The sequence below is a fragment of the Streptomyces sp. NPDC036984 genome (assembly GCF_055607665.1).
Window position 1 is genome coordinate 54918 of the sequence record NZ_JBVJRL010000015.1, and the last position, 114253, is coordinate 169170.

The 114253-nt window shown below is 72.8% G+C and carries 94 protein-coding genes and 6 pseudogenes (2 of these 100 only partly in view); 51 read left to right on the forward strand and 49 right to left on the reverse strand.

The annotated features are described in order from the left end of the window. The 6 genes from ACZ7DL_RS25585 to ACZ7DL_RS25610 all read left to right on the forward strand — a co-directional run. A protein-coding gene (locus ACZ7DL_RS25585) for an ABC transporter permease (protein WP_470777376.1) crosses the window boundary here: on the forward strand, positions 1–637 show its 3' portion. It extends 257 nt beyond the left edge of the window; the window shows 637 of its 894 coding nt (coding positions 258–894); the start codon falls outside the window, past its left edge; the stop codon is at positions 635–637. A 12-nt stretch (positions 638–649) separates the two neighbouring features. Continuing rightward, entirely contained in the window at positions 650–1465 is an 816-nt protein-coding gene (locus tag ACZ7DL_RS25590; RefSeq protein WP_470777378.1) for an ABC transporter permease, read from the forward strand. Positions 1466–1576: 111 nt separating this feature from the next. Beyond that, positions 1577–1858 carry a hypothetical protein gene (locus tag ACZ7DL_RS25595; RefSeq protein WP_470777380.1) on the forward strand — a complete coding sequence of 94 codons (282 nt, stop codon included), beginning with the start codon at positions 1577–1579 and terminating at the stop codon, positions 1856–1858. 67 nt (positions 1859–1925) lie between these two features. Further along, the gene (locus ACZ7DL_RS25600) at positions 1926–2726 is read left to right on the forward strand and encodes a YqjF family protein (protein WP_470777382.1); all 801 of its coding nucleotides are present in this window, start codon (positions 1926–1928) and stop codon (positions 2724–2726) included. After that, positions 2723–3265, forward strand: a complete 543-nt coding sequence (locus ACZ7DL_RS25605; RefSeq protein ID WP_470777384.1) for a hypothetical protein — start codon at positions 2723–2725, stop codon at positions 3263–3265. Before ACZ7DL_RS25600 ends, ACZ7DL_RS25605 begins: the two co-directional genes overlap by 4 nt. Before the next feature lie 164 nt (positions 3266–3429). Further along, entirely contained in the window at positions 3430–4311 is an 882-nt protein-coding gene (locus ACZ7DL_RS25610) for a DMT family transporter (RefSeq protein WP_470777386.1), read from the forward strand. A gap of 23 nt (positions 4312–4334) precedes the next feature. On the opposite strand, the pseudogene ACZ7DL_RS25615 reads toward ACZ7DL_RS25610, so the two are convergent. From ACZ7DL_RS25615 to ACZ7DL_RS25625, 3 genes and pseudogenes are all read right to left on the reverse strand, one after another. Beyond that, a pseudogene (locus ACZ7DL_RS25615) lies at positions 4335–5383 on the reverse strand (cytochrome P450). A gap of 124 nt (positions 5384–5507) precedes the next feature. Further along, the gene (locus ACZ7DL_RS25620; RefSeq protein WP_470777604.1) at positions 5508–5588 is read right to left on the reverse strand and encodes a tryptorubin family RiPP precursor; all 81 of its coding nucleotides are present in this window, start codon (positions 5586–5588) and stop codon (positions 5508–5510) included. Positions 5589–5964: 376 nt separating this feature from the next. After that, on the reverse strand, positions 5965–6357 hold the full coding sequence (locus ACZ7DL_RS25625) for a RidA family protein (protein ID WP_470777388.1): 393 nt from the start codon (positions 6355–6357) through the stop codon (positions 5965–5967). Between the two features lie 72 nt (positions 6358–6429). Here ACZ7DL_RS25625 and ACZ7DL_RS25630 point away from each other — a divergent pair, with 72 nt between their 5' ends. Next, positions 6430–7377: a LysR family transcriptional regulator gene (locus tag ACZ7DL_RS25630; RefSeq protein WP_470777390.1), complete on the forward strand. Its 948-nt coding sequence runs from the start codon at positions 6430–6432 to the stop codon at positions 7375–7377. Between the two features lie 394 nt (positions 7378–7771). Here ACZ7DL_RS25630 and ACZ7DL_RS25635 read toward each other — a convergent pair whose 3' ends face one another. Together ACZ7DL_RS25635 and ACZ7DL_RS25640 are read right to left on the reverse strand one after the other, a co-directional pair. Further along, on the reverse strand, positions 7772–9361 hold the full coding sequence (locus ACZ7DL_RS25635) for an alpha/beta hydrolase (protein WP_470777392.1): 1590 nt from the start codon (positions 9359–9361) through the stop codon (positions 7772–7774). After that, entirely contained in the window at positions 9358–10563 is a 1206-nt protein-coding gene (locus ACZ7DL_RS25640; protein WP_470777393.1) for a serine hydrolase domain-containing protein, read from the reverse strand. Before ACZ7DL_RS25640 ends, ACZ7DL_RS25635 begins: the two co-directional genes overlap by 4 nt. A 254-nt stretch (positions 10564–10817) precedes the next feature. Here ACZ7DL_RS25640 and uppS point away from each other — a divergent pair, with 254 nt between their 5' ends. Both uppS and ACZ7DL_RS25650 read left to right on the forward strand, forming a co-directional pair. Beyond that, positions 10818–11552: a polyprenyl diphosphate synthase gene (gene uppS, locus ACZ7DL_RS25645; RefSeq protein WP_470777395.1), complete on the forward strand. Its 735-nt coding sequence runs from the start codon at positions 10818–10820 to the stop codon at positions 11550–11552. Between the two features lie 92 nt (positions 11553–11644). Then, the gene (locus tag ACZ7DL_RS25650; protein WP_470777606.1) at positions 11645–13054 is read left to right on the forward strand and encodes an oxygenase MpaB family protein; all 1410 of its coding nucleotides are present in this window, start codon (positions 11645–11647) and stop codon (positions 13052–13054) included. A gap of 28 nt (positions 13055–13082) precedes the next feature. On the opposite strand, the gene ACZ7DL_RS25655 is transcribed toward ACZ7DL_RS25650, so the two are convergent. Next, positions 13083–13955, reverse strand: coding sequence for an SGNH/GDSL hydrolase family protein (locus tag ACZ7DL_RS25655; protein WP_470777397.1), 873 nt, complete (start codon positions 13953–13955; stop codon positions 13083–13085). 316 nt (positions 13956–14271) lie between these two features. Here ACZ7DL_RS25655 and ACZ7DL_RS25660 point away from each other — a divergent pair, with 316 nt between their 5' ends. From ACZ7DL_RS25660 to ACZ7DL_RS25670, 3 genes and pseudogenes are all read left to right on the forward strand, one after another. Further along, positions 14272–14427, forward strand: coding sequence for a DUF6131 family protein (locus ACZ7DL_RS25660; protein WP_468654390.1), 156 nt, complete (start codon positions 14272–14274; stop codon positions 14425–14427). 938 nt (positions 14428–15365) lie between these two features. Next, positions 15366–16136, forward strand: coding sequence for a polysaccharide deacetylase family protein (locus tag ACZ7DL_RS25665; RefSeq protein ID WP_470777399.1), 771 nt, complete (start codon positions 15366–15368; stop codon positions 16134–16136). Between the two features lie 49 nt (positions 16137–16185). Further along, positions 16186–16364, forward strand: a pseudogene (locus ACZ7DL_RS25670) (carbohydrate ABC transporter permease); the annotation flags it as partial. A 123-nt stretch (positions 16365–16487) separates the two neighbouring features. On the opposite strand, the gene ACZ7DL_RS25675 reads toward ACZ7DL_RS25670, so the two are convergent. Beyond that, positions 16488–16835 carry a DUF1330 domain-containing protein gene (locus tag ACZ7DL_RS25675; protein WP_470777401.1) on the reverse strand — a complete coding sequence of 116 codons (348 nt, stop codon included), beginning with the start codon at positions 16833–16835 and terminating at the stop codon, positions 16488–16490. Positions 16836–16995: 160 nt separating this feature from the next. Continuing rightward, the gene (locus tag ACZ7DL_RS25680; protein WP_470777403.1) at positions 16996–20037 is read right to left on the reverse strand and encodes an FG-GAP-like repeat-containing protein; all 3042 of its coding nucleotides are present in this window, start codon (positions 20035–20037) and stop codon (positions 16996–16998) included. Positions 20038–20370: 333 nt separating this feature from the next. Between ACZ7DL_RS25680 and sbnB the strand changes: the two genes are divergently transcribed. Next, entirely contained in the window at positions 20371–21372 is a 1002-nt protein-coding gene (gene sbnB, locus ACZ7DL_RS25685; RefSeq protein ID WP_470777405.1) for a 2,3-diaminopropionate biosynthesis protein SbnB, read from the forward strand. A gap of 181 nt (positions 21373–21553) precedes the next feature. Here the strand turns inward: sbnB and ACZ7DL_RS25690 are convergent, their stop codons facing one another. Then, positions 21554–22444, reverse strand: coding sequence for an SDR family oxidoreductase (locus ACZ7DL_RS25690; RefSeq protein WP_470777406.1), 891 nt, complete (start codon positions 22442–22444; stop codon positions 21554–21556). Positions 22445–22518: 74 nt separating this feature from the next. After that, positions 22519–22770, reverse strand: coding sequence for a hypothetical protein (locus ACZ7DL_RS25695; RefSeq protein ID WP_470777408.1), 252 nt, complete (start codon positions 22768–22770; stop codon positions 22519–22521). Positions 22771–23080: 310 nt separating this feature from the next. On the opposite strand from ACZ7DL_RS25695, the gene ACZ7DL_RS25700 reads away from it, so the two are divergent. Together ACZ7DL_RS25700 and ACZ7DL_RS25705 are read left to right on the forward strand one after the other, a co-directional pair. Next, positions 23081–23482, forward strand: a complete 402-nt coding sequence (locus ACZ7DL_RS25700; protein ID WP_470777410.1) for a VOC family protein — start codon at positions 23081–23083, stop codon at positions 23480–23482. 77 nt (positions 23483–23559) lie between these two features. After that, the gene (locus ACZ7DL_RS25705) at positions 23560–24288 is read left to right on the forward strand and encodes a hypothetical protein (RefSeq protein WP_470777411.1); all 729 of its coding nucleotides are present in this window, start codon (positions 23560–23562) and stop codon (positions 24286–24288) included. 76 nt (positions 24289–24364) lie between these two features. On the opposite strand, the gene ACZ7DL_RS25710 is transcribed toward ACZ7DL_RS25705, so the two are convergent. The 4 genes and pseudogenes from ACZ7DL_RS25710 to bla all read right to left on the reverse strand — a co-directional run bounded on the left by ACZ7DL_RS25710 (position 24365) and on the right by bla (position 30505). After that, on the reverse strand, positions 24365–28201 hold the full coding sequence (locus tag ACZ7DL_RS25710) for an nSTAND1 domain-containing NTPase (protein WP_470777412.1): 3837 nt from the start codon (positions 28199–28201) through the stop codon (positions 24365–24367). Next, on the reverse strand, positions 28198–28452 hold the full coding sequence (locus ACZ7DL_RS25715; protein ID WP_470777414.1) for a hypothetical protein: 255 nt from the start codon (positions 28450–28452) through the stop codon (positions 28198–28200). Before ACZ7DL_RS25715 ends, ACZ7DL_RS25710 begins: the two co-directional genes overlap by 4 nt. A gap of 349 nt (positions 28453–28801) precedes the next feature. Beyond that, positions 28802–29386 (reverse strand): annotated as a pseudogene (locus tag ACZ7DL_RS25720) (carbohydrate-binding protein); the annotation flags it as partial. A gap of 195 nt (positions 29387–29581) precedes the next feature. After that, the gene (gene bla, locus ACZ7DL_RS25725) at positions 29582–30505 is read right to left on the reverse strand and encodes a class A beta-lactamase (protein ID WP_470777608.1); all 924 of its coding nucleotides are present in this window, start codon (positions 30503–30505) and stop codon (positions 29582–29584) included. Positions 30506–30652: 147 nt separating this feature from the next. Here bla and ACZ7DL_RS25730 point away from each other — a divergent pair, with 147 nt between their 5' ends. Next, on the forward strand, positions 30653–31612 hold the full coding sequence (locus ACZ7DL_RS25730; protein WP_470777416.1) for a LysR family transcriptional regulator: 960 nt from the start codon (positions 30653–30655) through the stop codon (positions 31610–31612). Then, the gene (locus ACZ7DL_RS25735) at positions 31609–32541 is read left to right on the forward strand and encodes a serine hydrolase (protein ID WP_470777417.1); all 933 of its coding nucleotides are present in this window, start codon (positions 31609–31611) and stop codon (positions 32539–32541) included. Before ACZ7DL_RS25730 ends, ACZ7DL_RS25735 begins: the two co-directional genes overlap by 4 nt. Before the next feature lie 125 nt (positions 32542–32666). Here ACZ7DL_RS25735 and ACZ7DL_RS25740 read toward each other — a convergent pair whose 3' ends face one another. Both ACZ7DL_RS25740 and ACZ7DL_RS25745 read right to left on the reverse strand, forming a co-directional pair. After that, complete coding sequence (locus ACZ7DL_RS25740; RefSeq protein ID WP_470777418.1) at positions 32667–33320, reverse strand: response regulator; 654 nt, start codon at positions 33318–33320, stop codon at positions 32667–32669. After that, positions 33317–34549 carry a sensor histidine kinase gene (locus tag ACZ7DL_RS25745; RefSeq protein WP_470777610.1) on the reverse strand — a complete coding sequence of 411 codons (1233 nt, stop codon included), beginning with the start codon at positions 34547–34549 and terminating at the stop codon, positions 33317–33319. Before ACZ7DL_RS25745 ends, ACZ7DL_RS25740 begins: the two co-directional genes overlap by 4 nt. A gap of 243 nt (positions 34550–34792) precedes the next feature. On the opposite strand from ACZ7DL_RS25745, the gene ACZ7DL_RS25750 reads away from it, so the two are divergent. Continuing rightward, the gene (locus ACZ7DL_RS25750) at positions 34793–35356 is read left to right on the forward strand and encodes a GlcG/HbpS family heme-binding protein (RefSeq protein ID WP_470777419.1); all 564 of its coding nucleotides are present in this window, start codon (positions 34793–34795) and stop codon (positions 35354–35356) included. A gap of 89 nt (positions 35357–35445) precedes the next feature. Here the strand turns inward: ACZ7DL_RS25750 and katG are convergent, their stop codons facing one another. The 3 genes from katG to ACZ7DL_RS25765 all read right to left on the reverse strand — a co-directional run bounded on the left by katG (position 35446) and on the right by ACZ7DL_RS25765 (position 39634). Beyond that, a complete protein-coding gene (gene katG, locus ACZ7DL_RS25755) occupies positions 35446–37671 on the reverse strand; it encodes a catalase/peroxidase HPI (RefSeq protein ID WP_470777421.1) in 2226 nt (741 codons plus the stop codon). Positions 37672–37704: 33 nt separating this feature from the next. Continuing rightward, positions 37705–38142: a Fur family transcriptional regulator gene (locus ACZ7DL_RS25760; protein ID WP_470777422.1), complete on the reverse strand. Its 438-nt coding sequence runs from the start codon at positions 38140–38142 to the stop codon at positions 37705–37707. A gap of 331 nt (positions 38143–38473) precedes the next feature. Then, a complete protein-coding gene (locus ACZ7DL_RS25765) occupies positions 38474–39634 on the reverse strand; it encodes an abortive phage infection protein (protein WP_470777423.1) in 1161 nt (386 codons plus the stop codon). Positions 39635–39798: 164 nt separating this feature from the next. Here ACZ7DL_RS25765 and ACZ7DL_RS25770 point away from each other — a divergent pair, with 164 nt between their 5' ends. Next, complete coding sequence (locus ACZ7DL_RS25770) at positions 39799–40722, forward strand: hypothetical protein (RefSeq protein ID WP_470777425.1); 924 nt, start codon at positions 39799–39801, stop codon at positions 40720–40722. A 146-nt stretch (positions 40723–40868) separates the two neighbouring features. On the opposite strand, the gene ACZ7DL_RS25775 is transcribed toward ACZ7DL_RS25770, so the two are convergent. Beyond that, complete coding sequence (locus tag ACZ7DL_RS25775; protein WP_470777427.1) at positions 40869–41228, reverse strand: excisionase; 360 nt, start codon at positions 41226–41228, stop codon at positions 40869–40871. Between the two features lie 68 nt (positions 41229–41296). Between ACZ7DL_RS25775 and ACZ7DL_RS25780 the strand changes: the two genes are divergently transcribed. Next, the gene (locus ACZ7DL_RS25780) at positions 41297–42268 is read left to right on the forward strand and encodes a Clp protease N-terminal domain-containing protein (protein ID WP_470777429.1); all 972 of its coding nucleotides are present in this window, start codon (positions 41297–41299) and stop codon (positions 42266–42268) included. Between the two features lie 138 nt (positions 42269–42406). Next, positions 42407–43519 carry an FAD-dependent oxidoreductase gene (locus tag ACZ7DL_RS25785; protein ID WP_470777430.1) on the forward strand — a complete coding sequence of 371 codons (1113 nt, stop codon included), beginning with the start codon at positions 42407–42409 and terminating at the stop codon, positions 43517–43519. 260 nt (positions 43520–43779) lie between these two features. Here the strand turns inward: ACZ7DL_RS25785 and ACZ7DL_RS25790 are convergent, their stop codons facing one another. Beyond that, positions 43780–44766 carry an NAD-dependent epimerase/dehydratase family protein gene (locus ACZ7DL_RS25790; RefSeq protein WP_470777612.1) on the reverse strand — a complete coding sequence of 329 codons (987 nt, stop codon included), beginning with the start codon at positions 44764–44766 and terminating at the stop codon, positions 43780–43782. A gap of 513 nt (positions 44767–45279) precedes the next feature. Between ACZ7DL_RS25790 and ACZ7DL_RS25795 the strand changes: the two genes are divergently transcribed. The 6 genes from ACZ7DL_RS25795 to ACZ7DL_RS25820 all read left to right on the forward strand — a co-directional run bounded on the left by ACZ7DL_RS25795 (position 45280) and on the right by ACZ7DL_RS25820 (position 51669). Further along, entirely contained in the window at positions 45280–46416 is a 1137-nt protein-coding gene (locus ACZ7DL_RS25795) for an acyltransferase family protein (RefSeq protein ID WP_470777431.1), read from the forward strand. Positions 46417–47243: 827 nt separating this feature from the next. Further along, positions 47244–48137 carry an STAS domain-containing protein gene (locus tag ACZ7DL_RS25800; protein ID WP_470777433.1) on the forward strand — a complete coding sequence of 298 codons (894 nt, stop codon included), beginning with the start codon at positions 47244–47246 and terminating at the stop codon, positions 48135–48137. Further along, the gene (locus ACZ7DL_RS25805) at positions 48134–48514 is read left to right on the forward strand and encodes an STAS domain-containing protein (RefSeq protein WP_470777434.1); all 381 of its coding nucleotides are present in this window, start codon (positions 48134–48136) and stop codon (positions 48512–48514) included. Before ACZ7DL_RS25800 ends, ACZ7DL_RS25805 begins: the two co-directional genes overlap by 4 nt. After that, positions 48514–48960 carry an anti-sigma regulatory factor gene (locus ACZ7DL_RS25810; protein WP_470777436.1) on the forward strand — a complete coding sequence of 149 codons (447 nt, stop codon included), beginning with the start codon at positions 48514–48516 and terminating at the stop codon, positions 48958–48960. The genes ACZ7DL_RS25805 and ACZ7DL_RS25810 overlap by 1 nt, the downstream gene beginning before the upstream one ends. Before the next feature lie 5 nt (positions 48961–48965). After that, a complete protein-coding gene (locus ACZ7DL_RS25815; protein WP_470777614.1) occupies positions 48966–50018 on the forward strand; it encodes a SpoIIE family protein phosphatase in 1053 nt (350 codons plus the stop codon). Then, a complete protein-coding gene (locus ACZ7DL_RS25820; RefSeq protein ID WP_470777438.1) occupies positions 50002–51669 on the forward strand; it encodes a PP2C family protein-serine/threonine phosphatase in 1668 nt (555 codons plus the stop codon). The genes ACZ7DL_RS25815 and ACZ7DL_RS25820 overlap by 17 nt, the downstream gene beginning before the upstream one ends. Positions 51670–51792: 123 nt before the next feature. On the opposite strand, the gene ACZ7DL_RS25825 is transcribed toward ACZ7DL_RS25820, so the two are convergent. Together ACZ7DL_RS25825 and ACZ7DL_RS25830 are read right to left on the reverse strand one after the other, a co-directional pair. Continuing rightward, the gene (locus ACZ7DL_RS25825) at positions 51793–54072 is read right to left on the reverse strand and encodes a catalase (RefSeq protein WP_470777440.1); all 2280 of its coding nucleotides are present in this window, start codon (positions 54070–54072) and stop codon (positions 51793–51795) included. A 419-nt stretch (positions 54073–54491) separates the two neighbouring features. Beyond that, the gene (locus ACZ7DL_RS25830; RefSeq protein ID WP_470777442.1) at positions 54492–55955 is read right to left on the reverse strand and encodes an aminotransferase class I/II-fold pyridoxal phosphate-dependent enzyme; all 1464 of its coding nucleotides are present in this window, start codon (positions 55953–55955) and stop codon (positions 54492–54494) included. A gap of 142 nt (positions 55956–56097) precedes the next feature. Here ACZ7DL_RS25830 and ACZ7DL_RS25835 point away from each other — a divergent pair, with 142 nt between their 5' ends. Beyond that, a complete protein-coding gene (locus ACZ7DL_RS25835; RefSeq protein ID WP_470777444.1) occupies positions 56098–57264 on the forward strand; it encodes an amidohydrolase in 1167 nt (388 codons plus the stop codon). Positions 57265–57294: 30 nt separating this feature from the next. Here ACZ7DL_RS25835 and ACZ7DL_RS25840 read toward each other — a convergent pair whose 3' ends face one another. Further along, positions 57295–57639, reverse strand: a complete 345-nt coding sequence (locus ACZ7DL_RS25840) for an ANTAR domain-containing protein (RefSeq protein WP_470777446.1) — start codon at positions 57637–57639, stop codon at positions 57295–57297. Positions 57640–57772: 133 nt separating this feature from the next. Here ACZ7DL_RS25840 and ACZ7DL_RS25845 point away from each other — a divergent pair, with 133 nt between their 5' ends. Beyond that, positions 57773–58726, forward strand: a complete 954-nt coding sequence (locus tag ACZ7DL_RS25845) for a helix-turn-helix domain-containing protein (RefSeq protein WP_470777447.1) — start codon at positions 57773–57775, stop codon at positions 58724–58726. Positions 58727–58773: 47 nt separating this feature from the next. Here the strand turns inward: ACZ7DL_RS25845 and ACZ7DL_RS25850 are convergent, their stop codons facing one another. The 5 genes from ACZ7DL_RS25850 to ACZ7DL_RS25870 form a co-directional block, all read right to left on the reverse strand. Next, positions 58774–61314, reverse strand: a complete 2541-nt coding sequence (locus ACZ7DL_RS25850; protein WP_470777449.1) for a discoidin domain-containing protein — start codon at positions 61312–61314, stop codon at positions 58774–58776. A 141-nt stretch (positions 61315–61455) separates the two neighbouring features. Beyond that, positions 61456–61749 carry a hypothetical protein gene (locus tag ACZ7DL_RS25855; RefSeq protein ID WP_470777450.1) on the reverse strand — a complete coding sequence of 98 codons (294 nt, stop codon included), beginning with the start codon at positions 61747–61749 and terminating at the stop codon, positions 61456–61458. Between the two features lie 205 nt (positions 61750–61954). Next, a complete protein-coding gene (locus ACZ7DL_RS25860; RefSeq protein WP_470777451.1) occupies positions 61955–62770 on the reverse strand; it encodes an inositol monophosphatase family protein in 816 nt (271 codons plus the stop codon). A gap of 83 nt (positions 62771–62853) precedes the next feature. After that, complete coding sequence (locus ACZ7DL_RS25865; RefSeq protein WP_470777452.1) at positions 62854–64650, reverse strand: RICIN domain-containing protein; 1797 nt, start codon at positions 64648–64650, stop codon at positions 62854–62856. A 194-nt stretch (positions 64651–64844) separates the two neighbouring features. After that, the gene (locus ACZ7DL_RS25870) at positions 64845–66011 is read right to left on the reverse strand and encodes an FAD-dependent oxidoreductase (protein WP_470777453.1); all 1167 of its coding nucleotides are present in this window, start codon (positions 66009–66011) and stop codon (positions 64845–64847) included. Positions 66012–66142: 131 nt separating this feature from the next. Here ACZ7DL_RS25870 and ACZ7DL_RS25875 point away from each other — a divergent pair, with 131 nt between their 5' ends. Further along, positions 66143–66466, forward strand: a complete 324-nt coding sequence (locus ACZ7DL_RS25875; RefSeq protein WP_470777455.1) for a ribosomal protein L7/L12 — start codon at positions 66143–66145, stop codon at positions 66464–66466. 79 nt (positions 66467–66545) lie between these two features. Continuing rightward, positions 66546–67547: a Ppx/GppA family phosphatase gene (locus ACZ7DL_RS25880; RefSeq protein WP_470777457.1), complete on the forward strand. Its 1002-nt coding sequence runs from the start codon at positions 66546–66548 to the stop codon at positions 67545–67547. A gap of 63 nt (positions 67548–67610) precedes the next feature. Here the strand turns inward: ACZ7DL_RS25880 and ACZ7DL_RS25885 are convergent. Next, positions 67611–67937 (reverse strand): annotated as a pseudogene (locus tag ACZ7DL_RS25885) (MmyB family transcriptional regulator); the annotation flags it as partial. Here ACZ7DL_RS25885 and ACZ7DL_RS25890 point away from each other — a divergent pair. The 7 genes and pseudogenes from ACZ7DL_RS25890 to ACZ7DL_RS25920 all read left to right on the forward strand — a co-directional run. Then, positions 67937–68092: pseudogene (locus tag ACZ7DL_RS25890) on the forward strand (SDR family oxidoreductase); the annotation flags it as partial. The pseudogenes ACZ7DL_RS25885 and ACZ7DL_RS25890 overlap by 1 nt on opposite strands. A gap of 116 nt (positions 68093–68208) precedes the next feature. Continuing rightward, positions 68209–68397, forward strand: coding sequence for a short-chain dehydrogenase/reductase (locus ACZ7DL_RS25895; protein WP_470777459.1), 189 nt, complete (start codon positions 68209–68211; stop codon positions 68395–68397). A gap of 157 nt (positions 68398–68554) precedes the next feature. Beyond that, the gene (locus ACZ7DL_RS25900) at positions 68555–71197 is read left to right on the forward strand and encodes a glycoside hydrolase family 31 protein (RefSeq protein WP_470777460.1); all 2643 of its coding nucleotides are present in this window, start codon (positions 68555–68557) and stop codon (positions 71195–71197) included. A gap of 120 nt (positions 71198–71317) precedes the next feature. Then, positions 71318–72532, forward strand: a complete 1215-nt coding sequence (locus ACZ7DL_RS25905; protein WP_470777461.1) for a carbohydrate-binding protein — start codon at positions 71318–71320, stop codon at positions 72530–72532. Between the two features lie 111 nt (positions 72533–72643). Next, positions 72644–73227: pseudogene (locus ACZ7DL_RS25910) on the forward strand (polysaccharide lyase family 7 protein). A gap of 96 nt (positions 73228–73323) precedes the next feature. Beyond that, complete coding sequence (locus ACZ7DL_RS25915) at positions 73324–73785, forward strand: hypothetical protein (RefSeq protein WP_470777462.1); 462 nt, start codon at positions 73324–73326, stop codon at positions 73783–73785. Positions 73786–73949: 164 nt separating this feature from the next. Beyond that, positions 73950–74927: an SMP-30/gluconolactonase/LRE family protein gene (locus tag ACZ7DL_RS25920; protein ID WP_470777464.1), complete on the forward strand. Its 978-nt coding sequence runs from the start codon at positions 73950–73952 to the stop codon at positions 74925–74927. Positions 74928–75095: 168 nt separating this feature from the next. Here ACZ7DL_RS25920 and ACZ7DL_RS25925 read toward each other — a convergent pair whose 3' ends face one another. Together ACZ7DL_RS25925 and ACZ7DL_RS25930 are read right to left on the reverse strand one after the other, a co-directional pair. Further along, positions 75096–78470 (reverse strand): pyruvate carboxylase, encoded by a 3375-nt coding sequence (locus ACZ7DL_RS25925; protein ID WP_470777466.1) that lies wholly within the window; start codon positions 78468–78470, stop codon positions 75096–75098. A gap of 558 nt (positions 78471–79028) precedes the next feature. Next, a complete protein-coding gene (locus tag ACZ7DL_RS25930) occupies positions 79029–79916 on the reverse strand; it encodes a hypothetical protein (RefSeq protein ID WP_470777468.1) in 888 nt (295 codons plus the stop codon). Positions 79917–80380: 464 nt separating this feature from the next. Between ACZ7DL_RS25930 and ACZ7DL_RS25935 the strand changes: the two genes are divergently transcribed. Beyond that, entirely contained in the window at positions 80381–81370 is a 990-nt protein-coding gene (locus ACZ7DL_RS25935) for an aldo/keto reductase (RefSeq protein WP_470777469.1), read from the forward strand. Between the two features lie 507 nt (positions 81371–81877). Here the strand turns inward: ACZ7DL_RS25935 and ACZ7DL_RS25940 are convergent. Beyond that, positions 81878–82228, reverse strand: a complete 351-nt coding sequence (locus ACZ7DL_RS25940) for a DUF6343 family protein (protein WP_470777471.1) — start codon at positions 82226–82228, stop codon at positions 81878–81880. Positions 82229–82610: 382 nt separating this feature from the next. On the opposite strand from ACZ7DL_RS25940, the gene ACZ7DL_RS25945 reads away from it, so the two are divergent. Then, positions 82611–83858 (forward strand): MFS transporter, encoded by a 1248-nt coding sequence (locus ACZ7DL_RS25945; RefSeq protein WP_470777616.1) that lies wholly within the window; start codon positions 82611–82613, stop codon positions 83856–83858. Positions 83859–83873: 15 nt separating this feature from the next. Here the strand turns inward: ACZ7DL_RS25945 and ACZ7DL_RS25950 are convergent, their stop codons facing one another. Genes ACZ7DL_RS25950 through ACZ7DL_RS25960 form a run of 3 tightly spaced genes read right to left on the reverse strand, consistent with a single transcriptional unit; the run spans position 83874 to position 85575 of the window. Next, positions 83874–84605 (reverse strand): metallophosphoesterase family protein, encoded by a 732-nt coding sequence (locus ACZ7DL_RS25950; protein WP_470777473.1) that lies wholly within the window; start codon positions 84603–84605, stop codon positions 83874–83876. Beyond that, positions 84602–84880 (reverse strand): BON domain-containing protein, encoded by a 279-nt coding sequence (locus ACZ7DL_RS25955; protein ID WP_470777476.1) that lies wholly within the window; start codon positions 84878–84880, stop codon positions 84602–84604. The genes ACZ7DL_RS25950 and ACZ7DL_RS25955 overlap by 4 nt, the downstream gene beginning before the upstream one ends. After that, positions 84877–85575 (reverse strand): hypothetical protein, encoded by a 699-nt coding sequence (locus ACZ7DL_RS25960; protein ID WP_470777478.1) that lies wholly within the window; start codon positions 85573–85575, stop codon positions 84877–84879. Before ACZ7DL_RS25960 ends, ACZ7DL_RS25955 begins: the two co-directional genes overlap by 4 nt. Before the next feature lie 373 nt (positions 85576–85948). On the opposite strand from ACZ7DL_RS25960, the gene ACZ7DL_RS25965 reads away from it, so the two are divergent. Continuing rightward, entirely contained in the window at positions 85949–87094 is a 1146-nt protein-coding gene (locus ACZ7DL_RS25965) for a PP2C family protein-serine/threonine phosphatase (protein WP_470777479.1), read from the forward strand. 232 nt (positions 87095–87326) lie between these two features. Then, complete coding sequence (locus ACZ7DL_RS25970) at positions 87327–88409, forward strand: glycerophosphodiester phosphodiesterase family protein (RefSeq protein ID WP_470777481.1); 1083 nt, start codon at positions 87327–87329, stop codon at positions 88407–88409. A gap of 124 nt (positions 88410–88533) precedes the next feature. Here ACZ7DL_RS25970 and ACZ7DL_RS25975 read toward each other — a convergent pair whose 3' ends face one another. The 4 genes from ACZ7DL_RS25975 to ACZ7DL_RS25990 all read right to left on the reverse strand — a co-directional run bounded on the left by ACZ7DL_RS25975 (position 88534) and on the right by ACZ7DL_RS25990 (position 91544). After that, positions 88534–89034, reverse strand: a complete 501-nt coding sequence (locus ACZ7DL_RS25975; protein WP_470777483.1) for a hypothetical protein — start codon at positions 89032–89034, stop codon at positions 88534–88536. A gap of 150 nt (positions 89035–89184) precedes the next feature. Next, the gene (locus tag ACZ7DL_RS25980) at positions 89185–89694 is read right to left on the reverse strand and encodes an SRPBCC domain-containing protein (RefSeq protein WP_470777484.1); all 510 of its coding nucleotides are present in this window, start codon (positions 89692–89694) and stop codon (positions 89185–89187) included. Positions 89695–89790: 96 nt separating this feature from the next. After that, positions 89791–90606, reverse strand: coding sequence for an SAM-dependent methyltransferase (locus tag ACZ7DL_RS25985; RefSeq protein ID WP_470777486.1), 816 nt, complete (start codon positions 90604–90606; stop codon positions 89791–89793). 62 nt (positions 90607–90668) lie between these two features. After that, entirely contained in the window at positions 90669–91544 is an 876-nt protein-coding gene (locus ACZ7DL_RS25990; protein WP_470777488.1) for a helix-turn-helix domain-containing protein, read from the reverse strand. A gap of 1374 nt (positions 91545–92918) precedes the next feature. Here ACZ7DL_RS25990 and ACZ7DL_RS25995 point away from each other — a divergent pair. The 3 genes from ACZ7DL_RS25995 (at position 92919) to ACZ7DL_RS26005 (ending at position 95696) form a co-directional block, all read left to right on the forward strand. Further along, positions 92919–94196: a phosphatase PAP2 family protein gene (locus tag ACZ7DL_RS25995; protein ID WP_470777490.1), complete on the forward strand. Its 1278-nt coding sequence runs from the start codon at positions 92919–92921 to the stop codon at positions 94194–94196. Positions 94197–94399: 203 nt separating this feature from the next. After that, positions 94400–94762: a peptidase inhibitor family I36 protein gene (locus tag ACZ7DL_RS26000; RefSeq protein ID WP_470777491.1), complete on the forward strand. Its 363-nt coding sequence runs from the start codon at positions 94400–94402 to the stop codon at positions 94760–94762. Positions 94763–95117: 355 nt separating this feature from the next. Then, positions 95118–95696 carry a GNAT family N-acetyltransferase gene (locus tag ACZ7DL_RS26005; RefSeq protein WP_470777493.1) on the forward strand — a complete coding sequence of 193 codons (579 nt, stop codon included), beginning with the start codon at positions 95118–95120 and terminating at the stop codon, positions 95694–95696. Between the two features lie 82 nt (positions 95697–95778). Here the strand turns inward: ACZ7DL_RS26005 and ACZ7DL_RS26010 are convergent, their stop codons facing one another. Together ACZ7DL_RS26010 and ACZ7DL_RS26015 are read right to left on the reverse strand one after the other, a co-directional pair. Continuing rightward, positions 95779–97026, reverse strand: a complete 1248-nt coding sequence (locus tag ACZ7DL_RS26010) for a beta-ketoacyl-[acyl-carrier-protein] synthase family protein (RefSeq protein WP_470777496.1) — start codon at positions 97024–97026, stop codon at positions 95779–95781. A gap of 107 nt (positions 97027–97133) precedes the next feature. Then, a complete protein-coding gene (locus tag ACZ7DL_RS26015) occupies positions 97134–97817 on the reverse strand; it encodes a lysophospholipid acyltransferase family protein (RefSeq protein ID WP_470777498.1) in 684 nt (227 codons plus the stop codon). Positions 97818–97945: 128 nt separating this feature from the next. Here ACZ7DL_RS26015 and ACZ7DL_RS26020 point away from each other — a divergent pair, with 128 nt between their 5' ends. Both ACZ7DL_RS26020 and ACZ7DL_RS26025 read left to right on the forward strand, forming a co-directional pair. Beyond that, positions 97946–99229: a cytochrome P450 gene (locus tag ACZ7DL_RS26020; protein WP_470777500.1), complete on the forward strand. Its 1284-nt coding sequence runs from the start codon at positions 97946–97948 to the stop codon at positions 99227–99229. 35 nt (positions 99230–99264) lie between these two features. Next, positions 99265–100902 carry a peroxidase family protein gene (locus tag ACZ7DL_RS26025; RefSeq protein ID WP_470777502.1) on the forward strand — a complete coding sequence of 546 codons (1638 nt, stop codon included), beginning with the start codon at positions 99265–99267 and terminating at the stop codon, positions 100900–100902. On the opposite strand, the gene ACZ7DL_RS26030 is transcribed toward ACZ7DL_RS26025, so the two are convergent. Then, complete coding sequence (locus tag ACZ7DL_RS26030; RefSeq protein ID WP_470777503.1) at positions 100830–101225, reverse strand: hypothetical protein; 396 nt, start codon at positions 101223–101225, stop codon at positions 100830–100832. The genes ACZ7DL_RS26025 and ACZ7DL_RS26030 overlap by 73 nt on opposite strands. Before the next feature lie 36 nt (positions 101226–101261). Beyond that, positions 101262–103532, reverse strand: coding sequence for an alpha/beta hydrolase family protein (locus ACZ7DL_RS26035; RefSeq protein ID WP_470777505.1), 2271 nt, complete (start codon positions 103530–103532; stop codon positions 101262–101264). 128 nt (positions 103533–103660) lie between these two features. On the opposite strand from ACZ7DL_RS26035, the gene ACZ7DL_RS26040 reads away from it, so the two are divergent. Further along, entirely contained in the window at positions 103661–104656 is a 996-nt protein-coding gene (locus ACZ7DL_RS26040; protein ID WP_470777506.1) for an acyl-CoA desaturase, read from the forward strand. Here the strand turns inward: ACZ7DL_RS26040 and ACZ7DL_RS26045 are convergent. From ACZ7DL_RS26045 to ACZ7DL_RS26055, 3 genes are all read right to left on the reverse strand, one after another. Beyond that, a complete protein-coding gene (locus ACZ7DL_RS26045) occupies positions 104638–105387 on the reverse strand; it encodes a bestrophin-like domain (RefSeq protein ID WP_470777508.1) in 750 nt (249 codons plus the stop codon). The two genes, ACZ7DL_RS26040 and ACZ7DL_RS26045, sit on opposite strands and share 19 nt — an antisense overlap. A 47-nt stretch (positions 105388–105434) precedes the next feature. Then, positions 105435–107150, reverse strand: a complete 1716-nt coding sequence (locus ACZ7DL_RS26050) for a hypothetical protein (RefSeq protein ID WP_470777510.1) — start codon at positions 107148–107150, stop codon at positions 105435–105437. A gap of 209 nt (positions 107151–107359) precedes the next feature. Continuing rightward, complete coding sequence (locus ACZ7DL_RS26055) at positions 107360–107818, reverse strand: flavodoxin family protein (RefSeq protein ID WP_470777512.1); 459 nt, start codon at positions 107816–107818, stop codon at positions 107360–107362. A 96-nt stretch (positions 107819–107914) separates the two neighbouring features. Between ACZ7DL_RS26055 and ACZ7DL_RS26060 the strand changes: the two genes are divergently transcribed. Together ACZ7DL_RS26060 and ACZ7DL_RS26065 are read left to right on the forward strand one after the other, a co-directional pair. Beyond that, positions 107915–108556 (forward strand): class I SAM-dependent methyltransferase, encoded by a 642-nt coding sequence (locus ACZ7DL_RS26060; protein WP_470777514.1) that lies wholly within the window; start codon positions 107915–107917, stop codon positions 108554–108556. Between the two features lie 86 nt (positions 108557–108642). Further along, the gene (locus tag ACZ7DL_RS26065; RefSeq protein ID WP_470777515.1) at positions 108643–109344 is read left to right on the forward strand and encodes a lipoprotein; all 702 of its coding nucleotides are present in this window, start codon (positions 108643–108645) and stop codon (positions 109342–109344) included. Positions 109345–109359: 15 nt separating this feature from the next. On the opposite strand, the gene ACZ7DL_RS26070 is transcribed toward ACZ7DL_RS26065, so the two are convergent. Both ACZ7DL_RS26070 and ACZ7DL_RS26075 read right to left on the reverse strand, forming a co-directional pair. After that, entirely contained in the window at positions 109360–109992 is a 633-nt protein-coding gene (locus ACZ7DL_RS26070) for a GNAT family N-acetyltransferase (protein WP_470777517.1), read from the reverse strand. A gap of 149 nt (positions 109993–110141) precedes the next feature. Beyond that, positions 110142–112232, reverse strand: coding sequence for a DUF1996 domain-containing protein (locus ACZ7DL_RS26075; protein ID WP_470777519.1), 2091 nt, complete (start codon positions 112230–112232; stop codon positions 110142–110144). Positions 112233–112592: 360 nt separating this feature from the next. Between ACZ7DL_RS26075 and ACZ7DL_RS26080 the strand changes: the two genes are divergently transcribed. Continuing rightward, a protein-coding gene (locus ACZ7DL_RS26080; protein ID WP_470777520.1) for a C40 family peptidase crosses the window boundary here: on the forward strand, positions 112593–114253 show its 5' portion. 61 nt of this gene lie beyond the right edge of the window; 1661 of the gene's 1722 nt are visible here — the first part of the coding sequence; its start codon is at positions 112593–112595; its stop codon lies beyond the right edge, outside the window.

The window sequence follows — 114253 nt, forward strand, 5'->3', positions numbered from 1 at the left end:
GGTGATCCTGCGCAGCGTCGGGGTGGCCCTCGCGGTGACCGTGCTGTGCGCGGTGATCGCCTTTCCGGTCGCCTTCTACACCGCCCGGGTGGCCCGGCCGAGACGGCGTCCGCTGCTGGTGGTGGCGATCCTGACCCCGTTGTGGGCGAGTTACCTGGTCAAGGTGTACGCCTGGCGGCTGATCCTCTCCCAGGGCGGCCTCGCCGACTGGATACTCACGCCCCTCGGCCTGGACGGCCCCGGCTTCGGCCTGCCGGCCACCGTCCTCACCCTGACGTACCTCTGGCTGCCCTACATGATCCTGCCGATCCACACGGCACTCGAACAGCTCCCGGCGAACCTGCTCGACGCCTCGGCGGATCTCGGGGCGCGGGCCGGGCGGACCTTCCGCTGCGTGGTGCTGCCCATGGTGCTGCCCTCGGTCGCGGCCGGCTCGGTGTTCACGTTCTCGCTGAGCCTCGGCGACTACATCACCGTGCAGATCGTCGGCGGCAAGACGCAGCTCATCGGCAACCTGGTGTACTCCAACATCGAACTCAACCTGCCCATGGCCGCCGCGCTCGGCACCGTGCCCGTGGCCGTGATCGTCCTGTACCTGCTGGCGATCCGCCGCACGGGCGCCCTGAACAGCCTGTAGGAGAAGAGCGCCATGCATCTCAGCCGCGCCGCGCGGACCACCCTGCGCATCGGTGCCGGACTCGGTTTCGCGGTGATCTACGTCCCGCTCCTGCTCGTCCTCCTCAACTCCCTGAATCCCGACCGCAGTGCGAGCTGGCCGCCACCGGGGCTCACCACGCACTGGTGGTCGGTGGCCGCGCACAACTCCGGTGCGCGCGAGGCCCTGTGGGTCTCGGTGAAGGCCGGGCTGGGCGCCACGGCCATCGCGCTCGTGCTGGGCACGCCGATCGCGTTCGCCGTGGCCCGGCACCGCTTCTTCGGCCGGGCCACGGTGTCCTTCATCGTGGTGCTGCCGATCGCGCTCCCCGGCATCGTCACCGGCATCGCCCTCAACTCGGCCTTCAGCACGGTCCTGGAGCCCCTCGGCGTGGGCCTCGGGCTGTTCACCGTGATCGTGGGCCATGCCACGTTCTGCATCGTCGTGGTCTTCAACAACGTGGTGGCCCGGCTGCGCCGTACGACCGGCTCCTACGAGGAGGCGGCCATGGACCTCGGGGCCACCCCCTTCCGTGCCTTCACGGACGTCACCTTCCCGCTGGTGCGCTCCGCGCTGCTGGCGGGTGCCCTGCTCGCCTTCGCCCTGTCCTTCGACGAGACCGTGGTCACCACGTTCACCGCGGGGCCCGGCATCCAGACCCTCCCCCTCTGGATCTTCGACAACATGACCCGGCCGCAGCAGGCGCCGGTGGTGAACGTCGTGGCCGCCGTGCTCGTCCTGCTGTCGGTGATCCCGATCTACGCCGCCCAGCGGCTGTCGGCGGACACGGCGACGTCCAGCCGGGTCTGAACGGCCCCGGCGGCCGGCCCCGCCGGGGCCGCACGGCCAACGTGGGGACACGCCCGGGCGACACCTGCGCGGTGCGGGGTCGCGGGCCGGGGTTGATGGAAACCTGCGCCCATGAGGAACCCTCCCAGCATCACCAGTTACGTCGACCGGGTCACCGCCGGCCCGGGCGGCGCGCTGACCGACGAGGTCGGCATCATCACCGGCGATCTCACCGTCGCGACCATCCTCCGGTCCGACGGCCACAGCGTGCGCGTCGCCGTCCAGCACTCCGGCAGCGACACCTGGTACACGCTCGCCGGCAGCCCCGCCCCCGTGCCCACCGGGCAACTCGCGGCCTACCACCGCGACCTGCTGGGCCGGATCCGCCGCGGCGGCGGCACCCGGGCCACATGAGCCGGCCGGCCCCGGGCCGGGCGGCCGGCCCGGGTTTCGGCACCGGCCGCCTGGGGAGTCGGTGCGCGTGGTCTCGTACGGACCGGAGCAGCGCGTGTACGTGCCCGCGCTGTGTGCCGGCTGGCTGACCCAGACCTTCGTGCACTGGGCGTACTCCCCCGACCAGGTCCAGCGCCTGCTGCCGGAGGGCCTGGTCGTGGACACCTGGGACGGGGCGGCGTGGGTGAGCCTCACCCCGTTCGTCATGGCCGACGTGCGCCCGCCCGGGTCCCCCGTCGCCCTGCGCTCCTTCCCGGAGACGAACCTGCGGACCTACGTCCGGGACCGGGAGGGCCGGGACGGGCTCTGGTTCCTGTCCATCGAGGTGGCCTGCCCGGTGATGCTGGCGGCCCGCGCGGTGGGGGTGCCGTACCACCTCGGCCGGCTGGACGTGGAGCGGCACGGGGACGTGGTGCGGTACACCGGCGCCCGGCGGGGCGGCGGGCCCTCGTACCACCTGGCCGTCCGGCCGGGCGAACCGGTGCGGCCGAGCCGCCGGGACGTGTGGCTGACCTCGCGGTGGCGGGCCTTCACCCGGCAGCTGGGCGCGCTCTGGGAGACGCCCGTCGAGCACGCGCCCTGGCCGCTGCGCACGGTCCGCCTCGACCTCGTCGAGGAGACCCTCACCCGGGCCGTGGGGCTGCCGCCGGCCGCGACCGCACCGCTCGCGCACTTCTCGGACGGCCTGCCGAAGGTACGCCTGGGCCTCTCGCATCCGGTGCGGCCGGTCCGCGGCCGGGCGGCGCGCGACGGCCCGCCGGAGGCACCCCGCCCACGCACCGACGACGACCACGGACCGCACGGCGGCCACGAAGGAGGCGCGCGATGAACCGGTCCCGTACACCCCGGCCCGAGGGCAGGGTCGGCGCCGACATGAAGCTGCTCGGCATCTACCTCAACGACCACCTCGCCGGTGCCACCGCGGGCACCGAGCGGATCGGGCACCTGGTCCGGTCCGCCCGTGGTTCCGCGCTCGGCAGGGCCCTCGGGCCGGTCGCCACGGAGATCCGCGAGGACCGGGCGGCACTGCTCGGCATCATGCACGACCTGGACGTGCCGGTGCGCCGCGCCAAGGTCTGCGCGGGCTGGACGGCCGAGAAGATGGCCCGTATGAAGGCCAACGGCCGCCTGATACGGCGTTCCCCGCTCAGTACGGTCCTGGAGCTGGAGGCGCTGCGGCTGGCGGTGGAGGGCAAGACCGCCGGGTGGCTCACCCTGCGCCGGCTCGCCACGGCCGACGCGCGCCTCGATCCCGGCCGGCTCGACACCCTCCTGGAACGGGCCCGTCGGCAGCAGGACACCGTGGAGGAGTGGCGGATCCGCCAGGCGGACGCGGCCCTGCGCACGACCGGCCCGGACAGCGGTTGATCCGTGGGGCCGGCGGGCGGGCCGCCCCGGTCGGCCGTCTTCGCGGACGGCCGGCGCGGCTCCCCGGGAGATGTCGGCGTGGCCGCACCCAGGGCGGACCACGTGCTTCCGTAGGCTGAACAGGCCCGAAGCTCCTCCCGGAGACCGAACCGCAGGAGACGGTCGTGATCGAACTGGCCGCGGCGTTCGCCGTCGCGGGAGCGGCGAGCAACGCCGTGGGCACCGCCTTCCAGCGCAAGGCGGCGTCCGTCTCCCGCAGCGGCGGGATCCGGCTGGTCGCGGAGCTGGCGCGCCGGCCGGTCTGGCTGATCGGCATGGCCGGGGTGATCTGCGCCGCACTGTTCCAGAGCCTGGCCCTGGTCAACGGCCCGCTCGCACTGGTCCAGCCGCTCTTCATCCTGGAGCTGCCCTTCGCCCTGCTCGTCGCCGCCCCGCTGATGCACCGGCGGCTGCCCTCCTGGGGCTGGTGGGGCGTGGGCGGCTGCGTGGCGGGGCTCGCCGTCCTGCTCGTCGCCGCCGCCCCGCGCGGCGCCACCGACCAGGCGCCCCTCGCCCGCTGGATCCCGGCCCTGTCCCTGTGTCTGGGCGCGATGGCCGTGGCCGTCCTGCTGGCCGGCCGGGGGCGCCCGCCGGCCCGGCGCGCCGCGCTGCTGGCGGCCGCCTCCGCGATCGGCAACGCCCTGACCGCCGCCCTGCTGAAGTCGGCCACCGGCACCTTCGCCGACCACGGCTTCGCGGCCTTCCTGCGGTCGTGGCAGACGTACGGTTTCGCGCTCGCCGGGGTGGCCGCGGTGGTCCTGCTGGAGAACGCGCTCCAGGCCGGCCCGCTGGCCGCGGCGCAGCCCGCGCTGACCATCGGCGACGCGGTGGTGAGCCTGACGCTCGGCGTCACCCTGTTCGGGGAGCGGATCCGCACCGGCTGGTGGCTTCTGCCGGAGGCGTGCGGTGCCCTGCTGATCGTCGCGGGGGTGGTGGTCCTCAGCCGGGCGGTGCAGCGGATCGTCGTGCTGACGGTCGCCGCCGAGCCGGCCGCGCGGCCCGGGTAGCGGCGGCTTCCCCGTGGCCCCCGCTAGCGCGACCGCGTCAGCCGTACCTCCTCCACGCCCAGCAGCCCGAGCAGCGGGACCCTGCCGACGCGCTGGCCGGGGTCGACCACCAGCCCGGAGCCGCGGATCAGGTCCAGCAGCAGTTCGGCCAGCGGCATGACCATGTGCCGGCCCCAGCACCGTTCCGAGGAGTGGCCGAAGGGCAGGTAGCCGGGGGCGGTGTCGGGGTCGAGGCCGTCCCAGCGCTCCGGGCGGAAGGTGTCCGGGTCGTCCCAGAGGGCGGGGTCCCGGTGGGACAGCAGCGGCAGCAGCAGGACGTCGTCCCGCTCGCCGATCCGGCCGTCGATCGCCGGGTACTCGGGCGAGGCGTTGCGCAGGATGTTCCACGAGGGCGGCAGCAGCCGCAGCGACTCCAGGATGATGTTCCGGTGGGACATGCCGTCGTCGAACGGTGAGCCGAGCCAGAGGGCGTTGGCCACGAGGGTGGAGACGGTGAAGCACACGGGGGCCGCGGCTCTGCGGTACATGCCCATCGCGTAGCGCCGTTCCTGGTAGCCCCGTGCGCGTGCGGCGCGGTTCGCGAGCCCGGTGAGCCGGGCGTCGGGCCGGGGCCAGCCGGGAAGGGCGGCGCCGAGCGCAATCGCCGACCAGGTGAGTTTCGGGGTGAGTTCGAGGTTGCGGCTCATCAGCATGCGCAGCCGGTAGGGGTCCTGACCGAGGATCAGGTCGCGCAGGAAGAGGTGGCCGGTCAGCGGCCAGGGACCGGCGAGGCCGACGCCCTGGGGCAGCGGCCCGGCCAGGGCCTCGCGTACGTCGTGGCCGATGGTGCGGGTGACCGTGGAGGCCTCGGTACGGGTGATGGAGCGTCCGTGCAGCGGCTTGAAGGTGGGGCGCTCGGTCTCGGCGGCCCGGCGCGCGGCCAGGATGCGGTCGGCGACCTCGTGTCCGGCTCGACCCCGACGGTGTCGGGTTCGAGCCGGAAGACGTCCTGGCCCAGGTGGCCGCCGATGAGCGCGGCGAGCCGCGGGGCGAACACGGTGGTACGCGCACGCGCGGTGGATGACGGCGGCATGGCTCCTCGATGCGGGGACAGGGCGGGGGGCGGCCGCGGTGCGGCGGGACACCGCTGCCCGGCCGCACCGCACCGCGGGGCGCCGGACAACGATGTCACCGCATGCGCACGCGGTGGTGCGGGATCAGTACCAGAGGTACCAGGCGTTCGCCTTGAGGCTCTTGGTGGCGGCAAAGCGGTTGCGGATGGCGAAAAGAAGCTTCATCACTGCACCTCCCCTCGGGGATGGACGAGTGACACGCGTCCGTTCCGGACCGGCCGGTGAAGATCACGTGTCGGCAACGCCCGGAACCTTCCCGCGACCGTTCACCGGCTAATCACCAAGGCATTCAAAATCCGTTGCACGCGGTCGGTTTCGGACTTTCGCGGATCATCGGCGCTCCGGTTTGACGCGCCGCGCCGGCACACGCGCGCCGTGCCACCGCCAGGGCTTCCCGCGCTGATGGCGAGCCGCGCCGACTGCCCGGATGCCGGACGGCCGGTCCCCGAGAGCGGACACGCGCCGCCCTTCATCGTCCGCCCCGGCACGTGAGATTGGCCGGATGCGCGCACGCGCGACCGCGCCCACCGGGCCCCGCACCTCAGCCCGCGCCGCGGCGGCGGGCACAGACCTCGATCTCGATCTTCATCCGGGGGTCGGCGAGGCCGCACTCCAGCATGGTGGCGGCCGGCCGGACGTCACCGAAACAGCCGCGCAGCACCGGCCAGCAGGGCTCGAAGTCCGCGCGGTCCGGCAGCAGATAGCGCACGCGCACCACATCGGCGAAGGTGCAGCCCGCCTCGGCCAGCGCGGCTTGGATGTTGCGCAGACACTGCTCGGCCTGCTCCACGACATCGTCGGAGATGGTCATGGTCGTGTAGTCGAAGCCGGTCGTCCCGGAGACATGGACCCAGCCCCCGTCGACCACGGCGCGGGCGTAACCGATCTGCTCCTCGAAGGTGGACCCGCTGAGGATCGCACGTCGTTCCGTCATGTGCCGAACGCTAGGTGACCAGCAATGATACGTCTAATACACATATCGCCATGACCTGATATCCCTGGGGATATGGAGCGCCCCGAACTCCCCCTGCCCCAGTTGCACGCGTTCGTCGTTCTCGCCGAGGAACTGCACTTCGGTCGCGCGGCGGCCCGGCTGGGCATCGCCCAGCCGCCCCTGAGCCAGCAGATCCGGCGGCTGGAGGACAGGGTCGGCCATCCGTTGTTCCGCCGTACCCCGGGGCGGGTCACGCTCACCCCGGCCGGCCAGGCCCTGCTGCCGGCCGCCCGGCAGGGGCTGGCCGGGATCACGGACGGGCTGGCGGCGGCCCGGGCCGTCGGCGACGGCCGGGCCGGACGGCTGCGGATCGGCTTCGCCGCGTCCCTCGCGCTGACCGTCCTGCCGGGCCTGCTGCGCGACTTCCGGCAGCGGTGCCCCGCCGTGCACCTGGACATCCGGGAGATGACCACGGCGCCGCAGCTCGACGCCCTGCGGGACCGGACGATCGACATCGGCCTGTTGCGCGAACCCCCGCCCGGCGACCGGGAGCTGGCGTTCCGGACCGTACTGAGCGAGCCGTTCGTGGCCGTCCTGCCGTCCGCCCATCCGCTCGCGGCCCAGCGGACCGTGCGGCCGGCCGAGCTGGCCGGTGAGCCGTTCGTCCTGCTGCCGCGCGCGGCCGGCCCCGGGCTGTACGACCGGATCACCGGCCTGTGCGAGGCGGCGGGCCACACCCCGCGGGTCGCCCAGCACGCGGTGGAGTGGCAGACGGTGTGTGCCCTCGTGGAGGCCGGCCTGGGCGTGTCGGTGGCGCCGGAGAGCATCCGGCGGATCCGGCTCCAGGGCGTCGCCTTCCGTCGGATCGTCCCCGGCACCGCCCGCACCCGGGTCGCCGTCGCCTGGCGCCGGAACGACCACGACCCGCTGGTGGGGCGACTGCTGACGACGGTGGGCCCGGCGTCGGGCACGGCGGACGTGCCCGACGAGGAGGCTCACCGCTCGGGCAGCACCGGGTGACGGCTCACGATCGAGACGCGTGCGCGGTGCCGGCGTCGGAGCTATGCTCAACTTGATTGAACTTAAAACCATCATGGAGGGGAGGTGGGCTCCGGTGAGCAACACCGACACCATGCCCGCCGAAACACTCTGCGGCTCCCCCGGGGTGAGGTGCAGGGTTACGACGGGGCGCCGCTGCCTGCGCCGAAGCTGCCGGACGTAGCGCTGAAACCACGCGGACGACTCCGCTGACGCACGAGAAGCCGCACTCCCCGGCCAGGGGCTCCCGGCCATGCCCGCCCCTGCCGGTGCGGAACTGCCGCACACGCCGCAGGAATCCGGTGCAGGGCGCGCCGAGCGTCCGGCCCTGTGCGGGCCGGACGCCGGGAGAGCGGGGAACGCCGGGGACGGGTTGTCAGGTGCCGGGCCGGGCGCAGGTGACGTCCCCGGCAGGCAGCCGACCGGTCGCGAGGTAGGCGTTGACGGTGTCGTCCACGCACGGGCTGCCGAAGACGCCGTAGACCGCGTGCTGGTCCGCGCCCCGCAGAGTCACCAGGCGCGAGCTGGGCCAGTTGCGGTGCACGTTCCGGGCGCTGCGGTAGGTGGTGCGCGGATCGCCGGTGGCGTTGACGAGCAGGGCCGGCAGGTCGGCGCGGATCGTGGTGGGGCTCTCGCGCGGCGGGTCCCAGAACGCGCACGGGCTGATGTTGTTCGTGACGGGGGCGAACAGCAGGTCCCGCGTCCCGGCGCGGCGCAGATCACGCCAGTACGTCTCCGGGTCGCGGGGCGCGGGCACGTCCCCGCACAGGATGGCGGTCTGAACGCTGCCGTAGGCGGATTCGTGCCCCGTCAGCAGGAAATCCAGCGTCTCGGCAAGCGCCGGGGACGGGGTGACCGCCCGGCCCGCGGCGGCGCGCCGCAGATCCCGCATGCCCTGGGCGAAGTCGCCGTAGGCCTTGGGGTTGTCCTGCGACAGACCGTTGAAGACGATGACGGGCAGCGCGTGGTCGTCCACCCGGTGGTCGCCGAGGCGCAGCGGCGTGCGGGCGGCGGCCGCACGGACCGCGTCCACGGTTCCCAGCACGGCGCTCCGGGTGCGCCCGAGCCCGTAGGTCGCGTGGTGCGCGGCGGTCCAGTCGGCCCAGTCGGCCAGGGCGTGCCGGTTGGCCTGCTCCGTGCCGCGCAGCAGCCGGGGACCGTAGGCGGCTGGGTCCGCCACGCCGTCCAGGACGACCCGGTCGGTGCGCCGGGGGAACATCGTCGCGTACACCTGGCCGAGGTAACTTCCGTAGGAATAGCCCAGGTAGGAGATCCTGCGCTCGCCCAGCGCGGCACGGATCACGTCCATGTCGCGCGCGGTGTTCCGGGTGGTCGCGTGCGGCAGCAGGCCACCCGCGTGGGTCTGGCAGCGGCGGGCCAGGTCGGCGGAGAAGGCGACCATGCGGTCGAAGCCGGCGCGGCCGGTGCCGGCCCCGCGGACCATGCTGCCGGTGGGCCAGTGGCAGTCCAGCGGGGTGCTCCGGCCGACGAAGCGGGGGTCCACGCCCACCACGTCATAGCGTGCGGCGACGTCCTTCATGGCCGTGCGCACAAAGGGCGGATCGCCGATCGTCTGCCCGCCGGGACCGCCGCTGTTGAGCAGCAGCGCGCCGACACGGTGGGCGGTGTCGGTGCCCCGGATCCGGGAGATCGCGACCCTGGTCGTACGGCCGTCGGGGCGGGCGTAGTCCAACGGGACGGTGACGTCGGCACATCGGGCGCCGGCCTGTTCGAGTTCCTTGCCGGTGGTGTCGTCGGGGCCGAGCCGGCAGCTCTTCCAGTGCAGGTGCTGGTGGTGGTAGCGGGCGAGGGGGTCGGTGGCCGGTGCGGGGGCGGCCGGGCCGGCGCTCAGGGCCAGTGCGCCGGCCGCGCAGAGGGCGACGGCTGCCGTGGCGCGCGTGGTGAGACGGCGCGAACGGCCGGGGCGCGGGCGGCGCTCGCCGCCCGGCGTGGTGGAGCCGGTCATGCGGGTGTCCTTTCGGCGGACGTGCCCTCGCAGAGAGCCTTGTCGACGACGTCGAGGAAGTCCGACTCGGCCTGGAGGCCGGCCGGTATCTCGTTCAGGGCGACAGCGACGCTCCGGCCGCCGGGGCCGAGGGCGACCAGCGCGCGGTGGCCGCCGGGCACGGTCCCCGCGTGCCCCCGCCAGGTGCCGCCGCACGACAGCGGTGAGGAGATCAGGCCCAGTCCGTAGCGGGCGCCGGGCCAGAGCCGGTCGGGGTCGGCGGCCACCGTCCGCCGCATCTCGGCGAGTTGCGGCGCGGGCAGCAGCCGGCCGCGGAACAGCGCGGTGGCGAACCGGGTGAGATCGGCCGGCGTGGACACCAGGGCCCCGCCGACGCCGCCGAAGGTCGTGTTCCACGCGGTGCCGTCCATCCGGCGGCCGTCCTGCGCGGTGAAGTAGCTGTGGGAGTGCGGCCCCTGGATGCGGGTGTCGTCGCCCGGCCAGTAGGTGTCACGCAGCTGAAGGGGCGCGATGATGCGGCGGGTGATCTCCGCCTCGGGGCTGTGGCCGGTGACCGCGCGGACGATCAGACCGGCGACGAGGTAGTTGGTGGTCGCGTAGTGCCAGGTGTGCTCCGGGTGCGGCAACCGCAGGGCTCGGGCGATGAGTTGCCGCGGTTCGAAGTGGCGGTGGCGTACCCGTTCGGGGTGCTCCCACTCGGGTGCGTCGAGGTAGTCGGGCAGCCCGCTGGTGTGCTGGAGGAGCTGCCGCACGGTGATCCGGCGGCCGTCGTGGCCGCCGGAGCGGATCAGGCCCGGCAGGTACCGCTCGACGGGTGCGTCGAGCGAGAGCCGCCGTTCGGCGGCGAGCTGCAGGACGACCGTCGCGGTGAACGTCTTGGTGACGCTGCCGACCCGCAGCCGGTCGGTGCTGTTCATGGGGCGGCCGGTGCGCAGATCGGCCACGCCGTCCGTGACCGACCAGCGGGCGCAGGCAGAGCCCGGGACGGTGTCGGTGACCAGGACCGCGGCACCGGTGATCCGGTCGTGCGTCACCAGATGGTGCACCGACCGGCTCAGCGCCGGATGCGGGCCGCAGGCGCGGGGCGCGTCCCGTGCCGGTTGCGCGGCGGCGGCCGGCACGGCGGTGAGCAGGCCCGCCATGGCCATGGCCGCGAGGGCGGTACGCCTGCGAAGTGCGGAACTCGGTGAGGGGATTGCCATGCCACAGCACGCTAGGCACCGCGCGTGCCGCGCTCACTCCGGCAGGCAGGCGATTCGGTGCGGGGGACAGCCCCAGCACGGTAGGGGCGGTGAGCCCCCTCACTCCGGCTGCGGAACCCGGGAACCCGGACCCGGTCCGCCGCTCGGGTTTACCGCGCGATCCGGCACCTGATCACCTCATCACACAGACGTACCAAGGGTGAACAACGGGCGTTGCGCCGTCTCGGGAACCAGGAACTGACACTCTGCTGATCATGATCGGACACCGCCGGAGGGTGCCGCGTCACGTGGCCTGTGTGATGGACGGCAACGGCCGCTGGGCGGCCCAGCGTTCGCTACCGCGTACGTCGGGTCACCGTGCGGCGGAGACGACGGTGATCGACGTCATCGAGGCGGCGCGGACGGCCGGTGTGGAGTGGCTGAGCCTGTACGCGTTCTCCACCGAGAACTGGCAACGTCCGGACGCCGAGGTCGACTTCCTGATGCGTCTGGTCCGCCGGGTGGTGCGCAAGCACGCCCCGTTGCTGCACGCGCGCGGGATCCGCTGCCGGTTCCTCGGGGTGTCGGATCCGCGTATCCCCGCGCCACTGGCCCGGGACTTCGCCGACCTGATGACGCTGACCGCCGGGAACCGGGGCATGACGCTCACCGTCGCGTTCGATCACGGCGGGCGCAGGGACATCGTGGCGGCGGCGCGGTCGCTGATCCGCAGCGGCGTGCCGGCCGAGGCCGTGGACGAGCGGACTTTCGCCGCTCACCTGCCCTTTCCCGACACGCCCGACGTGGACCTCGTCATCCGGACCTCCGGGGAACAGCGCATCTCCAACTTCATGCTCTGGCAGGTCGCCTACGCGGAATGGATCTTCCCGCCGGTCCTGTGGCCCGACTTCCGCGCACCGCACTTCCTGGAGTGCCTGCACACCTATCAGCAGCGCGATCGCCGCTTCGGTGGCGTGGCGCCGAACGCGAACGGAGAACGACGACCGTGACCGACCCAGGCAGCAGCCAGCCCGGCAGCACCGGCGCCGATGCCGCTCACCACGCCCGGGAAGCCGGGCCGTCCGCACCCGAGGAGGCACTCCTGTTCGGCCCGGGCAGCCGGTTCCACGCGTTCTTCCAGGATCCGCGTTGGGCGCTGGCCGTCATCCGGGCGACCGTACTGGAGGCCGCGCACCCGCAGATCGGCGCGGCCCTGATCGAGAACTCGACGTTCGTGGCCCACCCGTGGCGCCGGCTGCGCAACACGGTCGTGAGCCTTCAGCGCATGTCCGGTCCGGACGACGACGTGCGGCGCCGGGAGGCGGCCCGGCTCAACCGGCTGCACGCCCGGGTGAAGGGCACCGGCGCGGACAACCGGCCCTATGACGCGATGGATCCCGAGGCGCGCGCCTGGGTGGTCGCGACCCTCTTCGAGAGCAGCGTCACGATGTACCGCCTCAGCGGACAGCCGCTGGACCAGGCCGCCATGGAGCAGGTGTACGCCGAATTCCGGGCGTACCTGGCCGTTTTGGACGGCGACTCCGATCATCTGCCGTGCACGCTCCAGGAGTTCTGGCCGTACTACGACCGTGTGGTCGAGGAGCAGCTGGAGAACACGGAGGCGATGCGCATCATCCTCTACCGGCTCTTCGACCATCTCCCCGCGCCGCCGCTGCTGCACGGTCTGCCCACCTTGTGGGCGGCCGGCCGCGCGATCGTCGGTCCGCTGCTGGGTGTGATCACCGTGGCGTCCCTGCCGGAGTCCTTCCGCCGGCGGGCGGGGCTGCCCGAGACGCCCGGTGCCCAGACCCTGATGCAGGGCGCCTACCTGGCGGTGGGCCTCGCGCGGTTCCTCCCGGACGGCTGGATGCAGATCGACAACATCACCGAGCTGCTCGCCCTGTCCCCCGACAGCGACGACCCCGCGGCCCGGACGATCAGCGCGCTACGGGATCGGATGCAGCGGGCCGGGGCCCTGGTCCGGCTGCTCACGCCCCTGCCGCCGGAACCGGATCCAGGCGGCGCGGCCGACACCCGGCGGAGCGCGGAGGAGTTCTTCGCGGCGGTGCTGGACCAGACCGGGGACGGCTACCTGGACTGGCCCGACCTCGCCGCCATGGCCCGGGAACTCGCCGGCCGGCTCGACCTGGACGAGCCGGAGGAGACGCGGCTCTACGACGCCTTCGCCGGCTGGTGGCGGGAGCTGCAGGCGGCGCTCGACACCGACGGCGACGGCCGCGTCAGTACCCGGGAGTACGCCGCGGCCGTGCCGTCGCTGGCCGGTCCCGCCCTGATCAGGGTCGCCGAGGTCCTCTTCGACGTCACCGACACGAACGGCGACCAGCGTGTCGACGCGCACGAGTACCGGGCGCTGTTCCGCACCGGTTTCCGGCGGGACATGACCGGCACCGACGGCATGTACTCGCGCGGCGCGTTCGTGCGGGACTTCGTGTCGTTCATGTCGGGCCGTGAGCGCTCGACGCCCTACGACCCGCTGTTCGCGGACGCGTGACCGGCGGCCTCGGCGGGGCGGCGTCCGGTCAGCCGAGGCCGAGGACGGTCATCGTGCGTTCGGCCATGCGGCGTTCCCCGAGGGCGTTGGGGTGGACCGGCACGACGTTCTGCCCGAACAGCAGGGGCTCGATCCACCGGGTGCCGACGGGCTGACAGGCGTCGTGCCCGGTGGACGCCTCGGAGAAGTCCACGTACGTCGCCCCCGTCTCCTCGGCGGCGCGCCGGACCACGGCGTTGAGATGCGCTTGCAGGTCGTGCAGGTACGGTATGTCGCCGGTGGCGACCGGCAGTCTGAGGAAGCAGGACGGGTCGGCCGTGGCGGGGGTGATCCACGGGTAGCCGAGCACCGCCACCCGGGCGTGGGGCGCCTTGGCTCGGACGGAGCCGAGCGCGGATTTCAGCGCCGGATAGGTGGTCGCGTCGATCTCGTCGTCGAAGGACGTCCCGTATCTGTCCTTGCACGGGCTGCCCTTGCCGCCGCTGAGGATGCCGGCGGTGCCGCACGCGGTCACGGCGTTGATGAAGGTGCCGTTGTCGTTGCCGCCGATCGTCAGGGTCACCAGGTCGGTGTCGGTGGTGACGGCGTCGGTCTGGGGGGCGACGCCGGGGTACTGGGCCTCGGTGAAGTCCTTGGTCTGGGCGGCGCCGCAGGTGACGTCGGTCAGGCGCGCTGCCGTGCGGGAGGCGATGACGTGGGGGTAGTTCGCCGTGGACCGCAGGCAGAGCGGACTGGTGAGGTCGACCGGGAGGACACCCGAGGCGGCGCTGTAACTGTCGCCGAGGGCTGCGTAGTTCAGGGGCGTGGAGGCCTGGGCCGGGGCCGTGGTGAGGCCGAGGGCCAGTGCGCCGACGGCCGCTGACGTCGCGGTGAGGACACGGCGCAGGGCAGGGATGGGCATGTGCTCTCCCTTCTCGGGACGGGGGCGCGGGGGCGAGCGGGCATGGCGATGCCCGGGGGTGTGCCGGAAACGCGAGAATGCGGCGGCCCGGTCAGGGGCGGCTCGACCGAGCAAAGGCGTGCAGGACGGCCACGGAATGGCGGCCGCAGGATCACCACGGGGTTACCGCGGGGTTCTACCGATAGGTAATGTGAGGCCGCCGCAACGGCGAGTCAACAATATTGACCGAACTTCTTGAAAAACGGACGGGCTGATAATGCGGCCGTTTCGGGGGAACCCGGAGAGCAGGAGCACCACTACCGGCTGGAGGCACGTCATGATCGCCCTCGGCGTCATCCTGCTCATCATCGGCTTCATCACAGGCATATCGATCCTGTGGACCATCGGCGTGATCCTGCTGGTGGTGGGAGCCATCCTGTGGATCATGGGGTCCATGGGCCACGCGGTTGCCGGCCGTCGCCACTATTGGTGAGGCCGCCCCTCGTGAGCGGCGACACATGACCCCTCCCGGCACCTCCGCCCTCGGGGCGGACCGGGAGGGGCCGTCGTCGGCATCACGGAAGAACCGGTGGCGGCCGCGGCCAGGTACGCGGGCCGCGCCCGGGCCGGGGCACCCTCGCCTCGCCCTGTTTCCCGCGTCGGGACACCGCCGCCACACCCTACTTCCCGGGTCTGTTCGGCCCGGCTGCCTGCCCGATCGTCTGCGCGTACGAATGCGGCCCGCCGGAGGAATCCGGCGGGCCGCGGGTCTGTGGCGGGGAACCGTCAGCCGCACGAGCCGCTGGGGCGGGCCCGGGTCACCACGTCGCTGACGCCGGTGGTGGCGTCAGCGGACTCACGAGTCTGACGGCCTTGCCGACGGTCCGGCCCGGGGGGCGATCCGGTAGCTGTCCTTGCGTTGGGCGAGGTACGCGTGTGCGGCGTCCGCGGCCGTCCGGGCCGCCGACGCCTGTTCCCGGATGCCGACCAATGCGGGTGTCGCCGTGTCCTCCCCCCCGGGGTCGTCCCGGGTGCCGCCGGTACGGCATCGGTGGGTGTCGCCGAGACGGCGGGTGCGGCGGCGCCCAGGAGCGCCGCCGCACTGGATGAAACCTTCCGCCGAGCTCTCGTCGCTGTCGCCGGATGCCCCGAGCGCGTTCTGGAATGACGCAGCACCTCCCCAACCCCCCACAGACGTACGGCTGTCACCGGCGGCGGGCCGCCGCCGGAAATCCCGTTGGAAGCGGCCGTGCGCCCGTGCATCAACAGGTCGGACGAGACGACCGGCGATTTCCGGACCCGGGCGGCGGCCGACTGTCCCGGAAGCGCCTCGGAATTGTCCGTGATCCGTAACAGACGGATCCCGCCCTCCCTCCCGGCCGTCCTGGCAGGTGCACGGGACCCATCGAGAAACCAGGGGGCGGGACGGACATGGCGCGGCATGGCGGACGGGGATGGTACGGCCGGGTGGTCGCGGCGGCGGTCGGAGTGACGGCGGTGGCGGCCGCCACCTCGGTGTGGACCGCGCAGGCCGGTCAGACCGGCGGGTCCGCCGCGCCCGGGGCCTCCGCCCGGGCCGCCGCGCCGAAGGCGAAGCCCGTCTCCGTCACCATCGCCCACGCCTCCGACCGGGGGGACCACGCCGTCAACATCACCATCGACGACGGCCCGGACCCGGTGTGGACCCCGCAGGTCCTCCAAGTCCTGCGCGACAACGGGGTGAAGGCGACGTTCTGCATGGTCGGCACCCAGGCCCAGGCGCACCCGGATCTGGTCAAGCAGGTGGTGGCCGCCGGACACCGGCTGTGCGACCACACGGTGTCGCACGACACCACCATGGACACCAAGTCGCAGAGCTATCAGGCGCAGCAGATCGTGGACGCCGAGCGGCAGATCACGAAGGCGTCGGGGGGCGTCCGGCCGATGTACTACCGGGCCCCGGGCGGCGCCTTCACCCCGTACAGCCGGCAGTTGGCGGCCTCGCACGGGATGCGCCCCCTGGGCTGGAACGTCGACTCGAAGGACTTCGAGCGGCCGGGCAGCGACGCGATCATCAACACCGTCAAGGGCCAGCTGGCCAACGGGCCCACGATCCTCTTCCACGACGCGGGCGGCGACCGCTCCCAGACGGTGGTGGCGCTGCGCACGCTGCTGCCCTGGCTGAAGCAGCAGGGATACGCCTTCGGCTTCCCGGTGCGCTGACCATCCGCTCGCCGTCGGCAGCGAGGCGCGTTGCACGGCGTGCGCGTCGTCGCCTTCGCTGGATTCCTTCCGGCGCGTGTTCGCACAGCAGGAATTCGGCCGGTACTTCGTCAACAGCCGCGTCGTCGCCGTGAGTGTCGTGATCGCGTCCGGGCTGATCGCCTTCTCGCCGCGACCGCCGTGGCGCGTTTCCGGTTCCGCTTCCGGACCACTTTGCTGATCATGTTCTGACGTGGTGAGGGAGCCCGGGGCGGTCGTAAGGCGGCAGACCGGGCGCGTCGAGTGTCCCGCCAGAAGGACACGCGCCCACCGTCGGTCGACGGTGGGCGCGTCGCGGGTGGTGGACGGGCGCTATTCGGCAGCCATGCCCTCCCGCATCGCCTTTGCGGTGGCGGCGGGGTCGTAGTCCTCGGGGACGCCCGGGACGAGGATGATGTCGCCGGCGATGTGCCGGGAGCGCAGCGGTGCGATCTCCTGGTACGCGGGCGAGTCCCACCAGGCCCGCGCCTCGGTGATCGTAGGGAATGAGATCACCACGACGTGCCCGGGCCAGCTGCCCTCCTTGACTTCGTGCTGCCCGGCGTGCACGAGGAAGCGGCCGCCGTACGGCTGGAAGGTGGCGCTGATGCGCTCGATGTACTCGGCGATCTCCGGGTGCGGAGCGGCCTCGTGCAAGTGCGCTATGGCGTAGGCGGGCATGGTGTCCTTCCGGTCGATCGGGCTGCGTGCGCGACGATCGTGACATGCCGGCGCGCCGGGATCGATGACCTGTCAGGTAATCGATCCCGGCGGCCGGCCGGCGCGCTCGTCGCCACGGACAGCGCCCCCGGGCCGGGGGCGCCTTCCGGGTCGGTCTCGGCTAGAACACGCCCTTGTAGCCGCCCCAGCCGGTGGCGATCTTCGCGCGGGCGCCGAAGGAGCCCTTGCCGTTGCCGTTGCTGCGCCACAGCGTGCCGGAGCTGTCACGGGCCACGAGGTCGGCCTTGCCGTCACCGGTGAGGTCGCCCGCGCCGACGACGACGTTGTAAGAGGCCCCCCAGTCGGCGGCGACCTTCGTGCGGGCGGTGAAGGTGCCCGACCCGGTGCCGTTGTAGCGCCACAGGGTGTTCGACCGGTCCTGCACGAGGAGGTCGCCGCGGCCGTCGCCGTTGAGGTCCCCGGCGCCGACGACCTTCTTGTAACTCCGCCAGTCCGCGTACAGCTTGACCCGCGCGGACAGCTTGCCAGTGCTGGTCGCCTTGTACAGGTAGACCGTGCCGGTGCCGGCGTTGCGCGCGATCAGGTCGGCACGCCCGTCGCCGGTGACATCACCCGGGGAGGTCAGGACGTCGTACTGGTCGAAGCCGCTGCCCAGCGAGGTGTACGGGGTCGACGTCGTGAGGGCCTTGCCGCAACCGGGCCGGTACGCGCGCAGGGTGCCGCTGGAGAAGCGCACCAGGACGTCGTTGCAGCGGTCACCGCTGAGGTCGCCGACCGGCACGGCCTTGACGGAGGCCGGCCAGCCGGAGGCGGAGATCTTGCCGGAGAGGCCGCCCTTGCCGTCGCCCTTGTGGATGCTCAGCGAACCGGAGGAGCTGAGGCTGAACAGGTCGCCGATGCCGTCGGAGCCGGCGTGGTCGCGCAGTACGGCCGCCGCGCCCGAGACGTGGACGGTGCCCGAGGCGGACAGGGCGGAGCCGGCGCCGTCGGCGGGGGTGCCGGTCAGCGTCCAGGTGTAGGCGCCGTTGGGCACGAGGGAGGCGGACTCGTTCCGTCCGTCCCAGGTCACCCGCACCGAGCTGCGGGCGGCTCCGCCCTGCCAGGTGCGCTGGACGGCTCCGGTGGTGGCGCTCTTGAGGGTCAGCTTCCAGGAGGCGGCGGGCTTGGACAGCCACCAGCGGCCGGTCCACCGCGCGCTGCCGCCGGCCGCCGCGAACGTGGTGGGGGCGAGGGAGTCGGGCACGGTGAGCCGGGCCGGGAGCCAGGTGGTGTCGTAGGCGCCGACGACGTGGACGGTGTCGTCCGCGTCCACGTAGGCGACCTTGTTGGAGCGGCGGTCGACGGTCCAGGTGACCCCGCGGGTGTCGGCCGCCGTCGTGGTGGCGATGCCGCGGATCGGATCGAGGGAGTCGACGGCCTGGTCGTGGAGCTGGGTCAGCCGGAGCACCTTCGCCACGGGGTCGTGGAAGGCGAAGAAACCGTCCCCGAAGAGGACGTCGCCTACCGGAACCGGATAGCTGAAGCCCGGTGTGTCGGGCCGGACGATTCCGGCCTTCTGCTGGGCGGCGCAACTCCAGTACAGGTAGGTGCCGTTGGTGCGCACGTCACCGGGGACGCAGCCGCTGTCCGTGGTGACGGTGCGCACGGTCTTTCCGGTGCGCAGGCTGGTGCCGACGATCTGGCCCGCCGTGGCGGACGGCGTCCAGAGGGTGCTGTGGTCGAGCGCGGCGGCCTGCGTCTGCTGCTCGCGGACGATCTTGCCGGCGGCGATGTCCACGACGTACTGCTTGCCGCCGCCCCGGTACAGCACGTACTGCGGGGAGACGTCCTGGATGCGGCCGTCGCCGGCGGGCAACGGGATGTTCCCGTCCGGGTCGTCGGCGGTGGTGAGGACGTCTTTGCCGGTGGCCGGGTCGGTGGCCAGCTGGGCGAGGCCCTCGTCGCCGCCGTCGGCGAAGCGGCCCGGGCCGGTGCCGGCGGAGGTGGCGGCCGGCGTCAGCGGTGCCCCGCCGGCCGGCGCGAGGGCCGTGCCGATGTCCTGGCTGTGCAACGTGCTCGTGCCGCGCACGGTGTTGAGGAGGCGGACGGTGCCGCGGTCCAGGCCGAGGGCGCCGACCGAGCCGTCGTAGTGGACGGGGGTCAGGGTGTGCCGGGGTGTGGCCGCGACGTTGCCGTTGCCGTCCACGGAGACGAAGTAGAGGGTGCGCGGGCCGTCGGTGGTGGCCCGGCCGAGCACGGTCAGCTCGTCGCCGAACTGCCATGCCCCCTCCACGTCGGCCAGCACCGGGGCGGCGTCCGGGCCGAGCGTCAGGTTGTGCAGCGGCCCGCCGGAGCCCTCGTACCAGAGCAGGTAGTCGCCGACGAGGAAGGAGGTGACCTCCGCGTCCGGGGCCGACGTCGGCACGGTCCGCACGCCGGGGGTGCCACCCGCGCTGGCGCGCGCCCTGATCCGGATTCCGGCCTCGCCCTCGCTGCTGTACCACGACACCCAGGAACGGTTGAGCCGGAAGCTGCTCGCCGGTCCGGTCACCTGGAGGGGCGTGACCGCTCCGCTGATGCCGTTGACGATGCCGTAGGCGGCGCGGCCGTCCTTCTGGTAGCGGACGATGAAGTCGGTGCCCTCACCCGCGAGGATCTTCGGTTCGGCCTCGGCCGTGGCACCCTCCGGCAGGTGCACCGGGACGTCGTAGACCGTGCCGCCGTCCCTGCCCCGGACGACCCGGTACTCGTGGGCGTCGCCGTCGAGTTGCCGGGAGACGAGCACCAGGCCGTTGCTGACCTGGGGGTGCTCGTAGCCGTCGGGCAGGGTGAGGCCCCACGAGGTGCCGTCGTCCAGCTTGAGCCGGACGACGCGGGTGCGGCCGTCGTCGGCGGCGGCGGAGTAGTAGACCCAGTTGTCGTAGTCGCTCGTGAAGAAGAAGGACTGCGCGGGCACGCCCTTCAGCGCCGGGACGGTCTTTCCGTTGCCGACCCAGACGTAGCCGTCGGTGCCCTCCTCCTGGTACACCGCGCCGAGGCGGGCGCTGGTCACGACGGTGAGCTGCCGGTCGACGTCGGCGTCGGGCGCGGCGATGGTGACCTCGCCGGTGACCGCGTACGCGGGCGCGAGCGAGGGCAGTGCGAGGCCCGCCGTGACGACGAGCGCGGTAGTGACGGCGGCGGCTCTCCCCAGGCGCGCCGGCCGATGGTGCCGTTCGGGCACGATTCCCCCCTGTATGCAACTGTGACGGTGCGGAGTGCGTCACTTCGCCGTCCCGCACATGTGTTCGTGAGCATACAGCCGCCCCGGTAAGGGAGTTGGCGTGAGGCGACGGCGATGGTGGTGAGGTTGTCGGTGAGGGTGGGCACGGTGACATCTCGGCGTGGCCCTCAGCGTCATCGCGGCGGCGAAGGGAATACCCTTCACCTGCGTGACCGACCGCGGACGCAGCGATCCGGCGGCGTCCCGCAGCGCCCCCTGCGCGCGGTGCTCCCCGACCTGGGGGACCGTCACCTCGACACGATCTTCGGTACAACGCAGAGAGGGAACACCTTCATGTTCGACTTCGACCTGGTCGCCGGACCGGTGGTCCACGAGATCCTGACCCGCGACCGGCTCGCGGTGCTGGACCTCGTGAAGCAGACCTACCTGGATCACGAGGCCGGCGAGTCCGTCAATCCCGACAGCTACTTCCTGCGTTTCCCGGAGAAACCCGACGCACGGATCATCGCCCTGCCGTCCTTCCTCGGTGCGGACGTGCAGCTGGCCGGCATCAAGTGGATCTCCAGCTTCCCGTCCAACACGACGAAGTCCATTCCGCGGGCCTCGGCCGTGCTGATCCTCAACGACTACGAGACCGGCTATCCGGTCGCCTGCCTGGAGGCCGCCCAGATCAGTGCCGCCCGCACCGCCGCGTCCGCGGCCGTCGCGGCCCGTGCGCTGCGTCCCGGCGGATACCGGGGTACGCGGGTCGCCGTGATCGGCGCGGGCATCATCGCCCGCAACGTCTGCGAGTACCTGAAGGCGGCCGGGTGTGAACCCGACGAGTTCCTGGTGCACGATCTGCACGCCGAGTCCGGCACGGCACTGGTCGGGCACCTGAACGGCGAGCTGGCGCAGAGCGCCGTCTTCACCGACGATCTCGCCGCCGCTCTCGCGGCCGACACGGTCGTGTTCACCACCACCGCCGGCACACCCTATGTGCACACCCCGTTCAAGCCCGGCCAGGTCGTGCTGAACCTGTCGCTGCGCGACCTCGCCCCCGAGGTGATCCTCGCGTCGGCGAACATCTTCGACGACGTCGAGCACTGCATGAAGGCCAACACCTCACCGCACCTGGCCGAACAGGCCACCGGCGGCCGGGACTTCGTCACCGGCACGCTGGCCGGCGTGCTCAACGGCGAGGTGTCCCTGCCGGACGACCAGCCGGTGGTCTTCTCGCCCTTCGGGCTCGGCATCCTCGACCTCGCGCTCGGCGCCTATGTGCACCAGAGGGCCCGCGCCGAGCAGAAGGCCGTCGAGATCCCCGACTTCTTCGCGGAGACACACCGCTGGTGAACGGAGCGCGGCGACCCCTTGGCCGGGGGCGGCAGAAGGCCCGGGCCGTCGGGGCGGGCCTTCTGCCGCGTGAGAACCTGCGGGAACGCCCAGGGTTGAACACCCAGGGCCGATTCGGACCGCGGTGCGCCGCGGGACGGCGGTGCGCGCCCCGTGGCCGGTCGGGACAGCGGTGTGCCGGTCAGGGCAGCGGTGTGCCGCCGGTCGCGTTCAGGATCTCCGCGGTGATGAAGCTCGCCTGGGGGGAGGCGAGATAGACGTAGGCGGGCGCCAGCTCGGCGGGCTGGGCCGGGCGGCCGAGCGGGCTCTGCTTACCGAACTCCGCCGTGTCGGGCATGGTCGAGGGGATGAGCGGTGTCCACACCGGCCCCGGCGCGACCGCGTTGACCCGGATGCCGCGCTCGGCGAGCATCTGGGCCAGCCCCTGCGTGAAGGTGACGATCGCCCCCTTGGTCATCGCGTAGTCCAGCAGATGCGGGCTGGGCTTGTACGCCTGCACCGACGTGGAGTTGATGACACAGCCGCCGGCCGGGATGTGCGGCAGGGCGAATTTCGTCAGCCAGAACATCCCGTACAGGTTCGTCCGCATCACCCGGTCGAACTGCTCGGTGCTGATCGCCTCGATGCCGTCCGGCTGGGACATCTGGTAGGCCGCGTTGTTCACCAGGACGTCGATACGGCCGAGCTCGTCGGCCGCCCGGTCGATCAGCGACCGGCAGTTGTCCTCGTCGCGGATGTCACAGGACACGGCGACCGCCTTGCGCCCCGCGTCCTCCACCAGCCGGGCCGTCTCGCGAGCGTCGTCCTCCTCCTCGTCGAGATGGGTGAAGAGCACGTCGGCGCCCTCGCGGGCGAAGGCGATCGCCACCGCCCGTCCGATGCCGGAGTCCCCTCCCGTGATCACGGTCTTGCGGCCGTCGAGACGGCCGGTGCCACGGTAGGACTCCTCGCCGTGGTCGGGCGGCGGGTCCATCGGGCCGGTCCAGCCCGGATGCGGCTGATCCTGAGAGGGGAAGTCGGGGCGGGCGTGCTGGGTGACCGGGTTCGGCCGGTCACTGCGCCGGTCCGTCACGGTGGCCTCCTGCGTCTCGGGCGAACGGGACAGCCGACCGGGTTCCCCCCTCGCGACAGACGAATCCGCGCCGGTCAGGGCGTGTGCGGCCCGCCGGCCCGCATCCGGTCCCTGCGGGCGAGGTTGTAGAGCCGCAGGAGGTGCTTCGCCACGGCGCAGGGCGCGCCGTCGGCATGGCACTGGCGGCAGGTCCGCATGTGCTGCTCGTAGTTGAACTGCGCGTTCTCCAACGCGTCGTTGACAGAAGACATCGACTTCTCCGGGCCGGGCGCGTCCGGGGACGGCGCCGAGTTGACTGACTGGTACACCCGGAACCAGCTGATCATGTTACTGCCGGTACTGGGAAACTCGTACTGCCGACGCCCGCCTCCACCGCCGCAGCCCGCAGACCATGCTCAGGCCACGGCCGCCCTGCCGGCCTCGCCGCGCCGTCCGTGCGCCCGTGACCGCGCCCGGCGGCCAACTGGCCGACTCCACCGTGGCGTTGACGGTGGCCGGCGGTGCCGGGGTGCACCGGGGCACCGCCTGGCGCCCCAGGACAGGACGGTACGATCGTCGTACGGCATCGCGTGTCGGTCACCGGCCGGGTGAGGCATGGAGGTGCCCGTGAGATTGCCTGACGGAGGCATTCCACTGATGTCAGTCGAGTTGAACCACACCATCGTCCATGCCCGGGACAACCGGGAGTCCGCCGAGTTCCTGGCCCGCATCCTGGGCCTGGAGGTCGGGTCCGAGTGGGGCCCGTTCGTCCCCGTCGACACGAGCAACGGGGTGACCCTCGACTTCGCCACGATCCCGGCGGAGTCCATCGTCATGCAGCACTACGCCTTCCTCGTCTCCGAGGAGGAGTTCGACGCGGCCTTCGCCCGGATACGGCAGGCCGGGCTCACCTACTACGCCGATCCGCACCGAAAGCAGCCGGGCGAGATCAACCATCACTTCGGCGGCCGGGGCCTGTACTTCATGGACCCGTCCGGACACGCGTTGGAGATCATCACCCGTCCCTACGGCAGCCCCGAGCAGCCGGCGGACTCCTGAGGTGAAGGGCGGGCCGGGGCCTCGACCCCGGCCCGCCCGGTCGGCCGCCCCCGGCGGGCACGCGTCACACTGTGCGGGTGAACGACTTCCGCCTGGTCGACCAGGAACCCGCCCCGGAGTGGTACGGACGCCTGCGGGCCCAGGCCGACGACCTCTCCCCCGCCGACTGGCTCACCGGCCAGGGGCCGGGACCGGCCGCCCTCGGCACGGTCGCGGGCGTCGCGGCGCCGGGCTTCGCCGCCTACGCCCGGATCCTGCACCCGGCGCGGCTCGGCGACCGGCCGGTGCGCTGGTCCACGGCGGCCGCCGCCCACGGGACGCGGGTGACACCGGTCAGCCGCTGGCACGAGGTCATCGGGACGGACCGGGAGTACGCCAACCGCTCCGACCACGGCCTGCCCGGCGTATGGGACGAGCATCCCGACGAGGGCCCGACCCCGCCGCCCGTCGCCCAGGTGCTGCTGCCCGTGCTGGCCCGGCACACCCGCACTCCGGAACGGTGCTGGTTCGGGCTGTGGCACGGGTACGGCCGCTGGGACTGGGACCGGTTCCCGACGTTCGGGACGCCGGGCCGGGACGAGGTGCTGCTGGCCGGCCGGCTGACCGACGTCGTCTCCCCGGTGACCCTGGACGAGTTCGCCGAGCTGCCCGACCTGTGGTGGCCGCAGGACCGCGCCTGGGTGGTGGGCGGAGACGTGGACCTGAGAAGCACCTACGTCGGCGGTTCACCGGAGCTGATCGCCGACCTGCTGGCCACGGCGGACCTGGAGGCGCACCCCGTGACACCGGGCGACCTCGTCGACTGAGCCATGGTTCGAAGTGTTGTCCACCCAGAGCTTCGGCGGGAGGGAGCCGTTGCGGCCCGGCCGGACCACGGTTTGATCATGTACAGGGGGACCGAGGGGCGAGTTGGGGTACGTACCGCTTCCATTGCTGACGCGTGAGCGGATCCGTGTACGCGCAAATGTGCTTGACGGCTTGGTCTTCGTTCATGCGCCACAGCCGGATGGTGAAGTCCTCGCTCCCCGTGGCGAGGGTCTGCCCGTCCGGGCTGAACGCCACGGACCAGACGTAGTCGGTGTGGCCGGTGAGCGGTTGGCCCAGCGGGGTGGGACCGGCCGGGTCCGTGACGTCCCAGAGTCCTGTCGGACCGTTCAGACCGGCGGTGGCCAGGGTGTGCCCGTCGGGGCTGAACGCCAGCGACATGACGTCGCCGGTGTGGCTGGTGAGGGGCTGACCCCGCAGCCGCAGGTGTGCCGGGTCGGTGACGTTCCACAGCCGTACGGTGCCGTCCAGGGCGCTGGTGGCGAGGGTGCGGCCGTCCGGCCTGAACGCCACGGAGACGACGGCCTCGGCGTGGCCGGTGAGTGGCGTGCCCAGCGAGGTGGGACGGGCCGGCTCCGTGACGTCCCACAGCCGCACCGTCAGGCCACCGCCGGCGGCGAGTGTGTGACCGTCCGGGCTGAAGGCCAGGGAGGAGACGACGGCGTCCTGGCCGGTCAGGGGGCGTCCCAGTGCGGCAGGGTGGGACGGGTCGGTGAGGTCCCACAGCCGCACTGTCCGGTCGATGCTCCCACTGGCGAGCGTACGACCGTCGGGGCTGAAGACGACGGAAGTGATCCGGTCCCGGTGGGCGGTGAGGGGCTCAGCGATGGTGCGGGCGCGCGCCGGGTCGGTGACGTCCCACAACCGCACCGTCCGGTCGGCGCTCGCGCTGGCCAGGGTTTTCCCGTCCCGGCTGAACGCCACCGCCTGTACGCCGCCGGTGTGGCCGGTGAGGGGCTTCCCCAGCGGGGCAGGGTGTGCCGGTTCGGTGACGTCCCACAACCGCACCGTCCGGTCGGCGCTCGCGCTGGCCAGGGTTTTCCCGTCCCGGCTGAACGCCACCGCCTGTACGCCGCCGGTGTGGCCCACTGCGACCGTGGTGGGGAGGCGCCACAGACGTACCGTCCGGTCGTTGCCCGCGCTGGCGAGGGTGCGCCCGTCGGGGCTGAACGCCACAGAAGTGACCGAGCTGGTGTGACCGGTGAGGGGTTCGCCCAGCGGTCGTGCGCGTGCCGGGTCGGCGACATTCCACAGCCGTACCGTTTGGTCCAGGCTGCCGCTGGCGAGAGTCTGTCCGTCCGCGCTGAACGCCACGGACTTGACGATGCCGGTGTGGCCGGTGAGGGAGCCCGACTGCCGCACGTGTGCCGGGTCGGCGATGTTCCAGAGCCGTGCGGTCTTGTCCGTGCCGGCGCTGGCGAGGGTGTGCCCGTCGGGGCCGAACGCCACACACCAGATCGCCTTGGTGTGGCCGGTGAGGGGTTTGCCCAGCAGGCGTGGGCGTTCCGGGTCCGTTACGTTCCACAGCCGTGCGGTCGTGTCGGCGCCGGCGCTGGCGAGGGTGTGCCCGTCGGGGCTGAACGCCACGGACCGGACACTGCCGGTGTGGCCGGTGAGGGGCTGCCCCAACGGTCGGGGGGCGGCCGGGTCCCTGATGTCCCACAGCCGCACGGTCATGTCCCGGCTGCCGCTGGCCAGGGTGTGCCCGTCCGGGCTGAAAGCCACTGATTCGATGGTGCCGGCGTGACCGGTCAAGGGCAGGCCCAGCGAGTTGGGGCGTGCCGGGTCGGTGACGTCCCACAGCCGTACCGTCCGGTCGAAGCCACTGCTGGCGAGGGCCCGGCCGTCCGGACTGAAGGTCAGGGAATAGACGCCTCCCTGGTGACCGGTGAGAGGCCGGCCCAGCGGGCGTGGTGCGGTCGGGCCCGTGACGGTCCACAGTCGTACGGTGCCGTCCATCGAGGCGGAGGCGAGGATGTGACCGTCCGGGCTGAACGTCGTGGACATGACGGGGCGCGTGTTACCGGTGAGGACGGAGGACAGCGGGCTGTTCGCGTCGGTGATCAGACGGGTGTAGAGATCGGGTGTCCGTCTCATGCGGTAGGCGGCAAGGTCGAGCTGGGCGGCGACGGACAAGTGGGTGCTGCGCAGGCTGTCGGCCTCGGCGGTGAGCTGGTTGAAGACGGCGGCGCTGCGCTGGCGTTCCGCGGCGGCTCGTTCGGTGAAAGCGAATACCGCGGCACCGGAGGTGAGAACCACCAGCACGGTGAGAAGGCTGACGACAGCGCGTCGCAGCCGCACCCAGCGCTGCTGTGCGTGGAGCGAGGCCGCGAGGAACGCCGAGGCGGCCGAGCTCAGGCTGCGGTCGCCCGCCTCGCCGGCCCAGGCGCGAGCCGCCTCCAGCCTGCCTCCGCCGTAGAGCAGACCGGGATCGGCGCGGCCGCCCGTGTCCCAGTGGGAGGCTGCCTCTTCGAGGCTTTGACGGATGAGGTTGCCCACCCGGTCGTCCTCGATCCACTGGCGTAACCGTGGCCATGCGCGCAACAGGGCCTCGTGAGTGATCTCCACGCTGTCGGCCGCTCGCGTCAGCAGCCGGGCCGCGGTGAACTGCTCCACCACCGCCGCGATCGCGGCAGGCTCCGACCCCAGTGATCCCTGGTCGAGCAGATCCGCGTACGGCATACGGCGACGCATGTCCTCGATGCCGTCACCGATCCTGACCAGGCGCAGCAGGAGGTTGCGGGCCGTCTGCCGACCGGTCGCGTCCAGCCTGTCGTAGAGGTCGTCCGCGGTCTTCGCCACGGCGCCCGCTATGCGCCCGGTGTCGTGGTAACCCTGAAGGGTCAGGGTGTGGCCGTGCCGCCGCAGCCACGTCGTGCGCAACGCGTGGGCGAGCAGCGGCAGTCGCTCGGCCGCATACCGGCCCTCGCCGGCGTCCGTCGCCGACTGCCGCCCCGTCGACGGGTGTGCCATGCCGAGGTCCGCCAGCAACGCCTCGACGAGGTCGGGCTCCACGTCCAGTCCCGCTTCCCGGGCCGGGAGCAGGATGGCATCCCGGACATCGGCCTCCGACATAGGACCGACGAGAATCTGACGGTCCTGGAGGGCACTGTGCAACTGGGGATGGCTGGCGCACGGAGTGTAGAAGTCCGACCGGAGCCCGTAGATCACCAGCCCGACGGGAGTGTCGGCGCCGGCTCCTTCCCTTGCGACGGCGTCGAGCAGTTCGAGAAACCGGCTCTTGGCTTCCGTGTCGGTACAGAGGGTGAAGAGCTCTTCGAGCTGGTCGACGACGAACACGAACCGGCCCTCCACGGGCGTGGTGTCCCGTCGTCGCTGCAGGAACGCACGCAACATCCGCACGCAGGAAGCCGGCCCGGCGGCCAGGATCTCCGCCGTCTCCCGGTGGGAGACACCGGTGACCGCCGCGAGGCCCGTGGCCAGGGCCGCCAACGGGTCGGCCGTCGGGGTGAGCAGTACGCAGGGCCACCGCGCGGAACCGGGCAGCGCCCCGACGGCCAGGGCGGGCAGCATGCCGGCCTTGAGGAGTGAGGACTTACCGGCTCCCGAAGGAGCGACCACCATCAGCGGTCCCCCGGCCCGCAGGCGCTGGTCCAGCCGCACCAGCAGATCGGCGATCAGCTCGTCACGCCCGAAAAACCAGGCTGCCTCGTCCGTCTCGAACGCGGCCAGCCCCGGATACGGGCATGTGCCGGACTCGGCGCCCGGCTGCGCGCGGCGCCGCTCGCGCACGCCGACCACGTAGTGCAGATGCAGGTCCCGCTCCGCGATGTACTGGTCGCGGCCCGCCTGATAGATCCTCGCCTGAGCCGACGCCTCCGCGCGAAGCGTGGTATCCGGTTCCCCCGATGGTTCCCGGCGTGAGGGACTCACGACTCGGTGATGTGCTGGTCGCGCCCCGCCTGGTACACGCGGCCATGCCCTGTGGCCTCCGCCTTCAACACCTGCGAGCCGGGCCGGTCCTGGTCGGGGATCGTCCGCTCCGGCGCGACCTCGTGCAGCAACCGACGCAGTTCGCCAGCCAGGTGCGGGTCCTCCCACAGGAGCGCCGCCAGGCGCCGCTGCCAGTCGGACACCAGCGCCGACTCGCCGGCCGAGTCGCGCTCCTCCCGCGCGGCCAGCACCTGGCGGCGGGTCTCACCGAGAAGCGCGTCGACTTCCCCCGCCTCGTCCGGACGTACTCGACGCCACCACGAGACGACCGCCTGCTGCGTCTGCTGCCAGGTCTGTGTCGCCATCGCACTGACCACGGCCGTCCCAGCGGCCACCACGAACGGGTCCATACGAATCCCCCATGTGATCGACGGGGTGACCACGGTACGGGAAAGGGACGTCGGCACGGACGATTTCGAAGGAGCGCTCCCCACCGGAGGCATCGACCGGTGGACCACGGCCTCGCGGGCCGCGGCCGCGGAATCCGCCCTCGATCGGCTCCACGGACGGCGCCGGATCCGCTCCCGGACCTCCGGCATGGCCCGAACGCGAGCGGTGACTGATGGCCGAGGTGAGCGTGGTCGGGGTGGACTCCGTGCCGGCCGCGCCGTCGGTGCCGGTCGGTGACACGTAGAGCACGGTGCCGGTCGCGGCCGTGGACACGTCGGCGTCCAGGTAGTCGAGGTTGGGCAGGCCGTCGGCGGTGGTGGGGGTGAGGCGGATGGTGTTGCCGCCGGCCTTGACGGGCACCGTGAGCGTCTCGGTGACCCAGGTGGTCCAGGCGCCGGTGGCCTCGAAGGACGCGGTGGCGGTCGCCGTGCCGTTGACCGCGATCGTGGCGGGCCGTGCGGTGGTCGACCCGTTGGCGAAGCGGATGCCCAGGGCCGCGGTGCCCGCACTGGCGGCGTTCACGGTGAACTCGGCATAGGCACCAGGGGCGTTGGTGCCGTTGCAGAAGCCGCTGCCGGAGTGGCCGGCCCAGTCGGAGTCGATGGTGCCGGTACAGACCGCGGGGGAACTCTCGGCCTCGTACCGGATGGTGGCGGCCTGGGCCGCGGTGCCGGACATCGCGACGAGCGCACCGGCGAGCAGAGCGGCGCACGCCATGGCTGGTCTCGGTTGCATCAGCTTGTCTCCCTGCGGGTTGGGTCGGCTGAGCGGATGCGAGTGGTCCAGGGGGTGAACCCGGCGACCGTTGGTGGCATGGTGTGGGGCTGGAGAAAGCGCTTTCCCCTGGACCTTCCCGACGGTAGGGAGGCGTCATGCACGCGTCAATATCCGCGTACATGATTTCTATCCATGTAGGTGAATACAGGGGGGCTACTCGCCGGGGGCCAGGGTGCGCGCCACGATGCGGGCCGCTTCGGCGATCAGTGCCTCGTCCACGGGAGCGTCCGCGGTGGGCTTGGTGGACAGGACGGCCAGCACCAGGGGGGTCCGCCGGGTCGTCCAGGCCACTCCGACGTCGTTGGCGGTGGCGTAGGAGCCGGTACCGGTCTTGTCCGCCAGGACCCAGTCCCGGGGCAGCCCCGCACGGAACCGCGCCGTGCTGGTGGTGTTGCCCTTCAGCCAGGCGACGAATCGCTCGCGGTCGGCGTCGGACAGGGCCCGGCCCACGGTGAGGCGTTCCAGGCTCGCGGCGACGGCCTCGGGAGTCGTGGTGTCACGCGGGTCGCCGGGAATCGCGGTGTTCAGCTCCGGCTCCCACCGGTCCAGCCGGCTCACCTCGTCGCCGAGCGACCGGTAGAAGCGGGTGAGGCCGGCCGGGCCGCCGATCTCACGGAGCAGCAGGTTGCCGGCCGTGTTGTCGCTGTACTGGATCGCCGCCGCGCACAGGTCGGCCACGGTCATCCCGGTCGTCAGATGCTCCTCGGTCCGCGGCGAGTTGGGCAGGATGTCGTGCGGCGGGTAGTGGACCACCCTGTCCAGCGGGGCACAGCCGGCCTGATCGCGCAGGACCGCCGCCGCGGCGAACGCCTTGAACGTCGAGCACATCGCGAACCGCTCCCCCGCCCGGTGGGTCACGGTCCGCCCGGTGCGGACGTTGCGCGCGTACACGCCGAGCCGGGCGCCGTAGCGCTGCTCCAGATCGGCCAGCTCGGCCTGTCCGGCGCGGGATCCGGCGTCCGCGGCCGCGGCGGGCGTGGCGAGCGCGCTCGCGGTCACGGCGGCACCGGTGAGCGCGAGGCCGGCCTTGATCAGGCCACGGCGCGGCAGCGGGGCGGGGTGGTCGATGCCGGTCATGGTGCGGTCGGTGCTGGTCATGGGCGGAGTCCTCCCAGTCGTCCGTCATCGAAGTCGATCTTCGACGGGGACAGCGAAACAGCTGGAGCCCATCCATGTCCAAGAGTGAACTTTGAAGATCCCATAGCTAATTGATATGAGTGCTGGGTGGATCTTCTTGCACACCTGGAGGCGTACGTGGCGACGGCCGACGAGGCGAGCTTCTCGCGGGCGGCCGACCGGCTCGGTATCGCCCAGCCACTGCTCAGCCGCCGCATCAAGACGCTGGAGGAGCACTTCGGCGGCCTGCTGTTCGACCGGTCCCGGCGGCAGATCGCGACCACCGAGCTGGGGGTGCTGCTGCTCCCGTACGCACGGGACGTGCTGGACCGGGCCCAGCGGCTGCGGCACGTCGCCCGCTCGGCCCACAGCTCACGGGTGCGTGCCGTCGGGGTGCCCGCGGACTGCGCCCCGGCCGCGCTGGCCCGGGCCATCCGCGCCGGCACCGAGCACGGGATCACCCTCGGCATGCGGGAGCTGCCGCCCCTGGAGCGGGCCTCCGGGCTGGCCGACGGCTCGCTCGGCTATGCGCTGGTGCGGGGCGCTCCGGAACAGGCCCCGTTCCGGGTGCCCTTGGGACTGGCGTCCACGGCGAGCGGTGCCTCGCGGCGTGCGGTTCACCTCGAAGAGCTACGGCCGCGCCGCGGCCGCGGCGCCAAAACCGCCGCCCCACCACCGCTGCTGCTTCTGACGGAGGATCAAGTGCCCTATTTCGAGGAAAGGTTGGCGCGGGCCGCCGCGCGCGCCGGGCTGCCCGAGGCGCGGATCCGGCCGGCCGGGCCTGCGGCCACCGCGCTCGCCGAGACGCTGGCCGGCCGGGCGCTGCTGCTGTGCGCCGAGCCGTTCGCCCGGCAGCACGGGGCGCACTGGGCACCCCTGGCCGACCGCGCCCTGCATCGCGGGTACGACGTGAGCGCCGCGCCGGGGCGGAACGGTACGGAGGACGTACCCGGCTGGCTGACCGCGCTGCTCGCGTCGGCCGTGGGCGCCGTACCCGACCGGAGCGGCGGCCCGGAGCCGGGCGCCAGGGGCGAGGACCTCCCGGCACGGCTGGCGGCGCGCGGATGAGCGCGACGGTGCACCACCCGGTGTACACCGGCGACGACGGGGCCCTTCTGGACGTCGCCGAGGCGATCGCCACGGAGTGGGCGGCGCTCGGCGTCCGCGGCTCCTTCCTCGCCCGCAACCTCGACACCGGTGAACAACTCGGCTTCGACATCGACGAGTCGACACCGCTGGCGTCGGTGGCGAAGGTCCCGATCGCCCTGGTGACGCTGGACCGGATCGCGGCCGGGGACCTCGACGCGGCGCATCCGGTGACAGTGGACCCGGGCACGAGCAGCGTCGGTCCCACCGGGCTCGCCGCCTTCCGGCACCCGGCCACCGTGGCCGTCGGCGACCTGCTTCTGCTGATGTTGTCGGTGAGCGACAACGCCGCCGCGGACGCGCTGCTCGACCTGGTGCCCGCGGCGGACGTCGACGCGCGGCTGGGCGCCTGGGGGTGTGACGGGATCCGGGTGCGGCACCGGATGAACCACCTGTACGAGTGCGCCGCCGGTGCCGCCGGCAACGACTTCTCGCTCGCGCTGGAGCTGGCCGTCCGGGACGAGCGGGCGGGCCGGCACACCATCGAGACCCTGGACCCGGCCCATGCCAACGCCGGCTCGGCCGCGGCGCTCGTCGGCCTGCTCCAGCGGGTGTGGCGCGACGAGATCGCCGCTCCCGGGGCGACGGCGGAGCTGCGCCGGCTGATGGGGCACCAGGTCTTCACCCACCGGCTGGCGAGCGAACTGCGGGCGGACACGCTGCGGTGGAGCGGCAAGACCGGTACGTTCCTGCATCTCCGGCACGAGATCGGGGTGGTCGAGGCGGATTCCGGGGACCGGGTGGCCATGGCCGCGTTGACCCGTGCGGGCCGCTGCGCGGGGCTGGCCGCGGATATCGATCTGGCGATCGGGGTTGCGGGGCGGGAGGCGTTCGAGGCGCTGCGGGGGTAGGGGGTTGTTCGCGTCAGCGCCGTAGGGGTGCGTGCCGTCGGGCGGCTGCGGGTTGGATGGGGCTGGTCACGCAGTTCCCCGCGCCCCTTTCGGGGCGCCGGCCGGGCCGGAATGCCGAAGATCCGTCAGGGCAGCAGGCGCTGTTCCTTCGCCACCGCCACCGCGCCCGCTCGGGTGTCGACGCCGAGCTTGTCGTAGATGCGGCGCAGGTGGGTCTTGACCGTGGCCTCGCTGATGTAGAGGGCGCGGGCGATGGCGTGGTTGGAGAGGCCCTGGGAGAGGTGGGCGAGGATGTCCCGTTCGCGGGGGGTGAGGGTGGGGCGTGGGTTGCGCAGGCGGGACATGACCCGGTCGGCGATCGGGGGTGAGAGCGCCGGGCGGCCCTGGGCGGCGGCGTGGATCGCCGTGAACAGGTCCTCGGCGCGCTCGGCTTTCAGCAGATAGCCGGTGGCGCCCGCCTCGATGGCGCGGGTGACGTCGGCGTCGGTGTCGTACGTGGTCAGGACCAGGACGTGCGGGGCGGGCGGCGCGGCGCGCAGCCTGCGGGTGGTCTCGACGCCGTCGATGCCCTCGCCCAGCTGGAGGTCCATCAGGACGACGTCCGGGGCGGTCTTGCGGGCGAGGGCGACAGCCTCCTCGCCGCTGCCGGCCTCGCCGACGACCTCGATGTCCGGTGCGCTGTGCAGGAGGGCCAGCAGTCCGGCGCGGACGACGGCGTGGTCGTCGCAGACGAGAATGCGCACCGGTGTCCGCGCGGCCGTCTCGGGGGTGTGGGTCATTTCGGCTCCAGCGGGATCGCCGCCGACAGGGCCGTGCCCTGGCCCGGCGCCGACTCGATGGTGAGGGTGCCGCCCAGCTGGCGCAGGTGGGCGCGGATGGCGGGCAGGCCGTGACCGCGCGGACCGGCCGCGGCGGTTCCGGGGGCGTCGGTGTCGGCAGCGTCGGCTTCGGGAGCCACGATGTCGGAGGCTTCGGCTTCGGGGGCATCGGTGCCGGCAGCGTCGGTTTCGGGAGCGGCCGGGGTGCGCGGGTCGAAGCCGCGGCCGTCGTCCGTGACGTCCAGGACGATCTGGTCGTCCAGGCAGGTCAGGGTGAGCGTGGCCGTCGTGGCCGCCGCGTGTTCGCGGACGTTGGCCAGGGCGCCCTGGGCGATACGCAGCAGCGCCGACTCCACGGGGCCGGGCAGCGGGGCGGGCGGGCTGCCCTCGCTGTGGACGCGGACGGTCAGCGCGGGTGTCGTCTCGCGCTCGGCGACGGCGTGCAGGGCCTGGAGCAGGCCGCCGCCCTCGGCCAGGTCGGCGGGGGCCAGGTCGTGGACGAAGCGACGGGCCTCGGCGAGGCTGCGCTCGGCGATCGCCGCCGCGGTGCGGATGTGGTCCCGGGCCGTGCCGGGCGCGGTGTCCCACAGGCGGTCGGCGGCCTGGAGCAGCATCCGCTGACTGGACAGGCCCTGGGCGAGGGTGTCGTGGATCTCCCGGGCGAGCCGTTCGCGTTCGGCGAGGGTGCCCTCGCGGCGTTCGGTGGTGGCGAGCTCGCGCCGGGTGCGGACCAGGTCGTCGATCAGCGCGTCCCGGCGGACCGCCTGGCGCTGCATGACGACGAAGACGGTCGTGGCCACGGCGGCCACGGCGGGCGGGGCCAGCAGCAGGTTCGGGTCCGGCCAGCCGGCGAGGCTGAGCTGGGCGGCCACCGCGAGCACCGTCAGCAGCGCCACCAGCGGGATCGCGGCGCGCGGCGGGAGGGTGCGCAGGCCGGTGTAGAAGAGGGGGACCGCGCACCAGGCGAAGCTCGGGGCCAGGACGACGAGCAGCGCCCAGGCCGCCACGACCAGGCCGAGCCAGGTAAGGCGGCGGGGAGTGGGCCGGGTGCCGAGGGCGGGGCCGAGGACGTAGAGCGCGGCGAGCAGCGCGGACAGGGCGATCACCCAGGGGGTGTGCGGTCCGTCGGCGTGCCGGGCCAGGTAGCGGGCGACGGACGCGGACAGCAGCACGAAGAACGCCGTGTGCATGACGACGGTGAGGGCGCGGGTGTCGTCGCGCTCGGGTACGGCCACCGCCGGCACCTCCCTCGGCTCCGCGCTGAACTGGGCAAACACCTTCATTGTGCCCAGGTCCGTCGCCCGCGGGGTCATCCGATCGGGCGACCCCCCGGACGACCGGTCCGGTGACGGGGAGCGGCCCCGTCGGGGCCGAGGATCGGTGTGGGAGCGACCGACGCCCCCAGCCCCGGCTCTACTGGAAGGTCCCTCAGCATGCCCAGCCGCAAGAAGCCGTCTCGCCGTACCCGCGTCCTCGTGGGCGGTGCCGCCCTGGCCGTCGTCGGTGCCGGTGTCGTCGGCACGGTCGCCGCCAGCGCCGCCGACTCCACCGACGCCTCCCCCGCCGCCCCCGTGGCGGCGCACGGCGGCGAGCTGACCCAGAGCACGCACCTCACCCTGGACGCCGCCACCAAGGCGGCCCGTGCCGCGGTGGAGGCCGCCGAGAAGGACGGCCGGCACGTGTCCGTGGCCGTCGTCGACCGCAACGGCAACACCCTGGTCACCCTGCGCGGGGACGGCGCCGGCCCGCAGTCGTACGAGTCGGCCGAGCGCAAGGCGTTCACCGCGGTGTCCTGGAACGCGCCGACCTCGGAGCTGGTCAAGCGGCTGGCCCAGGCGCCGACCCTGAAGGACGTCCCCGGCACGCTGTTCCTCGCGGGCGGTACGCCGGTGAGCGCCAAGGGCGCCCCGGTCGCGGGCATCGGCGTCGCGGGCGCTCCGTCGGGCGACCTGGACGAGCGGTACGCGCAGGCGGGTGCGGAGGCGCTCGGCCGCTGACGCGACCGGTCCAGCCCCCGGAAACGAAAAACGTCCGGGCCGGCCCCGCGGGGCCGGCCCGGACGTCGTGTGCCGTCCTGTCAGGCGGATCAGACGAGGTCGAACCGGTCCAGGTTCATGACCTTGTCGAACGCGGCGACGAAGTCCTTGACGAACTTCTCCTTGGCGTCGTCGCCGGCGTAGACCTCGGCGAGCGCGCGCAGCTCGGAGTTGGAGCCGAAGACGAGGTCGGCGCGGCTGCCGGCCCACTTCACCTCGCCCGTGGCGGCGTCGCGGCCCTCGAACGTGGTCTGGTCCTCGGAGGTCGCCTTCCACGTCGTGCCCAGGTCGAGCAGGTTGACGAAGTAGTCGTTGGTGAGGACGCCGGGCGTGTGGGTGAGCACGCCGAGCTGCGACTGCTGGTGGCCCACGCCGAGGACGCGCAGACCGCCGACGAGCACCGTCATCTCGGGGGCGCTCAGGTTCAGCAGGTTCGCCTTGTCGAGCAGCAGGTACTCGGCCGGCAGGCGGTTGCCCTTGCCGAGGTAGTTGCGGAAGCCGTCCGCGGTCGGCTCCAGCGCCTCGAAGGACTCGGCGTCGGTGTGCTCCTCGGTGGCGTCGACCCGGCCCGGGGTGAAGGGCACCTGGACCTGGAAGCCGCCTTCCTTGGCCGCCTTCTCCACACCGGCGACACCGCCGAGGACGATGAGGTCGGCCAGGGAGACCTTCTTGGCGCCGGAGGAGGCGTTGAACTCCTGCTGGACGCCCTCCAGGACACGCAGCACCTGGGCCAGCTCGTCGGGCTCGTTGACCTCCCAGCCACGCTGCGGGGCCAGGCGGATGCGGGCGCCGTTGGCGCCACCGCGCTTGTCGCTGCCGCGGAACGTCGACGCGGACGCCCACGCGGTGGTGACCAGCTGGGACACGGACAGGCCCGAGTCGAGCAGCTTGGTCTTCAGGGTGGCGATGTCGGCGTCGTCGATCAGCTCGCCCTCGCGCTCCGGCAGCGGGTCCTGCCACAGCAGCGTCTCCTCCGGGACCTCCGGGCCGAGGTACAGCGACTTCGGGCCCATGTCACGGTGGGTGAGCTTGTACCAGGCGCGGGCGAAGGCGTCCGCGAACTCCTCCGGGTTCTCGTAGAACCGGCGGGAGATCGGCTCGTAGATCGGGTCGAAGCGCAGCGACAGGTCGGTGGTGAGCATCCTCGGGCGGTGCTTCTTCGCCGGGTCGTGCGCGTCCGGGATGATCTCCGGGGCGTTCTTCGCCACCCACTGGTGGGCGCCGGCCGGGCTCTGCTCGAGCTCGTACTCGTACTCGAAGAGGTTCTTGAAGAACCCGTTGCTCCACTGGGTCGGCGTGGCGGTCCAGGTGACCTCCAGGCCGGAGGTGATGGCGTCCGCGCCCTTGCCGGTGCCGTAGGTGCTCTTCCAGCCCAGGCCCTGCTCCTCCATCGAGGCGGCCTCGGGGTCGGCGCCGACGTGGTCGGCCGGGCCGGCGCCGTGGGTCTTGCCGAAGGTGTGACCACCGGCGATCAGCGCGACGGTCTCCTCGTCGTTCATCGCCATGCGGCGGAACGTCTCACGGATGTCGCGGGCCGCGGCGATCGGGTCCGGGTTGCCGTTCGGGCCCTCCGGGTTGACGTAGATCAGGCCCATCTGGACGGCGCCGAGCGGGTTCTCCAGCTCGCGGTCGCCGGTGTAGCGCCGGTCGTCCAGCCAGGTGGTCTCGGGGCCCCAGTAGACGTCCTCCTCGGCCTCCCAGACGTCCTCGCGGCCGCCGCCGAAGCCGAAGGTGTCGAAGCCCATCTGCTCCAGCGCGACGTTGCCCGTGAGGATCAGGAGGTCGGCCCAGGAGATGCTCTGGCCGTACTTCTTCTTCACCGGCCACAGCAGACGGCGGGCCTTGTCGAGGTTGCCGTTGTCCGGCCAGCTGTTGAGCGGGGCGAAGCGCTGCTGGCCGGCGCCGGCACCGCCGCGGCCGTCGCTGATGCGGTAGGTGCCCGCGCTGTGCCAGGCCATACGGATCATCAGCGGGCCGTAGTTGCCGAAGTCGGCGGGCCACCAGTCCTGGGATTCGGTGAGCACCTCGGCGATGTCGCGTTTCACGGCGGCGAGGTCGAGGTTCTTGAACGCCTCGGCGTAGTCGAACTCCTCACCGAGCGGGTTGGCCACGGCAGGGTTCTTGGCAAGGATCTTCAGGTTGAGCCGCTCCGGCCACCACTGGCGGTTGCCGCCACCCTGCGTCGGGTGCAGGGCCCGGTCGTGCGCGACGGGGCAACCGCCGCTTCCCCCCTCCGACTTCGCGTCAGTGACGATCGCGTCGTGGTTCTCAGTCATGGCAATCCTTCCGAACTCTGCGGAACTCGGTGCTCAGGAACTGCGGCCGGTGGAACAGTCGGGGCACAGGCCCCAGTAGACGACCTCGGCCTCGTCGATGGCGAAGCCGCGGTCGTCGGCGGCGGTCAGGCACGGCGCGTCGCCGACGGCGCAGTCGACGTCGGCGACGGCACCGCACGACCGGCACACGATGTGGTGGTGGTTGTCGCCGACGCGCCCCTCGAACCGGGCCGGGTGGCCGGCCGGCTCGATCCGGCGCACGAGGCCCGCCGCGGTCAGCGCGTGCAGGGCCTCGTAGACGGCCTGGAGGGAGATGTGGCCTACGCGATCGCGGACTCCGGAGGCGATCGCCTCGACGCCGAGGTGGTCGCCCTCCCGGACGGTCTCCAGCAGCGCGACGCGGGCTGCCGTCACGCGCAGGCCGGCACCGCGGAGCTGCTCGGCGGTGGTCGGGGTCGGGGAGGCGGTCATGGCCCCGAACCTACCCTCATAAACACGAGTGGTTCAAGAAAACGAACCATACAATTCTGGCCTCGCTCCGTCGCCCGCCGTCCACCTCCGCGTCGCTCTTCGAGACCGCCGGAGCGCCCGCCCGGGTGTTCGCTTTCGCGCTTGCCTTCACCCGTGCCGTCGCATCTGCCCGCGTACGGCGCCACCCTGAGTGCCATGCGGGCCGTCCGCCGCTCTGTCGTGGCGTGGGCCGGAGGACGGGTCGGAAGGCATGCCCGCATCATGTGGCCCCGGACCGGCGCGGACCGCGCGGCAAGCCGGGCGGTCCTCCGGACGGGTGACCGCACGCTCGTCAGGGGGCGAGCCGGCCGCCGGTTCGCGCGGCCCGATAACGGTGGGCCAGGGCGTGGAAGGCCACCTTCGGTTCCCAGTGCCAGTCGGAGGCGGGATCGTCCGGGCGGTCCTTGACGGTCTTGGTGATGGCGTAGCTCGCCATGTCGAGGTCGTGACGCGGGTCGTCAGGCCGGTGCGGGGCGTCGGGAGTCACGAACTCGAAGGCCATGGCCGCGTACAGGTCCGTCGAGGAGAACGCGTCGAGGAGCTGCATGAGACAGGCCGCCTGGGTGCGCTCGCTGCGGACCAGGTCGCCCTTGATCTCCTCGGGCTTCTTGTCGTGGTCGACCACGTCCCAGCCCATGCCGGCGGTCCGGGGCGCCCCGACGTAGGCGCAGGTGCCGAACTCGGTGACGGCCACGGGCTTGCCCCAACGCAGATAGCGGCTCAACTCCCTGACGTGGTCGGCCGGATGGGGGAAGTGCGCGTAGTAGTCGATGCCCACGATGTCGAAGAGGCCCCAGTCGACCTGGTCGTCCTGGGCGGCCGCGTAGCTGAGCCGGCCGTGGAAGACGGACCGGCCGACCGCGGCCGCCTTCGCCGTGAAGCGGTCCAGCCGGCGCTGCATCCGGACGGCGTCCACCGTGCCGTCGAGCAGGTTCCGGATGCGTTCGAGGACGGTGTCGCCGGGGACGATCCCGGGCACGAACAGCCAGAACTCGCAGCCCACGCTGAAGTCCACGGCCGCGCCCTGCCGGCGCAGCCGCTCGGCGAACCGGCCGGTCTCGGCGAGGTGTTCCAGGATGTCCCGCTCCGGGGCGTCGCCGAGGGTCGGCTGGAGCCAGACGCGCAGCCCCCGCTCCGCCGCCTCGGCCGCGGTGGCCGTGAGGCGTTCCACGCCGTCCCCCGTCACGTCGACGGTGTCGGCGTACAGCTCGTCGCGGATGATCCGGATGTCCTCCCGCATCCGGGCCGCGCTGAAGACCGTACCCGGCGTCTCGCCCTCCCCCACGGTGTACACGACCCCGTGGTGGCGCAGTCCGCGCCGCGCGGCGCCGCCCTGTCCCGAGCCGCCCTGCGCGGCGCGGGCCCGGTCCGCCGGCAGCGCGGCTGCGGCCAGGCCCGCGAACGCCGCGCCGGCCAGGAACTGTGCACGCTTGATCCCATGTGTCCTCTGCATACGGCCACCCTGCCGGGCCCGGCGCACCGGCGCTGTCCGCCGATGGTCTGGCAAGCGGGGCCGAAAGGCGGGAAACGGATGCCGAAAGGAGGACCTCCCGCCTCCGAAAGTCACGGCGCCCACCACTCTCATGAATCACTCCATAAGCACATGACAACCCCGTCATGAGAAACTCGGATCCCGTCCCGAGGTGGCCGTCGAGAGGGGCGCTGGTGGACCTGGACGCCGTCGCCGACGAGCTGTACGGGCTGCGGCCGGAGGAGTTCGTCGCCGCCCGTGAGCGCCGTGCCCTGGACGCCCGCAAGGCCGGTGACCAGGTCCTCGCCAAGGAGATCGGCGCGTTGCGGCGGCCGAGCCTGGCCGCCTGGGTCAGCAATCTGCTGGTGCGCGGGCAGCCGGAGGAGGTCGCGCCGCTGCTCGGCCTCGGCGAGGAGCTGCGCCGGGCGCACCGCGAACTGGACGGGGCGCAGCTGCGCAAGCTGGCCCGCCGCCAGAACGAGGTGATCGGCGCCCTGGGCCGCCAGGCCCGGCAGCTGGCCGCCCGGTCCGGGCATCCGGTGGGCGAGGGCGTCCAGCGCGAGGTCGAACAGACCCTGCACGCCGCGCTGGCCGACCCGGAGGCCGCCCGCCAGTGGGCCGAGGGCCGGCTGGTGAAACCCCTCAGCGCACTGGCCGGATTTCCGGTGGCCGACGAGGCCGTACTCGACCGCCGCCCCGCGCCTCCCGCCGCCGAGCCGAAGAAGCCCACGCGGGGCAAGGGCCGCGACGAGGACACGGAGCGCGGCCGGCGCCTCGCCGAGGCACGCGCGAGGGCCCACGAGGCCGAGCGGGAACTGCACGCCCGGGAGGCCGAGGCCGACGAGGCCGGACGAGCCGCAAAGGAAGCCGGCGCCCGGCTGGCAGCGGCCGAGGAGGAGGTCCGTGAGCTGCGGGAGCGGCTGCGGCACGCCGAGGAGGAGCAGCGGCTGGCCCGGGGCACCGAGCAGGACGCCCGTGAGCGCGCGCGGCAGGCCGACCGGGCGGCCCGGGAGGCCCGGCGCCGGGCCGGAACGGCCGCCGCGCGAGCGGAACGGACAGCCGCCGGCTAGCACCGGAGCGGAACGGACGGCCGCCGGCCAGTACGTTCCCCTACTGGCGCCGCCGGACCGGCCCTACACCCTGGTCGTGGATGAGCAGGCGGATCCGGCGACCGTGGCACCGTTCCGGGCCGATGGCACGGTGCTGCTCGCGCCGGTCACTTCCGCTCCAGCGCGGCCAGCCGCAGCTCAAGCTGGTCAACCCGGTGCCGTAGCAGGGTGACCTGGGCTTCCAGGCTGACTTCCCGTTCCGCCCTGCGCTGAATGCGCGGTGACGCGGCGGCGCGCTCGATCACCGCGTCCAGCTGGACCAGGCGCTGCGGCCCGTTCGGGCCGTCCACCAGCCGGGACCGGATCTCGCCGTTGCGGTACCAGGACCGCAGGGCCGAGCGGGAAACGCCGGTCTCGGCTTCCGCCTTGGCCAGCGTGACCCAGGGTGTCTCGTCCAGCTGCTCGAACAGCTCCAGCTCGTTCTGCCAGCGCGCGAGCCGGTCCTCCCAGTCCGACGGTGTCTGCATCGCACCCTCCCTTCAGCACGGTGACCCTGTCAAAACCAGTGTATTGACAGGGTCGGGACCATAGAAGCATGTCATTTGAAAGGTTCACGGTGAAAGCCCGCAGGGTGGTCGTCACGGCTCAGGAGGAGGCAAGGCTGCTCAAGCACAACCACATCGGCACGGAGCACATCCTGTTGGGGCTGCTCGACGCGCCGGACAGCACGGCGGCGAAGGTTCTGCACCAGCTCGGGTACGACAAGGAGACGGCGCAGGCCGATATCGCCGCGGTGGTCAAGCCCGGCACGCAGGAGCTGAGCGGCCATATCCCGTTCGCGCCGAGCGCGAAGAAGGCCCTGGATCTCGCCCTGCGCGAGGCACAGCAGTTGCACCACAGCCACATCGGTACGGAACACATCCTGCTCGCCCTGGTCAGGGAAGGTGAGGGCGTCGCCGCGAAGGTGCTTGCCGAGCGGATCGAACCGATCAGCAGGATCCGTGCCGCGGTGCTGGCCTCATCGGAGGGATCGCAGGACGTCGCAGCCAGCCCCTGGCCGGCCGGCACACCTGCCACCGAGGACACCGTGTCCGCCGCCAGCGCGCTGGCCGGGGGCGCACCGGTAGGCAGCCATCACCTGCTTGAGGCGATGCTGCGGGCGGAGAACAGCATGGCGGCCAGGGTGCTGCGCGAACTCGGAGTCGACCCGGACGCGGTCGCCGCCAAGATCGACGAACTGGATCCGGAGACGACCACGGACGCGAACCCGGAGGAAGCCGCCGCACGCAAGATGGAAATCCGGCTGGCAGACGATGAAGTGCACCTGATCCTTCGGGACCCTACGACGGTCACGATCGCCAAGAAGGTCACCGAGCTGTCCGACGGCCCGATCCAGGGCGTGGGGCCGGTCGCCGGCATGTTCGTCCCGCTCTGGCGGTCGACCAACCAGCTGCTGCTGCAGATCCAGCGCGTGCTGGAACCGGAACGCGAAGAAGAGGACGGATCCGCCGCGAGCAACGTGGCCAAGGTCGTGCGCACGGTGCTCGCGCCCCGGCTCCGCCGGTGAACCGGCTGATCAGCGGGCCGGAACCGGCCGAGGCGATCGGCGTGTCCGGGATCGCGTTCGGCGCCCGGCCGGTGGTGGCCCGGGCGCACCACGGGTCGATCTCCCGTGAGCAGGCAATACGTTGAATCGGAGGCGAGCGTGACCATCACCATCGTCGGAGCCGGCTTGGGCGGCCTGGCCCTTGCCCGTGTGCTGCACGTGAACGGCATCGACGCCGTCGTGTACGAACGGGAACCGTCGCGTGACGCGCGCGGTCAGGGCGGCATGCTCGACCTGCACGCCGAGACCGGCCAACGGGCGATGCGCGAGGCCGGCCTGATCGGCGAGTTCCGCGCGATTGCCCGTCGTGAAGGCCAGGACCTGCGCCTTCTGGAGCCGGACGGCACCCTGCTGCTGCAGGAGGACACGCCCGAGGACGCCCCGCTCGATCGACCCGAGGTCGACCGTGCCGATCTGCGCAACCTGCTGCTGGATTCGCTGCCCGAGCACGCGGTGCGTTGGGGGCACGCGTTCGAGCGCGCCGACAACGGTCTGCTGCACTTCGCCGACGGCAGTACTGCGACGTACGACCTGTTGGTCGGCGCCGACGGCGCGGCCTCCCGGGTCCGCGCACTACTCACCGACGCCCGACCGGCGCACACCGGCCAAAACGTCGTTGAACTCGGTATTCCTGACATCGACCGCACCCATCCCGACCTCGCGGCGATGGTTGGGCGCGGCAACTACTGGGTGCTCGGCAACGGACAATCCCTGTCGGCGCAGCGCAACGGCGACGGCCGCGTGCGCATCTACCTCAGCTTCTGCACCGCCGAGGACTGGTTCGGGACCAGCGGAATCCCGTTCGACGACCCCGCCGCCGCCCGGGCGCGGCTGATCGACCTGTTCACCGGCTGGGACTCACGGTTCACCGCGCTGATCGCAGCCTGCGACGACACCGTCCTGCCACGGTCGATCACCACGCTCCCGGTCGGTCTGACCTGGCCCTCGAGGCCGGACATCACGCTGCTCGGCGACGCCGCGCACCTGATGCCGCCGGTGGGCCAGGGCGCCAACATGGCGCTGCTCGACGGCGCCCTGCTCGGCCTCGCGCTGGCCGCGCACCCAAACGACTTTCCCGCCGCCGTCAAGGAATACGAACGCGAGATGTTCGAACGCACCAGCGCCGCCGGTCGGCAGTCCGCGCGCATCCAGGAGATCCTGATGTCGCCGGACGCCGGCCGGAAAATGCTCGCGTTCTTCCAACCGGGCTGAAGGTAGCCGAACACGACCAGGCAGCCGGCCGCCCAGCCGGCGCGATCACCCGCGGTTCAGGTCCCTCGGTCGTCTCACGGGACGTCACGCGACACGAGTCTCAGTGCCCGGACGGAAGCCGGGCCGGCCCGCGGGGAGCCGGGATGCCTCATCTCCTTCGCGGGCGGCCGGGACAGGAGCCGACGGGGCGGAGTGGGACGGTCGTTCCTCCCTGTTTCGAGGCGCTTGCGGGAGATCACCGACAGCCCCAGGGCGGGGGCTTATCCGAAGGACGCCAGAAGTTCGCGCTCTCTGTCCGGGGCGAGTCCGGCGCGGCGCGGCCGGTGCAGTCCCTGCTCGCGTTCCCAGCGCAGTGTGTCGGCAAGGAGGTCGGTGCGGGAGCGGTGGCGCAGGCCCGCGGTGGTGGCGGCGGACCCGTTGCGCGCCGCCCAGCCCTCCCATCCCGGTTCGACCACCCACATGGGCAGTGAGTCGGGGCCCATGTACTGGGCCACTCCTTGCGCGAGGAGTTGCCGGGACGCCACCGTGACGACCGGTCCGGTGTGTCCGCCGACGCTGCGGGACAGGTCGATCCACTCGGCGAAGGGGACAGTCGGCCCAACCGCGTTGTAGATGCCTGTGGTTCGGTCTTCTGCGGCGTCGAGGAGCCAGGTCGCCAGGTCGCGTACGTCGATGGTCTGCGTCGGGGCTTTGGGGGTGTCGGGGACGAGCAGCGGCGCCTGAGGGGCACGGGCGGCGCGGGCGACCCAGTAGCCGGAGCGGTCGCTGTGGTCGCCGGGTCCGCCGATGAGTCCGGCGCGTGCGATGAGGAGGCGGTCGGTCAGGGCCGTCCGGGTGAGCCTTTCGCAGGCGGACTTGGCCTCGCCGTACCGGTCACGGTCGACCTCTTCGTGGTCTGTGGCGGGCAGCAGGGCGGCGGATTCGTCCGCGCCGGGCTCGCCGTGAGATGCGTATGCGCTGACCGAGGAGACGTAGACCCAGTGACGTGCCCGCGCGCCCAGGGCCGCAACTGCTCTCCGTACGAAGCCGGGTTGCCAGGACACCTCCAGCACAGCGTCCCATTCCCGGCCGGGCAGGGACGCGTACGCGGCGGGGTTTCGCCGATCCGCGGCTACCAGGCGCGCGCCTTCCGCCACGGGCCCGCTGTCGCCACGAGCCAGGCACGTCACGCGGTGGCCGCGTTCGAGGGCCTGCCGGGACACTTCGCGCCCCAGCCAGGCCGTACCGCCGAGGACCAGGATCTCCATGCGCTCCATGGCGGAACTCCATCAGCACGGCCTGGTCACGCCAAGGGGCTTCTGCCGCGGGCAGAGCCCGTATCTGCCCAATCGTCTTCCCTCGCCCGAGCATTCTCGCGGTCGGCCCGCAGGCTGTCGGCGTGGTCCTCGATCGCAGGCGGGTAGGACGGGTCAGGACGGTAGAACCCGCAGTGCGAGCACTGGAAACGGATCGGGCGTGCGCGTCCGCCGGCCTTGACGTCGCAGCCCAGGCGCCGGGCGGCCAGGTGGACCGCGTGATCGGCCGTCAGCCGGGTGTCCGGTACCGGCCGGCCGGCCCGTGGGGATCGCTGGGGTGCACCCCCGCCACCGCCCTGAGCGGCATCACTCGTGCGGGTGCACCCCCTCCCGCCGTCCGTGGCATACGCGGCGGTCCGTCGTTCGGCAGCAGTGTGATGTTTGCCATGAGACGTGATGGACCGGCGGCGGACGGGCATCGTTCCCCTTCATGCTCCACGCGTACCTCCTGCGGCAGGTGATGTGATGACCACGGCGACGACCCGGGCGCTCCGGACGCCGCCCGCCCGGACCGGAGCGACGACCGCCGGGTCCTCCCCACCGGCCGCCCCACCCTCCCTGCCGTCCCTCACCGGGCTGCGCTGGATGGCGGCGCTGCTGGTGTTCGGACTGCACGTGCACAACTTCGGCTACTTCGGCGGCACCGGTGGCCGTCTCATGTCCTGGGGTTTCGGCGCCGGCGCCACCGGAGTGTCGTTCTTCTTCGTGCTCTCCGGGTTCGTGCTCACCTGGTCGGCGCGGCCCCGCGACCGCGCGCTCGCCTTCTGGCGGCGGCGCATCGCCCGGATCTACCCGGTGCACCTGGTCACCCTCGCGGTGGCGCTGGTCATGGCATACACGCTCACCCGCCAGGCGCCGCCGACACCGAAGCAGGCCCTGGCGAACGCGCTGCTGCTGCACCCCTGGTGGCACCCGTGGTGGCAGACGCTCAACCCGGTGAGCTGGTCGCTGGCCTGCGAGGCGTTCTTCTACGCCGCCTTCCCGCTGCTGATCCTGCTGCTGCGCCGGCTCGGTCCGCTCGGCTCGACCGCGCTCGGCGGGCTGTCGGTGGCGGCGGTCCTGGTGCTGTCCTGGGCGGACGCCCACCACTGGTGGACCCAGTCGATCTACTCCTTCCCGGCCGCACGGCTGCCCGAGTTCGTGCTGGGCGCGGTGACCGCGCGGCTGGTGCTGCTCGGCCGCTGGCGCGGGCCCGGCCTGGAGGCGTCGCTCGCCCTGGCGATCATCGGCTACTTCCTGGTCCCCCAGGTCACGCCCGGCTACTCCGCCACCGTGTGCACCATCGCCGGGTTCGCCCTGCTCATCCCGGCGGCGGCGGTCGCGGACCTGCACGGGCTGCCGTCGGTGTGGCGGCGCCGGCGGATGGTGCGGCTCGGTGAGCTGTCGTTCGCGTTCTACATGATCCATTTGCTGGTGCTGCGCGCCGCGACGAACCTGCTGGGGACGAAGCCGCACTTCGGTGTCCTGGCGGGGCTGGCCGTCACCACGGCCGCGTTCGCCGTGTCGCTCGCCCTGTCCTGGGTGCTGTACGAGGCGGTGGAGCGGCCGGCGCGGCGGCTGCTGCTGCGCCGCCGGCGGCAGCCGGTGCGGGACGGAGGTTGACGGAGGCGGTTTCACGGTTTCACGCACGCGCGTGTCGAAGGGGCCGTGCCGGATGCGGCATGTGACGGCGCCCGGCCCGGGGTGGCCGTGCCGGGTGCCTGCGGCAGCGGCCGGCCGGTAATCCGTCCCCACCCCCGGGGGTGGTGCCGGCGCCGGCGGAGTTGCCTGGTGCGCATCGCGTCGAACTCTGGTGCGCATCGCGTCAAACGTGGATGAGCGGGACGCGGGTGGTCGCACGCGCGGGTGACATCGGCAACAGCGAGGAGAGTCCCCCGGGTTTCGGGGTATGCGGCTGACCGACACCGGCCCGGCGGCACACACCGGCGGACCGGCACCACCAGAACGCACCTAAGGAGCCGAGTCGACGTGCGCGGGAAGCACACCGGGGCGAGCCGACGACCGGCATCCGACCCACCCCCCGACCCATCCCACCGCCGGTCCGGACCGCAGCGGCTCTCGGCATGTCCCGACCGCCGTGCTCGGCCACGGGCCGCCCGGACGGCAACGGCCACCCGCAGCTGCCCGGCACCCGGCAGCTCGGCCCCGGCAGCCCCCGCCCCGGACCGGCACCTCCCACCGCATCCCCCCGCGCACGCCCCCGATCCCCCCGCTCCGCCCGCCCCGGTCGGTCACCGGCAAGCCGTCGTCGGGTCGCTCGGTGCGGCCGTGGCTGCGGCGACCGGCGTGGGTGTGAGCGGGGTTGACCTGGTCGAATTGTGGGGCGGGGGTTTGGTCGGGGCGGAGCTCGAAAGTTACGGTGGGCGGTCGGTAATGGGCGGCTTCGGGGCGCCGGGCGACCGGCGTGCCTGGCTGCGCGAGAAGAGAGGATGACAGTGCCCGAGCAGAACGCAGCCGCGTCGGCACCGCAAGTGGTGGGTTCCTTCCTGGAACAGCGCAAGGAGCAGATCGCCCAGCGCTGGGCCGACGCCCCCTTGTTCCGCTCGGTCTTCACCGTCTCCCGCGACGAGGCGGTCGAGGCGTGCAAGGCCGTGGTGGACGCGCTGTCCGAAGTGGCCGTCAGCGGACGGCTGGAGGACGTCGCCGCGCCCGGCTTCGGCACCGTACGCGAACAGCTGGGACGTATGTCCGGCATCCGGACCCGGTCCGGCTCCAGCCCGGCCCGGATCGCCGACGAGGTGGCCGGACTGCGCGCCCCCGTGGTCGAGTTGCTGCGCGAGGAGTTCGCCGACCCCACCGCCCCGCAGGCCCAGGAGAGCGTGCTGGCGCTGACCCTGTTGCTCGGCACGCTACGCCTGGTGGTGATGGAGACGGCGCTGGACGCGAACGCGGAGCTGATCGAGCGGCAGCGGCAGCAGCTGCTGGAAGTGGCCACCCCGGTCATCAAGTTGTGGGAGGGGACGGTCGCCGTCCCGCTGATCGGGACCCTGGACAGCGCGCGCAGTCAGGTCGTGATGGAGTCGCTGCTGGAGGCCATCGTCGACCAGCGCGCCCGGTACGCCATCCTGGACATCACCGGGGTGCCGACGGTCGACTCGCTCGTCGCACAGCATCTGATGAAGACGGTGGCCGCCGCGCGCCTGATGGGTGCCGAGTGCATCGTCTCCGGCATCCGCCCGGCCATCGCGCAGACCATCGTGCAGCTCGGCATCGACCTGGGCTCGGTGCTCACCCGTGCCTCGCTGTCCGACGCGCTGGCCTACGCGCTGGGCAAGCAGGGCATCGAGGTGTCCCGCTCGGACGCGGGTGCGAGCGCCCGGTGAACCAGCCCACTCCCGGTCTGCCGGCCCAGGTCCCGGTGCTCGCCCTGGGTGACGTCCTGCTGGTCTCGCTCCAGGGCGAGCTGCACGACGGCATGGCCGAACAGCTCCAGCACGACATCACCAGCCGTATCGCCACCAGCCGGGTGACCGGTGTGGTGATCGACATCTCCGGTGTGGACATGGTCGACTCGTTCCTCGGCCGAGTGCTCGCGGAGATCGCCTCCACGGCGAGCCTGCTGGCGGCCCGGACGGTCCTGGCCGGCATGCGGCCCGCGGTGGCGATCACCCTGGTCGAGCTGGGGCTCACCCTGCCCGGCCTGGTCACCGCCCTGGACGTCGACCGTGCCATGGAACTGCTGTCACAGAGGGGGAGCTGATGCAGCCGTCCGGCCAGGCGTCCGCGACGAGCCTGCCCATCGGCTCGGACGCGGATCTGGCCTGGGTCCGGCAGGAGGTGCGGCAGTGCGCGGCAGGGCTCGGTTTCGGTCTGGTACAGCAGACCAAGCTGGTGACGGCGGCGAGCGAGCTGGCCCGCAACACGCTGGTGCACGGCGGCGGCGGACGGGTGGAGATCACTCCCCTGGACAACGGCCGCTCCCGGGGTCTGCGGATGTGCTTCGTCGACGGCGGTCCAGGCATCCGCGACCTGGAGCTGGCCATGACCGACGGGTACACCAGCGGCGGCGGCCTCGGGCTCGGTCTGAGCGGCGCCAAGCGGCTGGTGCACGAGTTCCATGTCGACACCGAGCCGGGCCGGGGCACGACCGTCACGGCCGTCGCCTGGGTGGCCCAGGTGCCCTCCTCCCGTCCGGGGGCGGGATGAGCAGGGTGTGGGAGATCCCGGTGCACGACTCCACGCGGGTCCGGGACGCCCGGATCGCGGCGCGCGAGGCGTGCGGACACGCGGGCCTCGCCTCCGAGCGCACCGCGGCCGCGGAGCTGGTCGCCACCGAGCTGGCCACCAACCTGCTCAAACACGCCGGCGGGGGTCTGATAGTGGTGAACCTCGTGGTGCCGCCGGCCGGCGGGCCGGGCACATCGGTGCAGCTGTTCTCGCTCGACCACGGGCCGGGCATCGCCGATGTCGGCGCCGCGCTGCGGGACGGCTATTCCACGGCCGCCGGCTCGCTCGGCGCGGGCCTGGGCAGCTGTGCGCGCAGTGCGAACGCCTTCCATCTGTACAGCGCGCCGGGACGGGGGACGGTGGCGACGGCCCGGATCGACCCGGAGGCCGGGGGCCGCGGGACGCGCGGGCCGCAGCTGCCCGCGGGCGGGATCACGGTCGCCCTCGCACAGGCGGAGCACTGCGGTGACGCCTGGAGCTGGGTGCGCTCCGGGAGGCTGCTGACCCTGCTGCTCGCCGACGGCCTCGGGCACGGTCCGAAGGCCGCGCACGCATCCGGCGCGGCGGTGTCCGAGCTGCGCCGGGCCGCGCACCTGCCGCCCGAGGAGATCCTGCGCCGGCTGCACACCGCCCTGCGGCCCACCCGGGGCGCGGCGGTGACGGTGGCCCAGGTGGACGCGGAACGGGCGGAGCTCAGTTTCGCCGGAGTCGGCAACGTCGGTGCCCGGGTGCGCACCGGGGACTCCTGGACGTCCCTGGTGTCCCATCCCGGGATCGTCGGCGCGTACTTCCCGGCGCACGTTCCGGTGCGCCGGGTGCCGTGGCGCCGCGACAGTCTGCTCGTTGTGCACAGTGACGGACTGCCCAGCCGCTGGAGGCCGCCGGAGGATCTCGGGCTGCTCGCCCAGGACCCGTCGGTGGTGGCGGCGGCGATCCTGCGTGACGCGGGCAGCCCCGCCCGCCCCGTACGCGACGACACCAGCGTGGCCGTACTGGCCCCCGACCTCCCGACCAGCGCCCATGACAGCCGTCTCTGAGAACTGGACCATCGCATCGGCCGCCGACGCGGCCCGCGCCCGTGCCCTGCTGGCGCGGCTCACCGCGGACGCCGGAGTGCCCGCGCTCGACCGTGCCCGATTCCTGACCGCGCTCGGCGCCCGGCTGCGCGGCTGCCTCGAAGCGGGGGGCGCGGACCTGGCCGTGACCCCCGGCGCGGACGGGGAGCTGCGGGTCGAGCTGGGCGGCCCGGAGCCCTGGCAGCACACGCTCGTCTGCCCCTCTCCCGCGACCGTCCCGCTGCCCGGACCGGACGACGTCCCGCTCGCCGAGGCGCTGCTGGACGCGGACGAGGACGCCGCCGCGCTGCTGGCGAGTCTGACGGAGACGGAGGAGCTTCTCCGGTTCCACCGGGAGGAGCTGCACCAGACCAACCAGGGCGTGCTCGCCCTGCACGCGGAGCTGGAGGCGGCGGCGCTGGCACAGCGCGAACTCCTCGACGCCGAGCGGGTGGCACGCGCGGAGGCGGAGAACGCCCGCCGCCTGCTGACCTTCCTGGCCGATGCGAGCGCGGCCCTCAACGCCTCGCTGGACCACGAGGACATCCTGCGCCGGCTGCCCCGGCTGCTGGTCCCGGAGTACGCCCGGCACGTCGACGTCTGGCTCGTGGACGACGAGCGGACCCCGCCGGGCGAACGGGCGGCGGCCACGGTGACGGCGGCCCGCACCGGCCGTCCCCAGCACGCGGGCCCCCACCCGGGTGGGCTGCCGGGCGTGGACGACCTGCCGGCCTCGGCGCTGTCCCCGGACCGGCCGCTGCTGTGTCTGCCGCTCGGCGCGCGGACCGTGCAGGGTGTGCTGACGCTGGCCGCGCCCGGCGACCGCTTCGACCCGGACACCACCGTGATGCTGCTGGAACTGGCCCGGCGGGCGGGCATCGCGCTGGACAACGCCCGCCAGTACGAGCAGCACCGGGACGTCGCCGAGGCGCTTCAGCGGGCCCAGCTGACCGAGTTGCCCGCCACCCCGGGCCTCGCGCTGGCCGCGCGCTATCTGCCGGCGACGCACGGGCTGAACATCGGTGGCGACTGGTACGACGCCTTTCCGCAGCCGGACGGCAGTGTGCTGGCGGTGATAGGGGACGTCACGGGGCACGGACTGCGCGCGGCGGTGATCATGGGCCAGCTGCGCACGGCGCTGCGCGCCTACGCCGTGGAGGGCAACGGCCCCGCCCGGATCCTCACCCTGCTGCACCGAATGCTCCGCCACCAGCAGCCGGAGCTGTACGCGACCTGTGCGATCGCCCGGTTCACGCCCGGGGAGCCCGGCGTGGTCTGCGCCGCCGCCGGGCATCCGCCCGCCATCGCGCGCGGTCCCGGGGGCGAGGTGCGGGTGCTGGAGGCCAAGCCGGGGATCATGCTGGGGGTTCCGGTGCCGTACGAGTACGAGGAGCACACCGTCGAGTTGCCGGCGGGCTCCACTCTCGCGCTGTACACGGACGGTCTGGTGGAGCGGCGGTCCGCCGGGATCGACGCGGGCATCGACCGGCTCGCCCAGGCCATGGGGGAGCTCGGCGCGGCGGACCTGACGGATCTGGACGCGGCGGCCGACGCGCTGCTCAAGCCGATGCTGCACGATTCCGAACACGACGACGACATCTGTCTGTTGCTGTGCCGCACCACGCCTGAGTGAACGGCCGTGGGGCGGTCCCCGGTCACGGGGCCGGCGCACGGGGGGCGTCACCGCGAGGCGCGGGTGTTTCGCGTACGCCGTGCGGGCAGCGTCCTGCCGTGACGCACCGTCACAGGACGCCGGTCAGGCGGCGGACGGGAAGCGTTCCCAGACCCGGTGGGCGCCGAGGAACTGGCCGAGTTGCCGGAGCACGGTGGTGGCGGTGTCGCCGGCGATCACACCGGGCGCGTCGAGCGGGAGGCCGGCCGCTTCCAGTGCGGTCTCCCCGCCCTTGGCCGCGCCGATGGCCTTGCCGTGCCGGTACGCCTCCGTCAGCAGCAGGCCCACCCGGGGGTCGGGGGTGGCCTCCCGGAGGCTCGGCTGGCCCGCCTTGGCGTCACGGGCGCCGTAGGCGTCGGCGCCCACCCCGGGCGTGCCGGCCACCAGCAGCGCGTCGAACTCCACGGAGCGCGCGGTGGCATAGGTCCGCTGGACGGTCAGGGCGTCGGCGCCGTCGCCGAGGGTGCCGCCGGCCGGGGCGATGATCAGCGGGACCATGCCGCCGTCGAGCACCTCCTGACGTACGGCCCGTACGCCGTCGAGGTCGCCGTCCGGGCCGGTGACGATGCCGATGATCCGGCCGTCGGTGGGCCAGGTGTGGCCGACCTGGGAGAGGGCGGGGCTGGGTGCGACGTCGGCGAGGGGCACGGTCGGCTCGGGTGCGGGCAGGCCGAGGCCGGCGGCGACGCCCGCGCACAGTTCCGCATCGATGTTCGCCAGGACGCGCAACGCCCGTTCCCGGATGGCCTGTTCGTAGCACTTGCCGAGTTCGAAGGTGTAGGCGCCGATGATGTGCTCGCGCTCCACCGGGCTCATGCTGAGCCAGAACCGGCGCGGCTGGCTGAAGTGGTCGTCGAAGGACGCCGGTGCCTCGCGGACCTTCGTCGCCTCCGGCACCCGCACCGGGGCCTCGACGTACGCGGCCGTGTCGGCTCCGGCGGTGAACGGGCAGCCGCCGTCGAGGGAGTTGGGGCGGTAGGGGGCGACGCCCCGGTGCACGGCGGTCTGGTGCATGCCGTCGCGCAGCATGTCGTTGACGGGAGCCTGCGGCCGGTTGATGGGCAGCTGCGGGAAGTTGGGGCCGCCCAGACGGGTGATCTGGGTGTCCAGGTAGGAGAACAGGCGGCCGGCGAGCAGCGGGTCGTCGGTGATGTCGATACCGGGGACGAGGTGGCCGACGTGGAAGGCGACCTGTTCGGTCTCGGCGAAGAAGTTCGACGGGTTGCGGTTGAGGGTGAGCAGCCCGATGGGCTGCACGGGGGCGAGTTCCTCGGGGACGAGGTTGGTCGGGTCCAGCAGGTCGATGCCCTCGAAGGTCTGGTCGGGGGTGTCCGGGAAGGTCTGGATGCCGAACTCCCATTCCGGGTAGGCGCCCGCCTCGATGGCGTCGGCGAGGTCCCGGCGGTGGAAGTCCGGGTCGACGCCGTTGATGATCTGCGCCTCCTCCCACACCAGGGAGTGCACGCCCAGCTTCGGCTTCCAGTGGAACTTCACCAGCGTCGTCTCGCCGGCGGCGTTGACCAGGCGGAAGGTGTGGACGCCGAAGCCCTCCATCGTCCGGTAGGAGCGCGGGATGCCCCGGTCGGACATGTTCCAGAGGGTGTGATGGGTGGCCTCGGTGTGCAGGGTGACGAAGTCCCAGAAGGTGTCGTGGGCGCTCTGTGCCTGCGGGATCTCCCGGTCCGGGTGCGGTTTGCCGGCGTGGATGATGTCCGGGAATTTGACGGCGTCCTGGATGAAGAACACCGGTATGTTGTTGCCGACCAGGTCGAAGACGCCCTCGCTGGTGTAGAACTTCGTCGCGAAGCCGCGGGTGTCGCGGACGGTGTCCGAGGAGCCCCGGGAACCGAGCACGGTGGAGAAGCGGACGAAGACCGGTGTCTCGACGTCCTCGGCGAGGAACGCCGCCTTGGTCACGCCGGCCGCCGTGCCGTAGCTGCGGAAGATCCCGTGCGCCCCGGCGCCGCGGGCGTGGACCACGCGCTCGGGGATGCGCTCGTGGTCGAAGTGCATGACCTTTTCCCGCAGATGGTGGTCCTGGAGGAGCACCGGCCCGCGGGGACCGGCCTTGAGGGAGTGGTCGGTGTCGTACAGACGGGTGCCCTGGGCGTTGGTCAGACGGCTGCCGCTCTGCGCCATCCGCGCCTGGTCGGCACCGGTGGGCTGGCCGGTCGGCGAGACGGTGGCCGGGCCGGTCTGGTCGGGCTTGGACGGAAACGGCTCATGAGGCTCGGTCGGCTCGGCGACCGTCGGCGACTTGGGGCCGGGCTTGCCCGGAATGCCGTCCTCCGGGCCCGCGGGTCCACCCTTCAGGGCGTCCGTCACCTTGTCCGCCGCTCGCTTCAAGGGGTTCGTTTCGCTCATCTACTACCAATTCCTTCGCTGGTCACGGGGCGGGCCCGGCACGGGCGAGGTGGATGTCCGATGCGCGGCGGCCACGCCGGGGCACACGCCGACGCAGGAATATTTCGGGTTGAACCCGGATCAAACGGTACGGCGGCGGCCCCCGTACCGAGGTCCCCGGGCCGGGGCGTCCGAAACCGGGAATCGCGGGGATTTCCGGTCGGGGTGAAGTCGGGCCGTCTCGTATCGAGTTGCCGGGACGGCAGGCCCGCCGGACGCGCTGCTCCGGACCCGGGGACCGCCGGCCGGGCCAAGCGGCTTCTGTCTGAGAGGTGTTCGTCAGCAGGGCCGGCTTCTTGACCCGGTGCAGGCGGACCGCGGCCGCCCGCACTCGCCACCCTAGGCGCTCACACCGGCCCGCGCAGTTCGGGATGGGCCGGTCACGGGCGGGCCAGGACCCGCAGGGTCTCCAGCGAGGAGTCCGCCGCGTCCGAGATGAGGAAGCCGTGGGCGACACCGCTGCGCAGGTAGTCGACGACCTCCGCGGTGATCACCTCGCCCGGCGCCACCACCGGCACGCCCGGCGGATACGGGCTGATCATCTCGGCGGCGATGCGGCCCACGGCCCGCTCTGCGGGCACCTCTTCGGCGGGGCCGAAGAAGGCGTCGCGGGGCAGGACCGCCTGTTCCAGTTCCAGGGCGCGGGGCTCGGGCAGTCGTACGGCGGGCCGCCGCTCGATGCTGTCCGCCCGCTCCACCAGCGAGCGCACGGACTCCAGCAGGAGTTTCTCGGTCTCGTCGTCGTCGGAGTGGGTGATCGAGGCGCTGACCCGGCAGGTGTCCGAGCCGCCCATGTCGATGTGGCAGTTGGCGCGCAGCCACTCGGTCGCCTGCATGCCGCTGATCCCGAGATCCCGAACGTCGACGACGATCTTCAGCGGGTCGAACTCCGCGGCCAGGCCCTCCTCGATGACCTCCCCGCCCATCACCCGCAGCCCCGGCAGCTCCCGCAGCCGGGCCCGGATGCGCTCGGCGCGGTGCAGGGCCGCGTCCAGGAGGCCGTGTCCCTGTTCGAACATCTGCCGCCGCCAGCCGTCGAGCGCCGCGTAGACCAGGCAGGAGGCGCTGGTGGTGCCGAGCAGGTCCTCGCGCTGTTTGAGCACGGTGGGCGAGACGCGGTCGTGCTGGAGGTGGAACACCGAGCTCTGCTCGATGGCGCCGCCCATCTTGTGCACGCTGGTGACGACCAGGTCGGCGTCCGCGTCCATGCCCCAGGCGGGCAGGTCCGGGTGGAAGGGCAGGTGGGCGCCCCAGGCCTCGTCCACGATGAGCGGCACGTCGAAGGCGTGGCAGGCGTCGGCCACTGCGCGGACGTCGGCGCAGGTGCCCCAGTCCGTGGGCGTGATCAGCAGCATGCCCTTGGCGTCCGGATGCTCCCGCAGCCGGTCGCGTACGTCGTCGGGCTCGGGCGGATGGGCCATGTGCCGTTCGGCGTCGAACTTGGGGTGGACCCAGATGGGCTCCACGCCGTTGATGATCACCGCGGCCATGACCGACTTGTGGGCGTTGCGGGACAGCAGCAGCTTCTCCCCCGGGCCGGCGACCGAGCACATGGCGGTCTTCACGGACAGGGAGCTGCCGCAGGTGGAGAAGAACGCGTGCTCCGCGCCGACCGCGTCCGCCATCAGCTCCTGGGCCTGTTCCAGCACGCCCTGGGACTGGCGGCGGTCGTCCAGCCCGTTGAGGGCGAGCACGTCCGAGCGGAAGACGTCCAGCCCGAGGATCTCGGCCACCCGGGGGTCGGTGCCGCGGCCCTGTTTGTGCCCGGGCGGCCCGTACACCACGTCTCCTCGTCGCCGGAACTCCTGAAGAGCTTCCAGGACGGGTACGCGCGAGTGATCCATGGCTGTCCTCCAGAACTGGTCGGTACCGCACCCACCGTGTTGCACCGGCCGGGCACCCCAAACGCACCGGGCCGGTGTCGGGGGGCCGTTCGGGTGGAACCCGGCCGGGCACGGAACACGCCCGTCGCACGCAGGAGGTCTCGTGTCGCTGTACCACCGGGTCCGGGAGGAGGTCGCGCGGCGCGCCGACGCGCTATGGGCCGTGGCATCGGCGCTGCACGCGGCCCCGGAGACCGCGTTCGCCGAGCACCGGGCGGCGGCGCTGCTCACGGGTGAACTCGAGGGCGCGGGTTTCGAGGTGGAGCGGGAGGCCGCGGGACTGCCGACCGCGTTCACGGCGCGCTCGGGCCGGGGGCGGCCGGTGGTGGCGTTCCTGCTGGAGTACGACGCGCTGCCCGGCCTCGGGCACGCCTGCGGGCACAACCTGATCGCGGCGGCCGGTCTCGGGGCGGCCCTGGTCCTGGACGCCGTGCGGGACGGCGCGCGGGGCACGGTCCTCGCGGTGGGCACGCCGGCCGAGGAGGGCGGCGGAGGCAAGGCCTTGGAGGTGGAGGCCGGGGTCTTCGACGGGGTGGACGCCGCGCTGATGTTCCACCCCGGGGTCTACGACTGGGTGCGGGCGCCGCTGACCGCTCAGGAGCAGTACCGGGTCGGCTTCCGGGGCCGGGCCGCGCATCCGACGGGCAACCCGACCGAGGGCATCGACGCGCTCGCCGCGCTGATCGAACTGTTCAACGTCCTGTCGGCGCTCGGCCGGCGGCTGCCGGAGGGGTCCCATGTGCAGGGGATCATCACCGAGGGCGGCACGGCCACGAACATCGTCCCGGAGTACGCCGAGGGCCGCTTCGGACTGCGCGCGCTCACGACCGCCGCCCTGGACGAGCTGGCGGCACAGCTGCGCACCGCCGCCGAGGGGGTCGCGCGGGCGACCGGTACGACCGTGACGGTGGACCGCGCGAGCGTGCGCTACGAGCACTTCCGCGACAGCGCGGCCCTGTCCGAGCGGTTCGCCGCGCATCTGGAGCGGGCCGGGATCACCCTCACCCCGCCCGCGCCCGGGGTCTACCTGGGCTCGTCCGACATCGGCAACGTCAGCGGCCGGGTGCCCTCGATCCACCCCTTCGTCGCGATCATGGACGCCGGCGGCTCCGACCACACGCCGGAGTTCGCCGAGGCCGCGGCCTCGGACCGCGCCCGCCGGGTGCTCCTTGCGGTGGTGGAGGCGCTGGCGTGCACGGCGGCGGACGTACTGCGCGAAGAGGACCTGCGCGGCCGGGCGTGGGAGGACCTGCGCCGGGCCGGGGGCTGACCGGGTGCGGGCCGTCCGCGCCGCGGCCGCTCAGCCGGGCCGGCCGCATCGCACCTTCCGCTCGTCCCGCCGGCCGTCGGTGCCCGCGCGCGTGTCCTCGACGGCGACGGGCAACGCCCGGCGGATCACCTCGGGCAGCCGGCCCCGGGCCGGCCACTCCACCAGGCAGCGCGCCACCTCCCGCAGCTTGATGTTCGTGTGCTGGGAGATGTGCTTCAGGACGGCCCACCCCTGCTCCGGGCGCAACCCGCCCACGGTGATCACCACGCCGATCGCCTGGTCGACCAGGGCGTGCGAGATCAGGGCCTGACGCAGCTGGTCGACCTCCTCCTGGAGCTTGTTCACCTGGTCCGCCTGCTCGTCGTGTCCGATCATGCGATCACCCTGCGCAGACCGGCGGCACAGCGCCAGCCAGCCGGCGAACAACCTCGCGTCCCGCTGTACGAAAAACGAAAACTCGCTGGTGAGCGTAGGCATGGAAGGGCCACTCCGGGGCATCGGGGGGACCATGGAATCGCTCACCTTCGACAGCGACGACCTGGACGTGACGGAGGATTTCCTCAGCCGCGCCTACGCCAGGATGCGCATCGCGAGCGGCACTCCGGGCTCGAACCGGGCCCGGATCCGCCGCGCCGGCATTCCCTCGGTGAGCGTCGACGAACTGACGCTGGACTTCGAGATGTCCTACTCGGTGACACCGCTGGGCCGTCTGTGTCTGTGCGTCGTGCACGAGGGGACCGTGCGGGACCACGGCTTCCCGGGCGTCGAGGATTCCTTCGGCCCGGGTGACGTGGTGCTGTTCGCCCCGCCGGACCTGCCGTACACGGGGCGGATCTGCAACGCCCGGTACAACATCACCATGCTGGACCCGGCCCTGCTCGACCAGGTGGCCGCGGGCCCGGACGGCTCGCGGCCGGTGCGGCTGACCGGCCACCGGCCGCGCTCGGCGGCGGCGGCACGCCAGCTGGTGCGCACCATCACCCATCTGCGCGACGGGGTGCTCGCCGATCCCGAGATCGCGGACGAGCCGCTGGTCGCCGCCACGGCCGCCCAGCATCTGGCGGCGAGCGTGCTGGCCGCGTTCCCGAACACGGCACGGGACGAGCCCGCCGGCGCCGGTCCGCATGACGCGCACCCGGCGATGCTGCGCCGGGCACTCGCCTACATCGACGACCACGCGGACCAGCCCGTCACGGTCGCCGACATCGCCGCCGCGGCCCATGTGACGGTCCGCGCGCTCCAGTACGCCTTCCGCCGCCACCTGGACACCACGCCGCTCGCCCAGTTGCGCCGGGTACGGCTCGCGCACGCCCATCACGACCTGATGGCCGCCGATCCCGGCAGCGGGGTCACGGTCACGCAGATCGCGGCCCGCTGGGGCTTTCACCACCCGGGCCGCTTCGCCTCCCAGTACCGCGGCACCTACCGGCGGGCCCCGCACGAGACGCTGTCCGGTGACTGACAGGCGTCCCGTGCGGAGCGGCGTCCGGTGTCCGGACGCGGGGCGGGCTACGGGAAGGACGTCACCTTGGACGGGACCGTGTCGGTTCCCGAGGTGGGTGCGCCGGTGTTGTTGACGACGTGCGCGTACTGGCCCTTGCCGCCCAGGGAGATCACCAGCAGGTCGTGCATCTTGATCCCCGGCTTGACGGGCACCTGGAAGCCGTGGGCCTGCACGATCGTCGGATCGGCCGTGTAGTTGCAGTAGCTGCCCAGGCCCCATGCCTCATGGGTGGTGACGGTGTCGGCGACCTTGTAGGCCGCGTAGCCGACGATGCCGTCGTGGGTGACGGCGCCGGAGTTCGGGGCGTCGTACGCCTTCTCGTTCTGGAAGAAGATCGTGCGGCCGCGTTCCCCGCTCCAGTAGACGTCGTACTTGTTGAAGTGCTCGACGAACAGCCCGGTGGCGAGCACGTCGTTGCCGTGGACCCGCAGACCGTAGTCGGCGCGGTTGGTGTCCCAGCCGACGCCGCTGCCGTGGTCGGCACGCCACAGCCAGGTGTGGTCGATGACGACGTTGTTGCTGTTGACCACCACGGAGTTGGTGGCGAGGCCGGGGCCGGCGCCGCCGATGCGGACGAACACGTCCTGCATGGTGGTGGGGTTGGCGGAGTGGTCCGCGGTGGAACCGGGCATGCCGATGCGCAGCAGCGTGTCGGAGTCGACCGGGCCCGCGTCGATGAGGAATCCGGCGAGCTTCACGCCGTCGACGTCGGCGACGTGCATCGCGTCGATGCCGTTGTCCGGGATGAGGGTGGCGAGGCCCAGACCGAGGACGACGGTGCCCGCGCGGGTGACGTCGATGGTCTGGTCGAGGTGGTAGACGCCGGGGGTGAACAGGAGGTTGAGGCCCTGGGCGAGGGCCGCGTTGATGGTGGCCGCGGTCGCGCCGGGCTTGACGACGTAGAACTGGTCGAGCGGCAGGGACGTGCCCGCGTTCGCCGGCCAGGAGACCCCTCGGGCGTTCGTGCGCTTGGCCGGGACGAACACCTTGTAGGTGGAGCCGTCCAGGTAGAGGAAGGGCTTCTCGCGGGAGACGGGGGTGGTGTCCAGGGTGGTGTAGGGGCCGCTGTCGAAGTTGGTGGCCGGGGCGCCCTGGACGCCGGTGAAGGTCATGTTCCACACGCCGTTGGTCCAGCCGCCGACGGAGCTGTCCCGGGTGTACCACTGCTGCTGGGAGTAGGGGCCGACGGTCCCGTCGATCTTCGAGTCGGCGATGTAGCCGCCGGAGGCCCAACCGTAGCCGTCGGGCGCCAGGTTGAGGCCGCCCTTGACGTGGATGCGGCGGAACGGGGCGGCCTGTGCCACGGCCCAGCGGTCGGTGCCGTTGGACGGCGTGATGGCGAGGTTCTCGGCCGAGCGCCAGAAGTTCTGGGTGGCGTTGCCGTTGAACCAGCCCGCGTCGACGGTGACGTCACCGTTGATCTGGGTGTCGTCGGGGTTCAGGCCGAGGCCGGAGATCGAGGTGTAGAAGCCGATCTGGGCGTTGATGCCGTTGTAGGTGCCCGGCTTGAGTAGGAACTGGTAGCGGCCGGTGCCGAACTGGTTCGACTCCTGCTTGGCGAAGACGTCGTCGAACTTCTGCTGGAGGCCCGGGGTGGAGGGGTCGACGACGATGACGTTCGGGCCGAGGTCGCCGCCGCCCTGGACGGGCGGGACGCCGGTGCCGCCGGTGTGTACGGCGACCTCCCACAGGGAGTAGCCGTAGCCGGTGCCCCGGGCGGTGCCGTAGATGCGCACGTACCGGCCGGAGCCGCTGACGTCGTACGAGGCCGTGCCGCCGGTCGCCGCGGTGACGCTCTTCAGGGTGCTCCAGTTCTGGCCGTCGGAGGAGGCCTGGATCTGGAAGTCCTTGCCGTAGGCGGCCTCCCAGTTCAGGTCGATCCTGCACAGGTCCTGGACGGAGCCGAGGTCCACCCGGAGCCACTGCGGGTCGGCCGCCTGGCTGGACCAGCGGGTCGCGGTGTTGCCGTCGAAGGCGGCGGAGGCGGGCGTTCCGGCGTTCTCGGTGGAGGACGCGGTGGCGGACCTGCCCCGGGCGGCGTTGGCGGTGCCGCAGCCGGCCTGACCGCCGTCCACGCTGCCGAACACCTTCAACTCCCAGACGGAGTAGCCCCACTGGGTGGCGCGGTGCACGCCGAGCATGCGCACGTAGCGGCCCTTTCCGGAGACGTCGAGCGTGTCGACGCCACCGTCGGAGCCGGTGACGGACTTCAGGTCGGTCCACGTGTTCCCGTCCGTGGATATCTGGACCTTGTAGTCCTTGCCGTAGGCGGCCTCCCAGTCGAGGACCACCTGGGTGACCGAGGCGGTGGCGCCCAGGTCGACCCGGAACCACTGGTCGTCGGTGGCGGCCGAGGACCAGCGGGTCCTGGTGTCGCCGTCGACGGCCAGGGCGGCGGCGGTGCCGCTGTTCTCCTCGGACGACGCGGTGGCCGTCTTCCCCTGGGACAAGGGGGTTTCGGCCGCGGTGGCCGAGGGATGGGTGGCGGGCAGGGCGATCAGCGCTGCCGTGGCGGCCAGCGCGACACCCAGGGATCTCAGTCTCATCGGGCGGCTCCAGAAAGGGGGTGGGGCCGACGTGCGAACCCCACGGCTTAGTTCATGTTTTGATTTAAGTGATGAACCAAGCACGCCACAAGTCTTCGGACGCCACGGACTTGTGTCGCCCTGCCGCACCGGCGGCTGCGCTCAGAGCCGCAGACCGTGCCCCCGCCCCAGGACGAGATACGGATCGAGGCGCCGTTTGACGGCCGCGAGGGCCTGCCAGCCGGGGCCGTGGTGAGCACGCCGGTCGGCAGCGGAGAGGGGAAGGGCGTTGACGGGGCAGGCGACGGCGCCGGCGGCCCGGGCCAGGCCGTAGGCCGCGCGGTGCAGCCACTCCCCCGCCGCCCGGAGGATCTGCTCGCCGGTGCCGACGCCCGCGCCCGGGTAGTCGGTGAGGACCCGAGGCGTCCGGCCGTACGGCAGGGTGGCGGCCAGCACGTCCCGTCACAACGCGCCCGCCTGAACGGTGATCTGACAGCTCGTCACCGCATCGAGCGCGCCCGAAGTCCTGGGCGGCTTCCCCGCAGGGTCTCCGGGCGCATGTCCAGGGCCTGGTCGAAGCGGGCGGCGAGGTCGTCGGCCAGGGTCATGCGGGCATCACACCAGACGCCGGCGCGTTCCGTCGAGACGGCCTCCGTCCGGTTCAACCCGCCTGGCGTGCCTGGTTCTTGACCAGGTCCAGCAGGGCGGCGTGCGTCTCGGTGTCGGCCGCCGCGATCAGTCCGCCCGCGCCGGTGTGGACGGGCTCGCCGTACAGGCCGGTCACCGTGCAGCCCGCCGCCCGGCACAGCGCGATGCCCGCGGCGAAGTGCACGCTGTCGGCCAGGTGGCCGTCGGTGACATAGGCGGCCCGGCGTCCGGCGGCGACCCAGGCGACCGCGAGGGTGCTGGAGATCACCCGGGGCCGGAACCGCTCGGTGAAGCCCGGGGCGGCGAGCAGGCGGTCCGCCCGGAAGCCGGGGGCGTTCGGGAACGGCGGGTCGAGGTTGACGTCCACCAGCGCGGACTCGGCCGTGGGCGTCAGGTCCTCCGCACCGCCGTCCCGGCGGACCCGGGCCCGCTCGCCGTCGGTCCAGAACACCTCGCCGCTGAACGGGTCGGCCGTCGCCGCGGCGGTGACCCGGGAGCCCACCCGCAGGGCGACGTTCACGCCGACGAGCATGGTGTGCACGGCGTAGTTGAGGGTGCCGCACAGCGGGTCGACCAGCCAGCGGCGGTGGGCGCCGGCGGCGCCGGTGCGCCCGCTCTCCTCTGCCGTCACCGCATCCTCGGGCCGGGCGGCGCGCAGGACGTCCAGGATGGCCCGCTCGGCGGCGAGGTCAGCGGTCGTCGCGAAGTCACCGGCGGACTTCGCATGGCGCTCCAGCCGCCGTCCGTACAGGTCACGCACCACCGCCGCACCCGCCTGGGCCGCCGTCACGGCCAGCTCGGCGTCGGACTCCCCGTTGATCATCGACATGGGCGCAGGATAGACGCACGTCGGCGCAACGGCGCGGGAGTCGGCCCGGGACCCGCGCCGGTGCGGGCCCTGGGCCCGTGCGGTCAGGAGCCGGTCGGGACGAAGGACAGGGTCTGTTCGGCCGCGGTGCGCCCGCCGCCCACGGAGCTGCCGCCGGTGTCCGTCCAGGTGCGCGGCGGAGTGGTCTCGGCGAACCGGCCGGCGGTCGCGGAGAGGCCGAGCACGAGGCCGCTCCAGCGGTTGACCAGGCGGTAGGTGCCGTCGCCGGAGGAACTGGGCAGCACGAACCACTGCTGTCCGACGGCCGGTCCGCCGGCCCGGCCCGCGGTGACCGTCGGCCGCGCGCCCCAGGCGCGGCCGGACGTCTTCGCGGAGTCGACGCCCAGCAGCCGGCCGGTCGCCGCGTTGGCGACGGTGAACGCGCCGTCGCCCGTCGGTGCGAAGGACCACGCCTCGCGGCCGGAACCGGTGGGCCGTGCCACCGAGGTCACGGCGGAGCCGCCGGACACCTGGGCCAGGATCCGGCCCGTGCCGCCCGCGATGCGGTAGCGGCGGCCGGTGTCCATGGGCGGGGCGGCCGGCGCGGACGAGTCGATGGTGACGTCGACGTACTCGCCGGAAGCGCCGCCGGAGCAGCCGAAGGAGCAGTAGGCGCGGAAGGTCTTGCCGACGACGGCGGAGCTGGTGCGGTTGGCGCGGTCCAGGAACCAGCGGTACCAGGAGGCGGTGGTGTAGCCGCCGGTGTCCCCGATGAGCTGCCACTTCTGGGTGGCCAGGTCGTCGGTGGCGTACAGGTACTGCGGTGCGTCGCCGCTCTGGTCGACGGCCTGCGGTGTGCCGATGTAGCGGCCGAGGTGAGCGTCGTAGGCGATGTTCATCACGAACAGCGGCGAGGTCGGGGGCATGGTGCCGGCCGAGATCTGCTCGGCGGCGGTGCCGGTGTTGGCCGGGTCGTACTCGGCCGCGGCGGGGGTGTAGCCGGTGGGGTGGTCGGCGTCGACGGGGACGACGTTGCTCTCCTTGCCGCCGGTGCCGGGCTCGGACCAGGTGCCGTCGTACCACTTGCGCCAGGATCCGGGGGCCATCTTCGCAGCGATCGGGGCCCGGGCCACATGCTCGTGGAACGCTTTCCAGCCGCCGTTCTTGTCGACGATCCGCGAGCCGTAATAGACGTAGAAGTAGCCGGAGGCGGTGTCGGCGAACAGGCGCTGGTCGCCGTCGCCGTAGGAGTAGGTCTGGTTCGGGAAGGCCGCCGTGTCGCCGCGCTTCGTGCTGTACGGCGAGGTGATCACGTGGTCCCTGATCGTCCAGGTGCGGCCCTGGTCGGTGGAGACGGCGTAGTCGATGGCGTCGTAGTGGAGCCCGTCGCCGAAGGGCCGCGGGGTGAACTCGTTGTGCACCAGGCCGTACCAGTCACCGGTGTCGGGATCGACCCACACGCCGGACAGGTCGCAGTAGTTCTTCTGCGCGTAGCCCGAGCCGCTCGGCGCGTACGTCGCCTCCCGGCCGGTGGGGCTGTTGTTGCACCGCCAGGTGGTGTCGTCGTTGCGGTCGGCGGGGTTGGCGGGGTCGGCCGCCTCGCTCAGGGTCCTGTCGTAGGCGGCGGTGTCGAAGTCCTTGCCGGTGTAGAAGTCCCAGACGCGCGGGTCGTCGGCGCCGTAGAGCGCGGCGGACTGCTGGTAGTGGAACGTGCCGTCCTTGTCGACGTACGGGGTGGCGGGGGTGTCCGTGGGGTGGGTGAACGGCACCGGGGTCCCCACGGTCACGGTGTAGCCGGCAGCGCCGGGGGACGCGGCCGGCGCGGGGGACGCGGCGGTGCCGCCCAGGACCAGGGCGACGGCCGCGGCCACGGCGCCGCCTGTTCTGCTCAACAGTCGCACGGGTGCTCCTTGTTGCCGAAGGGCCGGTTGCACGGAACGATCCGGCCCCGGCGCCGCCCCGGCAATGGACTCCCGTGCTCCGCCTCTTGCACTTTCGCGCGCGAACAGCGGCCTGCGCGGGCACGTTCGCGCAGCCGCGACCGCTGCGGTCCGCCGGCCGCGGGTCGACGCGGGTCAACGCAGGTCGGCGCGGGTCAGCGCGGTTCGGGCCGAACGGCCGGCAACGGGGTGTCCCAGGCCAGTTGGCGGATCAGCCGCTCGTCCGGCTCGGCGGGCCGGGCCATGACCGGTGCCGGGCGGGGCGGTGCGGGGGTGCCGCGGGAGAGGCCGCCGCTGACGGTGATGTTGTGCTCGACCCGCGGACGGCGGTGCCGCTCGTACGCGGTGAACGCGGCCTGCCGGCCTGGCAGGTCGCGCAGCGCCTTGGCCAGGACGACGGCGTCCTCCAGGGCCATCGAGGCGCCCTGGCCGGTCGCCGGCGAGGCCGCGTGGGCCGCGTCGCCGATCAGCAGGACACGGCCGGCGTGCCAGGCGGTGCCGAGCGGCAGCTCCGTGGCGTTGGCGACCATGATCGCGCCGTCCGGGGCCTCGACCAGGCCGGCGGCGGGGGTGGTGTCCTTGCGCAGCAGCGGCAGCAGCTCCTCGCGCAGCACACCGGCCGTTGCGGCGGGTGCGCCGACGGGCAGCGGGTCGCCGCCGGCGCGGGCGAACCAGTACGTCTCCCCCGCCGGCGACACCGCGTAGCCGAAGGCGGTGGCGCTGCCGCGCACCATGGTGATGGCGCCGGGCGGGTCGGCCGCCGGTGCGGTGCCGGTGTAGCCGTAGTAGACCCGCTGGCCGGCATAGCCGGGCCGTGCCTCGGGTGTGACGAGTCCGCGAACGGTCGAGTTGAGGCCGTCGGCCCCGACGAGCAGGTCCGCGGTGGCGGTGGTGCCGTCGGCGAAATGGGCGGTGACGGCGTCCGGGCCGTCCGTCACGGACACCAGCCGGACGCCGTGGCACACCTCGATGCCGCGCCCGGCCGCCTCGCCCTGGAGGGCCGCGTTCAGCTCGCCGCGGCGCAGACAGCGATAGCGCAGGGCGGGGTCGTCCGCCTCGCCGAGCGGTACGTGCATCACCTCGGCGCCCTCACCGTCGAGCAGCCGCAGTGAAGTCAGCGGAAAACCGACGGCCGTGACGGCGTCCGTGGCGTCCAGCGCGGCGAGTGCGCGCATGCCGTTGCTCGCCAGGGTCAGGAAGGCGCCGATGTCCTCGGCCGTGTCCGGGTGGGCCTCGAACACCGTGACGTCGAAACCGGCCTTGTGCAGCCCCAGGGCGGTCGCGGTTCCCGCGATGCCGCCGCCGATCACCAGTACCCTCATCGCATCCGCTCCGGTCACCCGCCGTGTGCCGCGCCGACAGTGGTCGTGACCATCCAAGGGCAGCGGTGGACCGACCGGAGCGTGCGGGGTCCGGATCCGGACAGGGTCGGCGCGATGGGGGGGAACGCCGGGTGGAGGAACCGGACTTCGGGGTGGTGCTCGCGGGTGCGGGGGAGCGCGGGCGGGACGCCGTGCAGGCCCTGCGGGCCGTCACGGGGCTGAGTGCCTGGCGGAGCGCACAGTTGCTGGCCGCCGCCCCGGTACCGGTCGTCGAGGGCACCTGGTTCGAGGCGGCTGTGCAGGCCGCGGCGCGGCTGCGCGGGGCCGGAGCCGAGGCGGACGTGGTGTGCGGGTGGTGTGCGCGCACGCTGCCGCGGGACGGCCGTCCGCTGGATCCCGGCCCGTGCGCCGCGCGCTTCCGGTCCCCGTCGGACTGCCGCGCGAGCCGGTCCTGAGACGCGTCCCGGCGGCAGTGTGCTCCGGCACGCCCCCCGTGTGACGCGTTGTCGCGGGTGAAGTGGGTACGTCCCGGCCATGCGGGTGAGCGTGGTGGATGCGGGGTCGAACACGGTCCGACTGGTGATCGCAGACGTGGAGGGAGGCGTTCCGCTGCCGGTGCACACGGTCAAGTGGAAGCTGCGCCTGTCCGAACAGGTCGGCCCGGACGGCACCATCGCCGACGAGGCGGTGGAGCGGCTGGTCAAGGCGGTGGCCGCGGCGGGCGCCACGGCCCGGAGGTGGCATGCGGCGGGTCCGCTGGCCTTCGCGACCACGGTGGTCCGCAATGCCCCCAACCGCCGGGAGGTGCTGCGCCGGGTGGCGTCCGAGACCGGGATCCGCATGTGCACGCTGCCCGGTGAGACCGAGGCGGAGCTGACCTTTCTGGCGGCCCGCCGCTGGCTGGGCTGGAAGGCGGGCCCGCTGGCGCTGCTCGACATCGGCGGCGGCTCGCTGGAGGTTGCCTTCGGCCGGGGCCGGCTGCCCGACTTCGCCGCCTCCCTGCCGCTCGGTGCGAACCGGCTGACCCGGGACTACCTGGGCGTGCAGGATCCGCCCGGGCCCGGCGAGCTGAAGGAGCTGCGCCGCCGCATCCGGCATGAACTGCGGGACGTGGCCTCGCGGATCCGCTGGGAGCGTCCGCGCACCGCGGCCGTCAGCTCCCGTACGTTCCAGCAGCTGGCCCGGTTGTGCGGGGCCGCGCCGGGGCGGTTCGGGCCGTTCGTGGAGCGGGAGCTGGTCTGCCGGGACCTGCGCGAGGCGGTGCGCACCCTGGCCGCGCTGCCCGCCGCCGAACGCGCGCAGCTGCCCGGGATCTCCGCACCGCGCGCCGGCCAGAGCCTGGCCGGCGCGGTCGTCGGGCACACCGCCCTGAAGCTCATGGGGCTGCCGCGGGCCGTGGTCTGCCCCTGGGCGATCCGCGAGGGGGTGCTGCTGCGCTACGTCGAGGACGGCGCCGACTGGTGGACGGACGCCACCGCCGAGCCCGTCACCCCGACACCCGCGGCACCCCTGCGCATCGCCGGCCCCACGGCATGAGTTCGCCGTGCGGGTACCGGCATCGGTGACGATCCGGGGCGGACACGGTGGTGCCGTGCGCACTCAGCCGGGCCGGTGTCCCAGCCGGTCCGGCCCCGGCGCCAGATCCTGGGTGCCGATCACCGAGAGCAGTTCCAGCTGCGCGGCTCCCTCGGTCCCGGGCGGGGCGCTGAACCACAGCAGGCGCTGCCGGCCGTCCTCGCTGAACAGGTTGTGGCAGTCCAGTTCGATGACGCCGAGCGAGGAATGGACGATCCGCTTGTGGTCGCTGCGGCGCAGGGCCACGTCCCGCCGCTCCCAGAGTGCGGCGAACTCCTCGCTGCGCCGGCGCAGCGCGGTCACGAGCCGGGTGACGTCGGGGTCCTCGGCGCGCCGGGCGGCGACTGCCTGAGGACGAGGAGACCGTCGCCCGGCTGGCGGCCCAGCCCCCGCTGGAGCGTCTCGGCACGCCCGCCGACATCGCCGAGGTGGTGGCGTTCCTCGCCTCCCCGGCCGGCCACTGGGTCAACGGCCAGGTGGTCCGCGCCAACGGCGGCATCGTCTGACGCCCTCACCCCCCGCGACCGGCGACCGGCGACCGGCGACCGGCGACGAAAGCTACGGCGCCCTGCCGGCCGGCCTCGACCAGCGGCTCGCGGCGCTCGTCCCGCCGGACGCGGACGTGGCCGAGGTCGCCGCGGCCGTCGTACGCCTGGTGGACCTGCCCGCGGGCGGCCGGCCGTCGCGCACCCACGTCGATCCCAGCCGCGACGGCAGCGAGGTGGTCTCCGCTGTCGCCGACCGCATCCGTGCGGACTTCTTCCGCCGGGCCGGGCTGGACGACCTGCTCACGGCGGGCAGTTCACTCTGAGCCGCGGCCGGCACCGGCGGGTGTATTGACATGAACCTGCGTCAACCCCGAGGCTTCGTGCGTGAAGTTGCTCGATTAGCGCTCGTTTCAAGCGTTTCCGAGCAGCAGATCCGTAAGAACAGTCAGTCCGCAAAGGTGCGAGGGGAGCTGTTCCGCCGTGCGAAGACTCCGACACCGTGTGCCGTGGCCGGCCTGGATACCGCTGGGGCTGGCGAGCGTCCTGGCCGGGACCACGCTCGCCGCCCCGGCCCCGGCCCAGGCCGCCGCACCGGCGGCCGGCGCCGTCCTGGATTCCGCCCACAGCAGCGTCGACTGGCAGAGCCCGGTCTACGCCAAGGGCACCGGCGGCGGCCCGGAGAGCTGCCCCGCCGCCGGCGCCGACCCCGACGACAAGGTCTGCCACCGCTTCGACCTCACCGTCTCGGTGCCGGACGGCTACTGGGACGACAACCCCGAGGGCGGCGTCCCCCTGTCCATCAGGTGGGAGCGCCCCTCGGACGACTTCGACCTGTACGTCTACGACGACCACGGCAAGCAGGTGGCGTCCAGCGCGGGCACCGCCGACCCGGAGGCCACGGTGATCCCGCGGGCGTCCGGGACGTACCACGTGCTCGTGGTGCCGTACGACGTGCACGACAGCTCCTTCACCGGCACCGCCTATCTGCCCGCGACCACGGACGCCGGCGACCTCACGTCCTTCTCGGGCGGCGACGGCAGCTACACCGTCCGGGCCGGGCGGCTCACGGCGCGTGCCGACTTCCTGGCAGGCGGTCAGCTGCGGCTCCAGGCCGATCCGTCGGGCTCGCTGAGCGACCCGGCCGGCACCGCCATCGTGCGCGCACAGCCCGCCCTCCAGCGGCACACCTCGTCCTTCGACGCGGGCGACTACTACGGCATCCGCTCACCGGAGGCCGTGCTGCGCGTCTACAAGAAGCCGCTGCGGTTCGGGCTGTACAAGGCCGACAACCGCACCCGCATCTGGCAGGAGGACAAGCCGCTGCGCTGGTCGACCGGCGGGATGCGGCAGAGCCTGACGCGAGGCGCCGACGAGCAGTTCTTCGGCGGCGGCGAGCAGAACGGCAGCTTCTCGCACCGCGGCCGGACGATGTACGTGGCCAACAGCTTCGACTGGAACGAGGGCGGCTACAACAACTCCCAGCCGTTCTACCTCTCCAGCGCGGGCTACGGCGTCTTCCGCAACACCTTCGCGCCGGGCGTGTACACCTTCGGCTCACCGGTGACGACCGGCCAGCAGGAACGGCGCCTGGACGCCTACTACTTCCTCGGTGACGCCAAACACGTCATCGGGAAGTACACGGCACTGGTGGGCAAGCCCTTCATGCCGCCGGTCTACGGCCTCGAACCGGGTGACTCCGACTGCTATCTGCACAACGCCAACCGGGGCGAGCGGCACACGCTGGACGCGCTGAAGATCGCCGACGGTTACACCGAGCACCACATGCCGCTCGGCTGGATGCTGGTCAACGACGGCTACGGCTGCGGGTACGAGAACCTGGAGCAGACCGCCGAGGGCCTGCAGGACCACCACGCCCAGCTCGGCCTGTGGACCCAGGACGGCATCGACAAGCTCGCCGACCAGGTGAAGGCGGGCCAGCGGGTGGCCAAGCTGGACGTGGCCTGGGTCGGCAATGGCTACAAGTTCGCGCTGGACGCCTGTGACGCGGCGAAGAAGGGGATCGAGGACAACAGCGACGCGCGCGGCTTCGTGTGGCTGCCGGTGTCCTGGGCGGGCGCCCAGCGCTGCGGGGTGCTGTGGAGCGGCGACCAGAAGCTGTCCTGGGACTACATCCGCTGGCAGATCCCCACGTACGCCGGCGCGACCATGTCCGGCATCGCCTACAACACCGGCGACGTGGGCAGCATCTACCGCCACGACGCCGAGATGTACACCCGCGACCTCCAGTGGAAGGCGTTCCTGCCCGCCATCATGACGATGGACGGCTGGGCCAGCGACCTCACCACCGGCAAGCCCGCCGACCAGCAGCCGTGGCGGGACGGCGAGCCGTACACCTCGATCAACCGCAGGTACCTCCAGTTGAAGGAGCGGCTGCTGCCCTACATGTACACGCTGTCGGCGCAGGCGGCGAAGACCGGTGTGGGGGCGGTGCGTCCGCTGTGGCTGGAGTACCCGGACGACCCGAACACGCTGGGCGCGCAGGCGAAGTACGAGTTCCTGTCCGGCCCGGACTTCCTCGTCGCGCCGGTGTACCAGGACTCCGACACCCGGGACGGCATCTATCTGCCGAAGGGCACCTGGACGGACTACTGGACGGGCCGCACCTACGAGGGCCCGACCACGGTCGACGGCTACCACGCCCCGCTGGACACCCTCCCGCTGTTCGTGCGCGAGGGCGCGATCGTACCCATGTGGCCCAAGGGGACGACGAGTTGGCAGACCCGTGACCGGCACGAGCTGGACTGGGACCTGTACCCGGCCGCCCACGGCGCCAGCCACTACACGGTGTACGAGGACGACGGCGTGACCCGTGGCTTCGCCAAGGGCGCGGCGGCCACGCAACGGGTGTCGACGCGCACCGACGCCGGGGGCACGACCGTGACGGTCGGCGCGAGCAGGGGCGACTACGCGGGCAAGGTGGACGCCCGGTCGTACCGGTTCACCGTGCACGGCGCAGCCGCACCCGTGCGGGTCCTGCTCGGCGGGCGTCAACTGCCGGACAGCGCCTGGTCGTACGACGCCGACGCGCACGTGACGACCGTCACGACGCCGAGCCTGTCGCTCGACCGCGGATTCACCGTGCGCCTGGTCGACGGCAGGTAAAGGAACCGTATGGTCTAGTCCAAAGAGCATGTTGGTCTAGTCCAACTTATTGACGTGACCGCAACAGCTCCCGGAGGGTGGGGCTCCCCGCTCTGGGGTCCCCACCCTCTGGAGGCACGCATGAGACGTCTTCGGGCATGTCTGGGCGCGGCGGCGGCCGTCACCCTGGCCGCGGCCGGCACCACCGCACTGGTCGCGAGCAGCGCCTCGGGCGCGACCACCGCACTCGACAACCGCTGGTACGCCGCCGCCCCCTATCTGATGCCACTGGACAACGACCCGCCGGACCCGGCCGCCATCATGGACGCGACCGGCCTGAAGGCGTTCCAGCTGGCCTTCGTCCTCGCCCCCGACGGCGGCGGCTGCACGCCCACCTGGGGCGGCACGGCGCCGGTCGCCTCGGACACCGCCGTCCAGTCGGTGATCAACACCATCCGCGCCAAGGGCGGCGACGTCTCCGTCTCCATCGGCGGCTACGGCGGCACCAAGCTCGGCCAGACCTGCGCGGACCCGGCCGCCACGGCGGCGGCCTACCAGCAGGTCATCACCAAGTACGGGCTGCACGCCATCGACTTCGACCTGGAGGAGCCGGAGTACGAGAACAGCGCGGCCATCAGGAACGAGATCGGGGCGGCGAAGATCCTCCAGCAGAACAACCCGGGGCTGTACGTCTCCGTGACCACGGCCGGCACGGCGGACGGCACCGGCTGGTTCGGCAAGCAGATGCTTCTGGAGGCCAAGTCGCAGGGGTTCACGCCGAACAACTTCTCCATCATGCCGTTCGACGGCGGCTTCGACGGAGCGGCGAGCCAGACCAGCGCACTCACCAACTTCAATTCCATCCTCCGGTCCACCTTCGGCTGGGACCAGGCGACCGCCTACGCCCACGAGGGCTTCTCGGGCATGAACGGCCGCAGCGACACGGGCGAGTACTTCACCCGGGCCGACTTCCAGACCGTGCTGGACTACGCCACGAGCCACCACATGGACCGGTTCACGTTCTGGTCGCTGAACCGCGACCGGCAGTGCACCCCGGCCGACAACGGGGGTCGCACCTCGGGCACCTGCTCCAGCGTGACCCAGAACTCCTGGGACTTCGCGACGTACTCGGTGAGGTTCGCCGGCGTCACCCCGCCGAGCACCACACCCACGCCCTCCCCGACCCCGACGCCCACACCGACGTCCTGCAAGCCCGCGTGGAGTTCGTCGGCCGTGTACACGGCAGGGAACGAGGTCTCGTACGACAAGCACAACTGGAAGGCCAAGTGGTGGACCCGGAACGAGGCGCCCGGCGCCTCGGAGTGGGGGCCGTGGCAGGACGAGGGCGCCTGCTGAACCCCTTGACGTGTCCGGTCCAGACCTTTGCTTCTCGGGTCACCGGCGACCATGGATGCGTTCAGCGTTCACCATGCTGAACGCATCCCGGTCCGACGAAGGGACCCCCACATGACCCGATCACGGCTTCTCGCGGCGACGTCCACCGCGGGTCTCACCCTTGCGCTCACCGCCCTCGGCAGCGGCGGCGCGGACGCGGCCGACCCGCATGTCGCGCCCGGCGGCAACTTCGACCTGGCGGTCTGCCAGCTCCAGGAGCCCGTCGGCTCCTCCGGCAAGCCCACCACCATCGGCTGAGCGCGACCCTGCGCGTGGTGTCCGTGACCGAGAACGTGTGCGTCGGCCAGATCCACCTCGGCTCCGGCGGCTCCTCCACCAAGCCCCTGGTGGAGCTGTACTACCACGCGAACGGGGACATCGTCCTCGGCACCGAGGACTCGCCGGCCGGCGGCCAGACCCTGCATCCCGTAGGCCATGTGTCCGTCGGCAAGACCTGGAGCCACACCATCGGCGTCTCCGGCGGGAACACCATCGACCTGACCGTGAACGGCACCACCACCCACTACGGCATCCCGTCCTCCTTCAAGCCCTACAAGCAGTACTTCAAGGCCGGCTCCTGCAACCAGTCCTCCTCGGAGAGCACCACCCGCGGCGCCCGCGTGGCCTTCTACGGGCTCACCGTCTCCCACGGCTGACAACACGGCCCCACCTGCGCGACTGGTGCAAACGGCGGGACGGTCGTAGCGTCGGGTGCACGCGGTCGGACACAGCACGAACGGGTGGGAGCGGCCATGCGCGGATCAGTGGTGGGAACGGCGATCACCCTCGCGGCGGGAGTCCTGCTGACAGCGGCCATGACCACGGCCACGGCCAGTCCGCCGGCCACCACCGCGGCGCCTCCCCGGACCACCGCGGCGCAGCCCGTCCTCGTCGACTGCCTGTGGCACCGCACCGTCCGTCCCGACGACTTCATCCTGGCCTGCGGCGACGGCAACAGCCGGCTGACCGGACTCCACTGGTCCGAGTGGAGTCCGGAAGGGGCGACCGCCGTGGGCGTGAACATGCTCAACGACTGCAAGCCCTACTGCGCCGCCGGCACCTTCCACGCCTACCCGGTGACCGTCCGGCTCGACGGCCCGAAGCCCTGGAAGAAGCACCCTGCCGTCCAGCACTACACACGGATGAGCCTCACCTACACCGATGCCCGTCCGGAGGGTTTCCAGCAGGTCGTGACGTACCCGCTCTGGGACTGACGGGCCCGGCCCGGATGTCACCCGGGCGCGCCTCGTACGGCGTGTGACGGTGGTCCGCGCGGGCGATCCCGCGGCCCCGGCTCCCGTCACCGGTGACCCGTCCCCCGTCATGTTGGTGTGGCCCCGCACGCCGGCGCCCCGCGCGCCGACCGAAAAGAGGTCACATGTCCCGTCACCCACGCCTGTCCGCTGCCGCCACGGCCGCGCTCGCGCTCGGCCTCGTCGCCGCCGCGCCCGGCACCGGCGAGGACCCGCTCGTCACCGACGCCCGTGTCATCGCCCACTTCGACCCGGCCGCCGGGCAGACACCCGAGAACATCGCGGTCGACCACGACGGCTCCGCCGACCTGACCTTCGCCTCCGCCCGGCAGATCGCCCATGTCACCGAGGACGGGCACACCTGGATCCGCGCGACCCTGCCTGCCGTGACCAACCCGGCCACGCCGCTCGTGGGCAGCGCCGTCGTCACCGGCATCGCCCGCGCCCACGACGGCACGCTGTACGTCGACTACGCCACCGGCACCCACGAGACCGGCATCTGGCGCCTCTCCCCCGACGGTGGCGCACCGGAGCAGATCGCCGCACTGCCGGCCGACGGGCTGCCCAACGGACTCGCCCTCGACGAGCACCGGGGCGTGCTCTACGCGGCCGACTCGGTGCGCGGTACCGTGTGGCGCGTCCCGCAGGCGGGCGGCACGGCCACGGCATGGGCGACCGGCACGGCACTCGCTCCGCTCCCCGCGCCCGCCTCCGGCTTCGGCGCCAACGGCATCAAGGCCGACCGGAACGCCGTGTGGGTGTCCAACACCGGCCGGGGCACGCTGCTGCGCATCCCCGTCGCCCAGGACGGCTCCGCCGGTCCCGTCGAGACTCGCGCCACCGGGCTCGACGGCATCGACGACTTCACCCTCCCCGGGCACGGCAAGACCGTACTGGCCGCGCTGAACGCCGCGAACAAGGTGGTCCTGGTCCGCCCGGACGGCGCCACCACGACCGTACTGACCGCACAGGACGGGCTGTCGAACCCGACCTCCGTGGCCGTCCGGGGCCGGACCGTGTACGTCCCGAGTACCGCCTACACCACCCGGCGGGACCCGAACCTGCTCCTGGGCCGCCTGCGTCACCTCCTCGGCCGGGGGTAGCCCGCGGGTGACGGGGACCGGAGGGACGGCCCGGCACCGGCCGCCCGTACGCCACTCGCCGCCGGCCGGAGCGGTCCGGCCGGCGGCGAGTGACGGGCGTCGGTCAAGCGCGTGGGCCGGCCGGGCGCGAGCGTCGGGCAAGCGCCGGCGCCGGGCTCGCGGCCGGCGTCAGGACAGCTCCACCAGCAGGTCTCCGCCCTCCACCTGCTGGATGCGGTTGATGGCCAGCCGGGACACCCGGCCCGCCTTCGGGGCGGTGATCGTGGCCTCCATCTTCATCGCCTCGATGGTGGCGATCGTGGCGCCGGCCGCCACCTCGTCGCCCTCGCCGACGGCGAGGGTCACCACTCCGGCGAACGGGGCCGCGACGTGGCCGGGGTTGGAGCGGTCGGCCTTCTCCGTCACGGGCACGTCGGAGGCCGCCGCGCGGTCCCGGACCTGGATCGGCCGGAGCTGGCCGTTGAGGGTCGACATCACAGTGCGCATACCGCGCTCGTCGGCCTCGCCGATCGCCTGGAGCTCGATCAGCAGCCGGACCCCGGGCTCCAGGTCGACGGCGTACTCCTTGCCCGGGCGCAGCCCGTAGAAGAACGCCTTGCTGTCCAGCACGCTGGTGTCGCCGAAGGACTGCCGGTGCGTCTCGAACTCGCGGGTCGGGGCGGGGAACAGCAGCCGGTTGAGAGTGGCGCGGCGGTCCTTCGCCAGCCCCTCCCGGTCCTCGGCGGACAGCTCGGGGGCGGGCTTGGCCGCGGTCCGGCCCTGGAGCGCCTTGGTGCGGAACGGCTCCGGCCAGCCGCCGGGCGGGGTGCCCAGCTCGCCGCGCAGGAAGCCGATCACCGAGTCGGGGATGTCGAACCTGTCCGGGGTCGCCTCGAAGTCCTTCGGGGAGACTCCGGCGCCGACCAGGTGCAGGGCCAGGTCACCGACCACCTTGGAGGACGGGGTCACCTTGACCAGGCGGCCGAGGATGCGGTCGGCGGCGGCGTACATCGCCTCGATGTCCTCGAAGCGGTCGCCGAGGCCGAGGGCGACGGCCTGGGTGCGCAGATTGGACAGCTGGCCGCCGGGGATCTCGTGGTGGTAGACCCGGCCGGTCGGCGAGGCGAGGCCCGCCTCGAAGGGGGCGTAGATCTTGCGGACGCCCTCCCAGTACGGCTCCAGGTCGCCGACCGCCTGGAGGTCGAGGCCGGTGGGGCGGTCGGAGTGGTCGGTGGCGGCGACGATCGCGGACAGCGACGGCTGCGAGGTCGTACCGGCCATGGAGGCGACCGCGCCGTCCACCGCGTCCGCGCCGGCCTGGATCGCGGCGAGGTAGGTGGCGAGCTGACCGCCCGCGGTGTCGTGCGTGTGCAGATGCACGGGCAGGTCGAACTCGCGGCGCAGCGCCGAGACGAGCTTGGCCGCGGCCGGGGCGCGCAGCAGTCCGGCCATGTCCTTGACGGCCAGGATGTGGGCGCCGGCCTCGACGATCTGCTCGGCGAGACGCAGGTAGTAGTCGAGGGTGTACAGCCGCTCCGCCGGGTCGTTGAGGTCGGCGGTGTAGCAGAGGGCGACCTCGGCGATCGCGGTGCCGGTCTCCCGTACCGCCTCGATGGCGGGCCGCATCTGGCCGACGTCGTTGAGGGCGTCGAAGATGCGGAAGATGTCGATGCCGGTGGCGGCGGCCTCCTGCACGAAGGCGTCGGTGACCTCGGTCGGGTACGGGGTGTAGCCGACGGTGTTCCGGCCGCGCAGCAGCATCTGGAGGCAGATGTTGGGGACGGCCTCGCGCAGGGCGGCCAGCCGCTCCCAGGGGTCCTCGGCGAGGAAGCGCAGGGCGACGTCGTAGGTGGCGCCGCCCCAGCACTCCAGGGACAGCAGCTGCGGGAGGGTGCGGGCGACGACCGGGGCGACGGCGAGCAGGTCCTTGGTGCGCACCCGGGTGGCGAGCAGGGACTGGTGGGCGTCGCGGAACGTGGTGTCGGTGACGCCGATGGTCGGCGACTCGCGCAGCTGCCGGGCGAAGCCCTCGGGGCCGAGGTCCACGAGGAGCTGACGGGAGCCGGCGGGCGGCTCGCCGGCGGGCAGCGGCGGCAGCTTGGTCAGCGGGTCGAGCAGGTCGGGCCGCCGGCCGTGCGGCTTGTTGACGGTGACGTCGGCGAGGTAGGTGAGCAGCTTGGTGCCGCGGTCGGCGGAGGAGCGGGCGGTGAGCAGGTGCGGGCGCTGCTCGATGAAGGAGGTGGTGACCCGTCCCGCCTGGAAGTCGGGGTCGTCCAGCACGGCCTGCAGGAACGGGATGTTGGTGGCCACACCGCGGATGCGGAACTCGGCGACGGCGCGCCGAGCCCGGCCGATCGCGGCCTGGAAGTCGCGGCCCCGGCAGGTGAGCTTGACCAGCATCGAGTCGAAGTGCGCGCTGATCTCCGTGCCGGCGTGGGTGGTGCCGCCGTCGAGCCGGATGCCGGAGCCGCCCGGCGAGCGGTAGGCGCTGATCCGGCCGGTGTCCGGGCGGAATCCGTTGGCGGGGTCCTCGGTGGTGATACGGCACTGGAGGGCGGCGCCGCGCAGGGTGACCGTGTCCTGGGCGAGGCCGAGGTCGGCGAGGGTCTCGCCGGAGGCGATGCGGAGCTGGGACTGGACCAGGTCGACGTCGGTGACCTCCTCGGTCACCGTGTGCTCGACCTGGATGCGCGGGTTCATCTCGATGAACACGTGGTTGCCGTCGCGGTCGAGCAGGAACTCCACCGTGCCGGCGTTGCGGTAGCCGATCTCGCGGGCGAAGCGGACGGCGTCCTCGCAGATCCGGTCGCGCAGTGCCGGGTCGAGGTTGGGGGCGGGCGCCAGCTCGATGACCTTCTGGTGCCGGCGCTGCAGCGAGCAGTCGCGCTCGAAGAGGTGGATGACGTTGCCCTCGCCGTCGGCGAGGATCTGCACCTCGATGTGGCGGGGCTCGACGACGGCCTTCTCCAGGAAGACGGTCGGGTCGCCGAACGCGGACGCGGCCTCGCGGGAGGCGGCCTCGATGGACTCGCGCAGCTGGGCCGGGTCCTCCACCCGGCGCATGCCGCGCCCGCCGCCGCCCGCCACCGCCTTGACGAAGACGGGGAAGCCGATCTCCTCGGCGGCGCGGATCAGTTCGTCGACGTCGGTGGAGGGGGCGGAGGAGCCCAGCACAGGTACGCCCGCCGCGCGGGCGGCGGCGACCGCGCGGGCCTTGTTGCCGGTCAGCTCCAGGATGGCCGCGCTGGGGCCGACGAAGGTGATGCCCGCCTCCTCGCAGGCGCGGGCCAGTTCGGGGTTCTCCGACAGGAAGCCGTACCCCGGGTAGACGGCGTCGGCGCCCGCCCGGCGGGCGGCGCCCACGATCTCCTCGACGGAGAGGTAGGCCCGGACCGGATGCCCCGGTTCTCCGATCTCGTACGCCTCGTCGGCCTTCAGCCGGTGCAGCGAGTTGCGGTCCTCGTGCGGGAACACGGCGACCGTGCGGGCGCCTAGTTCGTAACCCGCCCGGAACGCGCGGATCGCGATCTCTCCACGGTTGGCGACCAGCACCTTGCGGAACATCCTGGATTCCCTTCAGCTGCCTGCCGGCGACGAACACCCTGGTGTCAGCCATGCCCTGCCGTACTCGCGGCCACCCTAGGGGGTGCCCGCACAGGTCGATGTGCGAAAACCATCACATTGACGGGGTGGGCGACGCCACAGGGGCGCGCCGTCGCCGCCGGCCGGGTCCGGTCGGAAGCGGCACCGCGGCGGGGCGGTGAGGACCGGCGGGGCCGCGACAAGCCGCTGAGCTGCCGGGCGATGCGGCGGATCCTCCAACGGTCGAACGACGAGCTCGGCACCGACTGGACGTTGCACGACCCGCGGCACTCCGTAGTCGCGAGCGATCGACGTCGTGAGATGACTCGGCGGGGGTGGCTGCCGATCCCTCTCTCCCTTTGATCCCCACAGCCGCGTCTGGCCAGGTTTGCCGCCGACAACCGCCGATCAAGCAAGTGGGGCGTACGGCGGGTCTGGATGACCTGGTGCAACTGTTCGGCCCGCCACCGGTCCGAGACCCATCGCCCGACGACTGGGTCGAGGTCGAGGACTATGTCGGCTCGGCGCTGCCGCGCGACTTCAAGGCGTTCCTTGACGCCTACGGCACTGGCGCTCTTCCGGCCATGCGACCCGGATCTGGACCGCTGGAAGATCGCCACGAACATCGACGGTGGTCGCGGCACAGGGGGGCGCGGGGGGCGTCGCCGGGTCCGCGCGGGTGTGGCCGGTCCCTCCCGTGGGCAGCGCGGACCGCACGGCCGCGCGGATCCGGTCCCGTCGGCCGTGCAGAAGCCCCAGGACGATCGCCGCGGCCACCGCGACCAGGTGTTCACGGCCGGCCAGGTTGGGCACGGCGACGGACTCCCACACCATCGAGCCGCCGGTCAGCGTGAACACCACAGGCGCGCGCCGGATCACCGCGAGATAGGTGAACAGGCCCACGACGGCCGCGGAGGGCCCGGTGTCGAGCACCTTCCCGGCCTCGGGCGGCAGCCCGAACCCGCACCAACCGGGGCCGAGCGCGATCATGAGCCGGGCGGTGAGGGTGCCGGCCAGCGTGGTGACGTAGGCGATCACCAGGGTCCGGGCCCGGCCCAGGGTCAGTTCGGCCAGGGCGAAGGCGAGGAACAGCTGAGTGATGCCCGCCCACACCGGCAGGTCGAGCGCCGGGACGTACAGGGACACGGGGGTGCGCAACAGGGAGAGCCACAGCGGCAGGTCGGCCTGGACGCCGCCGAGCCGCCGTACCCACAGCGCTCCGGTGGGGTGCTGGGCGATGTCGTGGAAGAGGACGACGCCGAACGCGGCGACGAAGGCCAGCAGCAGCCCGGACAGTCCGCGCCGCACGAGCCGTCGTAACGGGTCGACGACGACGGCGTACCACTCGGCCCGCAGTGTGCGTCCGGCGCAGCGGGCCGGACGCGCGACCAGCGCGCGGAACCGTCTGGTGCGCCCCTCAGCGCTCATGAGGCACGGCGGCCCGTCGCCTTCGGCTCCCCCGTCATCCCCATCGCCCCCTCCGCCTCGCTTCCGGCGGTCCGACCGTGCGAGACGTTTGTCCGTCATCCGTCCGTTTCCGGCGCCATCGTATAGATGTGCGGATCTCTCCCGGCCTTGCCGCGGTGTGGGAAGACCCACAGGTGTACAGCGCGGAAAACGAGGGCCGGAAGGCAACCCGCGCCCCCGCGGATCCGTCCCCCGGTGCCGGTCTCCTCTATTCGGGAGTCGAAGCGCCGGCACATGCCTGACTTGCGCTGGAGTGCGCTCCAGCTCATAGCGTCGCGGACACCGGGTCGCACGAGGGCACGTCGGCCGGTGTTCCCCACGGGATGCCGGTCGACCGAATCCGTCGCTAGATGGACTGGATGGAACGAGGGCCTTCGTGTCGTCCGCAACGACGAACGAGTGTGCAGGAAAGGCTGGGACACGGCATGCAGAAGCGCAGTCTTCGGGACCTCCAGGTATCGGCCATCGGCCTCGGATGCATGGGTATGTCCGCCTTCTACGGCTCCGCCGACGAGGAGGAGGGCATCGCGACCATCCGGCGCGCCCTGGAACTCGGCATCACCTTCCTCGACACCGCGCAGGTCTACGGCCCGCTCAGCAACGAGTCGCTGGTCGGTAAGGCGATACGGGGGCATCGCGACGAGTATGTGATCGCTACGAAGTTCAACTACCGAATGGACAACGCCGTACCGGGCGACATGAGCACGGTCGGCCGGCAGGACGGTTCCGCGGAGCATGTGCGCAGCTCCGTCCACGGCTCCCTGGAGCGGCTCGGCACCGACCACATCGACCTCTACTACCAGCACCGGGTGGATCCGGACGTGCCGATCGAGGAGACGGTCGGTGCGCTGGGCGAGCTGGTCGCCGAAGGCAAGGTGCGGGGCATCGGGCTGAGCGAGGCGAGCGCCGAGACCATCCGGCGCGCCCACGCCGTGCACCCGATCACCGCCGTGCAGAGCGAGTACTCGCTGTGGTCGCGGGAGGTGGAGGCCGAGGTGCTGCCCGCCTGCCGGGAGCTGGGTATCGGCTTCGTGCCGTACTCGCCGCTCGGCCGCGGCTTCCTGGCGGGCCGCTTCTCCTCGCCCGACGAGCTGGACAAGGACGACTGGCGCCGCAGCAACCCGCGCTTCACCGACGCCAACATCGACGCGAACCTGCGGCTCGCGGAGAAGGTGAAGGAGATCGCGGCCGAGAAGGACGTGACCCCGGCCCAGCTGGCCATCGCCTGGGTGCTGGCCCAGGGCGAGGACCTGGTACCGATCCCGGGTACCAAGCGCCGCGCCTACCTGGAGCAGAACGCCGGCGCGGTCGGCATCGAGCTGACCGAGGACGACCTGGCCCGCATCGACGCCGAGCTGCCCGAGGCTGCGGGCGAGCGGTACGACGAGGCGGGGATGCGGACGGTCAACCGCTAGTCCGTCGCCGCCCAGGTGCCGGACGGCCTGCCGCCCGCTGCCGATGCTGGAGGTGCCATGTGACCGGCGCGGTGGATCCGGCCGGCCCCACCGGGGGGGACGCGGTCTTCACGGAGACGGCGCGCCGCACCGGCGCGCTGTATCTGCTCACGCCGGACGAACAGTTGCTGCGGCTGGAGGCGGTGTGCGGTGAGCCGGCCTCGCTCGCCGCACCGTGGGCGCGGGTCCCGGTGACCGCGTCCGCGCCGGTCGCGGACGCGGTCCGCGAGGAGCGGGTGGCCTGGCTGGGCAGCCAGGAGCAGGTGACCCGCTCCTCTCCGCGCACGGCGATGGTCCTTCCGTACCCCTTGGCGATGGTCGCCGCGCCCGTCACCGGGGCCCGGTGGTGGGGGGCGCTGCTGCTGTGTGGCCGGCCGCCCCACATGACGCGGCAGGGTGCAGGGCCATGTCGTGGCGCGGTGCCGGCAGCCGGCCCGGGTCCTGGAGGGGGTGCGCAGTGCGGCCGGGTCACCGCCCGGCCCCGTGGTCCCGCCGTCGTCGTGCCGTCAGCACCGCGAGGTCCAGCGCCGCCGCCAGGGCGAGGAGCCCGCACACCCCCGTGAGGGCGGTGAGCGGGCCGGTGCCCGGGCTGCCGCCCGGGCCCTCGTGCGCGGCCCACACCGCGAATCCGGCGGTCGCCGCGGCGAACACGGGCAGGAAGACGGCGGAGAGCAGCAGCCGGAGTCGCACGGCGCTGCGCGCGGTGGCCGGTTCGGTACCGGTGCGGGGAAGTTCGGTACCGGTGCGGGGAAGACGGTGACCGGTCGCGCCGGAGCGTGACCGGGGAGCCGACGTCGCGGCTCGATGGTGCTCACGCATGACACGCCTCCGTTTCGGCGGACCGGCGCTTCTGCCGCCGTCCGCGTAGCCCCGCCCCGGCACGGCTGGAACAGGGCCTGTGAGGAACCCCACGCGAGGCCCCAACCGGCGTACGGCAAGCGGTGTTTCGCGGCGGTCGGTCTGCGCCCGCGAAGGCGGTGGCGTCGACTCGCCCGTCCTGTCTGCCAGCATGGTCGGCGCCCTGACCAGGCGGCCCGGCCGTGCAACGCAGCCGGCCCGACGGGCCCCGCCGGTCTCTCCCGCTTTCCCGGTTGTCGAGTACCCCGCCGTGCCCTCTGCCTCTGCCCTGTCCACGTCCACGTCCATGTCCAGCTCCGCCCCGGCCTCCCGTTCGCCGTGGCGGTCCCTGCGGTACCGGAGCATGCGCTGGTGGTCGGCGGCGAACTTCGTCTCCAACGCCGGTACCTGGATGCAGCTCACCGTGCAGAACCTGCTCGTGCTGCACATCACCGGCTCGGCCGCGGCGACCGGTCTGTCGATGTCGGTGCAGGCTGCGCCCGCGCTGTTCGTGAGCCTCCTCGGCGGGGCGGCCGTGGACCGCTGGCCCCGGAAGCTGACGGTCGCCGTCAGCCAGGCCCTGCTCGGCGCGGTCGCCTTCACCACGGCGCTGCTCGTGGCACTGGACCGGATCGACATGACGGCCCTGCTGGTGCTGGCCGCCGTGACCGGCGTCATCGCCACCGTCGACGGGCCGGCCTGCGCACTGCTCGGCAACGATCTCGTGCCGGTGGCGGACGTGCCGTCCGCGATCGGTGTCGGCGCGCTCGTGCACAGTGCGGGCCGGCTGGCCGGCACGGCGCTGGCCGGGGTGGCGGTCGGCTTCCTCGGCACGGGCGCCGCGTACGCCGCCAACGGGCTGTCGTTCCTCTTCGTGGCCTCGGTGGTGCCGTTCCTACGTCCGGTGCCCGGGGTCGCCGAGGTCCGGGCGGCCGGGCCGCGGGCCGTACCGGCGCGGGCCGGGATGACCGTGCGGGAGGGCCTGTCCTTCTTCGCGCGCCGGCCCCGCCTGGTCGCTCTCGCGGGCATCACCGGGATCAGTTCCGTCTTCGGCCGCAACTACGGCCTGACCCTCGCCGTCCTCGTCACCGGACCGCTGGCGGGTGGCGCCGGGGCGTTCGGCACGGTCTCCACCGTGCTGGCCGTCGGCGGCATCCTCGGCGCGGTCCTCGGCGCCCGGTTGCGCAAGCCGTCCGTGCGGACCGTGGGTCTGCTCGCGGCGGCGGGCGCGCTGCTCCAGGTGGTGGCGGGTCTGTCGCCGTCGCTGGCGGTGCTGCTGGTGCTGGTGCTGCCGATGGCGATCGTGGAGTCCGTTTCCGACACCGCCGGTACGGCCGTGCTCCAGACCGATCCGCCGCCGCATCTGCGCGGCCGGGTGCTCGGGGTGTGGAGCAGCATCGGCACGGTGTGGGGCCTCGGCGGGCCGCCGCTGCTGGGCCTGCTGATGGAGTGGGCCGGAGCGCGCGGCGCCCTGGTCGCCGGCGGGCTGCTCATCGCCGGGTCGATCGGCGCGGGTCTGCTGGTGCGCCGCCGCGGCGGCCCGGTGACGCTGACGCTGCCCGCGAAGGACGGCGATGTGACCGGCCGGGAGGCTCTGAGCACGGCGGCCTGACCGGCCGCGCCGGCGCTACCCGCGCCGGCCGGGCAGGTGGTACACGTGGAACGCCTGCCCGATCACCGGCTGGGCGACGTTCCGCACGCGGACGCCCCCGCTGGTCATGCCGTGCTCGGTGCCGGCGTGGGCGTGCCCGTGCACCGCGAGGTCGGCGCCGCCGGTGTCGATCGCCTCCGCCAGCAGATAGCTGCCGAGAAACGGATAGATCTCCAGCGGCTCGCCGGCCAGGGTGTCCGGGACGGGCGAGAAGTGGGTGAGGGCGATCCGTACGTCGCAGTCCCGCTCGTCCAGGTGCTTCAGGGCGCCGTGCAGACTGTCGGCGCACCGGCGGCTGTAGCGGACGAACTCCTTCATGAGCGGTTCGCCGAACTCCCCCGCGCAGCGGCCGACGAAGCCGCCGCAGAAGCCTTTGGTCCCGGCGACGCCGATACGGGCGCCGTCGGCGGTGACGACGGCCGCCTGCCCCTCGAGGACGTGCGCGCCCGCGTCCCGGAGGATCGCGGTGACCTCCTCGGGCTTGTCGTCGTGGTGGTCGTGGTTGCCGAGTACGGCGACGACGGGCACCCCGAGGTCCTTGATCTCCCGGGCGACGACCGCCGCCTCCTCGGGGGTGCCGTGCCGGGTGAGGTCGCCGGCGAGCAGCAGGACGTCGGCGCATCCGGGCAGTGTCTCGAAGGAGGGGCGCAGAGTCCCCTGGCTCTCGGGGCCCATGTGGATGTCCCCGACGGCCGCGACGCGGATCATGTCAGGTCCTCTCCGTGGTCGGGCGAGGAGGTCCCGGCGACGAGCAGGTCGCTGTGGACGGGGTGCCCCGCCAGCTCCTCACGGGCCATGCGCAGGATGTCGTCCCGGCACTGGGTGGACGGCACCGTGCCGGTGAGCATGACGGCGTCGCCGCGCATCTCGAGTCGTACGCCCAGTTCTCCCAGCTCTCCGGCGGCCAGGTGCTCGGCGAGGTGGGCGATGCGGTAGTCCAGGTTCCCCGCCGTCGGCGGGGGCGGCGGGCTCGTGTCGGTCATGGCTGCCCCTCCTGGGCGTCGATCACGTGCAGCCGTTCGAGGAGGAAGAGGAAGGCGGCGGGCATGGGCTGGTCGCCGCAGGCGGCGCGGACCACGTCCCAGTCGACCTTCTCGCGGACGGCGCGGGCCACCGGCAGGACCGACCCGAAGTCGCAGTAGTGCTCCGAGAAGGCACTGATCAGGCTGTGGATCAGATCGGTCGGGCAGAGGACGGGCATGAGCACCGAGTCGACCGGCAGGACATGGGCCCGGTCGAGCATGTCCCGGGTGACGGGCTGGTGTGCCAGCGCGAAGATGATGTCGACGTTCTGCCCGTGGCAGGTGGTCTTCAGCAGCCAGTCCTCCGGCGGGATCCGTACGGCGAGACCGGCCTCGCGCAGCGTGACGGCCACCGCTTCGGCGTCGTCGGGCAGGATGGCGAAGTCGGCGTCGTGCTGGAGGTAGCGACTGCCTCCGTGGGCGTAGACGGCCACGCTTCCGGCCAGCGCGAAGGGGTGGCCGGCGCGTTTGAGGAGCGCGCCGATCTGCTTGGCGGCCTCCAGGATCGCCTGGCTGCGGTCCTGCGGCAGCTGCGACGGGTCCGGCGGCTCCGACGGGTCCGGCGCGGGCTGCGCGTTCGCTTCGTCCGTGGCGAGGCGGAGTTCGGTGACCTCCGGTCGCCGGAGGGGCGCGGTTTCCTCCCCGTTCTGCGTCATGACCTCTCCATTCGGCACCCTGCACCCCTGGGACGGCCGGATCCGCCCCGGGGGAGCTACGGGTACCCGGCGTGCCGTCACCGACACGGCGCCCGGGGAAAGGTTCAGTCCGCCGGGCGAGCGCCGTGGTTCCGGCGGTGAGGCCCTGACGGGGGAGGAGGGCGGGGCTGCGGCGCCGCGGCACCAGCACCAGCACGATCGCCATGCCGGACACCGAGGACTGCGGAGCCGCTGCCGTGGACAGGGGCCCCGATGTCGTGGAGCGTCTTGCCGAAGACGCCGAGCGGGAGGCCGCCGGGGACCAGGGAGGAGATCCGCCGGCCGCCCCGGTGGCGAGTGGCCGCCCGACCGGCCCGGGAGCACGCTGGTAGGCATGGCACCCCGGCTCTGGCGCGCGGGTCCGCGGCAGCCGTGGCAGTCGGTCCACGCACTGCTGTTGCTCCCGGTCGCGCTCATCGTGGTGATCACGGTGGTGGACCTGCGGACCCCGAACGACATCCACCTCGGGCCGGCCCTGGTGATCGCGCCCGCGCTCACCCCCTCCTTCGCCGGGCCGCGGACCACGGCGGGCATCGGCGTGCTCGCGGTCGCCGCTCAGGTCTTCATCGGCATCCACCACGGGGGGATCGGCACCACGAACCACATCGTGCAGATCATCACCCTCTCGGTCCTCGTGGTGCTCACCGTCCTCTACAGCGCCCTGCGTGAGCGCCGGCAGGCCCAGCTGGCCCAGGTCCGCACGGTCGCCGAGGCCGCGCAGCACGTCCTGATGTGGCCGCTGCCCGAGCAGATCGGCACGCTGCGGATCGCCTCGCTCTACCTGGCGGCGGAGGACGAGGCACAGATCGGCGGCGACCTCTACGCGACGACCCCGTGCGACGGCTCGGTCCGCGTCCTGATCGGCGACGTCCGGGGCAAGGGCCTGCCCGCCATCGGCGAGGCGGCGCTGCTGCTCGGCGCCTTCCGGGAGAGCGCCCACCGGCACATCCCGCTGGCGGACCTGGCCACCAGCCTGGACCAGAGCATCACCCGCTACGCGGCCGACCTGGATCCGCCGGACGAGGTGGGCGAGCGGTTCGCCACCGCGCTGCTCGTGGAGATCCCGGACCGCGACCCGGTCACCCGGATGACGAGCTGCGGTCATCCGCCGCCGCTGCTGCTGAGCCCCGGTCACGTCGTCACGGTCCCGAGCCTGCATCCGTCGCCGCCGCTCGGGGTGCACGCCGGTGCCGAGCACACGCTGGACGTGTTCTCGTTCGAGCCGGGCGACACGCTGCTGCTGTACACCGACGGGGTCGTGGAGGCCCGGGACGAGCGTGGCCGGTTCTATCCGCTCGCCGACCGGGCCGCGCGGTGGACGGAGGACAGCCCCGAGGCGCTGATGCACCACCTGCGGCGCGATCTGCTGGCCCACGCCGGCGGCCGGCTCGGCGACGACGCCGCACTGATCGCGTTGCACCGCACACCCACCGAGCGCCGCCGCCACCACGGCCGCGCCGAGCAGCCCCGGCACGGCTGAGCAGCCCGCTTTCCGGACGGGGAGCCCCTCCGTGGGGTGGCACTCCGTGGCGTCGTCCCGTGCGCCGGATCGCGGGGCAAGACGTCTGCGTGTCGACTGCCTGTGCGGCAATGTTCAGTTCGGAGGGTGGCCCGCCCCGTCGGGGCGTTGCGAGAATCTGCGGCGCTTCGGCCTTCGGTTCCGACGCCTGACGGCGTACCCACGCCCTCTTCGACCCCGAGTGAGGTTCCGGATGTCCGTACGACACCTGCCCGTACGCGCACGACACCTGCTCGCCGGCCTCGCCCTGCTGCCGGCGCTGTGGTCCCCGGCGGCCGCGCAGGCGGCGCCGGGCGGCCCCGCGAAGGCCCGCTTCGACCTCCAGGCACACCGCGGCGGCCTCGGGATGACGACCGAGGAGTCCCTGGAGGGCTTCGGCAAGGCGATGCGGCTCGGGGTGTCCACGCTGGAGCTGGACACCCACGTCACCAAGGACCTGAAGGTGGTGGTCAACCACGACCGCCGGATCAGCGGCGTCAAGTGCCGGGACACCGGCCCGGTCACGCCCGGCGACCCGATGTACCCGTATGCCGGCAGGTTCATCAAGGATCTGACGCTGACTCAGATCAAGACGCTGGACTGCGGCTATCAGCAGCTGCCCGGCTTCCCCGAGCAAGAGGTCGTCAAGGGCTTCCGGATGGTGGAGCTGAAGGACGTCCTCGGCCTGGTCAGGAGCTACCACGCCTGGGGTGTGAAGCTGAACATCGAGACCAAGGTGGAGGCGGGCGCGCCCGAGGAGACCGCTCCGCGCGAGGTGTTCGTCCGCCGGGTGTACGAGGAGATCCACCGCTCGGGCATCGAGCGGCAGGTCACCATCCAGTCCTTCGACTGGGGCGCGCTGAAGGTGATGCACCGGCTGGCGCCGAAGCGGCCGCTGGTGGCGCTGACCAACTACGACTTCCTTCAGGTCGGCAAGCCCGGCGCGTCCCCGTGGCTGGGCGGGATCGACGCGGACGACTACGGCGGGGACTTCGTCAGGGCCGCGGCGACGCTTCCCGGGGTCACGACCCTCTCCCCCAACTACGGTTTCCCGCAGACCGGCAAGGTCGGCGACCCCGGGTTCCGGTTCTACTCGGACGCGGCGATGGTCGCGGAGGCGCACGCCCGGGGGCTGAAGGTGGTGCCGTGGACCTGTGACGACCCGGCGACCGTCGAGGCGCTGATGGACCTGGGCGTCGACGGGATCATCACCGACTATCCCGACCGCGTACGCCGGATCATGGCCGACCGCGGCATGCCGCTGCCGCGGCAGTACCGCCCGCACGGCCGCGGCTGACGTACTCGCGCGGCCGACGGTACGGCGGGGCGGGCGGCCCCGCTCCGAATGGGGCGGGGCGGGACCGCGCGCCCGGTACCACCGGTGCCGCCGATCGAGCCAGGCCGATCGGCCCGTCCGCCGGTCAGCCGGCCGGCTTCAGGTCGGTGATCTTCTGGGTCTTCAGGTCGGACTGGACGTCGATCCGGCTGACCTGCGCGTGCGGCCCGTCGCCCCAGGTGAGCGTGACCCGGCTGGTGGCGTGGCCCGCACCGGACCCGGTGTACGCCACCTTCCACTTCACCGGCACGTTCTGCGCGAACAGGATGCCGTCCGCGTGCTGCTTCTTCTCGTAGGCGGCGACCTTCTTCTGGGCGGCGGCGGAGAGGTAGAAGCCACGCAGGGCCTTGGCGCTGGCCGCGGCGCTCGGGTCGTCGGTGGCCCAGACCGAGTCGATGTAGGCGCCGTAGAAGTCGGCGACGTGCTGGGTGACGTTGCGCGGGTCGCCCTGGGCGGAGGACACGGCGGCGGCACGGGTGGTGTGGCTCGCGGTGACCCCCGCGAGGGCGGGCGTGACGGCGGCCAGGGTGAGGCCGGCGGTGAGGGCCACGGCGGTGAAGAGGGTCTTGCGGTTACGGACGGACATACGTTTCATTCCCCCGGATACTTCGCGACCGGACTGATCCCGGCCGTCGACGGACCTTAAGACCGCAATTCCCGCGCCACGGTTCCGCTTCTTTTGACTTTCTTTCCCGACGATTCCCGGCAGCCGAGCCACGGAAAGGTTGTGCCGAATTCAAGACCCGATTCCCGCGCCTTTCGGCCATCCCGGTTCAGCCGGTGGGCGACTCGCCCCCTCGACCACCCGGGCGAGCTGGTCGAGGGCCGTGCGCGTGCCCAGCTCGTTGTCGTCGCGGGGAATGGGGTCGGGGACGCCCTCGTGCCGGATCTCCACGTCGGTGCCGCCGCCGGCCGCGGTGAGCGTCGTCGTCATGGTCATGGTCGCGCGCAGGGCGTCGTCGCCGGTCTCGAAGGCGAAGACCTCGACGACCAGCTCTCCGGGCACCAGCCGGGCGAAGTGGCCTTTGTAGGTGTCCGTGCACCCGCCGGACTTGCCGGCGCCGGCCGGGTCGTCGTAGATGAGGGAGATCCGGAAGGAACCGCCCTCGCGGACGTCGAAGGTGTGCACGCGGGCGGTCATGCCGGCCGGGACCCGCCGGACCACGAGCGCCTCCGGGTCGGTGAGGACCCGGTAGACGGCGTCCGGGGGTGCCTGCACATGCCGGGTGACGCAGGTGGTGTACACGAGCTCACACTAGCGGCCGGGACACCGCCCCGGCCCGTCGTACGACGGGGCGGGGCCGGGGTCCGGGAGGTGGGTCGGACCCCGGCCCCGGGTCTGTCACGGCTTGCGGGCGACCGCGCCGTACATGGCGATGTCCTCGTCGCGGACACCCTGCTCGCCGCTGCCGTCGGGGTGCCACTTGTGCACCTGGACGATGCCCGGCTCGACCAGGTCCAGGCCCGCGAAGAATTCGTGGGCCTCGTCCAGGGTGCGCAGCCGCATCGGCATGTTGCGGGCCGCGTACTCGCGGGCGACGCGGCCCACCTCCTCGGGCGCGAACTCGGCGGTGCCGATCGACATCGCGAGATGGCTGCCCGACGGGAGCGGCTCCAGCAGCCTCCGTACGACACCCACGGCGTCGTCCGCGTCCAGCATGAAGTGGACGATCGCGATGACGGTGAGAGCGACGGGCCGGCTCAGGTCCAGGGTCGCGCGCAGCTCGGGCGCGTCCAGGATGGCCGCCGGATCACGGAAGTCGGCCTCGATGTACGCCGTCCGGCCCTCGGGGGCACTGGCCAGCAGGCCCTGCGAGAGGGTGAGCACGATCGGGTCGTTGTCGACGTAGACGACCCGGGAATCGGGGGCCACGGCCTGGGCGATCTCGTGCAGGTTGGGCGAGGTCGGGATGCCGGTGCCGATGTCCAGGAACTGGCGCATGCCCGCCTCCTCGGCGAGCCAGCGCACGGCACGGTTCATGAAGTCCCGGTTGGCGCGCATGTGCACCGGGAGCGCGGGCCACTCCCGGGACATCGCGTCGCCCGCCTCCTTGTCGGCGGGATAGTAGTCCTTGCCGCCGAGTATGTAGTCGTAGATGCGGGCGGAGTGGGCGTTCTCGGTGTCGATCCGGTCGGCCGGCCATCCGTTGTCGGGCAACGCCGTGTCTCCCATTCGGGTCGGGGGTCGGGGGGCTTCGCGTCGGCGGGTGCGTGTGCCGGTCACCACTCCTCGCGCAGCGTGCTGAGCAGGGTCTCGGTCCTCCTGGCGGGCGCGGCCTGGGCGCTCAGCCGGTCGAGGGCTTCCCGGTAGACCACGACGTCGTCGGCCTTGTCCAGGTAGGCGGCCCCGACGAGCCCGTTGAGGCAGGCGATGTCGGGCAGTTCGCGGGCCCGGAACCGGAAGAGGTGGAAGGCGCCGGCCCGCAGGGCGGGATGCGGCCCGTTGGCGAACGGCATGAGCTGCACGGTGACGTGCGGCAGCCGGTTGACCTCGATGAGGTGGCCGATCTGCGCGCGCATCACCTCGGGTCCGCCGACCGGCCAGCGCAGCACGGTCTCGTCCATCACCACCCACAGCCGCGGCGGTGCCGCTCTGGCCAGCAGCTCCTGGCGGCGCGTGCGCAGCGCGACCCGCCGTTCGGTGGCCTCGGCGGACGCGTGCGGATGGGCCGCGGTGAGCAGGGCGCGGGCGTAGTCCTCGGTCTGGAGCAGGCCGTGCACGAACTGGTTCTCGTACGCGCGGATCTGGAGGGCCGCCTGCTCCAGGCTGAGGTAGGCGGCGAACCAGTCGGGCATGACGTCGCGGTAGGTGTGCCACCAGCCCCGCTTGTTGGCCTCGCGCACGGACTGGAGGAAGGTGTCGATCTCCTGCTGGTCGGTGACGCCGTAGACCTGGAGGAGTTTCTCGGCGTCCGCGAGCCGCAGCCGGGCCACCTTGGCGGCCTCCATGCGGCGGATCGTGGAGTGGCTGACCCCGATGGCCGCGCCCGCCTCGTCATAGCTGAGGCCGGCCCGGGCGCGCAGTTCCTCCAGCTGTCTGCCGAGGATCATGCGCAGCACGGAAGGGGCGCCGCCCCAGTCGGTCTCCGTGGTCACGCCCACCCCCTCGTGTGGTCCCGGTTCACTCTCGCGCGCGATCGCTTCGCCACCCATTCGATCACGTTCTGGCGGATGCAGCATGCACTTGGCCACTTGCAATTTTCAACTTGCCGGTTGCGGGTCGTGGTTGCCGGGTGCCAGAGTGGACTCACTGCTCCGGCTGACTCAAGGAGCAGGCGGCGCGGCCGGCTTGCGGGAGACAAGCCGCCGGCACGGCCTCCCCGCAGGTGGTGCGACGTCTGCTGCCCGAACGGCCGGCCCGACGCCCGCACTCCTCACCCGCGAGGCCGGACGAAAGGCGCACGGCGATGGCTCCGCCCTCCCTCCCCCGACCGCGTGACGATGACCGACCGCGGAAACTTCACTCGGGGCAGGGCGAATCGCTGCCGACCGCGGTGCCGCTTCTGCACCGCGCGGCGGACGAGGGCACCTTTCACGACCGGGTGAACCAGCACGACCGGGTGACCGAGCACGACCGGGTATGCGATGGCAGGCACGCTCCACGCCGTACGGCGAACGCCGTGACTCCCGGCCGGAGAGCGGACCGTGGACGGCCTCCGCACCGTGCGGCGCACACCGTGGCCCATCCCGGCCGAATACCGGCCGGCGGGCAGCCACCGCACCGGCTGCCGGCCCGGGCCGGCGCTCGCCGAACCGCCTGACGGACACCGGCGAGGTAGGACCGCTTCCGCTCGGTCCTGCGCGGCATCGATGCGCCGACCCGCGGCGGAGGTGACACGCCGGTACCAGGCTGCTCCGCTCGCTCCGCCGGGCGGCACCGTCATCCACCCCAGCCGGCGTCACCCCCGCAGACATCACCACCACGGACCGTCCCTCACCCGTCCGAAGGACCGCCATGCACCACTCCCCCCACGCCTCCGCCCCCGCCCCGGCCGCCGACCCGTCCTGGACCGGCACCCGCCCCAAGCCCGGCTCTCGGGACCGGGCCGCCTGAGCGGTACTTCTCAGCAGCCCTGCCGCGCCGGCCGGTGCGGCACCGCCAGGTAGGGTGCCCGATGGCACTAGAGGGGGCGGAGTCCATGAAGCGAGCGGGCGTTGCGCCGAGGGGCGGCGGAGCTATGGCAGTGGCCTCGCATGCCCTTCGCGAGCGCGTGACCGCCGCGGTTCGCAATGAGCCGGGACCGAGCCACCGGTCCCCTCCGAGCCGGTGGATCCGCTCGTCGCCTCTGTCGGCGCGCCGGGAATTCGAGCACCGAACTCACTCAGCAAAACCGACTCGTTCAATCAGCATCTAGCAAATCGGCCGAACAATTGATACCCAGATCAACGCGGGCCTTTCCGCGGACAAACGGCAGAACCGGGTTCGCCGCATGGCGTCAGCCGCGGGCGATACTGTGGGCCACCGCTTCTGTGGTGACCCTCGGATTCCTCATCGCGCTGGAGATCGCCGCGCGGCGCTACGGCCTGCCGGGGCCGATCACCAACCAGGTGCGTGAGGCGGCATTCCCTCCCAAATCGGGTTTCCTTCTGTACGCCAGCATGGCGTTGATGATGGTGGTGCTCACCTGGCGGCAGCGGCTCATCGCGGCTGGTGTCGCGATCGGCTTCGACATCGTCTTCTTCCTGGTGCGATGGGCCGCCGGCATCGAAATGACCCCCGGCCACCCCTTCGGCAGCGGCGCGTTGTGGGTCATGCTGGGTTGTGCGGTCATCGCTGTCACGCGCCGCACGGGCCGGGAACGTGCCCTGCTGCTGAAGGGCGTCGGGCTGGGCCTGCTGCTGGTGGCCGGCCGCAAGACGGGCGACACCTGGCTCCTCATCACGTCGAGAACTCGCCCGTCGGTGCTCGACCAGTACGTGGCGACCGCCGATCACGCGCTGGGCGACCCGTCGTGGGTGGCAGGCCGGATCGTCAGGGCCACCGGTCCGATCGGCGCCCATGTCCTCGACTACGTCTACGTTCAGCTTGCGGTGTTCGCGGTCGTCGTCGCGCTGTACCAGCTACGGCACGTGGCGGTCGAGCGCCGCTTCCCGGCCCACCATCTGGTGCGCACCTTCCTGGTGATCGGTCTCCTCGGGCCCGGCATCTACATGATCTTCCCGGTGGTCGGACCGGTCTTCGCCTACGGCCCGGGCGCCTCCGGCACCGGCGGCCTGCACTGGGCGGTGGCCAATCTGTGGCCGCACACACCGCCGCCGCTCACCATGCCGCACCCGATGACATACGACGCGATCACCCCCCGCAACTGCATGCCCAGCCTGCACACAGCGTGGGCTACCGCCATTTTCATCCATTCCCGCAAAGGCCCCCGCGTGCTGCGATTCGCGGGCACCTTCTGGCTGATCGCCACGCTCGGCGCAACGCTGGGATTCGGCTACCACTACGGCGCGGACATCATTGCCGGCGTGGTGTTCACGCTCACGATCGAGGCAGCACTGCGCTCGCTCGCACGCGGCTGGGACCGGTCGGGAATCCACCTGGTCGGCCACGGCGCGACGGTCTTCGCCGCGCTCTTGCTCTCCTACCGCTTCCTGCCGACGGAGATGGCCGCATACCCGTGGATCTTCGGTCCGCTTCTCATTCTGGCGGTGGCCTCGGTGATCCACCGCTACGTACGGACCACCAGGGTGTGGGAACCACAGGCTCCCCCGGTGCGGCAGCCGGAACCGCAACCCGAACCGGCGTAGGTGCCGGCGGGGTGGGCTCGGCATGCGTGGCGGCCGGCGGGTGATCCGAGTGCCGGACGGCCTCCCGACGATGTCCCGGACAGGCCGCTGAGCAGGCCGGACAACGGTTCCCCTGTCCGGGACGAAGCGATGCCGTAGCGGTGCCCCCGAGGGACTGCCAGCGTCTTGTGACACCGGAAGTCCACCTACCGAGGGAGACACTCATGGGCACGTTGCGCGCCGCGCTCACCGCCGCCTCGCTGGCCACCGTTCTCGGCGCCGCGGGCATCTCCGCCGCTTCGGCGGGCCCCGCGGCCACGGGGTACGACCGCTGCCAGGAAGGGAAGTTCTGCTTCTTCAGCAATTGGGACGGCATGGGCAGCATCTGCCAGGCCGTGCCCCCCGTGGACGAGACCGTCGCCAAGTGCGGCGCATGGGTCGCCAGCCACAACGCCAAGTCGGCTTTCAATCGCACGACCGGCGGCCCCGTGAACGTCTACGCGGGCACCAACTTCACCCAGCGCAAGGGCTCGGTGGCGTACCGGGGCAATCTCATGGGCAGCTACAAGATCCGCTCCTTCGACTGACAAGACACACCCCCGCTGCGCCCCGCACCCTCGCCGGTGCGGGGCGCAGCGGCCTGCGCGGACCGTGTCAGCCGGCCATGGCATCGACAAGCCGCGCCTCTCCCGCGTTCCCGCGCACCCACTCCCGCATCCCGCCCGTACGCACTCCCCCACCCCCTCCCGCAGCCCGCCCCGCCACCCGCTAGATTCTCCGCCGGTGCGGGCCGTCCGCATCCGAGGGCGGTGTGTTCGGCACCGCTCTGGTGTTGGCCGCACGTGCCGTTCCGCCGGGGGTTCCATGGTCTGGTCGCTGATCCGCCGTCGCCGGGCCGCGTCCGGACTGCCGAGGCCGGGGCGGTGCACGCCCGGGCGACACGTGCTGGCCACCGAACGGCTGCTGCTGTTCACACCGCGGACCCGGCTGGACGTGGCGGCGGCGCTCGCCGCGAGCGCGGACGCCGAGGCGCAGCGGTGGCTCGGCACCCTGGCGGACGAGGTGCTGCCCGACCCCGGTGTGCGCCGGGCCCTGCTGGCCTGGCGGCCCGCCGGTGAGGACGGCCGGCGCATCCCCCCCGATCTGGCCGAGCCGTACGCGCCCGATCCGGACGACCCGCTTCTTCTGGTGTGCGTGCGCCGGTCCGACCTCAGTTACGCCGGGGCCCTCGAACTTCAGCACCTCACGGGCGAGATGGGCGGTTGGCTGGCGCCGGACCACCGCGGCCGGGGCCTGGGCTCGGAGCTGTTCCGCGCGGGCGTGGAGCTGGCCCACACCCATGTCGGCCTGGTCACGGTGCGGGCCGGGGCCGAGCCCGGGAACACCGCGAGCCGACGGTCCCTGGCCGGCGCGGGCTTCGTCCCCGACAAGGGACCGCCCCGGCACACACTGCCCGACGGCCGGGTGATCGACGCCATGTGGCACCGGCACGACACCACGACGGCGGCCCGCTGCTGCTGAGCGGGCAGGCCCTGACCGCGGGCGCTCCGGCAGGCCGCGCCGGGCCGGGGGCGGCGCGCCCCGCAGTCCGCTCCGGCCGGGCCTAGTCGACGGTGGTGAAGGCGAGCACGGCGTTCTGGCCGCCGAAACCGAAGGAGTTGCTGACGGCGGCTCGTATCCGGTGCGGGCGGGGCGCCTTGACGACGACGTCCAGGTCCATGGCGGGGTCGAGGGTGTCGAGATTGGCGGTGGGCGGGATCAGCTGGTGGCGCAGGGTGAGCACGGTGCAGGCGGCCTCGATGGCCCCGGCGCCGCCGATGGCGTGCCCGAGGGTGCCCTTGACCGCGGTGACGGGCGGGGGCCGGTGGAAGACCCGGTGCAGCGCGTGGTGCTCGGCGGCGTCGCCCTGCGGGGTGGCGGTGCCGTGCGCGTTGACGTGATCGATGTCCTCGGGGGCGAGGCCGGCGTCGGCGAGGGCGGCGCCGAGGGCGCGGGCGGCGCCGTCGCCGTCGGGGTGCGGGGCGGTGAAGTGGTGGGCGTCGCAGGATGCGCCGAACCCGGCGAGCAGGGCCTCGAGCCGTGCGCCCCGGGCGCGGGCGTCCTCGGTGCGTTCCAGGACGAGGACGGCGGCGCCCTCGCCGAGGACGAAGCCGTCGCGGTCGCGGTCGAACGGGCGGGAGGCGGCGTCGGGGGTGTGGGCGCGGCGCGACAGGGCGCGCATCTGGGCGAAGCAGGCGGCGGTCATCCGCAGCCGGGCCGACTCGCTGCCGCCGGCCAGGACCAGGTCGCAGTGGCCGGACAACAACCAGTCCCGGGCCAGGCCGATCGCGCTGGTGCCGGAGGCACAGGCGGTGCTGACCACCATGTTGGGGCCGCGCGCGCCGAGGTCCAGGGCGATCTCGGCGGCGGCCATGTTGGGCACGCTGCGCGGCAGCGCCAGCGGGGAGACGCGTTCGGGGGTGTGGTCGGCGAGCCGGTCGAACTCGGCCTGCCAGCCCTGCATGGACCCGGTGCCGACGCCCATGACCACGCCGACCCGGGCCCCGTCCCAGGAGCCGGCTGCGAGCCCGGCGTCGGCGACGGCCTCGCGGGCCGCGAGCAGCGCGAAGGCCGTGAACCGGTCCAGCCGGCGGGCCAGCCGGTGGCCGAGCCGGCCGGCCGCGTCCAGGCCGGGCACCTGACAGGAGAAGGCGACGGGCAGGCCGGCCAGCGCGGAGTCGGCGGTGGCGGTGGACCGACCGGCGCACAGGCCCGCCCAGGCCGCGTCCCGGCCGACGCCCGCCGGGGTGACCAGTCCCAGTCCGGTGACCGCGACCGGGGCTCGCCGTGCGCCTGCTTTCACCTGCTGCATGAGGCGTGATTATCCGTGCCGGGCAGCGCGGCTTCGGGCCGCCACAACCCGTGCGGCCCAGGTCGGCGGGTGCTACCACCCGGATGCGCGAATCGGACCGGAGGAGGTCAGCGCTGCCCGGCGGGCAGGCGGCTGCCCCCGTCGCTGCCCTCCAAGGCGCGGACCGCGCTCGACCAGGCCTGGGCGAGCGCGTTCTCCAGGTCGTCCAGCGGGCGCTCGGACGTGTCGAGGCGGAGCGCGGGACCGAAGTGCACATGGACACGGGGGCGGCGCAGGGGCGCGGTGGCCCAGCCCGCGAGCTGCTTGGCGCGGCTGCCGGAGGAGACCCTGCGGGCGCCCGCGTGCCCGACCGGGATCACCGGGACGCCGGTGGACAGCGCGAGCCGGACGACCCCGGACTTCAGGCGTCCGGGCGGGCGGTCGTGGGAGGCGCGGTAGCGGGGCAGGCCGCCCTCCGGGTAGATGAGCACCCCGCGTCCGGCGGCGAGGGCGTCTGCGGCGTGCCGGAGGGCGTCCGGGGCTCGGCGGCTGCCCCGGTGCACCGGCACATGGCCCTCCCGGGCGAGGACCCGGCCCAGCAGGGGCACCCGCCACAGCCCGGCGGTGGCGAGCACGGCGGGCCGCTGGCCGAGCCGGTGCAGGGTGCCGATGAGCAGCACCGGGTCGAAGAACGAGGTGTGGTTGGCGGCGAGGACGTACCCGGTGCCGGACGGCTGCGCCAGCTGCCCGGCACCGCTCACGCTCGTGTCGCTGAAGACGGGCACCAGGGCCCCGGCCCATGCGGACAGCATCGGGCACTCCTCTCCGCCTAGTCTCCTGGGGCCGGTCCTCGCCGGCACCGCGCTCGCGCGTACGACCGTACTGCCCCGAATGCCCGTTTGACGTGCAATGCTCCCGAGCCGGTGGCTGAATGGCCGTCATGGACTTTCTCGCCGCGTACGACGCGATCCCGGAGGACGACGTCCCGCAGCGGGTGGCCTTGCTGCGGCAGACCATGGCGAGCGGCAAGGCGTCCCTGTTCGCCGAGCTGCGCGCCCACCGGCCGGTGTTCAGCACGCCGGTCGGGGTGTTCGTCACCCGGCACCCCGACGTCCTGGAGGTGCTGTCGACGCCCGGGACGTTCACCGTGGGCGTGTTCGGACCGGCGCTGGAGGATGTGCTCGGCGCGCCCTTCATCCTCGCCCGGGACGGCGCCGACGTGCACTGGCGCGAGCGCGGGTACGGGCAGCTGGTGCTCGCCGCGGAGGACGCGCCGCGGGTGCGGAAGCTGACCGCGCGGATCGCCGACGAGGTGCTGGACGAGGTGATCGCCAGGGGCACGGACACCTTCGATCTCATCCAGGACTACGCCCGGCTGGCCGCCGCCCGGGTCGCGGTCGCCTACCTCGGGTTCACCGGCGTCGAGGAGGAGACACTGCACTCCTGCACGCGCCGGATGCAGTGGGCGTTCGCCATCAACCCCGAGCGCGATCCGGAGATCCACGCGGCGGGCGTCACCGCGGGCCGGGAACTGCACGACCGGGTGGCCGATTTGATCGCCCGCCGGCGGGCCGCACACCCCGCGGACGGCCCCGACGACGTCCTCGGCCGGATGCTGGGCACCCGGCTGCCCGCCGAGTACGGCTTCGACGACGAGCGGGTCAACGCGAACCTGGTCGGTTACTTGACGGGTTATCAGCAGAACGCCACCCAGTGCACGGCCACCGCGCTCAAGGAACTCGCCGTGCGCCCCGAGGCGCTGGTCGAGGCGGAGCGCGCGGCGGGTGAGGGCGACCCCGCCCGCTTCGACGCCTTTGTGTGGGAGGCGCTGCGGTTCCATCCGTTCGTGCCGGTCACGCCCCGGCTGTGCGTGCGCGACCACATGCTGGCCGCGGGTACCCCGCGACAGACCCTGATCCCCGCCAAGAGCGTGGTGCTGGCCTGCTTCGCGTCCGCGATGTTCGACGAGGAGGTGCTCGACTCCCCGGCCGAGTTCCGGCCCGGACGCCCGCCCGCGCACAACCTCGTTCTCGGCTACGGCGCCCACGACTGCGTCGGCCGGTACGCGGCCCAGGTGATCGTGCCGGAACTGGTGCGGCGCGTGCTGCTGCGCCCCGGTGTGCGCCCGCTGCCCGGCGGTGAACGCGACCTGGACTACGCGGGCACCCCGTTCCCGCAGCACTACCTCGTGCGCTCCGGCCGCACGGCCGTGACCACGACCTGACCGGGGATCCGACCCGCGACCCGACCGGAGGACCCATGACCGTCACGTCTCGCTCGCTCCAGGCCCGGACCCTGCGGTGGACGGGGCCCCGGGACCGGTCCCGGGACGGCCTGCGCAACCGCTTCGAGACGCACGCGCTGACCCACTACGGCCCGGCCTGGCAGGCGGTGCAGCGCAGCCGGTGGCTGCACCGGCGGCTCAACTCCAAGCTGACCGACCTGGCGGTGCTGAAGGCGCCGCCGCGCCCCAACCCGCTGAGCACCAAGGCCCCGTACACCTCCTGGGACTCCCTGACCGACCGCTCCTGGGTGGGCCGGCACCTGCCGCCGGTGGCCGAGGTGCCGACGGGTCTGCCCGCGCCCGAGCAGGTCGCCGAGCTGTTCCGCCGCGAGGGCGAGGGCCGCTGCTGCGCCCGGTCCTCGGCGCTGCTGCCGGCGTTCGCCCAGTGGTTCACCGACGGCTTTCTCCGCGGTCACGCGGCCACCGGCGACCCGCGCCGCACCGACTCGCCGCACACCCTGGACATGTCGCAGCTGTACGGCGACCGCGAGGAGGTCACCGCGTGCCTGCGCACCTTCGCGGGCGGCCGGCTGAAGAGCCGGATCATCGGCGGGGCGGAATTCCCGCCCGCCCTGTGCGCGGACGGGAAGATCACGGACGAGTTCCGGGCGATCAGACCGGTCCGGTTCGACGAGGTGCCCGAGCAGTTCGTGGACACCCTGTTCGCGTGCGGCGGGGAACGCGTGCACGCGCACATCGGGCCGATGGCGATGAACGTCCTGTTCCTGCGCGAACACAACCGGGTCGCCGGCGTCCTCGCCGACGCGCACCCGGACTGGGACGACGAACGCCTCTTCCAGACCACCCGCAACACGCTGATCGTGATGATGATCCGGGTGATGCTGGAGGAGTACATCAACCACATCACCCCGTACCACTTCGACTTCGTCCTCGATCCGGTCCGCACCGACCGCGGGGTGTGGCACCGGGAGAACTGGGCGACGATCGAGTTCAGCCTCGTCTACCGCTGGCACAGCCTCATCCCGTCGACGTACACCATCGACGGCCGGGAGGTGCCGCTCGCGCAGACCATCGCCAACGGGCAGCTCGTCCTGGACCGGGGCCTGGGCCCGCTGTTCGAGGACCTGTCCCGGCAGCCGGCGGGTCTGGTGGGCCTGTTCAACACCGACGAGCTGCTGCTGCCGCTGGAGGCGCACAGCGTCGCCGTCGGCCGCGATCTGCGGCTGGCCTCCTACAACGACTACCGCGCCTACTACGGCTTCCCGCGGATCACCGACCCGCGGCAGATCTCCGGCGACCCGCGGATCCAGGAGGCGCTCCTCGACCTGTACGGCGACGTGGACGCGATCGACCTGTACGTCGGAATGTTCGCGGAGGAGCCCGAGCCCGGTGCGATCTTCGGGCGGCTGCTCGAACGCGTCATCTCCGTCGACGCGTTCTCCGAGGCGCTGAACAACCCGCTGCTCGCACCCCGGCTGTTCACACCGGCCACCTTCTCCCCCGAGGGCCTGCGGATCGTCCGGGAGACGCGCTGCTTCTCCGACCTGGTGCACCGCAATCTGCCGGAGGACAAGGCGCGTTACTTCGTGTCCCTCGGCCGGAGTGCGGCGGACAGCCGGAGCGCGGCGGACACCCGGGCCGCGACCCGCTGAGCGGACCGCGCGCCATTCCCCGCCGAGCCGTCAGTCCCCGCCGAGCGGTCCGCCCCGCGGACGCCGTCCCCGCCCCGCGCGTGGGCGAGCAACGCCTCGGCGGCGGTGCGCAGTTGCTCCGCCGCCGTGGTGCAGGCGACGGCCTGCTGCTCCAGGGTGGGGCGGCTCCACTCCGGCGCCGCCGGGCAGCCGTCCAGCGTGGCCGCGGTGGCGCGCAGCCGCCGGGCGTACTCCTCCATCAGGTCGGCGTCCGACCGCAAGGTGCCGACGCGGTCGAGGAGCGCGGTGTCGGACGACGTGAGGTCGGGGGACTGGGTCACCATGGCGTGCTCCCACGGGGGCTGGGTGGTGCGGGGTCTTCAGCGCGGCAGGACGGCTCCGGCGCTGCGGTGGAGCATGAACTGGGGGCAGGTCAGGACGAACAGGGGCCGGGCGGTGTCGATGCCGAGCCGGCGCAGCTGTCCGGCGAAGGGTTCGGCCGCCGCGGTGTCCAGCCGCAGCCGGACGCGACCGCCGGCGTGCAGCCGTAGCCTGCCGTGGGCCCGGACCAGGGTGCGGACCGTGCTCTCGCCCCGGCGGCCGTAGAGGATCCAGTCGGCCTCGGGGCAGCGCACGCCGGGGCCGAGGCGGCCGTCGACGGCGACCCCGAGGTCCGGGGAGCGCAGGCCGAGCTCCCGGCCCATCAGATCGGCGTCGGCGGACATCCGCAGCGCCGGCTGGCCCCAGATCTCCTCGGCGACGACCCGGGCCTCCTCGCTGCTGACGGCGAGGGAGAGGACGTGACGGCCGGTGCGCCGCAGGTCGACGCGGCGCAGCAGGTCCAGGGCGACGTCGTAGGGGCGGGGCCGCCACAGGTCGTCCACCAGCACGGACAGGGTGATCTCGGTGTACGGGCCGATCGTGGTGCAGCGGTGCTCGTACAACGACAGCACCGCAATGGCCCGCCCGCCGAGCCGGCTCGGTGTCATCCAGGTGACGTCGGGCAGCAGGCCGCGGGCCGTGTCCGCGTCGACGGGGAAACACAGGTGAGCGGCGGAGGAGTCGTAGTAGCGCACCGGCACGTCGACCGGGCCCGCCGTGGTGGGCACCGAGGTGGTGGGCAGGGTGAGGAAGGGGTAACCCTCGGGCGGGTTGGCGCGGTCCTTGAGCTGGTAGGCCTGGGTGCGCACGACGGGGCCCCGGTAGGGGGTGAGCGCCTCGTCGACGCGCTCGCGGGCCTCGGGGATGACGGTCCTGAGGTGCTCGATGTACTCGTGCAGCATGTGGCACAGCGGGAACTCGTGGCTGGGCCCGGTGTAGTCGACCTCGTACCAGCCGGGATGCGGGTCGAAGGCGGAGCCCGCGCCCCGGCCGTCCAGGACGGGCACGACGTCGTGCTGGTTGGTGATGCCGGCGACCCAGGTGCGCGGGTCGGCGGGCTTCTTGCTGTCGACCGGGGAACCGACGGTGACGACGTGGGTGACCCGGTAGCTGCGGCAGAACTCCTCGTCCTGGGCGAGGTTCATCACCGCGATCCCGCCCTCGCTGTGCCCGATCAGCGCCACCTCGGCGCCGCGCGGGATGCCGTAGTCGTCCAGGGCGAGCAGGATCGAGCGGGTGTACGGCGAGTCCGTCATGAACAGGTTGCGCCAGGCGCCGATGAAGTCCTGCGGGGAGTCGTTGCGGGGGCGGCCGGGTGCCATGCCGGGAGCCTGGACGACGTAGCGGACCACGCCGTCCGGGCCGCGCACGTTCTGCACCAGGATCCGGCCGTCGGTGGAGAGCATCTCGATGTTCCGCAGAAAGCCGAGGAAGGAGCCTTCCGTGGCGATGACCTGTCGCTCCTGGTCGGTCAGGTCGATGGCCTCGGCGGCGCCCTCGCCCTTGTCCATGCCCGCGAGATGGGCGGCGCTGATGCCGTGCAGCGGGTCGGCGGACAGTTCCCGGCCGGCGGCCAGCGCCCAGCCGGTCTCGTCGTTCTTCGGGTCCTCGTCCAGCAGGGCGCGGATCGCGAGGAGTTCGGCCAGCAGCGGGGCCAGCCCGGACAGCGCGCGCTGAGCCCCCTGGTCGCGGAACAGGGCCCGCAGGGACCGTACGGCCTCCAGGTCCCGGTCGGCGGTGACGGCCTCCATCAGCCGGCGCATGCCGGGATCGCGCACGAACTCCGGGTGGTCGACCAGCACGGCGGCGATCCTCAGCCGCAGCGAGGTGACCGCCACCAGCGCGGCCAGGCTCTCCCGGCCCAGCACCTCACCGGCCGCGCCGAGCACATGGCCCATGCCCTTGGGAGCCACGATGGCCGAGCCGCCCAGGCCCTGCTTGGTGGTCAGGGCCCGCAGCAGCGCCCACCGGGCGGCGAGGCCGGTGCGGGGCCGGCGGCGCGCGGAGGCGGACAGGGCCGGGTCGAACAGCGCGGCGCTGGTGCGCGTGGACACCGCGCGGATGCCCTCCGCGACGTCCACCACGTCCCGCGCGCACCGGCGCAGCAGTTCCCTGGCGTCCTGACCGTCCGGCGCGAGCCGTCCCCGTGCGGTGCCGTCCGCTCCCATCCGGCGCTCCCTCGGCTCGACGACATGGGTCGGGGCCGCGTCGACGGGCGCGGCCTCGCTCTCATGGTCGGCCAGGGCGACCGGGCCCGCACCTTCATCCATCCAGGTAGAGGATGCCCACCAGATGCCGTGCCGCCCGCCGAGCCTGGGCTTTCCGGGCAGCCGGCTGCCACATAATCGCCGCACATGACCCCCTGCACTCCCCCGCTCCCCTTCGCGGGAGGCACGCCGTGACCGCGTCCGCCGAAGGCCCGGAGGGCCTGCGGGCCCCGCTTCCCGACACCGTCCCGGTCGGCGTGCCACTGCGCACCGGCTATCTGCTCACCCTCGTGATCGGTCCGCTGACCGTCCTGGCGCTGGCCCTGCCCGCCGCCCTGGCCGGAGGCTGGGGGCCACGCTGGTACGACGGGGTCCTCGGCGCCGGGATGTACGCGCTGTCCATCATGGGCATCACGGCCGGCTACCACCGGCACTTCACCCATCTGTCGTTCAAGGCGAAGCGACCGCTGAGGATCGCCCTGGGTGTCGCGGGCGGCCTGGCCATGGAGGGCCCGGTGACCATGTGGGTGGCCGAGCACCGGCGCCACCATCAGCACGCGGACCGGGAGGGCGACCCGCATTCGCCGTGGAAGTACGGCACCACCCGGCGCGCGCTGCTCAAGGGGCTGTGGCACGCCCAGGTCGGCTGGTTCTCCTCCTCGCCGGTGCGCTCCAACTACCCGCGATACGTCCCCGATCTGCTCGCCGACCCGGACGTGTGCCGCCTGGACCGCTGCTATCCGCTGGCCATCGCCGTCTCCCTGGGCCTGCCGCCCGCGCTGGTCCTCGCGGTCGCCCAGGACTGGCACTCCGCCCTCGTCACCTTCTTCTGGGCGAGCCTGGTCCGGTACGCCGTCGTCCATCACGTCACCTGGTCGGTCAACTCCGTTGCCCACGCGTTCGGTGCGCGCCACTACGCCACCCGCGACCAGTCCCGGGACGTGCCCTGGGTGGCCCTGCTGACCTTCGGCGAGGGCTGGCACAACCTCCACCACGCCGACCCCAACAGCGCCCGGCACGGCGGGCTGCGCGGCCAGCCGGACCTCACCGCATGGCTGATCGCCCGGTTCGAGCGGTGGGGCTGGGCGTACGACGTGCGCTGGCCGGACGAGCGGCGGACCGCCGCCCGGCTGCGCGCGGAGGCGGACGCCCGGCGCGTGCCGCACGGTCAGCTTCCCGTGAAGTAACGGGTGAACGGGGTGAAGTCGACGGCGAACATGCCGTTGAAGGGCTGGTTCAGCTCGTAGACCAGCAGCACGGTGAAGGTGATGAGCGCGGTCAGGCCCATCACCATCACCACATGGGGAAAGCTCCGGCGCACCCCGAACATGAACATGAACGCCACGGTGAGCACACCGCCGACGACCAGTCCGAACCACAGCACGGGTGACAGGGTGTCGGCCACGTCCGCCTCCCGGCCGCGCCGGGCGTCGTCCAGGGTGCTGAGCTGGGCCAACGTCTCCTGGAGCGTGGCCTGCTGGACCGGGGAGGCGTCCGCGGGGACCTGGCCCGCCGCCCGGAGGTCGTTCAGCAGCTCCCAGCCGCGCCGGCCCGGCGGCTGCCCCTCGGCCATGGCGGGCCACTCGGCGGACACGACGTGGTGCACATACGCGTCGACGGCGTCCCGGGTCCGTACGCCCTCCAGCGCCGGCAGCCCGGCGGACAGCAGCCGGATCTGGTGGGCGGCGCTCGCCTCCACCTGCACATGTCCCACCGCGCCGGACCGGGTCTCCCACACGGACACCATCGACAGACCGAGAACGAGGGCGTAGAGCACCCCTACCATCATCGAGATGTATTCGGCGACGTCCTCGCGGGGTTCCTCGTCCGGGGCGGGGGGCCACCAGCGGTGCCGGATCACCACGATACCCGCGGCGACCAAGGCGATCCCCAGCACGACGGCGAAGGTCTCGATCATCGGCTCGCTCTCCTGTCGTCTCGATGTACTCGGTGCATGAGCGGGGCCTACTTGCCGATGCGCCGCGAGCCGAGGAGGACGGCGGCGAGGACGGCGGGGATCAGCATCAGGAACAGCACGACGAGCAGGCCGAGCCCGGTCGGACCGCCACCGGGCCGGATGAACCGGGCCATGATGGAGGTGTTGGGCGACCTGCGGGGCGGGGTGCGGGGACGCCGGGCCGGGGGACGACTCGGCACGGTGGACCGGCCGCCGGTTGACTGCCCGCCGGTTGACTGCCCGGTTGGGGACTGGCCGCCGGTGGACTGCCCGTTTGTGGACTGCCCGCCGGTCACCTGACCGCCCGTCGTCTGACCGCCCGTCGCCTCGCCTCCGGTGGCACCGCCCTGGCCGGCCGAGGCGCCTGCGGCAGCGTCGGCGGTGCCTCCGGCAGCCGCCGCACCACCACCGGCGACCGCCGCCCCTCCGGATGCCGCCGCTCCCCCGGCCGCCGCTCCCTCAGCCGCTGCTCCCCCGGCCGCGGCCGCTCCCCCAGCCGCCGCTCCTCCGGCCGCCGCCCCGTCACCCGCCGTGGCACCCGCGGCTGCGCCCGCTGCGGCACCGGCTCCGGCCGCGGCGCCCGCTCCCGCCGCCCCACCGGCACCCACTCCCGCCGCCGCGCCGGCGGCTGCTCCGGCACCCGCGGTCGCGGTCCCGGCTGCCGCACCCGTGCCCGCGGCCGTACCCGCCGCGGCCCCGGTGCCGGCTGCCGCGCCCACCACTCCGGTGGTCGTACCCGAAGCCGTGCCGGGCGCGGCCCCGCCGGGCGCGGGTGCGGTCGTCACAACAGGTGGCAGGGGCGGGGGCGGCGGGAACGTGACTCCGGGCGGCAGGGGCAGCACCGGCGGGGCGGGGGGCGCGGCAGGCGGGGGAATGGGAGGGAGAGGCGGCTGGACCGGAGGCGGTGTGAGGGGCGGGGGCACGGACGCCGGTGGCGGGGGCGGCGGGGGTGCGGGCGCGCGCAGCGAGAACGTGCCGGTCGCCCGGGCCGTGAGCAGGGGCGGCGGCTCCAGGCAGCCGTCCGGCCGGAGGGTGCTGATCCGGTCGCTTCCCGTCACGTTTCCCTCGCTGAGGTACCCGCCCGGGGGCCGCTGCACGGTCGCCACGCACCGCGCCGAACCGCCCGGTTCCAGGCTCGGGACGGTGTCGCCACCCGCCGCGCAGACGATGGCGGGCGGCTGGAGCACCGGGTCGGTGAGATGGAGGTCGAACACCGTGCGATCGCCGGTGTTGGTCACGTCGTAGAAGACGGTGGCCCGGCCGAAGGCGATGGCCCGGCCCAGGATTCCGGTGCCGGTGACGACCGTTTCGGAGAGTGCCGGCTGTCCGCCGACGCCGGCGTATCCGGACCGGGCGACGGCCCGGGACTCCGTACCGAGGGAGGGAACGCGGCCGACGGCGGTGACGTCGGTGATCCAAGTGCCCGGGCGTGCGGTGGACCAGGCGGTACAGGTCGCCGACTCGAGGCCGCGGAGCATGGGAATGTGATCGCCGCCGGGGCAGCGGATCGCGGTGTCCGGCAGGCCCGGGTCGCTCACCCGCACGTCGTACAGGTCGGCCCCGGTGCGGTTGATCAGCCGGTACGCCTTCACCAGCGGGCGGCCGACGCGGATGCCGGGGTGGGTCGCCTCCGTGCCCGGCCTGGTGTCGACAGTGACCTCCAGGGCGAGCCCGTGGCTTCCCGCGCCGTCGGCGACGGCTCGGCCCACCGGTGCGCCGGACACGGCCATGAGCAGCGGCAACACCGCGGGGAGACGTGAACCGAGGGCCCGCCAGCACCTCCCTAACTGTCCTATGAGCACACAAAAAGGACTAACAGAGGGGCCACCGGGCACGCTTCGGTCCACGCCGGTCACCGGGTGTGGCCGTACGAAGATCACTCCGGTGGCCGCGCGAGGATGCCGGGCTCCTCGGGCGCCGGCCGCCGGGCCGCTCAGGCGTCGGGCATCAGGCCCGCCGCGACCGTGGCGCCGAGCTCCCAGCATGCCTGGATGTCGGCTTTGTCCGGCTCGCCGAGGACGGTCACCGGCTCGGCCGCCCGACGCCAGCCGAGTCCGGTGGTGACGGTCTCGACGGCGCGGACGGCACCGGTGACGTCGTTGCCGCCGTGGACGTAGAAGCCGAAGGGGCGGCCCCGGGTCTCGTCCAGGCAGGGATAGTAGATCTGGTCGAAGAAATGTTTGAGGGCGCCGGACATGTAGCCGAGGTTGGCGGGCGTGCCGAGCAGGTACCCGTCGGCTTCGAGCACGTCGGAGGCGGTGGTCGACAGGGCCGCCCGCCGTACGACGCGGACGCCCTCGATCTCCGGTGTCGTGGCGCCCGACACGACGGCTTCGAACAGCGCCTGGCAGTGGGGCGAGGGGGTGTGATGGACGATCAGCAGGGTAGGCACATGCGGCACCCTGCCGTGCGTCCGCCGCCCCTGGCAAACGGGCGTCGTGCACACCGGGGCCGGGACGCGCCGCAGTGGAGGACGGGAGGAGTCGCCGTGACCGACGAGGACCGCCGGGCGCCGGCCGCCGCGGTGTTCGACGCGCTGGGCCTGGACTACGAGCAGGCGTTCGCCGGCTCCGCACCGCACCGGGCCTCGCTCGGCCGGCTGCTGGAGCTGCTCGCGCCGGGCAGCCGGGTGCTGGACGTCGGCAGCGGTACCGGACGGCCGACCGCCCAGACGCTGGCCGGGGCCGGCCACCGCGTACTGGGCGTCGACGTCTCCCCGGTCATGGTCGAGCTGGCCGCCCGGCAGGTGCCCGGGGCCGAGTTCCGGCTCGCCGACATCCGTGAAATGCCGTTGGCGGAGGCTTCGTTCGACGCCGTGTGCGGGTATTTCTCGCTGCTCCAGATGTCCCGCGCCGAACAGGCGGCGGTCGTGGCGGAACTGGCCCGGGCGGTACGGCCCGGCGGCCTGCTCGCCCTGGCGACCGTTCCGCTCGACGTGGAGGACGCCGAGGGCGTCTTCATGGGGCAGCCGGTGCGGGTGACGAGCTTCACCGCCGAGGCGTTCACCCGGCTGGTGACCGAAGCGGGCCTGACGGTGCTGACCGAGGAGCAGGCGGTGTTCACCCCGGCCCACCGCGATGCGGTACCCGAGCCCCAGCTGTTCCTGCTGGCCCGGCGTGAGGCGGGGTGACCCACGGGCCGGTGCACGGGACGCGCGGTCGGCGTTGTCGGTGCCCTCGGTTACAGTGACGGCTCTGAACCGAAGGGGAGACAGCAGTGCAGGTCAGGGTGGGGGCCGTACGCGGCCGAGCGGTCGTGGCGGTGGCACTGGTGGCGGTGCTCGGCGGATGTGCGCAGTCGACGGACGGCGACGGGAAGAAGCCCGCGAGCAGTGAGAGCGCGGGGAGCAAGGGCTCAGCGGGCAAGGACGCGGCCGCGGCCGCCGGCGGCACGACCGGCGCCGCCGGGTCCGCGTGCGAACTGCCCGTCAGCTTCAGCCTGGCCAAGCACTGGAAGGCCAAGGCGATCCACGCCGAGAAGGAGCTGGGCAAGGCGTCGAAGGGCGAGGACGGCGACCTGAGCGGGGCGCTGGCCGACGCCTTGCTCCGGCAGGGACCGGTCACCACGGCCTGCGAGATCGACGCCAAGCCGGCCGGCAACATCGGCTTCCTGCGCGTGTGGACCGGCAAGCCCGGCGATGCGGACGCGGGCAGCGTGCTGCGCGCGTTCGTCGCCGCCGAGGACAACGTCAGCAAGGAGAAGTACCACTCCTTCAAGACCGGCGGCGGCCTCTCCGCGGTGGAGGTGGAGTACCTCTACACCAGCAAGCTCCTGGAGGAGACGAAGAAGGAGAGCGCCTTCGCCGTCAGCACGCCCGACGGCCCGGTCGTCCTGCACCTCGGCGGCATGGACACCGAGGAGCACGAGGAGATGCGGCCCGCGTACGACCTCGCCAAGCGGACCCTGAAGCTCACCTGACGGACGCGGCCTCGCTCAGTCCCGGGCCGTGGTCCGGCCCAGGTAGGTCAGCGGGCCGGCGTCCGCGACCGGGATCTGGTGGAAGCCGACCCGGTCGTAGAACGCGCGAGCCGCGGTGTTGGCGGTGACCATGCCCAGATGGACCGCCTGGACGCCCTGTCCGCGCAGGGCGTCCAGGAAGGTGTGCAGCAGGCGACGGCCGTGTCCCCGCCCCTGCCGGCCCGGCAGGAGGTCGATGTGCAGGTGGGCGGGGTAGGCGGCGAGTTCGGGCAGGAGCATCCGCTCCGGGTGATGCAGCAGGCGGATCATCTCCTCGGAGGGCGTGCGGGGCGGCGCGGCGGGCGCGGGGTAGCGGCCGTTCAGCCGGGGGATCCAGCTGCGCCGGAAGTCCTCGACGAAGCGCGCGGTGTCCGCGGTACCGACGATGTATCCCACGGCCCGGCCCGTGCCGTCGTCCAGCACGAAGGCGAGGCCGGGCTCGAAGTGGCAGTACGGCTCGGCGAATATCGACGGCATGAGGCGCGGGTCGGGGTAGATCGCCCGGGAGTCGCCTCCCACGTGCGCGGTACGGACGCAGACGTCGGCCACGGCGGCGCGGTCGCCAGGACGGTAGGGCCGGATCACAGGAGCCTGATCGAGGGACGGCATGCATCGCATCCTCGCCCGGTTGGGAGCGCTCCCACAAGGGGGTGGGCCGACAGACGTAAGGCGGCCACCCCTTGGGAGGGTGGCCGCCGTGAGCGAGCGGTCCGGGGACGGTCCGGTCCCCGGCGTCGCAGGCCGTCGTGGGGACCCGGTCAGTAGCGCAGGCGCCTGGCCCGGAGCAGCATGAACAGGCCCGACAGGGCGAGCAGGGTGCCGAGGGCCGCGGGCCACAGCTGGGCCCCTGTCTCCGCCAGGCCGCCCTGGGCCGCCTGGGGTTCGGTCTTCGCGGCCGCCGTCGGGGCGTGTCCGGCGGCGGCTGCCTGGCCGGACGCGGAGGAGGCGGACGCGGACGGGGCCGGCGTCGAAGCGGCGGGTGCCGAACGGGCCGACGTGGTGGACCGGGGTGCGGCGGACGTGGCCGACGGAACCTTGGCGTGCGTGCCGTTCGTGCCGTGTGTGCCGTGCGTGCCGTGCCTGTCGTTCGTGCCACGCGTGTCGTTCGTGCCGCGCGTGTCCTGCGTATCTTGCGTGTCGTGCTCGGCGGTACGGGCCGGTGCGGTCGTCGCGTCGAGCCGCGGTGCCTCGCCGCCGTAGGAAGCCGAGGGCGTCGGCGCGGAGGTGACGCTCCCGTCGGATCGCCCGGCTCCGCCGTCACCGGGCTCGGTGGCGGTGCCTCCGCCGGTTTCCTCGTGGCCACCGTCACCGGGCTCCGTGGGGGCACCGCCCCCGGGCTCCTCGTCGGCGCTGTCACCGGGCGCGGGCGTCGCACCGGATCCCGAACTCGCCGTGGGGGTGGGCGTCGTACCGGAGTCGTCTGCGGTGGAGCCGCAGGTGCGGCCGGAGTTGATGCAGTCGACCATCTCGCGCATCAGGTCCTCGTCGAAGACGTTGATGAAGTCGCCGTGGTCGGTGACGGGCTTGTGCAGCTGCTCGGGGAAGGAGTCCACCGCGAACAGCGGGACGGTGCGGCCGCCGTCCTCGAGGCTCGGCGCGGCCACGTCGTAGACGATGCGCTGCACCAGCTGCGGTATGGGCCGGAAGCCCGCCGGGCAGGAGCCGTCGGCGGCCGCGAAGGCCACATGGGTGCGGTGGTTGGCGCTGTCGATGTTGCGGCCGTCCCAGCAGCTCTGGAACCGGAAGGTACGCACCACGTCGCTGTCCGGCGGGCACAGCGGGTACTTGTCCTTCAGCTGCCGGTCCTCGTAACCGGTGCAGCTCCAGGACGCGTTGGCGTTGCCCGGCCCGTTGACGAACGCCTTGGCGTCGCCGGTGATGATGCGCAGCAGGCGCGGCATGGCGGTGACCTCACCGCGCGGGTTGCCCGCGAAAGTCAGCGTCACCTCCTTGGGCGTCACGATCTGCCCCGCGTTGCCCTCCGTACCGCCACCCGGCGCCCCGGCGTCCCGCTCCTGGGTACCGTTCTGGAGGCGCAGCACCGGCCAGTAGTACGAGGACTTGTCACCCTGGTCCGCGCAGCTCGTGCCGGCCTTCGCCAGGTCGTCGTCGCTCGCGAAGGCGTTGTTGGCCTGGTTGCCGACGTAGTCGTGGAAGTGGTGGGCGCCGTTGGAGACGCCGGGAGCCACGATGACGTTGTCGGAGTTGAACAGGCCGCCCGCGTTGACCCCGCAGTCCGAGGTGAAGGTGCCACGTGAGGCGCCGGCCTGCTGCGGCGGGGCCGGCGCGTCGGGCTGTACGGCGGTGATGTCCGCGTAGTCGGAGACGACGGGCCCGTTGCCGCCCTGGCCCGCGCCGTTCTGCGCCTGGCCGGTACCGGCCTGCCCCTGGCCGGTACCGCTCTGGCGGCCGCCGTCGCCCGGGGTGCCGGTGGGCTGACCCGTGTCACCGGGGCGCAGGCTGCACGCGGCCAGGGCGTCCAGGCCCTGGGGGCGCTCCCCCGCCCGGTCGATGGCATCGGTGATCCGCCCGATGGACGCCGACCGCTTCTCCTTCAGCGGGTCCATGATCGTGGCGGCGGAACCGGTGTCCTGGCCGCTCCGTCCTGCCTGCTGCAACTGCCGGTACGCCGCCGCGGTCTGCTGGTCCAGCTGGGCGAGTTCACGGTCCACGTCCGCACGGGCCGCGTCCGGCACGGCCGTCAGCCGGCTGCCGACGTCGGGGCAGTCGACGGTCGCCATGCCCGTGGTCAGGACGTGTCCGGTGGAGTCGGTGCCGGATCCGTCGCCCCAGCCCTCGCTGGCCGAGGCGTAGACGTTCGCCGCGACGAGCCCGGTCCCGCCCAACATCAGGGCGACCGCTGCGAGGGTCGCGCGTCGTGCGCCGGTCGGGCGTCTGCGCCTGTTGCGTACCAAGGTCGTCCCCTGTGTGTGATCGCCGGTCGGGCATGGAGTTCCCCGGGCTCATACGGAGGGCGGAGCCGTCGTGTTCAACAGCTTCGCGAATTCACCGGGATCTCACAGGAAACTATGGCCTCCCCGCCTTCCCCGTCGAACGCGATGCCGAACATCACGAATACGTATCGGACATTTCACCTGTCAACCTTCACACGGAGTACACACGTTGGCTAGGTTGACGCGAGGCCGCCCCGGCTCAGCCCCGGCGAGCCGCCCAACTGCCCTGCGGGGCAAGGAAGGAGCACGTCTTCCATGGCGCCGGAGAGCCGCGACGAGGTGCGACAGCGGATCGACTCCCTCTACGACCAGGCCGAGAACGCCACCGGGAACTTCAACGCGACCCGGGCCATGGCCGTCCGGACGCGCTCCCGGGGCGTCCCGTTGGCCAAGCGGGCGGGCCGGCGCGGGGATCCGGCGCTCGACGAGGTCGCCCGGCAGTGGTTCGAGGGGGCGCGCGCCAAGCTCGGCCCGACCGTCCCCGCCGTCCTGCCCGCCGGCCGGATGCCCGAACGTCCGGCCACTCCGGCACGCTCCGGGGACCTGAGTCGGAGCGGGAGCGACGGCCTCGCGGGCGGCACACGGGAGGCCCTGGAACCGGGCCCGTCCGCGCGGGAGCCGCTGGCTTTGGAGCGGAGCGCCGACCGCGCGGTGGCGGAGCTGCCGGCCGGGGGTGCGGTGGCCGCGCTGCCGACCGGTGGCGCGGTGGCGGAATGGGCGACCGGGGGTGCGGTGGCCGGGTTGGCGGCGGGCCGCGCGACGGGAGAGGCTCCGGCCGGCCATGCCGTGGCCGAGCTGCCGGTGGGGCGACCGGCGCCGGATCCGGCGGACCGGCCGCAATCGACGGGCCGGCCACAACCGATGGCACTGGACGGCGGGCCCATGGCGCTGCCCGGTGCCGGAGCGCCGCAACATGCTGTCCGCGCCTTGGAGTTGCCGGCGGGTCGGGCGGCGGCGGATTCGGTGGACTGGCCACAACCGATGGCTCTGGACAGCGGACCTCTGACGCTACCCGGTGCCGTAGCACCGCAATCCGCCCTCCCGTCCCTGGAGTGGGCCGACCGGAGCGCGCCGGAGCCGATGACGCCCGGCGGGATGACGGATCCGTGGGCCTTCGGGGGCGGGGGGCCGGCCGGTGGCGGTGCCGCCGAGACGGCCCTCCTGCCGGTCGCCGCACCGCCCCACGCCCACGACAATCCGGTCTCGGCACCGAGGACGCTGCCCGGTGCCGGAGCGTCCGGCCGCCTCTCCCCCGCCACCGCCAAGGCGCGCAGTCGGCGCAAGCTCACCGCCGCCGACGGCATGCTCACCCGGTACACCGCGCAACTCACCGGCGCCACTCCGGCCGTTCGACAGGCGGCGGGTGACGCCCCGTCCGCCATGGCCGTTCGGCAGGCGCCGACCACCGACGTCCTGCCCGCCACCCTGACCTCGGCGACCGACACGGGCGCACTCCCGTACGCGGCACCTCCCGCACCCGTCACCGACACGGGCGCCTTCCCCCTCCCGGTCAGCCTCGACGGGATCCTGGCCCCGCCCGCGACGACCACCTTCACCGGTGCCCCGGCACCCGCGACGACCACCTTCGCCGGTGCCCCGGCGCCCGAGTCGCCCCGTGCCCTGCGCGCCGCCAAGGCGATCGCGTTCGCTCGGGCGCAGCTCGGGAAACCGTGCGTGTGGGGTGCGACCGGGCCGGACTCGTACGACTGCTCCAGCCTCACCCAGGCCGCCTGGAAGGCCGCCGGGGTCGAGCTGCCGCGCGCCGCGCACGAGCAGGCACTCTTCGGCACCCCGGTCACGGCGGCCGGGATCGAGCCCGGTGATCTCGTCCTCTTCTTCGACGACGACCGGCATGTGGGTCTCCACGTCGGCGACGGCATGATGGTGCACGCCCCGGGACCCGGCTCGTCCATCCG

Bases quoted from the DNA above. Each gene is read 5' to 3' on its own strand.
- ACZ7DL_RS25845 (WP_470777447.1), top strand. From the start codon at position 57,773: ATGGAATCGCTCACCTTCGACAGCGACGACCTGGACGTGACGGAGGAT.
- ACZ7DL_RS25830 (WP_470777442.1), bottom strand. From the start codon at position 55,955: ATGGATCACTCGCGCGTACCCGTCCTGGAAGCTCTTCAGGAGTTCCGG.
- ACZ7DL_RS25950 (WP_470777473.1), bottom strand. From the start codon at position 84,605: ATGATCCGCGTCGCGGCCGTCGGGGACATCCACATGGGCCCCGAGAGC.
- ACZ7DL_RS25940 (WP_470777471.1), bottom strand. From the start codon at position 82,228: ATGCGTGAGCACCATCGAGCCGCGACGTCGGCTCCCCGGTCACGCTCC.
- ACZ7DL_RS25695 (WP_470777408.1), bottom strand. From the start codon at position 22,770: ATGATCAGCTGGTTCCGGGTGTACCAGTCAGTCAACTCGGCGCCGTCC.
- ACZ7DL_RS25850 (WP_470777449.1), bottom strand. From the start codon at position 61,314: ATGAGACTGAGATCCCTGGGTGTCGCGCTGGCCGCCACGGCAGCGCTG.
- ACZ7DL_RS26025 (WP_470777502.1), top strand. From the start codon at position 99,265: ATGACCGTCACGTCTCGCTCGCTCCAGGCCCGGACCCTGCGGTGGACG.
- uppS (WP_470777395.1), top strand. From the start codon at position 10,818: ATGATCGGACACCGCCGGAGGGTGCCGCGTCACGTGGCCTGTGTGATG.
- ACZ7DL_RS25935 (WP_470777469.1), top strand. From the start codon at position 80,381: ATGCAGAAGCGCAGTCTTCGGGACCTCCAGGTATCGGCCATCGGCCTC.
- ACZ7DL_RS25675 (WP_470777401.1), bottom strand. From the start codon at position 16,835: ATGCCCGCCTACGCCATAGCGCACTTGCACGAGGCCGCTCCGCACCCG.
- ACZ7DL_RS25860 (WP_470777451.1), bottom strand. From the start codon at position 62,770: ATGTCGATGATCAACGGGGAGTCCGACGCCGAGCTGGCCGTGACGGCG.
- ACZ7DL_RS25660 (WP_468654390.1), top strand. From the start codon at position 14,272: ATGATCGCCCTCGGCGTCATCCTGCTCATCATCGGCTTCATCACAGGC.
- ACZ7DL_RS26035 (WP_470777505.1), bottom strand. From the start codon at position 103,532: ATGGATGAAGGTGCGGGCCCGGTCGCCCTGGCCGACCATGAGAGCGAG.
- ACZ7DL_RS26070 (WP_470777517.1), bottom strand. From the start codon at position 109,992: ATGCCGTCCCTCGATCAGGCTCCTGTGATCCGGCCCTACCGTCCTGGC.
- ACZ7DL_RS25925 (WP_470777466.1), bottom strand. From the start codon at position 78,470: ATGTTCCGCAAGGTGCTGGTCGCCAACCGTGGAGAGATCGCGATCCGC.
- ACZ7DL_RS26000 (WP_470777491.1), top strand. From the start codon at position 94,400: ATGGGCACGTTGCGCGCCGCGCTCACCGCCGCCTCGCTGGCCACCGTT.
- ACZ7DL_RS25930 (WP_470777468.1), bottom strand. From the start codon at position 79,916: ATGAGCGCTGAGGGGCGCACCAGACGGTTCCGCGCGCTGGTCGCGCGT.
- ACZ7DL_RS26010 (WP_470777496.1), bottom strand. From the start codon at position 97,026: ATGCAGCAGGTGAAAGCAGGCGCACGGCGAGCCCCGGTCGCGGTCACC.
- ACZ7DL_RS25960 (WP_470777478.1), bottom strand. From the start codon at position 85,575: ATGACGCAGAACGGGGAGGAAACCGCGCCCCTCCGGCGACCGGAGGTC.
- ACZ7DL_RS26015 (WP_470777498.1), bottom strand. From the start codon at position 97,817: ATGCTGTCCGCATGGGCCGGGGCCCTGGTGCCCGTCTTCAGCGACACG.
- ACZ7DL_RS25945 (WP_470777616.1), top strand. From the start codon at position 82,611: ATGCGCTGGTGGTCGGCGGCGAACTTCGTCTCCAACGCCGGTACCTGG.
- ACZ7DL_RS26075 (WP_470777519.1), bottom strand. From the start codon at position 112,232: ATGTTGGGCGGGACCGGGCTCGTCGCGGCGAACGTCTACGCCTCGGCC.
- sbnB (WP_470777405.1), top strand. From the start codon at position 20,371: ATGTTCGACTTCGACCTGGTCGCCGGACCGGTGGTCCACGAGATCCTG.
- ACZ7DL_RS25655 (WP_470777397.1), bottom strand. From the start codon at position 13,955: ATGCCCATCCCTGCCCTGCGCCGTGTCCTCACCGCGACGTCAGCGGCC.
- ACZ7DL_RS25635 (WP_470777392.1), bottom strand. From the start codon at position 9,361: ATGACCGGCTCCACCACGCCGGGCGGCGAGCGCCGCCCGCGCCCCGGC.
- ACZ7DL_RS25740 (WP_470777418.1), bottom strand. From the start codon at position 33,320: ATGACCCACACCCCCGAGACGGCCGCGCGGACACCGGTGCGCATTCTC.
- ACZ7DL_RS25905 (WP_470777461.1), top strand. From the start codon at position 71,318: ATGAGACGTCTTCGGGCATGTCTGGGCGCGGCGGCGGCCGTCACCCTG.
- ACZ7DL_RS25795 (WP_470777431.1), top strand. From the start codon at position 45,280: ATGACCACGGCGACGACCCGGGCGCTCCGGACGCCGCCCGCCCGGACC.
- ACZ7DL_RS25595 (WP_470777380.1), top strand. From the start codon at position 1,577: ATGAGGAACCCTCCCAGCATCACCAGTTACGTCGACCGGGTCACCGCC.
- ACZ7DL_RS25840 (WP_470777446.1), bottom strand. From the start codon at position 57,639: ATGATCGGACACGACGAGCAGGCGGACCAGGTGAACAAGCTCCAGGAG.
- ACZ7DL_RS25820 (WP_470777438.1), top strand. From the start codon at position 50,002: ATGACAGCCGTCTCTGAGAACTGGACCATCGCATCGGCCGCCGACGCG.
- ACZ7DL_RS25625 (WP_470777388.1), bottom strand. From the start codon at position 6,357: ATGACGGAACGACGTGCGATCCTCAGCGGGTCCACCTTCGAGGAGCAG.
- ACZ7DL_RS25790 (WP_470777612.1), bottom strand. From the start codon at position 44,766: ATGGAGATCCTGGTCCTCGGCGGTACGGCCTGGCTGGGGCGCGAAGTG.
- ACZ7DL_RS25620 (WP_470777604.1), bottom strand. From the start codon at position 5,588: ATGAAGCTTCTTTTCGCCATCCGCAACCGCTTTGCCGCCACCAAGAGC.
- ACZ7DL_RS25765 (WP_470777423.1), bottom strand. From the start codon at position 39,634: ATGCAGAGGACACATGGGATCAAGCGTGCACAGTTCCTGGCCGGCGCG.
- ACZ7DL_RS25915 (WP_470777462.1), top strand. From the start codon at position 73,324: ATGCGCGGATCAGTGGTGGGAACGGCGATCACCCTCGCGGCGGGAGTC.
- ACZ7DL_RS25825 (WP_470777440.1), bottom strand. From the start codon at position 54,072: ATGAGCGAAACGAACCCCTTGAAGCGAGCGGCGGACAAGGTGACGGAC.
- ACZ7DL_RS25590 (WP_470777378.1), top strand. From the start codon at position 650: ATGCATCTCAGCCGCGCCGCGCGGACCACCCTGCGCATCGGTGCCGGA.
- ACZ7DL_RS25770 (WP_470777425.1), top strand. From the start codon at position 39,799: ATGAGAAACTCGGATCCCGTCCCGAGGTGGCCGTCGAGAGGGGCGCTG.
- ACZ7DL_RS25920 (WP_470777464.1), top strand. From the start codon at position 73,950: ATGTCCCGTCACCCACGCCTGTCCGCTGCCGCCACGGCCGCGCTCGCG.
- ACZ7DL_RS25700 (WP_470777410.1), top strand. From the start codon at position 23,081: ATGTCAGTCGAGTTGAACCACACCATCGTCCATGCCCGGGACAACCGG.
- ACZ7DL_RS26030 (WP_470777503.1), bottom strand. From the start codon at position 101,225: ATGGTGACCCAGTCCCCCGACCTCACGTCGTCCGACACCGCGCTCCTC.
- ACZ7DL_RS25870 (WP_470777453.1), bottom strand. From the start codon at position 66,011: ATGAGGGTACTGGTGATCGGCGGCGGCATCGCGGGAACCGCGACCGCC.
- ACZ7DL_RS25665 (WP_470777399.1), top strand. From the start codon at position 15,366: ATGGCGCGGCATGGCGGACGGGGATGGTACGGCCGGGTGGTCGCGGCG.
- ACZ7DL_RS26020 (WP_470777500.1), top strand. From the start codon at position 97,946: ATGGACTTTCTCGCCGCGTACGACGCGATCCCGGAGGACGACGTCCCG.
- ACZ7DL_RS25880 (WP_470777457.1), top strand. From the start codon at position 66,546: ATGCGGGTGAGCGTGGTGGATGCGGGGTCGAACACGGTCCGACTGGTG.
- ACZ7DL_RS25760 (WP_470777422.1), bottom strand. From the start codon at position 38,142: ATGACCGCCTCCCCGACCCCGACCACCGCCGAGCAGCTCCGCGGTGCC.
- ACZ7DL_RS25810 (WP_470777436.1), top strand. From the start codon at position 48,514: ATGCAGCCGTCCGGCCAGGCGTCCGCGACGAGCCTGCCCATCGGCTCG.
- bla (WP_470777608.1), bottom strand. From the start codon at position 30,505: ATGACCGGCATCGACCACCCCGCCCCGCTGCCGCGCCGTGGCCTGATC.
- ACZ7DL_RS25640 (WP_470777393.1), bottom strand. From the start codon at position 10,563: ATGGCAATCCCCTCACCGAGTTCCGCACTTCGCAGGCGTACCGCCCTC.
- ACZ7DL_RS25800 (WP_470777433.1), top strand. From the start codon at position 47,244: ATGACAGTGCCCGAGCAGAACGCAGCCGCGTCGGCACCGCAAGTGGTG.
- katG (WP_470777421.1), bottom strand. From the start codon at position 37,671: ATGACTGAGAACCACGACGCGATCGTCACTGACGCGAAGTCGGAGGGG.
- ACZ7DL_RS25750 (WP_470777419.1), top strand. From the start codon at position 34,793: ATGCCCAGCCGCAAGAAGCCGTCTCGCCGTACCCGCGTCCTCGTGGGC.
- ACZ7DL_RS25975 (WP_470777483.1), bottom strand. From the start codon at position 89,034: ATGTCCGTCCGTAACCGCAAGACCCTCTTCACCGCCGTGGCCCTCACC.
- ACZ7DL_RS25735 (WP_470777417.1), top strand. From the start codon at position 31,609: ATGAGCGCGACGGTGCACCACCCGGTGTACACCGGCGACGACGGGGCC.
- ACZ7DL_RS25745 (WP_470777610.1), bottom strand. From the start codon at position 34,549: ATGCACACGGCGTTCTTCGTGCTGCTGTCCGCGTCCGTCGCCCGCTAC.
- ACZ7DL_RS25955 (WP_470777476.1), bottom strand. From the start codon at position 84,880: ATGACCGACACGAGCCCGCCGCCCCCGCCGACGGCGGGGAACCTGGAC.
- ACZ7DL_RS25965 (WP_470777479.1), top strand. From the start codon at position 85,949: ATGGCACCCCGGCTCTGGCGCGCGGGTCCGCGGCAGCCGTGGCAGTCG.
- ACZ7DL_RS25970 (WP_470777481.1), top strand. From the start codon at position 87,327: ATGTCCGTACGACACCTGCCCGTACGCGCACGACACCTGCTCGCCGGC.
- ACZ7DL_RS26045 (WP_470777508.1), bottom strand. From the start codon at position 105,387: ATGATCGAGACCTTCGCCGTCGTGCTGGGGATCGCCTTGGTCGCCGCG.
- ACZ7DL_RS25780 (WP_470777429.1), top strand. From the start codon at position 41,297: ATGTCATTTGAAAGGTTCACGGTGAAAGCCCGCAGGGTGGTCGTCACG.
- ACZ7DL_RS25775 (WP_470777427.1), bottom strand. From the start codon at position 41,228: ATGCAGACACCGTCGGACTGGGAGGACCGGCTCGCGCGCTGGCAGAAC.
- ACZ7DL_RS25630 (WP_470777390.1), top strand. From the start codon at position 6,430: ATGGAGCGCCCCGAACTCCCCCTGCCCCAGTTGCACGCGTTCGTCGTT.
- ACZ7DL_RS25605 (WP_470777384.1), top strand. From the start codon at position 2,723: ATGAACCGGTCCCGTACACCCCGGCCCGAGGGCAGGGTCGGCGCCGAC.